Below are 111195 nucleotides of genomic sequence, written 5' to 3'. Positions count from 1 at the left end.
AACATCAGGCCCAGACCGAGGTACGACACCACGACGAAACTGCCGAGCTTGATGATGTCTTGCAGGTTGGAACCGGCCACCACTTTGGTCATCAACGCCAGTACGCCGTACGGGGTCAGCTTCATCACCAGACGCACCAGGCGCATCACCCAGGCTTGCAGGGTGTCGATGGCGTTGATCACTTTCTGACCTTTCTCGACGTCATCCTTGAGCAGTTGCAGCGCGGCAACCCCCATGAACGCGGCGAAGATCACCACGCTGATGATCGAGGTCGGCTTGGCTCGGGCCAGGTCGGCGAACGGGTTCTGCGGGATGAACGACAGCAGCAATTGCGGCACATTCAGGTCGGCGACCTTGCCGGCGTAGTCGGTCTGAATGGTTTGCAGGCGGGCCATTTCCTGCGTCCCGGCGACCAGGCCTTCGGCGGTCAGGCCAAACAGGTTGGTCAGGCCGATGCCGATCAGCGCGGCAATCGCGGTGGTGAACAGCAGCGTGCCGATGGTCAGGAAGCTGATCTTGCCCAGCGACGAAGCGTTGTGCAGACGGGCCACGGCGCTGAGGATCGAGGCAAACACCAGCGGGATCACGATCATTTGCAGCAGTTGCACGTAACCGTTGCCGACCAGGTCGAACCAGCCGATCGAGGCTTTCAGCACCGGGTTGCCGGCACCGTAGATCGTGTGCAGCGCGACGCCGAATGCCACGCCCAGCACCAGCGCGAGCAGGACTTTTTTCGCCAGGCTCCACGTGGTGTGACGGGTTTGCGCCAGACCGAAGAGCAGGGCAAGGAACACCAGCAAGTTGAGAATCAGGGGCAGATTCATGAGAACTCCAGAAAAGACTGTGCCAACAACCTTCCGGGGCTGTTGCGAACCGGCAAGCCTAACAGTTTGATTTCCAATGATTTAATACCGAAATCAAAGGTCGTCCGTCGGTTTTGGAATAAGCGGGTGTCGCTCACGGGGATGCAACTGGCGCGAAACGGACGCGGATGGTCGCTGACAGACGGGGACTGTCACATTTATTTGTTAGCGTCGATTTCTTTGACCCAGGGAGAAGCGCCAATGAAGTTTGCACCGAAATTTCTGGCTGTCGCACTGACTGTGGGAATGGGCCTGGTCACTCAGGCATTCGCCACCGACCTGAAACACTGGCCGGCGGATCAGGCCAAGGCACTGGACGCGATGATCGCCGCCAATGCCAACAAGGGTAACTACGCGGTGTTCGACATGGACAACACCAGTTACCGCTACGACCTCGAAGAGTCGTTGTTGCCGTTCATGGAAAACAAGGGCCTGATCACCCGCGACAAGCTCGACCCTTCCCTGAAACTGATGCCGTTCAAGGACACCGCCGACCACAAGGAAAGCCTGTTCAGCTACTACTACCGCCTCTGCGAAGTTGACGACATGGTTTGCTATCCATGGGTCGCGCAGGTGTTTTCCGGTTTCACCCTCAAGGAACTCAAGGGCTACGTCGATGAGTTGATGGCCTCAGGCAAACCGGTGCCGACGACCTATTACGAAGGTGATGTGGTCAAGAATCTGGACGTGAACCCGCCGAAGATCTTCACCGGCCAGAAAGAGCTGTACAACAAGTTGATGGAAAACGGCATCGAGGTCTACGTGATGACCGCCGCTTCCGAAGAACTGGTGCGCATGGTCGCGGCCGATCCGAAGTACGGATACAACGTCAAACCGCAGAACGTGATCGGCGTGACCACGTTGCTGAAGAACCGCGAGACCGGCGAACTGACCACCGCGCGCAAGCAGATCACCGCCGGCAAGTATGACGAGAAGGCCAACCTCGGCCTCGAACTGACCCCGTACTTGTGGACCCCGGCGACCTGGATGGCCGGCAAGCACGCGGCGATTCTGACCTACATCGACGAGTGGAAAAAACCGGTCCTGGTGGGTGGCGACACGCCGACCAGCGACGGCTACATGCTGTTCCACGATGTGGACGTGGCCAAGGGCGGTATTCACCTGTGGATCAACCGCAAGGACAAGTACATGACCCAGCTCAACGGCATGATGGCCAAGCACGCAGCGGCCCAGGCGAAAGAAGGTTTGCCGGTGACGGCGGACAAGAACTGGGTGATCGTGAAGCCGGAAGAAATCCAGTAAACCTTTCTACGATGATCGTTCCCACGTCGAGGCGTCGAACCGTCCGCATGGGAATGCCTACCGGGACGCTCCGCGTCCAGTGACGCGGAGCGTCACGGGCTGCATTCCCACGCAGAGCGTGGGAACGATCAAACTGAAGGCAAAAAAATGCCCCGCACTTGGCGGGGCATTTTTATGCACGACGGTTAAGCATCACAGTCCGTCGAGCATCGCCTTGTTGCGCACCGCGCCTTTGTCGGCGCTGGTCGCCAGCAGGGCGTAGGCCTTGAGGGCCGTGGTCACTTTGCGTGGACGCTTCTCGACCGGTTTCCAGCCTTTCTTGTCCTGCTCGACCCGGCGTGCCGCCAGTTCTTCGTCGCTGATCAACAGGTTGATCGAGCGGTTTGGAATGTCGATCAGCACCTTGTCACCGTCCTGCACCAGACCGATCGCGCCGCCGGCCGCAGCTTCTGGCGAAGCGTGGCCGATGGACAGGCCGGAAGTACCGCCGGAGAAACGGCCGTCGGTCAGCAGGGCGCAGGCTTTGCCCAGGCCTTTGGATTTCAGGTACGAGGTCGGGTAGAGCATTTCCTGCATGCCTGGGCCGCCTTTCGGGCCTTCGTAGCGAATGATGACGATGTCGCCTTCCTTCACTTCGTCGGCGAGGATGCCGCGCACGGCGCTGTCCTGGCTTTCAAAAATCTTCGCGTTGCCTTCGAAGACGTGGATCGACTCATCGACGCCGGCGGTTTTCACCACGCAGCCATCCAGGGCGATGTTGCCGTACAGCACGGCCAGGCCGCCTTCTTTCGAATAGGCGTGTTCGAAGCTGCGGATGCAGCCGTTTTCACGGTCGTCGTCCAGGGTTTCCCAACGGGTCGACTGGCTGAACGCGGTTTGCGTCGGAATGCCGGCCGGGCCTGCCTTGAAGAAGTGGTGCACGGCTTCATCGTCGGTCTGGGTGATGTCCCACTTGGCGATGGCTTCTTCCATGCTGCGGCTGTGCACGGTCGGCAAGTCGGTGTGCAGCAGGCCGCCACGGGCCAGCGAACCGAGGATGCTGAAAATGCCGCCAGCGCGATGCACGTCTTCCATGTGGTACTTCTGGATGTTCGGTGCGACCTTGCACAGTTGCGGCACCTTGCGCGACAGACGATCGATGTCACGCAGGTCGAAGTCGATCTCGGCTTCCTGGGCGGCGGCCAGCAAGTGCAGGATGGTGTTGGTCGAACCACCCATGGCGATGTCGAGCATCATCGCGTTCTCGAACGCCTTGAAGTTGGCAATGTTGCGCGGCAGAACCGATTCGTCGTTCTCGCCGTAGTAGCGTTTGCACAGTTCGACGATGGTGCGGCCGGCCTGCAGGAACAGCTGTTCGCGATCGCTGTGGGTGGCCAGGGTCGAACCGTTGCCCGGCAATGCAAGGCCCAGGGCTTCGGTCAGGCAGTTCATCGAGTTGGCGGTGAACATGCCGGAGCACGAACCGCAGGTCGGGCAGGCGCTGCGCTCGTACTCGGCAACCTTCTCGTCAGAAGCGCTGGAGTCGGCGGCGATCACCATGGCGTCGACAAGGTCGAGACCGTGGCTGGCCAGTTTGGTCTTGCCGGCTTCCATCGGACCGCCGGAGACGAAGATCACCGGTATGTTCAGGCGCAGCGCAGCCATCAGCATGCCCGGGGTGATCTTGTCGCAGTTCGAGATGCAGACGATGGCGTCGGCGCAGTGGGCGTTGACCATGTACTCGACGGAGTCGGCGATGATCTCGCGGCTCGGCAGCGAATAGAGCATGCCGTCGTGACCCATGGCGATGCCGTCGTCCACGGCGATGGTGTTGAATTCTTTCGCGACGCCGCCAGCGCGTTCGATCTCGCGAGCAACCAGCTGGCCCAGGTCCTTCAGGTGAACGTGGCCCGGTACGAACTGGGTGAAGGAGTTGGCAATGGCGATGATCGGCTTCTTGAAGTCGTCATCTTTCATCCCGGTGGCGCGCCACAGTGCGCGGGCGCCGGCCATGTTGCGGCCGTGGGTGGATGTTTTCGAGCGGTAATCTGGCATGGAGCACTCCGGGCGGCTAATCAGGTATCAAAAGGGAGTGAGCTTCTATTGACGTCTGGAACACTCAGAAATGGCCGTGTGTCCTGATGTTGCCGATGACGTTGCGGGATCGCCGCTGGTCTCAGCCTGAGCTCATAAACCCGCCGGGGATGAATGGCGATGAATCTCGCGATTCTACACCGCTGGCGTCAGGAGGGAATGGCGCAAAGCGTTGTTCCAGTGCTGACGAAGCGTGCGGGATGACGACCGGCAAGGTTAATCGCTGTCCGGTCGCCCCACGAGATCATTGCGCCGACTGATCCGGGCGTTCAATACCAGTGCTACCCCGCTGAGTATCACGAAGCTGTAGCCGAGCGTGGATTGCAGGTTGGCCGGGCTCAGGCTGATCAAGGCACTGATCATGCCGCCGCAGATGAAAATGATCGTGCTGCCGGCCGAGGCCGAGGTGCCGGCGTTTTCCGGAAACAGGCTCATGGCCCGGGAAGTGGCCGCCGGCCGTGCAATGGTAGTGCCGGCGGTACAGATCAGCATCGGGATCAGCACGGTCGCCGGAGCCAGTGCAAAGCTTGATGACAGGTAAAGCATGCTCAGGCCCGCGGACAGGATCAGGCTCAGGCCGACGACCATCTGCTGGTCGCTGTTGAGGCGTCTGCTCAACAGGCTGGCGAGGATACCCCCGGTGACGTAAGCCGCACCGTAGATCAGCAGGATCAACGAAAATTCGTAAGCGGAAAGTTGCAGCCGATCCATGAAGATCAGCGGCGAGATCACGATGAATGAAAAGTGGCAGGCGAATGCAAACGCTGAAATCAGCCAGTAGCCGACGAAGTCGAAATCTCCCAGAACCCGTCGATAGGCCATGAAGAAGTTCGTACGTGTGTCACTGGCGGTCGGTCGGGTGTTTTCCAGAAGCAGCCAGGCCTTGAGCAGCACTGCGGCGGATAAGCCGATGAACACCCAGAAGCTGCCGCGCCAACCCAGTGTCGCCTGAAGAAAGGTGCCTGCCAGCGGCGATACCGAGATGAATATCCCGCCGGCGGTGACCATCAGGATCCGCAGGCGATCGCGTTCTTCGCCTTCGAACAGATCCTGCACCAGCGCCTGGGACAGCACGAAGCAACCGCACCCCAGCGCCTGCACCACCCGGAACGTCAGAAACAGCGAATAGTCCGAGGTCATCACGCACCCGAGGGCGCCGAGCATAGAAACGCTCATGCCGGCGAGCAGCAGGCCTTTGCGTCCGATCACATCCGACAGCGGCCCGGTCAGCAACTGGGCGAAGGCGATACCGACGGCGAACAGGCTGATCGACAGGGCGATGTCCGCCGGGGTGCGGTGAAAGTGTTCGGCCAGTGCTGGGAACGAAGGCAGCAGGACATCCAGCGGAAAGACGCCGAGCAACACCATCGCCAGCAAAAGACTGACAGCTCCGCGCCGCTGACGTCCGGTCACCACAGATTGTCCGTCATCCATCGATCAGTCCCGCCCTGGCAAAAAGTGTCTGGTTTTGAGGTTCGGCGAAAAATCCGGCTTTCTTCAATGCGCTTATCGTGGCGAGGCTGCCGGAGCGTGCTCGCTGTCGAATGGCCTGCGCTGTAGTCATCGTGCCGAGAATGTCCATCACCGTGGTGTTGGCAATGCCCGCGCCACAGAGGCTTTCCTGCAGCCAGTGCTCATCCACTTCGAAGAAGATTTCCAGAATGTCGAGCAAGGTCGTCGCGGTGAACGTTCGCTGTCGCGGGTCCAGGTGCAACCAGAGGTAGTGGAACACTTCGGTGAAATAGCGGCTGTGGCGCGCTTCGTCGGTGAGGTGATCGCGCAACATATCGTTGACGCCGGACACCAGGCTGTCGCGGCAGACATCCAGCAGTTCACGGGCAATGATGGTTTCCGAGACGAAACCCAGAAGAAAGCGCGCCAGCGGCTGGTGCTCCTGCCCGGTGCGTGCGATCAGCAGGTTCATCCGGGTGATCCGTCCGGGCATGACCGGGCGCCCGGTGATGGCGTAGAGACTGGCGATCTGCTCCGCCACCTGACTGGAAAACAGAGCGTGATAGCCCTCGTCGGTGTAGAGCTGCAGTGCGGCGGTTTTCATCGGCGCCGGCACCGCGACCGGCAGTTCTCCGTGGACGATGGTTTCGACGGCGCGATTGACGATCCGGTGTTCGAGCAATGTGGTGTAGTCGAGAAAATGCACCAGATGTCGGGCCGTAAGCCGATGCAGCATCGAACGGCCCGCTGCCTCGATGGCCGGGTGGGCCAGGTAGGGCAGGAATGTCGGCGGAAACCAGTGCCGGGTCTCCAGTTGTTCCTGCACGTTGTCCGGCAAGCGGTAATCGTGAGGGCTGGTGCGGACCGAGGCGCGGGTGTTCCAGTCACTCAGGGTGAACTGGAAAACCGGTGCCGGGGCGAGGGCGTTCATGGTTGTGCCTCACGCAGCAGGTCGCGCATTTCCTGACACATCGCCTGACCGTCGCTTTCCCCGCAACCGACGAAAAACAAGGGTTGCTCCGCACTGTTCTCGAGTTGCAGCAACGTTTCGACCTGATCATCGGAAAACGCGCCCGTGAGCCAGGTGTTCATGCCCAGGGCCGTAGCCACCAGTTGAAACGTCTGCGAAAGGTGCCCGGCTTCGACGAATGCCATTCGATAGGCACGCGAATGCGGGTATTTCCACCAGAGCCGGTCAAAACGGGCGGTGATGAACAGCCCCAATGGCAGGTTGTTGATGAAGTGCTGGCCTCCCAGCAGATTGCCGGGCGCGGTATCGGGCAAAGGGTTGATGAAGCTCAGGGCATGTTCGGTGGGGCGGTAGGCATACATGCCGGGCGCCAGTCCGTCGACGTTCTGTACCAGCACGAACCCGGCGCAGGCATTGAGGCCGCCGCCGGAAGGGCTGCTGCGTCGCGCGCCAAGTCCATCGGCGATGCTGTCGTCGCGATCGGCGTCGCGTTCTCGCAGGTAACCAAGTGACAGATAAAGCAAGGTGCCGACATCGTCCAGCGACACGGCGGCGCCGGTGAAGGATCGGCAGGTCTTTCGCCGGGTCAGCGAATTCGACAGGCTGTCGTCATTCAATGCCAGCGGCTCGGGCAGGGCGATGAGTGCGTTCGGACCGATATCCACAGGCATGTCGTGTGGCGGTGGAGTGGCGAGCACCGTGTTGCAGTGTTCGAGGTATTGCCTGGACCATTCCTGAATATTTCGGGGAGTATGTTCGCAAGGAATATCCCGAGTCCCGATATGGTAGATCATGGACAGTTCATCCCAGCCCCAGGCAGGGGCGGAGATTTTTAAAGAAGTCAGTATTCCGGCATTTAATAGCTGTGTATCTATTATGTTGCTGCTGTCATATAAGTCGGGGTTGTGAATAAGTTGCGCCAGTCGGGAGGAATACTCAAGATCAAGTTCATGTTGAGTATGGTCTCTGTAATTCCAGACTATCTGGCCGGGAGTTCGCGGCAGTATGAATAAATAAGGGTTTATATGCATGTTGGGACACGCTGCTCTGGATAGTTGCTTTGTCAGAGGCGCTGGGTAGCCGGCTATACCCAGCGCCCACCTTATTTAACGGGCTTTAGGTGCGACCAGAAAAGCCAGGTTTGCGAGGGTGCGGGATTCCAGAGTGATTGCTTTCATGATTGAACTCCTTGTTCATTGTTACTTGGATTAGTTGGTGTCACCTCCGTGGTGACGACTTAATAATAGTTTGTAATGGATTAATCGCAAGCAAATATTAAGTAGGAATAATCCAGTAATTTTGTCGGAGTGATCTTTGGCTGGAACTGGTTATGTAAGTTAAATTTCAGTAAATAAAGTATTTGCGGAAATATCCTGCACGTTGGTAGGAAGATAAATGTAGGAAAGCAAAATCAAAGACAAAAAGAAGGGGAGCCCGTGGGCTCCCCTTTCGATAGCGTCAATGCCGTGGATCTGTCAGCTGTTCGGCAGCAGGCGGCAGGTGATGCTCTTGATGTAGCGGGTTTCCGGGATGGCCGGGTGTACCGGATGATCCGGGCCCTGACCGCCGCGCTCCAGCAGCTGGATGTTGCGGTCCAGGTGACGGGCGCTGGTCAGCAGGATGTTCTGCAGATCGTCTTCCGGCAGGTGCATCGAGCACGAAGCGCTGAACAGGATGCCGTCCTTGTTGAGCAGGCGCATGGCTTGCTCGTTCAGGCGACGGTAGGCGCCTTCACCGTTTTTCAGGTCTTTCTTGCGTTTGATGAACGCAGGCGGGTCGGCAACGATCACGTCAAAGCGCTCTTCGCCGGCCTTGAGTTCCTTCAGGGCTTCGAAGACGTCGCCTTCGATGCAGGTCATCTTGTCGGCGAAACCGTTCAGTGCGGCGTTGCGCTCAACGCCGTCGAGGGCGAAGCCCGATGCGTCGACGCAGAACACTTCGCTGGCGCCGAATGCGGCGGCCTGCACGCCCCAGCCACCGATGTAGCTGTACAGGTCCAGCACGCGCTTGCCCTTGGCGTAAGGGGCCAGGCGGGCGCGGTTCATGCGGTGATCGTAGAACCAGCCGGTTTTCTGACCTTGAACGACGGGTGCTTCGAATTTCACGCCGTTCTCTTCCAGTGCTACCCACTCCGGCACCACGCCGAAGACGGTTTCGGTGTAACGCTCGAGGCCTTCGGCATCGCGGGCAGCGGAGTCGTTCTTGAACAGGATGCCGCTTGGCTTGAGCACTTGGGTCAGCGCCGCGATCACGTCATCTTTATGGGCTTCCATGGTCGCCGAAGCGAGTTGCACCACGAGGATGTCGCCGAAACGGTCGACCACCAGACCCGGCAGCAGGTCGGAATCGCCGTAGACCAGACGATAGAACGGTTTGTCGAACAGGCGCTCGCGCAGCGACAGGGCCACGTTGAGGCGATGCACCAGCAGCGACTTGTCCAGCGGCAGCTTGATGTCGCGCGACAGCAGGCGGGCGCAGATCAGGTTGTTCGGGCTCATGGCAACGATGCCCAGCGGCTTGCCGCCGGCGGCTTCGAGGATCGCCTGGTCGCCGGCCTTGAAGCCGTGCAACGGGGTCGCGGCCACGTCGATTTCGTTGCTGTAGATCCACAAGTGACCGGCGCGCAGGCGACGGTCGGCGTTGGCTTTGAGGCGCAAGCTAGGCAGGGACATGACGTCGCTCCGGAAAAAAGAGCGGGAGTATACCGTGTTGCGCCTTATGCCGGGTTTGGCGTGCGATGAAACGCGGCGGGCCTCATCGCAAGCAGGCCCGCTCCCGTGTCCACTCGCCTGTGCTCTATGCCGACAGCGCGTCAATCAGCGCTTTGCTGAATGCCGGAATATCGTCCGGTTGGCGGCTGCTGATCAGGTTGCCGTCTTTTACGACTTCCTGATCGACCCAGTTCACCCCCGCGTTGACCAGATCGTCCTTGACGGTCTTGTAGCTGGTCATGGTCTTGCCATTGACCAGCCCGGCCGAAATCAACAGCCAGCTGCCGTGACAGATCACCGCGATCGGTTTGCCGGCGGAGGCACCGGTCTTGACCAGATGTTGCGCGTCCTGGTCGATGCGGATGGTGTCAGAGTTCTGCACGCCGCCCGGGAGCACCACGGCGTCGTACTGATCGATGCTTGCGCCCTGGAAAGTCTGGTCGACCTTGAAATCGTCCGCAGGTTTATCGTGGTTCCAGCCTTTGACGCTGCCGGTTTCGGCAGAGAGGATGTCAACCTGCGCTCCAGCCTGCTCGAGTGCGTTTTTGGGACCGGTCAGTTCAACTTGCTCGAAACCATCGGTTACCAGAAAAGCGACGCGCTTGCTGCCGAGAGAATTTGCCATCGTTAAGCTCCTGAGTCTGTTGGGATTACAGCCCGGGACAGATCGAGAACTGTTCCAGGCACTACAGATTCCGAAGGCCGGGCAAAAGTGAAAGTTCCTGCGAATTGCCCACTGGTGTGTCGTGCGGCGGTTTTTAGAGGTTAGAATCGCCGCCTGTCCCAGAGTGTGTACTTATGTCCCAAGAGCTGACCACCGAACAGATTCAACAGTCCCTGCAAGGCATCAGCGTGCCCGCGCAGCCGCAGATCATGGTGGATCTGCAAATGGAGCAATACATGCCCGACCCGGACCTGGAGACGATCGCCAAGCTGATCTCCCAGGATCCCGGCCTTTCCGGCTCGCTGCTGAAAATCGTCAACTCGCCGTATTACGGCCTGAGCAACAAGATCACCTCGATCAAGCGCGCGGTGAACCTGCTGGGCAGCCGTTCGATCATCAATCTGATCAATGCCATGTCGATCAAGGGCGAGATGAACGACGACACCATCGTCACCCTGAACCGTTTCTGGGACACCGCCCAGGACGTGGCCATGACCTGCCTGACCCTGGCCAAGCGCGTCGGCACCGAGGCGAGCGACGAGGCTTACGCCTTGGGTCTGTTCCACGACTGCGGCGTGCCGCTGATGCTTCAGCGTTTCCCGGATTACATGACGACGCTCGAAAAGGCCTACGCCAACGCGAGTGCCGAGCGCCGGGTCGTGGATACCGAGAACGATGTCTACAACACCAATCACTCGGTGGTCGGTTATTACACCGCCAAGTCCTGGCGCCTGCCGGAACATGTCAGCGCGGCCATCGCCAACCACCACAATGCCCTGGCGATCTTCAGCGACGAGACCTCGCGCAACAGTCAGATGAAGAACCTGCTGGCGATCCTGAAGATGGCCGAGCACATCTGTGCGTCGTACCGGGTGCTGGGCAACCAGACCGAAGACTTCGAATGGCAGGCTGTCGGGCCGCTGGTGCTTGAGTACATCGGCCTCTCGGATTACGACTTCGAAACGTTGAAGCAGACGATCCGCGAACTTGGCGCGCACTGATTAGAGAAGCTGATGATTCGAGGAATCCATGCCTGAACTGCCGGAAGTCGAAACCACCCGTCGCGGCATCGCCCCGCACCTGGAAGGCCAGCGCGTCAGCCGGGTGATCGTGCGGGACCGGCGGCTGCGCTGGCCGATTCCCGAAGACCTCGATGTGCGGCTGTCCGGGCAGCGCATCGTGCTGGTCGAGCGACGCGCCAAGTATCTGCTGATCAACGCCGAGGCCGGTACGCTGATCAGCCACTTGGGCATGTCCGGCAACTTGCGGCTGGTTGAGGTCGGGATGCCGGCGGCCAAGCATGAGCATGTCGATATCGAACTGGATTCCGGACTGGCCTTGCGCTACACCGATCCGCGACGTTTCGGCGCGATGCTGTGGAGCAATGACCCGCTCAATCACGAGTTGCTGATCCGTCTGGGCCCTGAGCCGTTGACCGATCTGTTCGATGGCGAGCGGTTGTATCAGCTGTCGCGCGGGCGCTCGATGGCGGTCAAACCGTTCATCATGGATAACGCGGTGGTGGTGGGGGTCGGCAATATCTACGCGACCGAAGCACTGTTCGCCGCCGGTATCGATCCGCGCCGTGAAGCCAAAGGCATTTCCCGGGCGCGGTATTTGAAGCTGGCGATCGAGATCAAGCGCATCCTCGCTGCTGCCATCGAGCGCGGCGGCACCACGTTGCGTGATTTCATCGGTGGCGACGGGCAGCCGGGGTATTTCCAGCAGGAGCTGTTTGTCTACGGTCGCGGTGGCGAGCACTGCAAGGTCTGCGGCACAGGCTTGCGGGAAATGAAGCTCGGCCAGCGCGCCAGCGTCTGGTGCCCGCGCTGCCAAAGCTGAGCTGGACGTCCGAAAAACGCCTACGGTCTATAGTGAGTTGTCTCACTGTTCAGCCCGAAGGATCGTGCCATGAAGTCCTTGCAAACCCTCATCGTCGCCCTGCTGCTGTGCTTCAGCCTGACCATTCAGGCCGCGGAAGGCGGCAGCGGCGATCCTCGTTACGCCATCCAGAATCCACCGGCCTACGCCATGCTCGGCGATCTGCTGATTGCCCGTCCGTTACTGGTGGTGGCGACGGTGATCGGTGCCGGGGCGTTCGTTGTGTCGTTGCCGTTCACCGCGCTGGGTGGCGGGATTGGCGATGCGGGAGAGGCGCTGGTGGTGGCGCCGGCGAAAGCGGCGTTCGTGCGTTGCCTGGGCTGCACTGGAGAGGGATTCGAACAGCGTGAATGACGTGATCGCAGCCTGCTGCTGCGATCACGGTCAGAAACTCAGGCCTTGCCGGTGATCTTGCGGTACTTCTCCATCAACTGTTCTTCAGTCTCCGGATGGGCTTCGTCCAGTGGAATGCAATCCACCGGGCAGACCTGCTGACACTGTGGCTCGTCGTAGTGGCCGACGCACTGGGTGCACAGGTTCGGGTCGATCACGTAGATCTCTTCGCCTTGAGAAATGGCGGCGTTCGGACACTCGGGTTCGCAGACGTCGCAGTTGATGCAATCGTCGGTGATGATCAGGGACATGCTAACTCCAGCCGGGGCGGGGAGCCCGGGCGCTATGAATCAATGCGCGCAATTGTGCCGCATTGGCGCCCGTAGTGCACGCGGGCGCCGTTTGAACGGTCGTTACTTCTTGAAGCGCAGGGTCAGGGCTTCGGCCACCGCCGGGTGGACGAACTTGCTGATATCGCCGCCCAGGGCCGCGATTTCCCGCACCAGGGTCGAGGAAATGAACGAATAACGCTCGGACGGGGTGAGAAACAGGCTCTCCACATCCGGGGCCAACTGGCGGTTCATGTTGGCCAGCTGGAATTCGTATTCGAAGTCCGACACCGCGCGCAGGCCACGCAGGAACACGTTGGCGTTCTGTTCCTTGGCGAAATGCGCCAGCAGCGTCGAGAAGCCGACCACTTCCACGTTCGGCAGGTGTTTGGTGACCTCGCGGGCCAGCTCGACCCGTTGTTCCAGCGGGAACAGCGGATTCTTCTTGGGGCTGGCGGCGACGGCGATGATCACGTGGTCGAACAGGCGCGAGGCGCGTTCGACCAGATCGCCATGGCCCTTGGTAATAGGGTCGAAGGTACCTGGGTACAACACTCGGTTCATCGCGTCGTCCTGGCGGGAATCCGTTGGGGAGTCGGATGGTATCGCAGCCGTCCCGGTCGGGAAAGTCGCCTGTTGGGTAAGAAAGCACTATAGACGATCGGAATTTTCGTCTTTTTCACGGGTTTCTCAGCCGTTCGCCGAGGGATGTCGCCAGTTGCGCCGTCAGACCGTAGACCGACAACTGCGGGTTGGCGCCGATGCTGGTGGGAAAGAGCGAGCCGTCATGAATCGACAGATTGCGCAGTTGATGATGGCGGCCGAGGCTGTCGGTGACGGCGGTTTTCGGGTCTTCGCCCATCGCGCAGCCGCCCATGACGTGGGCACTGCCCAGGCGGGTGCGATACAACTGCAGACTCAGGCTGTCGATCAACGAGCGGGCCTCGGCCGGGCTGTTCACGTAGCGCGCATCAGCGTGCATCGGCATCACTGCTTTGGCGCCGCCGGCGAACTGGATCTCGGCCATGCTGTGGAAGGAGCGACGCAAACCCTCCCAGGCGTAAGGCGAAACCTGATAGTCGAGTACCGGCGAGCCGTCACCGCGCAGCTCGACGCTGCCGCCCTGGCTGTCCGGGTGAAAACCGTCACGCAGCAGGGCCAGCATCGCGTGGGTGTGCGGCAGGTCCGCCATGTGTTGCGCACTTTCCTGACCGAACCCGCCGAGCAATGTGGCAGCCAGCGCCGGGTGCAGCGGCGGCACTTCAAGCTTGTAAGCCATCGGGCCGGTGGTGCCGTCCTTCCACTGGAAATGATCCGAATAGATCGACTGCGGCGCACCGTAGAACGGGTTTATCACTTCGTCGAAACGCCCGGCGGACATGTTCACCAGATGCAGGAAGGTGCGCTTGCCCAGGCGTTTGTGCGGATCCGGTGCATCCGAACGCATCAGCAGCGCCGGGCTGTTGATCCCGCCGCCGGCCAGCACGTAATGCCGCGCCTTGACGGTGATCGTGCGTCCGGTCGGCTCGACGCAGCGTTCGTCCATCGCCACACACTGCAGCCCGGTGACCTTGTCGCCGTTGATCAACAGTTTTTCGGCCCGGGCCAGATAGAGCAGTTCGCCGCCCTTTTCCAGCGTTGCCGGAATGGTCGTGACCATCATCGACTGCTTGGCGTTGGTCGGGCAGCCCATGCCGCAGTAACCGAGGTTCCAGCAGCCGCGCACGTTGCGCGGAATCACGTGCCAGCTGTAGCCGAGCTGTTCGCAGCCTTTGCGGATCACGTCGTTGTTGGCGTTGGGCGGCACCCTCCACGAGGCGACGCCGAGGCGCTGCTCCATTTTCTCGAACCACGGTGCCATGTCGGCGGGGCTGTGGCCTTTGACGTTGTGTTCTTTGGCCCAGTGTTCGAGGGTCGGCTCCGGCGTGCGAAAGCTCGATGTCCAGTTGATCAGGGTGGTGCCGCCAACCGCGCGGCCCTGAAGGATGGTAATCGCGCCGTCCTTGCTCATGCGGCCGGTGCCTTCCTGATAGAGGCTGCTGTAGGCCTGGTCTTCCAGCAGTTTGAAATCGCTGCTGGTCTTGAGCGGACCCTCTTCGATCAACAGCACTTTGTAGCCGGCGGCACTGAGGATTTCCGCGGTGGTGCCGCCGCCGGCGCCGCTGCCGATGATGGCGACATCGGTTGCCAGGGTCAGGTCATCGCTGAGTTGCGCGCCGTTGTAGGTTTTCCAGCCACGGGCAAGGCCTTCGCGAAACGGGTCGGGTACGGGCATCGATCAGGTTCTCTTATTATTGTTTTGCGTGGGGCGCCAGGCTCAAACGGCGGGCGGGCCGGGGTAACCGCAATGGGCCCAGGATTCGGCGCGGGTGTACCAGGCCATCATCACCATTTGCAGCAATGAGCTGTGGCCCATGCGCAGCAGGCTCAGCGAGCTGTTTTCCCAGCGATCGAGGAAATGGCGGATCGCCTCGGGGCTGGCGTTTTCCCAACTGCCCCAGATTCCGGTCAATGGCCCGCGCGTCACCGCCATGCCCAGCACATCAAACAGTTGCCGGGTGAGCTTGAGCATTTCCGGCGACAGGTGATCGAGGCTGTAATCCAGCGACTTCAGGGTTCCATCGACAGCGGCGGGCATCTTTTCCACCGCGACGGCGCCATCGAGCATTACCGGAATCAGCGCGCGCAGAAACAGCAGGTCACCGCTGCGCAGCGTGGTGAATCCGTGGGCCGATACGCTCGATGAACAGCCGCTGAGGCTGGCACCAAGCCCGGCGGTGGCGAGGAACGCCGTGGCGCCCAGGCTGAATTTCAGCAGGCCACGGCGCGAGAGGGCAGGTGTTTCGGTCAGGCTTGGGTGCATTGTTGTTATTACCCGGCGGTGACGTTAGCGAATGAACAGTTTCTGGATCAGTTTCTGAATGGATTTGCCGTAGGGCGGGTAGATCAGTTTCGCCGCGTTGAAACGTTGTTTGACCAGCACGCCCTTGGCCTTGCTGAACGTCAGGAAACCTTCGTGCCCGTGGTAATGCCCCATGCCCGACGGGCCGATGCCACCGAACGGCATGTCGTCCTGCGCCACATGCAGCAGCGTGTCGTTGAGGCAGACGCCGCCGGAATGGGTTTCGCTGAGCACGCGCTTCTGTTCGCGTTTGTCGTAGCCGAAGTAGTAAAGAGCCAGAGGACGTGGCCGCTGATTGATGTAAGCAAATGCCTGATCCAGATCCTGATACGGCACGATCGGCAACAGCGGGCCGAAGATTTCGTCCTGCATCACCGTCATCTCGTCGCTGACATTCAGCAGCAGGCTGTGCGGCATGCGCCGGCCCTGGCCCTGCTCGAACAGCGGAATCAGCAGCGCGCCCTTGCTGGTGGCGTCGCTGAGGTAGCTGTTCAGTCGCGCCAGTTGGCGCTCGTTGATGATGGCGGTGTAGTCCGGGTTGTCGGCGAGTGTCGGATAAAACCCGCGCACGGCCTGGCGATAGGCTTCGACGAAACCGCCGATGCGCGCTTCCGGCACCAGCACGTAATCCGGGGCCACGCAGGTCTGGCCGGCATTGAGGGTCTTGCCGAAGGCGATGCGTTCGGCGGCGTCCTTGAGCGGCACGTCGTGGGAGACGATGGCCGGGGATTTGCCGCCCAGCTCCAGCGTCACCGGGGTCAGGTTTTCTGCCGCCGCGCGCATCACGTGCCTGCCGACGCTGGTGGAGCCGGTGAACAGCAGGTGATCGAAGCGCATCTTCGAAAACGCCACGCCGACATCGGCCTCGCCGAGCACCACGCACACCAGATCCTCGGGGAAGATTCGCGCCAGCAGTTGCTTGAGCAGCAGGCCGGTGGCCGGGGTCGATTCGCTGAGTTTCAGCATCACCCGATTACCGGCCGCGAGGGCGCCGGTCAACGGGCCGATGGCCAGGAACAGCGGGTAGTTCCACGGCACGATGACGCCCACCACGCCAAGCGGCTGGTACACGACTTTCGCCGATGCCGGCTGGAAGGCGACGCCGACTTTGCGCCGCGAAGGTTTCATCCACTGGCTGATGTGCCGGCTGGCGTAGTGAATGCCGTGCAGGCTCGGCATCAGTTCGGCGAGCAGGGTTTCATCGGCGCTGCGGTGGCTGAAGTCGGAGCTGATGGCGTCGATCAGGGCCTGCCGCTCGCTGCTCAACAAATCGCGCAGGGCCTTGAGCCATTGCTGACGCTGGGCCGCCGGCGGCATCGGGTTGGCGGCGTAGGCGGCACGCTGCGCATCGAACAGCCGATTGAGCTCTTCCAGCGGCTGTTGCAGCGTTTGCAGGTAGGCAATATCGGCAGTCATTGTCAGCTCCGGAGATGTTGTTGTGACGAACTTTTTAGAGTCTATGCTCTAGAAAGTCAAATGGCTTCCTTGCGCATCCTGGTTTTATCCGGTTCCGGTTAGGTCGTAAGATGCCCCCCAACGCACTCTGAATTAAAGCTCAAGCCATGGCCCCACGGATCAAAACCAGCGAGCGCATCGTGCAGAACAGCCTCGAGCTGTTCAATCAGCAGGGCGAGCGCAGCATCAGCACCAATCACATCGCCGCCCACATGGAGATTTCTCCGGGCAATCTGTACTACCACTTCCCCAACAAGCAGGCGATCATCGCCGTGCTGTTCAGTGAGTACGAAAGCCTGGTGGACAGCTTCCTGCGTCCGCCCCAGGGCCGGGCCGCGACGGTCGAAGACAAGCGTTTCTATCTCAAGGAATTGCTGTCGGCGATGTGGCGCTACCGTTTCCTGCACCGCGATCTCGAGCATCTGCTCGACAGCGATCCGGATCTGGCCGGGCGTTACCGGCGCTTCTCCCAGCGCTGCGTGATCCAGGGCGCGGCGATCTACGAAGGCTTTGTTGCCGCCGGGATCCTGAAGATGGACCGGGTGCAGATCGAATCCCTGACCCTCAACGCGTGGATCATCCTCACCTCGTGGGTGCGCTTCCTGTGCACGACCCGAGAAAATTCCAATCACCTCAGCGAACAGGCCATCAAACGTGGCGTGTATCAGGTGCTGGTGCTGGAAGCAGGGTTCGTCACCGAGCAGGCCCGCGATGAGGTCAACGCCTTGTTCGAAGAGTTCTACGTGCCGCTGGCCCAGGCCCTCGAAGAGAGACCGTAATTCCATTTCCTCACTGGAGTCGTTCGCTATGCCGATTGCGCAACTGATCAGCCCGACCGCCCTGGATGCCCGCAAGGCGCAGCCGGGGCTGGTGATTCTCGATTGCCGTTTTGCCCTCGAAGACCCGGATTACGGCCAGCGCAGCTACGCCGAGGGGCACATTGCCGGGGCACATTTCGCCGATCTTGAGCGGGACCTCAGCGGCCCGGTGACCAAAGGCGTGACCGGTCGCCATCCGCTGCCGGAGCCGACGGCGCTGATTGATCGCCTGCAAGCCTTCGGCATCAACAACGACAGTGACGTGGTTCTGTATGACGACGGCCCGGGCGCCTATGCGGCGCGGGCCTGGTGGTTGCTGGCGTGGCTGGGCAAGCGCGACGGCGTGTTCATTCTCGATGGCGGGCTCAAGGCCTGGCATGCGGCGGGGCTGCCGCTGAGCCTCGATCCACCGTCAGCCGTCCGCGGCAACTTCAGCGGCCAGCCGGACATGAACCTGCTGCTCAGCGCCGAGCAATTGCAGCAGCGCCTCGGCCAACCGGCCCTGACCCTGCTCGATGCCCGCGCGTTGCCGCGCTTCAAGGGTGAAGTGGAACCGATCGACCCGATCGCCGGGCACATTCCCGGCGCGCAGTGCGCGGCGTTCACCGACAATCTGGGCAGCGACGGGCGTTTCCTGCCGGCCGATCAGCTCAAGCAGCGTTTCGCCGCGAAACTCGGCGAGCGTTCGCCGGCCGATCTGGTGGCTTACTGCGGCTCCGGGGTGACAGCGTGTCACAACCTGTTCGCCCTGTGTCTGGCGGGTTACCCGTTGGGTTCGCTGTATGCCGGATCGTGGAGCGAGTGGATCAACGAGCCGTCGCGCGGTATCGCGACGGGCGAATAAGCGCTCAGCGACCCAGCCGCGCGCTGCGATAGGCCGCCGGCCCCACACCATAAACCTGTTTGAACTGCCGGCTCAGATGGCTCTGGTCGGCAAATCCCAGCTGCGCGGCGACTTCCACCGGCACGCAGCCGCTCTGCAGCAAGCCCCGCGCACAGGCGATCCGCTGCTGCATCAGCCAGCTGTGCGGCGGCATGCCGGTGGCGCGGCGGAACACCCGGGCGAAGTGGAAGGGTGACAGGTTCACGGCCGCCGCCAGTTCTTCCAGCGAGGGCGGCGCCGCCAGTTGCGCGTGCAGCAACTCCTTGGCCATCGCCACCGCGCGATGCTCCTTGCCGGGGTTGCCGTTGATTTGCACCGCCGCGTGACGCTGCAACAGCCGCCTCATCATTTCGCGCCACACCGTTTGCTGTTGCAGCGCGGTGGCGGGGCTTTCCAGCAAGCGGTGCAACTGACTGAAGCCGGTGACCAGATCCGGGTCGCGATACAGCGTTGCGCCAAAGGCCGGCATCGGCGCGGTCGGCAGTTCCAGTTCTTCAAGCAGCGAGACAATCTTGCCGGTGTCCGGGTAGAACGCACGGTACAGCCAGCCGTCCTCGGTGCCCTTGTGGCCGGTGTGCAATTCATCCGGATTGATCAGCACCAGCGTGCCGCTGCCCGCCAGGTGTTCGGCGCCGCGATAACGGTAGCGCTGGGCACCGGCCATGATCATGCCGATCACATAACCGTCGTGGACGTGCGGGGCGAAACGATGCTCGATGTAGCGCGCGGTCAACAGCTCGACCCCGGCCAGAGGCGCGGCTTGCCAGAAACGGATCGACTCGCCCCGATCGCTCATGACCTCACCCGCGACCCGCGTCAGCCAGCCACTGCGGAATCCGTCGTTCCAGGTAATAGCCCGGCTGGCGGAGCGTGCCGTCGACGAAGCCGACATGCCCGCCCTTGTTCTGCAATTCGAACACGGTCGAGCTCGATAGCTCACTGGCTGAAGGCAAACTGTGGGGAAACACGAACGGATCGTCCGCCGCCTGAATGATCAGGGTCGGCGTGCGAATCTCTCCGAGAAAGTAACGGCTCGATGCCCGGCGATAGTAATCCTCGGCATCGACGAAACCGTGCAGCGGCGCGGTCACCCGGCCATCGAAATCCCAGAAAGTGCGCATGTTTTCCAGCGAGCCGAGAGCGGCCAGTGCGGCAAGACCGTCCTCGCGCCCGTCGTGCTGGAACTGGCGCTGCTTGTTCTTGATGTAGGCCACCATCTCGCGCATGAAGTGCGCCTGATAGACCTTGGAGAAACCCTGGCCGATACGGTCGGCGCATTGATCGAGGCGAAACGGCACCGACACCGCCACGGCACCCAGTACGCCGCTGGCGCTGCCGGTTTCCCCCAGATGCTTGAGCAGCACATTGCCGCCGAGGGAATAGCCGACCGCATACAACGGCGCCAGTGGCCGCTTGGCTTTCAGATGGCGGATGGTCTCGGCGAGGTCTTCGCTGGCGCCGGAATGGTAGCTGCGCGGCAACAGGTTCGGCTCGCCGGAGCAGCCGCGCCAGTTCAGCGCAACACTGGCCCAGCCCTGTGCGGCGAGCGCTGCCTGGATTCCGGCCACATAAGGCGAATTGGAGGAGCCGGTCAGCCCGTGCAACACCAGCACCAGTGGCGCTTCGGCGCTGTGCGGGCCGTACCAGTCGAGGTCGAGAAAGTCGCCATCCTCCAGCCATAGCCGTTCGCGCTGGCGGTCAAGGTGAACGGTCTTGCGCCAAAGCGGCCCCCACAAGGTTTGCAGGTGCGGATTGCCAAGGCCGAAGGCGGGCGTGAAACGAAAACCTGGTTCGGAAGGAGAAAGAAGTGCGCGCACGGTAAATCTCGACGGTGTCATGCATGAAGTGACAGTCATACAAGGGCTGTCACTTCAAGGGAGGTCTAACTTGCCACAAAGCCTGCATCGGCGCGACACGAATGCCCCGACGGCTCGACGGTCGGGACAATGGCCGGTTGCGGGAGCGGCACTTGGGGTACCGTCGGACCGACCGTCACTACCCGCCACTGATCGTCCGGCAGATGTTTGTCCATTGCCGTTCTGATCTGTTCAAGCGTCAGGCGCTGCACCTGTTGTGCGAAGAAGTCCAGGTCCAGTGGCAAGTGATGCCGGTTGATCTCGGCCAGGCGCCCGAGAATCTGCGCGTTGCTGGCGCTGCCAACGATGTTGGCGTTGGCCAGTCGGCGTTTGAAGTAAGCCAATTCCTCCTGTGTCGGGCCCTCACGCCGGAATTTGCTGAGCATCGATTTCACCAGGGCCACCGTTTCATTCGCGAATTGAGGGCTGGTCTGCAGGGTGATTGATGTCAGGCCGCTGCCCGCCCAGTCTTTGTTGCGAATGCTGGCGTCGTACACCAGGCCGCGTTTTTGCCGCAGTTCTGTCATCAGACGGGAGTTTGCTCCCCTGCCGAAAATCAGCGTCGCGGCATACAGCGCAACGAAGTCTTCGTGTTGGCGCGACAGGCTGGGTTGTCCCAGCAATACGTGAACCTGTTCCTGTGTGCGCTCGACATGGCGATGCATTTCAGTACCGAAAGCCTTGAGCGGTTCGACGGTGGGCAATGCAACGAGGGGCGCGGGTAGCGCGTTGGCGATTTGCAGGCTGATGGCCTGTGCCTGTTCGACGGAAAGGTCTCCCACCAATGTAATTTGTGTCTGGCTTGCCGAGTGGGTCTGGCTGTGAAACGTTTGAACGGCCTGACGGGTGAGCGAGGTCAGGCCGGCATCGGTTCCGTAGATCGAACGGGCGTATGGCGTGTCCGCAGCCAGCAGGTCCAGCAGGCGCAGCGAGGCAATTTCCGCAGGTTGTTGCTGTTCTGCCAGCTGCAAGCCACGAAGCTCGCGCTTGACCCTGAGCAGAGCTTCTTCGGTAAGAGCGGGCTGCCCCAGCATTTGCGTAAACAGCTGCAGAGCCCGGCTGCTTTTGTCTGGATCGCTCAGGCTGCGCAACGTGAAAGTGGCACGTTCCTGATCCAGGTCCATCCCGAGCTTCGCTCCCAGCCCGTCGAACACTTCGGCGATCGCTGCATGATCGCTCATGTCGGCGACGCCTTCGTTGAACAGACTGAATGTCACCGCTGCCAGACCGGGTGTGTCGCCATCGTGCGCACTGCCGCCGGCGAAGCTGACGTGAACGTCGAACATTGGCAGATCCGTGGTGCGGATGAATAACGTTTTGATGCCTGTCGTGGTTTTCCAGCCCTTGATGGTAAAGGGGCGTGGAGCCTGTTGTGTGGAGTCTGTTTCCAGCAACGATTGCAATCGAGTGTCGGGAAAGCCGGCTGGCGAGTTGGCGGCAGTAGCCTGGCTGGCTGACAGCCAGCTGATGAGTGCGAAACAGGCCAGGACAGACTCAAAGACGCGCGCCGATTTATCCATGTTTTTTCTCCATGAGCACATGGGCGGTGCTGAGGCGTTCGCGGATCAGATATTTTTCAGCGGTCTGACGGATGTCCTCGGGCGTCACGTTCTTTAACCCGGCAATCTCCTGATCGAGCAATTGCCACGACAGGCCAATGCTCTCGAGGGCGGCCAGCTGTTGGGCAGTGCTCTCGATAGAATCTCGTGCAAAAACCCTTTGGGCGATCAACTGGGTTCGCGCGCGTTCCAGTTCATCGATGGAGGGAGGCGTTGTGCGCAGCTCCTCGAACAGATCCCAGACGCGTGATTGCGCCTTGTCAGGCGTGGCCGATTGCGAATTGTCGAGCCGGGTGCGCACTATCAGGAGGGTGTCGCCACGGCTGTAAAGGTTGTAGCTGGCGTCGACTTGACTGAGCAAATGCTCCTGGTGCAACAGGCGTTTTTGCAGGCGTGCGCTCTGGGAGCCTGCCAGCAACATTCTGATCAGCTGCAGTGCGTGTGCGGTCCGATCGGTGTCTGCCGTAGCCAGGCTGGGAACGTTGATTGCCATGATCAGTTGTGGGGCAGGAACCGGTTGATTGAGTGTGATTCGGCGTTCGCCCGGCTCCGGCAGTTCATGAGGTTTCACGGCTTGTGGAAAGGCGCGACCGGGCAGGCTGCCGAAGTAACGCTGAGCCAAGGGCTGAACGTAATCGAGCGTGACGTCACCGACGATAACCAGCGTGGCATTGCCGGGGGAATAGCGTGACTCATACCAGCCCCGCAACTGAGTGGCGTTCAGACCGTGCAGGTCATTCATCCAGCCGATGACGGGCGTCCGGTAGCTGCTGGAGGGATAGGCCAGAGCTTCCAGGCGTTCCATTGCGGTGTCGAGAGGACTGTCTTCAACACTCCAGCGACGTTCTTCTTGAATGACGGCAATCTCGGGGTTGAAATCCTCAGGTCTGAGGTGAGCGGTCGACATCAGGTCGGCCATCAGCTCAAACGCGACGCCCAGATAAGGCTTGGGCAGCGTCTGGTAATAGGCCGTGACGTCCTTATTGGTAAAGGCATTTTCCGATGCGCCCAGGGATTCCAGAATGGCCGATGCCTCACCCGGACAAGTCTTGCTGCTGCCCTTGTAAAGCATGTGCTCCAGCGCGTGGGACAGTCCGGTCTGGCCCGGCGATTCGTCAGCCGAGCCGACTTTGAACCAGAGTTGCGAGGTGACCAGCGGGGCCCGGTGATCCTCGCGGACGACGACCTTCAGGCCATTGTCCAGCAGAAACTCATGGGTGGTCGGTGGTGGATCGGCCAGCGCCAGCAGCGGGGCGAGGGCCAGGCAAGGCAGCATCCTGCTGCACAAAGTGTCCATAAGTGATTCATCCTCAGTGGATTACGGAAATGGCGTAATCCACTGTGGAGATTTTGCAGGGGAGGCGTGCGGTAGTTATCTACCGCACGCCGGGCATTGCATGCATCGACGGTGTCAGAGAGCGGGCAGGCTGCGCTGCCACAACGCGTAGTACACCCGCCCGGATTTCTGCTCGCGGTGCAGGCGCCAGTTGCCCGGCAGGCCGAGGGTCGATGGTGCGGTTTCGCTTTCAGTGTAGATCCACGAATCTTCGGCCAGCCATTGGCGCTCTTCCAGCAATGTGCACACCGACGGCAGCAGGTTCTGGTTGAACGGCGGGTCGAGGAACACCAGGTCGAACGGAGTCGCGGTCTGGGTTTCCAGGTAGCGCAGCGCATCGGCGGTCTGTACGTGGCCGTTGGTGCAGCGCAGCGTGCCGAGGTGTTCTTTCAGGCTGGAGACCGCAACATGGCTGGCGTCCAGGGCCTGACCCATTGCTGCGCCACGGGACAGCGCTTCCAGAAACAGTGCGCCGCTGCCGGCGAACGGATCGAGAACCTTGGCCCCGGCAACGTACGGCGCGAGCCAGTTGAACAGGGTTTCGCGTACCCGATCCGGCGTCGGACGCAGGCCCGGCGCATCAGGAAAGCTCAGTTTGCGGCTGCGCCATTCGCCGCCGATGATGCGCAACTGGTTCACCCCGTTGTGCAGTTTTTGTACAGGTTTCTTTGGACTGGCCATTAATGCTCCGGAACCCCGAGCGGCTGCTCGGCAGGTTTATCAGATGGGGCCGGTAACGGCTTTTGCGGCACGGTCGGGCCAGCGCTGACGATGACCAGTTTATCCGTGCTCAAGTGTTTGTTCAGAACGTCGCGAACCTGCTCGACCGTCAGGCTTTGGGACTGACGCATGAAGTCGTCCAGATAGCTCAGCGGCAGGTTGTAGAACCCCATGGCGCCGAGCTGACCGACGATATCGGCATTGCTCGCGGTGGACAGCGGGAAGCTGCCGGCCAGTTCGCGCTTGGCGTCGTCCAGTTCTTTCTGGGTCGGGCCGGTCTTGAGGTAGTCGGCGAGCACGTCCTGCACCAGTTTCAGGGTGCCTTCGCTCATTTCCGCGCGGGTCTGCAGGTTGATCATGAACGGGCCACGAGCCTGCATCGGGCTGAAGGCCGAATACACGCCGTAGGTCAGGCCGCGCTTCTCACGCACCTCGCTCATCAGCCGGGTGCCGAAACCGCCACCGCCGAGGATCTGGTTGCCCATCGACAGCGCGGCGTAGTCCGGGTCGTCACGGTCGATGCCCAGTTGCGCGATCATCAGGTTGGTCTGCTTCGACGGAAACTCGATGTGGCCGATGCCGGCCTTCGGTTCGGTCGGTTGCTCGATTTTCGCCAGCGCCGGGCCTTTTGGCAGCGCAGCGGACACCTGATTGGCAATCGCCTCGGCTTCACTGCGGGACAGATCGCCCACCAGTGCGATCACCACGTTGCCCGCCGCATACGCCTTGGCGTGGAACTCACGCAGTTGCGCCAGCGTGATTTTCGGCACGCTTTGCGCGTTGCCATCGCTGGAGTGGGCGTATGGGTGATCGCCGTACAGACGCTTCATCAGCTCCAGGCTGGCGAGTTTGCCGGGGTTCTGTTTCTGGTACTCGAAACCGGCGAGCATCTGGTTCTTGATACGCGCGAAGGAATCGGCCGGGAAAGTCGGTTTGCCCACCACTTCCGAGAACAGTTTCAGCGCCGGCTCGCGTTTGTCGGCGGCGCTCAGGCTGCGCAGCGAGGCGATGGCCATGTCTTTATAGGCGCCGTTGCCAAAGTCCGCGCCCAGGCCTTCGAAACCTTGGGCGATGGCACCGACGTCCTTGCCCGCCACGCCTTCGTTGAGCATGGCGTTGGTCAGCAGGGCCAGGCCCGGCGCGTTACCGTCCTGGCTGCTGCCGGCGGCGAAAATCAGGCGCATGTCGAACATCGGCAATTCGCGGGCCTCGACGAACAGCACCTTGGCGCCTTCGGCGGTGTTCCAGGTCTGCACGTCGAGCTTGCGGCTGGCCGGGGCCTTGCCGTCGAGTTCCGCCAGCGATTGCAGCTTCTGGCTGGACTTGGCGTTATCCAGCGCTTCGCTGGCCTTGGTGTTGTCGCTCGGCACCAGATAGAACGCAGCGGAGCCGATGACGGCCACGGCGATCAGGCCGAGCAGCAGGCGTGGGGTTTTGCGCTCACTCATGAGTCGTCTCCAATGGCAGGACGTGGGCGACGCTGAGACGTTCGCGGGTGAAATACAGCTTGGCGGCGTTCTGGATGTCTTGCGGGGTGACGCTTTCCAGATCGGCCAGTTCGGTGTCCATCAGTTTCCACGACAGACCGACGGTCTCCAGCTGGCCGATGGCGGTGGCCTGGCTGGTGATCGAATCGCGCTCGAAGACCAGGCCGGCGATAACCTGCGCACGCACGCGCTCCAGCTCTTCGGCGGACGGTGCGGTGGTTTTCAGCTGATCCAAAAGTTTCCACAGACCGGCTTCAGCCTGGGCCATGGTCTTTTTCTTCTGGGTGTTCGGCGTGGCCGACAGGGTGAACAGGCTGTCGCCGCGAGTGTAGGCGTCGTAACTCGACGAACCGCCGGACACCAGCTCTTCACCGCGCTCCAGCTGGGTCGGGATGCGGCCGCTGTAGCCGCCGTCCAGCAACGCCGAAATCAGGCGCAAGGCGTTGACCGAGCGTTTGTCTTCGGCGGTGGCGATGCTCGGAACGTTGAAACCGAGCATCAGGCTTGGCAGTTGGGTCTGCACATGCAGGGTGATCTGGCGTTCACCCGGTTCCGCCAGCTCCAGCGGCTTTTTCGCCGGTGGCACGTCGCGTTTCGGGATCGGCCCGAAGTAGCGCTGGGCGAGGCTTTTCACCTCGTCCGGGGTCACGTCGCCGACCACCACCAATGTGGCGTTGTTCGGCACGTACCAGGACTGATACCAGTGACGCAGCTCTTCGACCTTCATCCGCTCAAGGTCGGCCATCCAGCCGATGGTCGGCGTGTGATAACCGCTGGCCGGGTAGGCCATGGCCTTGTAGCGCTCGTAGGCCTTGGACATCGGCTTGTCGTCGGTGCGCAGGCGGCGCTCTTCCTTGATGACTTCGATTTCCTTGGCGAACTCGTCGGCCGGCAGCCGCAGGCTGGCCATGCGGTCGGCTTCCAGTTCGAAGGCCACGCCCAGACGGTCGCGGGCCAGCACCTGGTAATAAGCGGTGAAGTCGTCGCTGGTGAAGGCGTTCTCTTCGGCGCCGAGGTCGCGCAGAATCAGCGAAGCTTCGCCGGGGCCGACTTTTTCGCTGCCCTTGAACATCATGTGCTCGAGGGCGTGGGACAGACCGGTCTGGCCCGGGGTTTCGTAGCTGGAACCGACCTTGTACCAGACCTGCGACACCACCACCGGCGCGCGATGGTCTTCGCGCACGACGACCTTCAGGCCGTTGTCGAGGGTAAATTCGTGAGTCGGTTGCGGATCGGCCGCCAGGGCCGAAAGGGGCAGGCAGACTGTGCTGAGCAGCAGGCCTGCGGCGCGGCGGGCTAGAGCATTCATTCGTTTTTAAACCTGTTGGGCTGCCCGCTTGGTCTTAGCGTCGGCGGGCGAGAGGGTGCTAGGATACTGATCCGTTTTACCGGCGACCACGCCTATCCGGTTTTGAAACCTGATCAGGTTGTATGGGTTTGCGGCAGAAGGCTTTGGTTTATCAGCTAAACTTCGCTTTTTCGCCGATTTTGCCGGCCAGTCCTTCATTAAAACGATTCCTTTGAGGTGCCGTTGGTGCCTCGACAAAATGTTGCGCGTGAACAAGCTGGGTGAAACACAGTCTGTTCTGCATCGAATATTTATTTGCCGGGGCGCCCCTGTGGCGCGTCGCTACCGTGAGATAGCCGTCCTCCATGTTTGGTTCCAACGACGACAAGAAGACCCCAGCTGCGGCTGGCGAGAAGAAAAGCCTGTTCGGATGGCTGCGCAAGAAACCGCAGGAACCCGTCATCGAACAGCCGACTGCCATTCCTGAGCCAGCCCCCGCGCCTGCTCCCGTATTAGAAGAAGCGCCGGCACCGGTTGTGCTGCCGATCGCCGAGCCGGTGTTGCAACCGGTGGCCGAGGCCGAGCCTGAAGCGCCGGCTGCCGCCGAATTGCCGCTGACCCCGGCCAGTGAGCCGTGGCTGACCTTGCCGGTGGCGGAAGAGCCGGTGGCGCTGGTGGAAGAGGCCGCGCCGCACGTTACGCCGCCGATTCCTGCGCCGGTTGCGTTTACGCCGGAACCTGCTCAGGCGCCAGTGGTGGAAGCCGCTCCTGTCATTCCAGAACCTGTGGTTGCTGCCCCGGTTGCCCCGATTGTTGAAACGCCCGAGCCTGCACCTGCACCTGCACCTGCACCTGCACCTGCACCTGCACCTGCACCTGCACCTGCACCTGCACCTGCACCAGTCGCCGTAGCGCCAGTCGCTCTTGTGGAAACCCCGGTCGAGGCCCCGCGCACCGAGGAAACCAAGGCCGGCTTCTTCGCCCGCCTCAAGCAAGGCCTGTCCAAGACCAGCGCCAGTATTGGCGAAGGCATGGCCAGCCTGTTCCTCGGCAAGAAAGCCATTGATGACGATCTTCTCGACGATCTCGAAACCCGCCTGCTGACGGCCGACGTCGGCGTCGAGGCGACTTCGGTGATCATCCAGCGTCTGACCCAGAAGGTCGCACGTAAAGAGCTGGCCGATTCCGACGCCTTGTACAAATCCCTGCAGGCCGAGCTGGCCGCAATGCTCAAGCCGGTCGAACAGCCACTGAAAATCGCTTCCCAGAACAAGCCGTTCGTGATTCTGGTGGTCGGCGTCAACGGCGCCGGCAAAACCACCACCATCGGCAAGTTGGCGAAGAAGCTGCAGCTGGAAGGCAAGAAAGTCATGCTGGCCGCCGGTGACACTTTCCGTGCCGCAGCTGTCGAGCAATTGCAGGTCTGGGGCGAGCGCAACAAGATTCCGGTGATCGCCCAGCACACGGGCGCGGACTCGGCTTCGGTGATCTTCGACGCCGTGCAGGCCGCCAAGGCCCGTGGCATCGATGTGCTGATCGCCGACACCGCTGGTCGTCTGCACACCAAAGACAACCTGATGGAAGAACTGAAGAAGGTTCGCCGGGTGATCGGCAAGCTCGACGCCGATGCGCCGCACGAAGTGCTGCTGGTGCTCGACGCCGGCACCGGTCAGAACGCCATCAACCAGGCCAAGCAATTCAACCAGACCGTCGAACTGACCGGCCTGGCGCTGACCAAGCTCGACGGCACCGCCAAGGGCGGGGTGATTTTCGCCCTGGCCAAGCAATTCGGCCTGCCGATCCGCTACATCGGCGTCGGTGAAGGCATCGACGATCTGCGTACCTTTGAAGCCGAACCCTTTGTCCAGGCATTGTTCGCCGAGCGGGAGCGTTCATGATTCGTTTCGAACAGGTCGGTAAGCGCTACCCGAACGGTCACGTCGGCTTGCATGAGCTGAGCTTTCGAGTCCGTCGCGGCGAGTTCCTGTTTGTCACCGGCCACTCCGGTGCCGGTAAATCCACATTGTTGCGCCTGTTGTTGGCGATGGAGCGTCCGACCAGCGGCAAACTGCTGCTGGCCGGACAGGACCTGAGCACCATCAGCAATGCGCAGATTCCGTTCCTGCGCCGACAGATCGGTGTGGTGTTCCAGAACCATCAACTGTTGTTTGATCGCACGGTGTTCAACAACGTCGCGCTGCCGTTGCAGATTCTCGGGCTGTCCAAGGTTGAAATCGCCAAGCGCGTCGATTCGGCGCTGGAGCGTGTGGCGCTGTCGGACAAGGCCGAACTGTATCCGGGCGACCTCTCCACCGGTCAGCAACAGCGCGTCGGCATTGCCCGCGCCATCGTTCACCGTCCGGCTTTGCTGCTGGCGGACGAACCGACCGGTAACCTCGACCCGCGTCTGGCGGCCGAGATCATGGGCGTGTTCGAAGACATCAACCGTCTGGGCACCAGCGTGCTGATCGCCAGTCACGACCTGGCGCTGATCGCGCGCATGCGCCATCGCATGCTGACTCTGCAACGCGGCCGATTGATCGGCGACGGGGAGGCCGGCGTATGAGTGCAACACGTAGTCCGAAGGTTTCCGAGCGCGTGGCCCCGAAGGCAGCCGATCCGCAACCGCCAAAGAAGAAAAAGCACGACGATGACGACGGCCCGGATTTCGCCACATTGTTCCGTGCCTGGATCGAAAGCCATCGCGCCAGCTGGATCGACAGCCTGCGCCGTCTCGGCAAGCAGCCGATCGGCAGCTTCTTCACCTGCATGGTGATGGCGGTTGCCCTGAGCCTGCCGATGGGGCTTTCGCTGTTGCTGAGCAACGTCGAGCGCCTGGGCGGCTCGTGGCAGCGCGCGGCGCAGATTTCGCTGTACCTGGAGCTCGAGGCCAGTCCGTCTCAGGGCGAAGCGTTGCGCGACCAGATCAAAGGCATGCCCGGCGTAGCTGATGCTGAATATGTCGGCCGCGACCAGGCGCTGGAAGAATTCCAGCAGCAGTCGGGACTGGGCGAAGCCCTGCGCGAGCTGCCGGAAAACCCGCTGCCGGGCGTGGTGCTGGTGACGCCGAACGAGGTCGACAAGTCGACCCTGGAAGCATTAAGACAAAAACTTTCCGAGCTGCCGAAGGTACAACAGGCGCAACTTGATCTAGTCTGGGTCGAGCGTCTGGCCGCCATCCTCAAGCTCGGCGACCGTTTTGTGTTCGGTCTGACGGTGTTGCTGGTTTCCGCATTGCTTTTGGTGATAGGCAATACCATTCGTCTTCATATTGAAAACCGCCGCACCGAGATAGAAGTGATTAAACTCGTCGGCGGCACCGACAGCTATGTGCGTCGTCCTTTCCTTTATATGGGCGCGTTGTATGGCTTCGGTGCGGGGCTGCTGTCCTGGGGTGTATTGGCGTTCGGCCTGGACTGGCTGAATGACGCGGTGGTCGGGCTGGCCGGCTTGTACGGCAGTGACTTCGCACTGGCCGGCGTGCCAGTTGCCGACGGTCTGTCGCTCTTGCTTGGCGCGGTGCTGTTGGGTTATATCGGTGCATGGATTGCAGTCGCACGTCATCTCAGGGAGTTGGCGCCGAAGTAGAATCTTTTTTGCGCGTGATTGACCTTTCAGTGGTTAAGGAAACTTTCATTTGAGTTTCCGGTCAATTTTTCGCAATGCTGAAAAGCATGAGTATGTAAGTCGGAGGTTTTTCCGTATGTCCAATTCTTTGCAACCTGCGTATGCATTGGTTCCAGGCGCAAACCTGGAAGCCTACGTGCACACCGTCAACAGCATTCCATTGCTGACGCCGGAGCAGGAGCGTGAACTGGCCGAGAGTCTCTACTATGAGCAGGATCTGGGGGCGGCTCGGCAGATGGTGCTCGCCCACCTGCGGTTTGTCGTACACATCGCCCGTAGCTATTCCGGCTACGGTCTGGCTCAGGCTGACCTGATCCAGGAAGGTAACGTCGGCCTGATGAAGGCCGTTAAGCGTTTCAACCCGGAAATGGGCGTGCGTCTGGTGTCCTTCGCGGTGCACTGGATCAAGGCCGAGATTCACGAGTTCATCCTGCGCAACTGGCGGATCGTGAAAGTCGCGACCACCAAGGCCCAGCGCAAGCTGTTCTTCAACCTGCGCAGCCAGAAGAAGCGTCTGGCCTGGCTGAACAACGAGGAAGTCCACCGTGTGGCGGAAAGCCTCGGCGTCGAGCCGCGTGAAGTGCGTGAGATGGAAAGTCGCCTGACCGGCCATGACATGGCCTTCGACCCGGCTGCCGAAGCCGACGACGACAGTGCTTTCCAGTCGCCGGCCAACTACCTGGAAGACCACCGGTACGACCCGGCGCGTCAACTGGAAGATGCCGACTGGAGCGACAACTCCAATCACAATCTGCACGAAGCGCTGGAAGTGCTGGACGAACGCAGCCGCGACATTCTCTACCAGCGCTGGCTGGCAGAAGAGAAAGCCACGCTGCACGATCTGGCGCAGAAGTACAACGTGTCGGCCGAGCGGATCCGTCAGCTCGAGAAGAGCGCGATGAACAAGCTCAAGTTGTCGATTGCCGCATAACCGGTAGTCTGGCAATAAAAAACGCCCCGATCAGTGATGATCGGGGCGTTTTCGTGTGCGCTTCAGAAACTCATTGGGCCCAGGGTGCCCGACGTGACTCATCGAGTGTCAGCAGATAGCTGTCGCCACCCAGCTGGCTCATCTGCTGGCGAATCCATCCGGCGCGGCGCGACACGTAAGCAGTCGGATGACTGGCGCTCCACACCCGGGGATTCGGCAGTACGGCCGCCAGATAACTCGCCTGCTGCCGGGACAATGACTTGGCACCTACGCCGAAGTGATGCCGTGCCGCCGCTTCGGCGCCGAACACGCCGTCATCCCACTCGACGCTGTTCAGGTACACCTCGAGAATCCGCTGCTTGGGCCAGAACACTTCGATCAACGCGGTGAACCAGGCTTCCAGGCCTTTGCGCAGATAACTGCGGCCCGACCACAGGAACAGGTTCTTCGACACTTGCTGGCTCAGGGTACTGGCGCCGCGAATCGAGCCACCGAGTTCGTTGTGGGCCAGTGCAGCTTTGATTGCACTCAGGTCAAAACCCCAGTGCTCGGGGAATTTCTGGTCTTCGCCGGCAATTACCGCGACCTTCAGATCATCGGAGATCTCGTCCCACGGCTTCCAGGTGCGTTGCAGATCGATCGGCTCGCCGTCGACCCAGGATTCGATCTTTCGCTCGACCATCAACGCCGTGCCCGGCGGCGGCACGAAGCGAAACACCAACACCAGCAATACACTGCCGCCCGCGAACCAGAGCAGGGCCTTCGTGAAACGACGGAGAAATAAACGCAGCATAGAGATGGCTTGGCCGAACCGGTTGAGCGGGCCATTATACAGACCCTGCCGATCGAGTCTGAGTGGAGTTCTACATGCTGCGTAGCTTTCTGATGCTGGCTGCCTTCTTTGGTTTCACGGGTGTCGGCCTTGGTGCATTCGCCGCCCATGGCCTGAAAAACCGCCTGACCCCGGATTACCTGGCGATCTTCCACACTGGCGTCACGTATCAGTTGGTACACGCATTGGCGCTGTTCGGCGTGGCGCTGCTGGCCACGCAGCTTCAGGGGCGTCTGGTCGCCTGGGCCGGTATCTCGTTCACCGTCGGTATCCTGCTGTTCTCCGGCAGCCTGTACCTGTTGACCACCCTCGGCATCGGCAAGCTTGGCATCATCACCCCATTCGGTGGCCTGGCATTCCTGATCGGCTGGCTGTGCCTCGGACTCGCCGCCTGGCGCCTGCAGCCAACCGCTTGACGCTTGGTGCTGACCTTTAGGTCATGATCGGGCTAGAATGCCACCCCCTAAAAAGTGATGGCGGCGTTGCGCATGCGCATTCAGTTGAACGGTGAATCCTTTGAACTGCCCGACGGTGAAACCGTTGCGGCCCTGCTGACCCGTCTGGATCTGACCGGACGCCGCGTCGCGGTCGAACTCAATCTGGATATCGTCCCGCGCAGCCAGCACGCCGACACCACGCTGAACGACGGCGACAATGTCGAAGTCGTGCACGCGATAGGCGGCGGCTAGTCGCCAGGCCTGCATGGGCCGACAATTCTGCAAGACCCTCACCCCAACAGAGGATTCCCCATGAGCATCGTTCGTAGCGACAAGCCTTTCGTTCTGGCCGGTCGTACTTACCAGTCGCGTTTGCTGGTCGGTACCGGCAAGTACCGTGACATGGAAGAAACCCGCCTGGCCATCGAAGCCTCGGGTGCCGAGATCGTCACCTTCGCCGTGCGCCGCACCAACCTGGGCCAGATCGAAGGCGAGCCGAACCTGCTCGAAGTGCTGTCGCCGGATCGCTACACCTTTCTGCCGAACACCGCCGGCTGCTACGACGCGGTCGAAGCCGTGCGCACCTGCCGCCTGGCCCGTGAGCTGCTCGATGGCCACAACCTGGTGAAGCTGGAAGTGCTGGCCGACCAGAAAACCCTGTTCCCCAACGTGATTGAAACCCTCAAGGCCGCCGAAGTGCTGGTCAAGGAAGGTTTCGACGTGATGGTCTACACCAGTGATGACCCGATCATCGCCCGGCAACTGGCGGAAATCGGCTGCATCGCGGTGATGCCGCTGGCCGGTCTGATCGGTTCGGGCCTGGGGATCTGCAATCCGTACAACCTGCAGATCATCCTCGAAGAAGCCAAGATCCCGGTGCTGGTGGATGCCGGTGTCGGCACCGCTTCCGACGCCACCATCTCGATGGAGCTGGGCTGTGACGCCGTGCTGATGAACTCGGCCATCGCCCACGCCCAGCAGCCGATCATGATGGCTGAAGCCATGAAACACGCGATCGTCGCGGGCCGCCTGGCCTACCTCGCCGGCCGCATGCCGAAAAAACTCTATGCCAGTGCCTCTTCGCCGCTGGATGGTCTGATCAAGTAAGAGCTATTGATGACTGAATCGAACGACACGCCAATCCAGACGGAACAAGGCGACGAGCGCCAACACCGCCGCATCAAGAGTTTTGTGATGCGCGCCGGGCGCATGACCGAAGGCCAGCAGCGCGGCCTGGATCAGGGCGCGCCGAAGTTCGTCCTGCCGCTGGCCGATGCGCCGGTGGATTACGACCAGGTGTTCGGCCGTTCCGCGCCGCGTTCGCTGGAGATCGGTTTCGGCATGGGCCACTCGCTGCTGGAAATGGCCGCCGCTGCGCCGGAACAGGATTTCATCGGTGTCGAAGTTCACCGTCCGGGTGTCGGCGCGCTGCTCAATGGCGTGCTGACTCAGGGCCTGACCAACCTGCGGGTCTACGATTGCGACGCGATCGAAGTGCTCAACCGCTGCATCGCCGACAACAGCCTCGATCGCCTGATGCTGTTCTTCCCGGATCCGTGGCACAAGAGCCGTCACCACAAGCGCCGCATTGTTCAGGCGTCCTTCGCTGAACTGGTGCGCAGCAAGCTGAAGGTTGGCGGCATTCTGCACATGGCCACCGACTGGGAGCCATACGCCGAATACATGCTGGAAGTGATGAACGTCGCCCCGGGCTACCGCAACCTCGCCGAAGACGGCAAGTGCGTGCCACGCCCGGTCGAACGCCCGATCACCAAGTTCGAACGCCGCGGCGAACGTCTTGGGCATGGCGTGTGGGATCTGAAGTTCGAAAAGCAGTCCTAAGCATCACGCAATAAAAACTGTGGGAGCGAGCTTGCTCGCGATGAGGCCGTCACATTCAACATTTATGTCGTCTGTTACACCGCCATCGCGAGCAAGCTCGCTCCCACAGTCGTTTTGGGTAGTAGCTGAAAATCAGCGGCGATCCGCGACCACGCCGATCAACACCAGCACCACCAGCAACACCGGCGCCAGGCTGTAGTTGTTGAACTGGCTCAGCCCCTTCACCACCCAAGGTGTGGCGTAAATCAGCGCCGCGCCGCTGCCGATCATGCACAGCAGGGCCATCAGCGGGACGCGCAGGGCGCCGGCGATGCTGCCCAGCCGTTGCTCGACCCAGCCCTTGAAGTCGGCGCCAAACAGCACCAGCAGACAGCCCACCAGCGCCAGAGCGATTTCCGAGAGGTTGCTGCGGCTCCAGCGGGACACGGTGGTGAGCAGGTCGAGTATCAAATCCATGCGGTTTCCTTAAGAGCGGTCAGCTCAGAAATTTCTGCAGCAAGTCATTGAGGAACAGCTGTCCGCGCTCGGTGGCCGCCAGACGTGACGGTTCGACCTGCAACAGACCGCTTTGTTCGGCCTCGCGCCGGTGTTCGTCGAGACTCTCCAGCGGCAGTCCGGTGCGCTCCGGGTACAGACGCGATTCGACGCCGGCGGTCAGGCGCAGGGCGTTCATCAGGAACTCGAACGGCATTTCGTCGTTGGTGAGGGCTTTCTCGCCTGCCTGGAAGCTTTTGGCCGGGTTGAGGTAGTCCTTCGGCAGGCGCGTCTTCCAGGTGCGGACGATGCGCCCGTCCGGGTGACTGAGCTTGCCGTGGGCGCCGGCGCCGATACCGATGAAGTCGCCGAAGCTCCAGTAATTCAGGTTGTGCCGCGCCGGGCGACCCGGTTGCGCATAGGCCGAAACTTCATATTGCGCGTAACCGTGCTCGGCCAGCAGCGCCTGTCCGGCCTCTTGAATGTCCCACAGCGTGTCGTCTTCCGGCAGCACCGGCGGCTGGTTCCAGAACACGGTGTTCGGCTCCAGCGTCAGCTGATACCAGGAAATATGCGTCGGCTTCAGTTCGATCGCCTGGAGCAGATCGCTCAGGGCATCGTCCAGCGACTGGTCCGGCAAGCCGTGCATCAGGTCGAGGTTGAAGTTATCGAACCCGGCCTGACGCGCCATGCCGGCGGCGCGTACCGCTTCGTCGCCGTTGTGGATACGGCCGAGGGCCTTGAGTTTTTCCTGCTGGAAGCTCTGGATGCCGATCGACAGGCGATTGATTCCCAGTTTGCGGTAGGCGACGAACTTCTCTTGTTCGAAGGTTCCGGGGTTGGCTTCCAGGGTGATCTCGATGTCATCGGCAAACGGAATGCGCTGTTTCACGCCTTCCAGCAAGCGACCGAGTGCTTCAGCGCTGAACAGGCTCGGTGTGCCGCCGCCGAAGAAGATCGAACTCAACTCACGGCCATACACTGCGTGCAGATCCTGATCGAGGTCAGCCAGCAACGCATCGACGTATTCCTGCTCCGGCAGCACCGGGCTGGCGGTGTGGGAGTTGAAGTCGCAATAGGGGCATTTGCGCACACACCACGGGATGTGGATGTACAGCGCCAGGGGCGGCAGCGTCGGCAACGGCGTCCGAGGCGAGGAGGCGGCGCCACCGACGATCAGTGGCGACGCGGAAGAGTCACCGGTCATTTCAAGCCCAGACGCTGGCGCAGCAGATTCATTGCGCGGGCGCGGTGGCTGATCTGGTTCTTGTCGCTCGGGCTCAGCTCGGCGCTGGACAGGTTACGCTCCGGCACCCAGAACAGCGGGTCGTAGCCGAAACCGTGCTCACCGCTGGCAGCGGTCAGGATGCGCCCGTGCCAAAGGCCTTCGCAGAGGATTGGCAGCGGGTCGTCGGCGTGACGCACCAGCGCCAGCACGCAGACGAACTGTGCGCCGCGTTCGGCTTCAGGCACATCCTTCAAGGCGTCGAGCAGCTTGGCATTGTTCGCCGCGTCGCCCTTGCCGTCGGCATAACGCGCCGAATAGATGCCCGGCACACCGCCGAGGAAATCCACTGCCAGGCCCGAATCGTCGGCCAGCGCCGGCAGCCCGGAGATGCGCGCGGCATTGCGGGCCTTGAGGATCGCGTTCTCGACGAAAGACAGGCCGGTTTCTTCCGGCTCCACGCTGCTGAATTCGCCGATCGAGCGCAATTGCACCGAATCGCCGAGCATGGCCTGGAGTTCCTTGAGTTTGCCGGCGTTGTGGCTGGCCAGTACGAGTTGCTTGAGATTGATCATTGGCCAGGGAAAAGCTCTTGGTTGAAATTGATGGTGTTGATCTTGTCGCCGGTCTGCACCTTGATTTCAAAGGTGCGGGTTTCCTGCTGTTCCACCGGGTACTGGGCGATGTAATAGATCGCGCCCTGTTCGGTGACCTGGCGGAAGGTCAGCGGCACGCTCTGGCTGGTCAGATCTTTCACCGTACCGGTGACGTTGGCGATCAACGGCTTGCCGTCCTTGATCACCGAGACATTGATCACGCCCTGGTTCTTGCTGCGGACCAGCTCGGCAGCCTTGGCGATGTCCGGCGTCAGGTAGGTGGAATTGAAGGTGTTGTAATGCACGGTGACATCACCGAACACTTCCTTGCGCTCGCCCTTGATGGCATCGGCGGCAACGGCCGACAGGCTCAGGCAGGCGGCCAATAGCGCGGTAATCAAGCGTCCCATGTTCGTTCTCCTCGCAATGTCGTGGTTCAGACCGCGATTTTGTGATCCGCAAGCCCCGGGCTGCTGACGCGGTAGATACCGATCTCACCTAACAGATTAGGCCATAGCTTACTGGCCCACCCGTGGCGGTGCTGTTGATCCACGGCAAGCCGATCAATGACCTTCGCCTCACGTTCGCGACAAAGTTCTTCAAAGTCTTCGAAGGTGCAGAAGTGGATGTTCGGCGTGTTGTACCAGGTGTACGGCAGGAACTCGGACACTGGCATCCGGCCCTTGCTCGCCAGATACCAGCGGCAGCGCCAGTGGCCGAAGTTGGGGAACGTGATGATGCACTGGCGGCCGACCCGCAGCATTTCGTCGAGGATCTTGTCCGGGTAATGCACGGCTTGCAGGGCCTGGGTCATCACCACCACGTCGAAGCTGTTGCTGGCGAAGTTGCCCAGGCCTTTGTCCAGGTCCTGCTCGATGACGTTGATGCCTTTGGCCACGCACTCGGCGATGTTGTCCGGGTCGTTTTCCAGGCCGTAGCCGGTGACCTGCTTGTGGTCGCGCAGCCAGGTCAGCAACTCGCCATCACCGCAACCAAGGTCGAGCACGCGGCTGCCGGCGGGGATCCATTCCTGGATGATTTCCAGATCAGCTCTCATGGCTTTCTCACAACGTAATGCGGTTCATGTAATTGCCGAACGCCTGCAAATAACGCGGGATCGGAATCAGGAAGGCGTCGTGGCCCTGTGGCGCGTCGATTTCCAGGTAGCTGACGTCCTTGCGCGCCGCCATCAGCGCGTCCACCAGTTCCCGCGAGCGGGCCGGGGAGAAACGCCAGTCGGTGGTGAACGACATCACGCAGAACTTGGCTTTCGCACCTTCGAAGGTTTTCGCCAGGTTATCGTTGAAATTCGCCGCAGGATCGAAGTAGTCCAGCGCCTTGGTCATCAACAGATAGGTGTTGGCATCGAAGCGCCCGGAGAACTCTTCGCCCTGATAGCGCAGGTAGCTTTCGACCTGGAACTCGACGCTGTGGAAGTCGTAGTTGAGCTTTTCACTCTTCAGGCCGCGACCGAATTTCTCGCCCATGGAGTCGTCGGACAGGTAGGTGATGTGCCCGACCATCCGCGCCAGCATCAAGCCGCGCTTGGGGATCACGCCCTGTTCCTGGAACGAACCGCCGTGGAATTCCGGGTCGGTGAGGATCGCCTGGCGCGCCACTTCGTTGAAGGCGATGTTCTGCGCCGACAACTTGGGGGCCGAGGCGATGGCCAGGCAATGGCGCACGCGATCCGGGTAAGTGATGGTCCATTGCAGCGCCTGCATGCCGCCGAGGCTGCCACCGATCACCGCGGCCCACTGGCCGATGCCGAGCAGGTCGGCCAGGCGTGCCTGGCTGTGCACCCAGTCTTCTACAGTCAGCACCGGGAAGTCGGCGCCGAACGGCTTGCCGGTTTCCGGGTTGAGGCTGCTCGGGCCGGTGGAACCATTGCAACCGCCGAGGTTGTTCAGGCTGACCACGAAGAACTTGTTGGTGTCGATCGGTTTGCCGGGGCCGATGCAGCTGTCCCACCAACCGGGCTTGCGGTCTTCGACGCTGTGGTAGCCGGCGGCGTGGTGGTGGCCGGACAGGGCGTGACAGATCAGCACGGCGTTGCTCGCTTGCGCGTTCAGCGTGCCGTAGGTTTCGTAGATCAGGTCATAATCGGCCAGCGAACGGCCGCAGGCCAGGGCCAGCGGTTCGCTGAAGTGCGCCGTTTGCGGCGTCACCAGACCAACAGAATCGGGGGGAAAGGCAGCTGGCATCGACCCTGCTCTCGTTGAAATGAGGCGTAAGTCTAAAGACCGGTGGGGTTAGCGGCAAGCAACTACCTGCGCTCGTTCCCACGCTCTGCGGGGGAATGCCTCATTGGACGCTCCGCGTCCGCTTCGGCGTGGACGCGGAGCGTCCCGGGATGCGTTCCCACGCAGAGCGTGGGAACGATCAGGGAAAAACCAAACCCGGCAAATCCGGCAACTTCTTCGGCGAGCAAATCTTCACCCGCTTCTGCCGGTTCAACTCGCCGCTGAGCAAACTGACCTGACTCTTGGAAACCCCAAAAGCCTTGGCCAGAAAGCCCATCAGATACGCATTGGCCTTGCCCTCGACCGGCGGCGCGGTCAGGCGGATCTTCAGGCGATCACCGTGCAGCCCGCAAAAGTCATCGCTGCGGGCGGCCGGCTGCAGGTGACATTCCAGAATCAGATCGTCACCGTCCCAACGAAACCAGCTCACATCAGCAGGCGCAGGATTTCCGGCATCATCGTCATCGCCGCAAGGTTGTTGATCACCAGCATGTCGATCAGCTTCAGCACGAGGAAAGCGAAGATCGGCGACAGGTCCAGGCCACCAAGGTTCGGAACGATGCGACGGAACGGCGCCAGGGCCGGTTCACAGATCTGGTTCACCAGCTCGGCGCCCGGATTGTGGCTGCCCGGTGCGACCCAGGACAGGATGATGCTGATGATCATGGCCCAGAAGAATATCTTCAGGAACAGCGCCGTCACGCCGATCAGCGACCAGATCAACAGTTGCAGCGGGTTACCGGTGGTGCCGTAAGTCAGCAGCAGGGTCAGCGCCATCAGTACCAGTTGCACGAGGATCGCCAGTACCAGCGACGACATGTCCAGGCCGAACAGGCTCGGGATGATCCGGCGCAGCGGCTTGAGCAACGGCTGGGTAGCCTTGACCACGAACTGGCACAGCGGGTTGTAGAAGTTCGCCCGCACCAGTTGCAGGACGAAGCGCAGCAGCACGATCAGCAGGTACAGGCTGCCGAGGGTTTGCAGCACGTAAACCGCTGCGGTGTTCAATCCGATCATGTAAGGCTCCTTATTTGCCCAGTTGTTCGGCCATTTCGGCCGAGCGGTGCGCGGCGGCGCCGAGTGCTTTTTCCACCAGGGCTTCGAAGCCGCCGGCCTGGAACGATTTGATCGCGGCTTCCGTGGTGCCGGCCGGCGAGGTCACGCGGCGGCGCAGCTCGGCAGCGTCGACGTCGCTGGACACCGCCATGTGCGCGGCGCCCAGCGCGGTCTGCAAAGTCAGCTGCTCGGCGGTTTCCTTCGGCAGGCCGAGTTTGACGCCGGCGGCGGTCATGGCTTCGATCAGCAGGAAGAAGTACGCCGGGCCGGAGCCGGAGACGGCGGTGACGGCGTCCAGTTGCTGCTCTTCGTTCAGCCACAGCGCGATGCCCACGGCGGACAGCAGTTCTTCAGCCTGCTGGCGTTGTTCGGCGCTCACTGCGCTGGTGGCGTACAAACCGCTCACACCCTGACGCAGCAGCGCCGGGGTATTCGGCATGCAGCGCACGATCGGCTGCTCTCCCAGCCAGGCCGTCATGCTGGCGCAGGTGATGCCGGCGGCGATGGAGACCACCAGTTGATTCGGTTTCAGGCTCGGGCGGATGGCCTCGCACACGGCCTTCATGGCCTGCGGCTTGACTGCCAGCACGACGACGTCGGCGCCGTCGATGGCCTGGGCGTTGTCGGCGTAGGTTTCGATGCCGTGCTCGGCGCTGACCCGGTTGCGGGTTTCTTCACCCGGATCGCTGGCGCGAATCCGTGCAGCTTCCAGACCCTTGGCCCGCAGGCCGCCGATCAGGCTGGCGGCCATGTTGCCGGCACCGATAAAGGCAATACGTGTGTTGCTCATGTCAGGTCCTTATCTGGAAATGGTCAAGATTGGGAATAGTCGCGGGCGCCGAACAGGGCCGTACCGATACGGACCCAGGTCGCGCCCTGGGCAATGGCCGACTCGAGGTCGTGGCTCATGCCCATGGAAAGTGTGTCGAGCGGCAGATCGAGGCCGGCCTGCAATTTCTGGACGGCAGCGAATGCAGCATCCTGCTCGGCGCGATCTTCGGTCGGCTCGGGAATCGCCATCAATCCGCGCAGCTTCAGGCGCGGCAAGGTGCTGATGGCTTGGGCCAAGGCTGGCAGGTCTTGCGGGGTGCAGCCGGATTTACTGGCTTCACCGCTGACATTGACCTGAATGCAGATGTTCAGGGGCGGCAGATCCGCCGGGCGTTGTTCGGACAGGCGTTGGGCGATTTTCAGACGATCCACGGAGTGCACCCAGGCGAAATGCTCGGCAATCGAGCGGGTCTTGTTCGACTGAATGGGGCCGATGAAGTGCCAGATCAAGGGCAGGTCGGCCAGTTCGAGCTGTTTGCCCAAGGCCTCCTGCAGGTAGTTCTCGCCAAAGTCGCGCAGGCCGGCGGCGTACGCTTCGCGCAAGGCTTGGGCGGGTTTGGTCTTGCTCACGGCCAGCAGCCGGACGCTGTTTTCATCGCGGCCGGCGGCTTTGACGGCTGCCTTAATGCGCGAACTAACCTGGAGAATGTTGTCTGCTATCGTGGACATCAAGAGGCGCCAGCGGTCTGAAGGTTCGCGGCATTCTACTGGAATTGAGGGACGCTATGGATATCACTGAACTGCTGGCCTTCAGCGCCAAACAGGGCGCTTCCGACCTGCACCTGTCGGCCGGTCTGCCGCCGATGATCCGCGTGGATGGCGACGTGCGGCGGATCAATCTGCCGGCGCTGGATCACAAACAGGTGCACGAGCTGATCTACGACATCATGAACGACACCCAGCGGGTGGACTTCGAGAAACATCTGGAAACCGACTTTTCCTTCGAGGTGCCTGGCGTGGCGCGCTTCCGGGTCAATGCCTTCAACCAGAACCGCGGCGCTGGCGCGGTATTCCGGACCATCCCATCGAAAGTGCTGAGCATGGAAGACCTCGCCATGGGCGACGTCTTTCGCAAGATCACTGATGCGCCGCGCGGGCTGGTGCTGGTGACCGGACCGACCGGCTCCGGCAAGTCCACAACCCTGGCGGCAATGATCGATTACCTCAACACCCATCGCCATCACCACATCCTGACCATCGAAGATCCGATCGAATTCGTCCATGAATCGCGCAAATGCCTGATCAATCAGCGCGAAGTCCATCGCGATACCCGCAGTTTCGCCACTGCATTGCGTTCAGCGCTGCGTGAAGACCCGGATGTGATCCTGGTGGGCGAGATGCGGGACCTGGAAACCATTCGCCTGGCCCTGACCGCCGCCGAGACCGGGCACCTGGTGTTTGGCACGTTACACACCACGTCAGCGGCCAAAACCATCGACCGGGTGGTGGACGTGTTCCCCGGGGATGAAAAGTCCATGGTGCGCTCGATGCTCTCGGAGTCGTTGCTGGCGGTGGTGTCGCAGACGCTGATCAAGAAGATCGGCGGCGGCCGGGTGGCGGCGCACGAGATCATGCTGGGGACGTCGGCGATCCGTAACCTGATCCGCGAGGACAAGGTGGCGCAGATGTATTCGGCGATACAGACCGGCGGCTCACTGGGGATGCAGACACTCGACATGTGCCTGAAGGATCTGGTGACCAAGGGCTTGATCAGTCGCGAACATGCGCGGGAGAAGGCGCGTACGCCGGATAACTTCTAGGCAAAAAAAATCGCAGCCCGTGGGCTGCGATTTTTTTGTTCTGATCGTTCCCACGCTCTGCTTGGGAATGCAGCCCGGGACGCTCTGCGTCCCTGCCGAAGCGGACGCGGAGCGTCCATTGAGGCATTGCCACGCGGACGGTTCGACGCCTCGACGTGGGAACGATCGGTATGGTGTTAGCGCTGAACGACGCGCATCTGTCCCTGTTCCTTCGGCAATACGCGTTTGGCCACCACGTAGTGCTTTTCCCAGTACGGCTTGTTCAGAGTGTCGATGCTCACCGACTTGCCGCGCCGTGGTGCGTGGATGAAACGATCGTTGCCCAGGTAGATGGCAACGTGATTGACCCGACGGCTCTTGATGTTGAAGAAAATCAGGTCGCCCGGCTTCAGGTCCTTGCGTTCGACTTTCTCGCCGTGACCGCTGGCCATGGCATTCGAGGTGCGTGGCAGGTCGAACGTGGCGTCGTTGAACGCGTATTTCACCAGACCGCTGCAGTCGAAGCCTTTACTCGGGCTGCTGCCGCCCCAACGGTATGGCGTACCGAGGACGTTTACCGCACGACTCAGGACATTGCTGCTTTCCTTGGTCGCCATTGGTGGCACCAGCTTGCTGCGGCCGTTGCTGCTCAGCGTGGTGTGTTTGACCTGTTTGCCTTTGTTCGAAGGAGCAGAGGCGTGGGATTTGGGGGTGAAACCGTTAACGTTTGGAAGACGTTGCTCACGATTGGTGGCGTGGGCGGCCAGTGGCATTAATAGGCAAATGGTTAGCCATGTCTTGAAAAATGGACGCATTAGGCAGGGCTCTTGGTGTGTTAGCGCGCAACTTTATAACAGCTTTTTTGTCACTTCCGAGGCCGTTGGTCGATTCAATCGGGTGCCAACGGAACCAAATAAGCGGCAAAAATACGCAATTGTCGGACAGAAGTCCGGTGCTATAAGGGTTTGACGGGAGACACGGTAGCATTTGCCATACGTCGGCAACCTGTAAAAAAGTCACAAAGAATTAAAGAATATTTATCTATCGCGTGTATCGAGGTCTTAATGAACAGCTATCAGCTGCCCCGTGTGAAGGAAAAAGACACCCATAGCAAGGTGATCGGTTACCTGTTGTGGATTTTCGGTTTCACAGGCTCTCACCGCTTCTATTACGGCAAGCCGGTGACAGGCACGATCTGGTTCTTCACCTTCGGGTTGCTGGGAATCGGCTGGCTGATCGACGTGTTCCTGATCCCGGCGATGGATCGCGAAGCCGACCTGCGTTTCGCCGCGGGCCCTATCGAGTACAACGTGGCGTGGATTCTCCTGACCTTCCTCGGCGCGCTCGGCGTGCACCGGATGTATCAGGGCAAGTGGATCAGCGGGGTGATTTATCTGCTGACCGGCGGGTTGTTCTTTCTGGGAGTGCTGTATGACTTCTGGACGCTGAACGATCAGGTGTCGGTGCGTAATGCCGAAGGGCGGGGTGCCTTTCAGTAAGTCATTGCTGGCAAGTCGAATCGTCGCACCGCCGCTCCCACAGGTTCTGTGTGTAACCTGGGATTTGTCACTGCACAAATCCTGTGGGAGCGAGCTTGCTCGCGATTAGGCTCGACTCGGTATCAAGCCTGATGGCTGATCCGGCCATCCACCAAGGTGTAACGCACCACACCCGGCAGGCTATGGCCGAGGAACGGGCAGTTCTCGCCCTTCGACAGCCAGGTTTCGCCAGCCACGGTCGAAGCCTTCGGATCGAACAGCACGATATCCGCCGCGCCACCCACCGCCAGCTTGCCCACCGGCAGGCGCAGGGCCTCGGCCGGGCCGGCGCTCAGGCGTGCCAGCAGGGTTGGCAGATCCAGAAGACCATCTTCCACCAGCGTCATCGCCAGCGGCAGCAGCAGCTCGACGCTGCTGATGCCCGGCTCGGTCGCGCCGAACGGTGCCAGTTTGGCATCGCGCTCATGGGGCTGGTGATGGCTGGAGATCGCCGAGACCACCCCGGACTTCACCGCCTCACGCAGGCCGTCGCGATCCGCGCGGGTGCGCAGCGGTGGTTGTACGTGATACAGGCTGCTGAAATCGATCAGCGCTTCGTCCGTCAGGATCAACTGATACAGGGCAACATCCGCCGTGACTTTCAAACCACGAGCCTGAGCCTGAGCGATCAGGGCTACGCCACGAGCACTGGTCAACTGGCTGAAGTGCGCACGCACGCCGGTCTGTTCGACCAGCAGCAGGTCACGGGCCAGGGCCACGGTTTCAGCGGTTTCCGGAATGCCCGGCAGGCCGAGGAAACTGGCGGTAGCGCCTTCGTGGGCCAGGCCGCCGTCGGCCAGGTCGTGATCCTGGGAGTTGAAAATCACCGTCAGGTCAAAGGTCGCCGCGTACTCCAGCGCCCGGCACAGGGTACGGGTGTTGCGGAAGCTCTCCAGGCCGTTGCCGAACGCCACGCAACCGGCGTCGCGCAGTGCAACGAGTTCTGCAAGCTGTTCGCCATCCAGACCTTTGCTCAGCGCGCCGATCGGGAACACTTTGGTGTTGCCGGCCTCGCGGGCGCGGTCGAGGATCAGCTCGGCCACGGCGGAGGTGTCGAGTACCGGTCTGGTCTTCGGCGGGCAGCACAGGCTGGTCACGCCGCCGGCCGCAGCCGCGCGGGTTTCGCTGGCGATGGTGCCTTTGCGGCTGTAGCCCGGCTCGCGCAGGGCAACGTTCAGGTCTACAAGGCCGGGAGCGGCGACGAGGCCTTGGGCGTCGATGGTTTCGACGGCGCTGAAACCGGCCGGTGCAGCGCCCAGGGCGACGATCTTGCAGGCTTCAACGTGAATATCGGTGATTTGATCCAGGCCGCTGCTTGGATCGATGACGCGGGCGCCGAGAATGCTGAGCTTCACTGGGCGTTCTCCTGCTCGAATTGACGCTGCGCTGTTTGTCCGCTCATGGCCATCGACAGCACGGCCATACGGATCGCGATGCCGTAGGTGACTTGATTGAGGATCACCGAGTGCGGGCCGTCGGCCACCGCCGACTCGATCTCCACGCCACGGTTGATCGGCCCCGGGTGCATGACGATGCAATCGGGCTTGGCGCCGGCCAGGCGCGCGGTGGTCAGGCCGAACAGGCGATAGAACTCGCCTTCGCTCGGCAGCAGGCCGCCGGTCATGCGCTCACGCTGCAGGCGCAGCATGATCACCACGTCGACGTCTTTCAGGCCTTCGGTCATGTCGGTGTAGACCTTCACGCCGTATTGCTCGATGCCGATCGGCAGCAGGGTCTTCGGCGCGATCACGCGGATGTCCGGGCAGCCGAGGGTCTTCAGGGCGAGCATGTTCGAGCGCGCCACCCGCGAGTGCAGGATGTCGCCGACGATGGCCACCGAAAGGTTCTCGAAGCCGCCCTTGTGGCGGCGGATGGTCAGCATGTCGAGCATGCCCTGGGTCGGGTGCGCGTGCCGGCCGTCGCCGCCGTTGATGATCGCCACCTGCGGGCAGACATGTTCGGCGATGAAGTGCGCAGCGCCGGAGTCACCGTGGCGCACGACGAACATGTCGGCGGCCATGGCTTCCAGGTTGCGCAGGGTATCGAGCAGGGTTTCGCCCTTGCTGGCCGACGAGGTCGACACGTTCAGGGTGATCACGTCCGCCGACAGTCGCTGGGCCGCCAGTTCGAAGGTGGTGCGGGTGCGTGTGGAGTTTTCGAAGAACACGTTGCACACGGTCTTGCCGCGCAGCAACGGGACCTTCTTCACGGCCCGGGCACCGACTTCGAGGAACGAGTCGGCAGTGTCGAGGATTTCCGTCAGCAACTCGCGGCGCAGGCCGTCGAGCGAGAGGAAGTGGCGCAGCTGGCCCTGATCATTGAGCTGCAGCGGGCGCTTGGTATCTAGAGGCGTCATCGCGAAGGGGACTCTCAATAGGGCGGATTAAAGGGCAAGGTCTTGCAGTTCGAGGGCCAGCTCCGGGCCGGACAGCTTGACCCGCTCGTGGGCGGCCAGCGACAGGGTCGCGCCGACCACGTTCGGGCGGATCGGCAGTTCGCCGGCGTCCAGGTCCAGCAGGCAGACCAGCGTCACGCTGGCCGGGCGGCCGTAGTCGAACAGTTCGTTCATGGCGGCGCGGATGGTCCGGCCGCTCATCAGTACGTCGTCGATCAGCACCAGATGCTGGCCTTCGATTTCGAAGGGCAGGGCGGACGGGCGCACTTGCGGGTGCAGGCCGTTCTGGCTGAAGTCGTCGCGGTAGAAGGAAACATCCAGCGTGCCCAATGGCGCGTCGCTGCCCAGCTCTGCGAGCAGGGCCTGGGCGACCCAGACGCCGCCGGTGCGGATGCCGATGAAACGTGGTTCGCTGATATTACGCTGGGCAAGGTGCGCCTTGAGGCGGGTCGCCATCTGGCTGATCAGATCGGCGGGATTGGGCAGGCTCATGGTTGCTCCTTCTTGGGGTCGAGCCGGTTCTCGCGAACCTTGGCTCGGGTTGTAACCAAAAGAAAAGCGCCGTAGCGCTTGTCAGGATTCAAATAGTGCGGTGTTTTCGTCGAGCCAGCCTTGCAGCAGCAGGGCGGCGGCGATGGCGTCCACCGGGTTGTCGCGGTAGCTGCCTTTCTGCCCGCCGCGCACCAGTCGTTCGCCCTTGGCTTCGAAGGTCGTCAGGCGTTCGTCGTGGGTATAGAAAGGCAGGTTGAAGCGGCCGTTGAGGCGTCGGGCGAATTTCTCGGCGCGGGCGCACATTTCACTGGGCGTTCCGTCCATGTTCAGCGGCAGGCCGACCACCACGGCGTCGGGCTTCCATTCCTTTATCAGGGCTTCAACCTGATTCCAGTCCGGCACACCGTTTTGCGCCTTCAAGGTGCACAGTTCGCGGGCCTGGCCGGTAATCACCTGGCCGACCGCGACGCCGATCTGTTTGGTGCCGTAGTCGAAGCCGAGGAGCAGGCGCAGGGCCATCAGGCGTGTCCTGCCTGGCTGGTCAGCAGGCTGAGGTTGATCCCCAGGTGCCTGGCCGCCGCCTCCAGGCGCAGTTCACTGCTGGTGTTGAACAGGATGTCGGCGTCGTACGGGCAGGTCAGCCAGGCGTTGTCGGCCAGTTCGGCCTCCAGTTGTCCAGCTTCCCAGCCGGCATAGCCGAGGGTGATGACGCTTTTGGCCGGGCCCACGCCGTCGGCAATGGCGAACAGCACGTCCTGCGAGGTCGACAGGGCCAGGTCGCCGTCCAGCTCGACGGTGGCCTGGAAGGTCTGGCCCGCCGGATGCAGCACGAAACCGCGATCGGTCTGTACCGGGCCGCCGATGAAGATCGGTACATGCTGGCACAGCGCTGGCGGATCGATGTCCGGGCGCAGTTGTTCGAGGATGTCGGCCAGATTCAGCTCTTGCGGTCGGTTGACCACCAGCCCCATGGCCCCATTGGCCGTGTGCTCGACGATGTAGGTCAAGGTGTGGGCAAAGTTCGGGTCGGCCATGTGTGGCATGGCGATCAGGAAGTGATGCTTGAGGTAGCTGGGGCTGACGTTTTTCATGTGCGCTAGTGTGGCGTTCGGGGGGCGAACTGACAAGCTGGAGATGCTTGCAACACTGTTCCAATGTGGGAGCGAGCTTGCTCGCGAAAGCGGTGGATCAGTCACATCAATGTTGTATGACAAACCGCATTCGCGAGCAAGCTCGCTCCCACAGGGGTTCTTCGGTGTGTCAGTTGCTCGAGAGTTTGTCACCGCGGGCGAATTTCCAGGTGCGGATGATTTCCAGCCGGTCGATGTCCGACAGGTCGCCGGTAAACGGTGCAAACGGAGCTGCCAGTCGCACGATGCGCTGCGCCGCCTGATCCAGCAGCGGCTGGCCGGAGGACTCCAGCACCAGCACTTCATACAGCGAGCCGTCGCGGTTGATCGACACCATCAGGCGCAGATTGCCGTAGATCTGCTTGCGCCGGGCTTCCTCGGGGTAATTGAGGTTGCCGATGCGCTCGACCTTCTTGCGCCATTCGTCCTTGTACCAGCCACCCTTGTCGCGCATGGTCGATGCGGCACTCAGGCGGTGGATGCGCGGGCGCTTGGCGTACAGCTGTTGTTCTTTGGCCAGTTCCGCTTCGAGGCTGGCGATATCGCTGGAGAGTTGCGAACTGTCGAAAGTCGGCGCATCGACCGTTGGTTTGATCTCGGTCCTGGCTTCTTCTTTCTTGGTCGGCGCCTTTTTCGGTTTCGGCGCGACGGTGGTCACGGCCGCCTTGGGCGCGGCTTCCTGCACTTGCGGCTTGGCGGCCGGCGGCGGGGTGACTTTCTTGACCTCGTTTGCCTGGAACGGCGCGACTTCGGTGGTCTTGGGGACCGCTTTCTTGTCGAGAGTGCCGCTGCCTTCCTGGTTTTCCTGGGCGAGGAAATCGGCCTTCGCCGGCTTCTTTTCGCTTTTGAAGGTGGCGAGGGTGATTTCCAGGGTTTTGCTGATCTGCTTGGGCTCGACCATGGTGAAGCCCACGCCGAGCAGCAGTGCTAAATGGATCAGCGCCGCGAGAAACAGGGTAAATCCGAGGCGATCGACCGGGCGCACGCCGCGGTGGGCGAGTTCAGCAGGCAGATCGGACGGAAGTGTCATGACAAGAAAACCAACATCGCGTTTTTCACAGGCCGCGCATGATAACGCAATGTTGGTTTCACGCCTTGGGCTTCAAGCATCAAGCGACAGGCTGCATGTGACACACATCAACCTTGCAGCTTTTTCTCGATGGCATCCATCAGCATCCCGCCGATGTCGGTGCCGAAAGCATTGTCGATTTCGCGGATGCAGGTCGGGCTGGTGACGTTGATTTCGGTCAGATGCTCGCCGATCACGTCCAGGCCGACGAACAGCAGGCCCTTCTCGCGCAAGGTCGGGCCGACCTGGGCGGCGATCCAGCGATCCTTGTCGGTCAGCGGACGGGCTTCGCCACGGCCGCCGGCGGCGAGGTTGCCACGGGTTTCGCCATGGGCCGGAATCCGCGCCAGGCAGTAATCCACCGGTTCGCCGTCGATCATCAGGATGCGCTTGTCGCCATCGACGATGGCCGGCAGATAACCCTGGATCATGATCTGTTGCTTGCCGTGCAGGGTCAGGGTTTCCAGAATCACCGACAGATTTGGATGGCCGGCGGTGTGACGGAAAATCGACGAGCCGCCCATGCCATCCAGCGGCTTGAGGATCACGTCACCGTGGTGGTCGGCGAATTCGCGCAACACGTCCGGACGGCGGCTGACAATGGTTGGCGGCGTGCACTGCGGAAACAGCGTGGCGAACAGCTTTTCGTTGCAGTCGCGCAGGCTCTGCGGCTTGTTGACCACCAGCACGCCGGCGGTTTCGGCCTGTTCGAGCAAGTAGGTGGAGTAGACGAACTCCATGTCGAACGGCGGATCCTTGCGCATCAGGATCACGTTCAGGTCGCTGAGCAGTGAATCCTGCTCGGTGCCCAGTTCGAACCATTTTTCCGGGTTGGCGAAGACTTTCAGCGGCTTCATCCGCGCCCGTGCCTGGCCTTCACCCTGATAAAGGTCTTTCTGTTCCATATAGAACAGTTCCCAGCCGCGCTTCTGCGCCGCCAGCAGCATGGCCAGCGAGCTATCCTTTTTGTAGGAAATGCTGGCGATAGGGTCCATGACAATCCCGACGCGAACGCTCATTGGGTTTTCCTCGAAAATTGGCTACCGGATCGGTATGAAAAAAGTGCCGCCAGAGTGGCGCCGGGCGGGTTTTCGGTCAAGGAAAAACCCGTCGATAGATTGCGTCTGGAGACTGTGCTAAAAAGGCTGCCAGCCGTGCTGGCCCTTGAGCATCAAGGGTTTCCAGCCATCAGTCATCGCAAAACGGACAAATTGATTCGCAAAGGCGACGGTAGAGCCCCCTTATGGAACAGCAGTCCAGCGCCTTGAAGGTCATGGTGATCGACGACTCGAAAACGATTCGTCGCACCGCCGAGACCCTGTTGAAAAATGCAGGGTGCGAAGTCATCACCGCGATCGACGGTTTTGACGCCTTGGCGAAGATCGCCGACCACCATCCCGGGATCATCTTTGTCGACATCATGATGCCGCGTCTGGATGGTTATCAGACCTGCGCTTTAATCAAGAACAACAACGCGTTCAAGGGCACGCCGGTGATCATGCTGTCGTCCCGGGACGGGTTGTTCGACAAGGCCAAGGGGCGGATTGTCGGTTCCGATCAATTTTTGACCAAGCCTTTCAGCAAGGAAGAACTGCTCGACGCGATTTCGGCCCATGTTCCGGGCTTCGCTGCCGCTTTGCCGCAGTAAGACACGCACAGAGACGCTCGGCCAGCGGGCCCGGTGTCGACAAGAAAAATGGGGAAGACCATGGCACGTATCCTGATCGTCGATGATTCGCCGACCGAAATGTACAAACTCACCGGCATGCTGGAAAAGCACGGGCACGAAGTGCTGAAAGCCGAAAACGGCGCCGACGGCGTGGCCCTGGCCCGCCAGGAAAAGCCCGACGCGGTGCTGATGGACATCGTCATGCCCGGCCTCAACGGCTTTCAGGCCACCCGTCAGCTGACCAAGGATGCGGAAACCAGCCACATCCCGGTGATCATCATCACCACCAAGGATCAGGAGACCGACAAGGTCTGGGGCACCCGCCAGGGCGCCAGGGACTACCTGACCAAACCGGTCGACGAAGACACGCTGATCAAGACCCTGAACAACGTGCTGGCCGGTTGATCGCGCCGTCATGAGCGAATCGCTGACCGCGTTCGAACTGTTGTGGCAGATCGACCAGCGCTGTCGCCTGCTGGCGGCCGACCTGCCGTCGCAAGCTGCGCGCCAGGATCGCTGGAGTGGCATCGGCTTTCGTCTGGGCGAACACTGGTACGTCACGCCGATGGGCGAAGTCAGCGAAGTGCTGCCCGAACTGCGCGTCACCCAGCTGCCGGGCGTCAAGCCGTGGGTCAAGGGCGTGGCCAATCTGCGCGGTCGGCTGCTGCCGGTCATGGACCTGTGCGGATTCTTCGGCCATGAGCTGTCACCGATGCGCAAACAGCGGCGGGTATTGGTGGTAGAACATCAGGACGTGTTTGCCGGGTTGCTGGTCGATGAAGTCTTCGGCCTGCAGCACTTCGAGCAGGACAGTTTCGAGTCGGTCTCGATCAGTAAACGGCAAGGCTCCAAGGGCGAGTTCATCAAGGGCTATTTCCGGCGCGAGCAGAACTGGCGGGTGTTCAGCCTGTTTGCGCTGGCGCAGTCACCGAGTTTCATGCACGTCGCGGTTTAACAGGCGAGGACCGATGATCAAAGCAAAAACAGGCAAGCCCGCAGAAGGCTCGCGCAGCCGCTCGCAGATCATCGTGCTGTTCATCGCACTGATCGTGTTCATCATGCTGCTGTTCGCCAACTTCGCTTACCTCAACACCCAGGCCAACTACGACAAGCAGTACATCGGCCACGCCGGCGAGCTGCGGGTGCTGTCGCAGCGGATCGCCAAGAACGCCACCGAAGCCGCCGCCGGCAAGGCCGCCGCGTTCAAGTTGTTGAGCGATGCGCGCAACGACTTCGCCCAGCGCTGGGGCTATTTGAAGAAAGGCGACCCGGCCACCGGCCTGCCACCCGCGCCGTCCACCGTGCGCCCGGAAATGCGCGCCGTTCAGCTGGATTGGGAACGCCTGCTGAAAAACACCGACGCAATTCTCTCCAGCGAACAGACCGTGCTGTCCCTGCATCAAGTGGCCGCGACCCTGGCCGAAACCGTGCCGCAGTTGCAGATCGAATACGAAAAAGTCGTCGAAATCCTCCTGCAACGCGGTGCCCCGGCGGGACAGGTGGCGATGGCCCAGCGTCAGTCGCTGCTGGCCGAGCGGATTCTCGGCGCGGTGAACACCGTGCTCTCCGGCGATGAAAACTCCCAGCAGGCCGCCGACGCCTTCGGTCGCGATGCCGCACGCTTCGGTCAGGTGCTTAACGGCATGCTGCAAGGCAACTCGACGCTGAAGATCAGCCAGGTCGAAGACCGCGACGCCCGAGCTCGCTTGAGCGATATTTCCGAGCTGTTCCAGTTCGTCTCCGGTTCGGTGGATGAAATCCTCGAAACCTCGCCTGAGCTGTTCAAGGTCCGTGAGTCGGCCACCAATATCTTCAGCCTGTCGCAGACCCTGCTCGACGAAGCCTCGCACCTGGCCACCGGTTTCGAAAACCTCGCCGGCGGACGCAGCACCGACACCATCGGCGGTTATGTGCTGGGCCTGCTGGCGCTGGCTTCGATCATCCTGATCGGCATGGTCATGGTCCGGGAAACCAACCGCCAGTTGCGCGAGACCGCCGAGAAGAACGAACGCAACCAGAACGCGATCATGCGCCTGCTCGACGAGATCGAAGACCTCGCCGACGGCGACCTGACCGTGACTGCCTCGGTGACCGAAGACTTCACCGGGACCATCGCCGACTCGATCAACTATTCCGTCGATCAGTTGCGCGATCTGGTGGCCACCATCAACCTCACCGCCGGCCAGGTCGCCGCGGCGGTGCAGGAGACCCAGGCCACTGCGATGCATCTGGCCCAGGCCTCGGAGCATCAGGCCCAGCAGATTTCCGAAGCCTCGACCGCGATCAGCGACATGGCCCAATCCATCGATCAGGTGTCGGCCAACGCCGCCGAATCGTCGGCGGTGGCCGAGCGATCGGTGGAGATCGCCAACAAGGGCAACGAGGTGGTGCACAACACCATCCACGGCATGGACAACATCCGCGAACAGATCCAGGACACCGCCAAACGCATCAAGCGTCTGGGCGAGTCGTCTCAGGAGATCGGCGATATCGTCAGCCTGATCGACGACATTGCCGACCAGACCAACATCCTCGCCCTCAATGCGGCGATTCAGGCCTCGATGGCCGGTGACGCCGGCCGTGGCTTTGCCGTGGTTGCCGACGAAGTGCAACGGCTGGCCGAACGTTCGTCTGCCGCGACCCGGCAGATTGAAACGCTGGTGCGGGCGATCCAGACCGACACCAACGAAGCCGTGATTTCCATGGAGCAGACCACCACCGAAGTGGTGCGCGGCGCGCGGCTGGCGCAGGATGCCGGTGTGGCCCTGGAAGAAATCGAAGGCGTGTCCAAGACCCTCGCGGCGCTGATCCAGAGCATTTCCAACGCGGCGCAGCAGCAAACATCTTCGGCCGGGCAGATTTCCCTAACGATGAACGTGATTCAGCAGATCACCTCGCAGACCTCGTCCGGTTCCACGGCCACCGCCGAGAGCATCGGCAACCTGGCGAAAATGGCCAGCCAGTTGCGTCGCTCGGTGTCCGGGTTCACCTTGCCGGCGGCGCCTTCGCCCGTCGCGGACAAGGCGTGAGGCCTGCGGGCGAGGCCATGTCGAGCGGAGTGGTTATGGGTGACCGGCACGACTACGTGGCCCTCGAATGGGTCAAGGGTGAAATAGCCGAGACGCTGAGACAGGCGCATCAGGCCATTGAAGCCGTTCTCGACGATCCGCAGTCGGTGCCGGGGCTGGACGAGTGTCTGGCCTGCATCCATCAGGTGCATGGCAGCCTGCAGATGGTCGAGTTCTATGGCGCGGCATTGCTCGCCGAAGAAATGGAACACCTGGTCGAAGCGTTGCAGAACGACCGCGTCAGCCACCGCGACGAAGCGCTGCACTTGCTGTTGCAGGCGCTGGGCCAGTTGCCGACTTACCTCGACCGCGTGCAGGGCGCCCGCCGTGACCTGCCGCTGGTGGTACTGCCGCTGATCAACGACTTGCGCAGCGCCCGAGGCGAAAGCCTGTTGTCGGAAACCAGCCTGTTCAGCCCGCAGTTGCCCGAACTGGCGCCTTTGAGCGAAGAAACACTGGCGCTGCTGGAACCGCCAGAGCTGGCGAATGTGCTGCGCAAGTTGCGCCAGATGCTGCAAATGGCGCTGGTCGGATTACTCCGCGAGCAGGACGACCAGACGCATCTCGGTTATCTGGCCAAGGTTTTTACCCGACTTGAAGCACTCAGCGGTCACTCGCCGCTGAGCCCGTTGTGGCAGGTCGCCTCGGCTCTGGTCGAGGGCATGCGCGAAGGGCGAATCGCCAACAGCCCGGCCCTGCGCAGTCTGTTCAAGGACGCCGACAAGGAACTCAAGCGCCTGCTCGAACAGGGCATGCCCGGCCTCAACCAGCCGCCACCGCCTGAACTGCTGAAAAGCCTGCTGTTTTATATCGCCAAAGCCGAACATCCCACCGGGCAGATGCTGACCATGAAAGATCGCTACTCCCTGGACGACGCGCTGCCCGACAGCGCGATGGTCGACGAAGAACGCGCGCGCCTGGCCGGTCCCGACCGCGACGCCATGCGCTCGGTGCTCGCGGCGCTGTGCGAAGAGCTGGTACGGGTCAAGGAACGCCTCGATCTGTTCGTGCGCAGCGACCGCCAGCACGCCTCGGACCTGGACAGCCTGCTGGCGCCGCTGCGGCAGATCGCCGATACGCTGGCGGTGCTTGGTTTCGGTCAGCCGCGCAAGGTCATCATCGATCAACTGGCAGTGGTGCTCAGCCTTGCGCAGGGCCAGCGCGAACCGAACGATGCCACGCTGATGGACGTCGCCGGCGCCTTGCTCTACGTCGAGGCGACGCTGGCCGGGATGGTGGGTACGGTGGAGCCGGAGAGCCCGGAAGACTCGCGCCTGCCGACCACCGACCTGACGCAGATCCATCAGATCGTGATCAAGGAAGCGCGCATCTGCCTGCAACAGGCCAAGGACATGATTGTCGACTACATCGACGCCGACTGGGATCGCCAGCAACTGCAAAGCCTGCCGGCGCTGCTGACCCAGGTGCGCGGTGCACTGGCGATGATTCCGCTGGCGCGCGCGGCAAGCCTGCTCGAAGCCTGCAACGGGTTCATCCGCGAGCATCTGTTGCTCGACCCTCATGAGCCGGGTTGGCAGCAACTCGACAGCCTCGCCGACGCCATCAGCAGCCTCGAGTACTACCTTGAGCGCATGACCGATGACCCGCAGGCTCCCAGCGAGCACTTGCTGGATATCGCGCAGAAAAGCCTCGCCAGTCTCGGTTTCTTTCCCGACGAACAGCCCGGCGAGCCGCATGTGCCGGTGCTCGACGATGTGCTCAGCCCCAGCGAAGCCCTGGTGATGCAGGATTTGCAGGAGCTGGATGATCCGCAGATCGTGCAGTCGTTGGCCGAAGTGCTGGCCAGCCCGGTGTCGGCGGTCAACCCGCCGGCGCTGACCACGCCGGGCAGCCTGCTGCCGCCACCGGCTGATGAAGAACCGGTGGACGACGAGCTGCGCGAAGTGTTCCTCGAAGAGACCGGGGAAGTGCTCGAAGTACTGAGCGAATACCTGCCGCGCTGGTCTGCCGAGCCCGATGACCGCGCCGCCCTCAGTGAGCTGCGCCGAGCGTTCCACACCCTCAAGGGCAGCGGCCGGATGGTGCGTGCGCTGGTTATCGGCGAACTGGCCTGGGCGGTGGAAAACCTGCTCAACCGCGTGCTTGAGCACAGCGTCGAACCCGGCCCGGCGGTGCACCAGTTGCTTGCCGACACGCTGCTGCTGTTGCCCGATCTGATCGGCGAATTCGCCACCAACGGCCAGCGTCAGCGCCACGATGTCGATCAACTGGCGGCCCGTGCTCATGCGCTGGCCAAGGGCGACACACCGCTGCCGGCTGAAGACGTGGAAGACGTCGCGGCCCTCGATCCGCTGCTGCTGGAGATTTTTCGCAACGAAGCCGAAACCCATCTCGCCAGCCTCAACCGTTTTCTCGATCAGGCCGCCGAGCATGTGCCGTTGCAGGCCAGTGACGAATTGCAGCGTGCACTGCACACGCTCAAGGGCAGCGCCTCGATGGCGGGGGTTTCACCGATTGCTGAATTGGCGGCGCCGCTCGACAAGCTCGCCCGGGAATTCAAGGCCCATCAACTGGCGTTGGACCTGGACGAAGTGGAACTGCTGCTCGAAGCCGAGGGCCTGTTCCGCGTCGGTCTGCGTCAGCTCAAACACGATCCGCTGGCGCCGATTGTCGGCGCGCAGTCGTTGATCAAACGCACCGAAACCCTGCTCGGCGAGCGCCTGGAATCAATCCTCAGCGCGCCGAGCAGTGCGTTGCGGGTCAAGCGTGATCCGCAACTGATCAACAACTTCCTGGCCCAGGGCATGGACATCCTGCTCGACGCCGAAAACCTCCTGCAGCGCTGGCAACAACACCCCGGAGAACGTCAGGAACTCAGCGCGCTGCTGGATGAACTGACGACCCTGGGCGAGGGCGCGCACCTGGCGGATCTGCTACCGGTGGACGTGCTGTGCGAAGCGTTGCTCGATCTGTACGGCGCCGTCGAAGAAAGCAGCCTGGCGGTCAGCGAGCGGTTTTTCCATGAGGCGCAGCAGGCCCATGAAGCCCTGATCAACATGCTCGACGAACTGGCCGCCGGCCAGGAAATCACCCCGCAACCGCAGCGCATCCGCGCCTTGCACGAACTGCTCGACGAAAGCCTCGACCCGTCGGCCATGGGCCTGATCCGCAGTGATGGCAGCCGTACCCCGAGCATTCGCGAACTGGGCAGCGCTACCGCCGAACTGCAACAACACAGCGCCGACAGCGGGCCGGACGACGAGATCGTCGAGATCTTCCTCGAAGAGGCGGTCGACATTCTCGACAGCGCCGGGCAAGCCTTGCAGCGCTGGCTGAAAGACCCGGAGAACGGCGCACCGCTGTCGTCGCTGCAACGGGATCTGCACACGCTCAAGGGCGGCGCACGGATGGCCGAGGTGGCGGCGGTCGGCGATCTGGCCCATGAGCTGGAAGGCCTTTACGAAGGGTTGGTGGATCGTCGTTACAGCCACAGCGAAGCCCTCGACCGATTGCTGCGCCAGAGCCACGAACGTCTGGCGCAGTTCCTCGAACAGTTGCACCTGCACCAGCCGCTGGATCCGGCGCAGGACCTGATCGAGGCGATCCGCCGTTTCCGTCAGGGCTCGACCGCCAATCCTGAAACACCGCCAACCAGCGTCACGCAGGACGGCCCCGGACACGATCCGGAGCTGCTGGAAATCTTCCTCGAAGAAGGTTTCGACATCATCGAAAACTCCGGTGCCGCGTTGCTGCGCTGGCAGGCCGAGCCCGGCAATCGCCAGGAAGTGGAAACCCTGTTGCGCGATCTGCACACCCTCAAGGGCGGCGCGCGGATGGTGGAAATCGGCCCGATCGGCGACCTCGCCCATGAGCTGGAATACCTTTACGAAAGCCTGTCCGCCGGTACCCTGCAGGGCAGTGCCGAACTGTTTGCCCTGTTGCAGCGTGGTCATGACCGGTTGGCCCAGATGCTCGATGCGGTGCGCGCCGGCCAGCCATGCCCACCGGCGGATCGGCTGATCAGCGCGATCCAGAATTTCAGCCATCCGGTGGTGCAAACTCCGGCGCCGGTGCCGCCGGTGGCGGTGAAGGTTGAGCCTGCTGCTCCGGCGCCCGAAGCCGGGGCGGACATGGTCAAGGTCTCCGCCGAGTTGCTGGATGAACTGGTCAACCTCGCCGGCGAAACCTCGATTTTCCGTGGGCGCATCGAACAGCAAGTCAGCGATGCGCAGACCGCTCTGCACGAGATGGAAACCACCATCGAGCGCATGCGCGACCAGTTGCGCCGGCTCGACACCGAAACCCAGGGGCGGATCCTCAGTCGTCAGCAAGTGGATGCCGAACGCCTCGGCTACGAAGATTTCGACCCGCTGGAAATGGACCGCCATTCGCAGTTGCAGCAGTTGTCCCGGGCGCTGTTCGAGTCCGCTTCCGACTTGCTGGATCTGAAGGAAACCCTCGACCGGCGCGCCCACGACGCCGAGAACCTGTTGCAGCAGCAGGGGCGGATCAACACCGAGTTGCAGGAAGGCCTGATGCGCACGCGCATGGTGCCTTTCGAGCGCATGTTGCCGCGTTTGAAACGCATCGTCCGACAGGTCGCCGAAGAGCTGGGCAAGGACGTCGCGTTTACCGTTGGCAACGCCGAAGGCGAGATGGACCGCAACGTACTCGAACGCATGGCCGCACCGCTGGAGCACATGCTGCGCAATGCCGTCGACCATGGTCTGGAGTCCGCCGAAGTCCGGCTGGCGGCGGGCAAACCGGCGCAGGGGCAGATCAGCCTCGACCTGTCCCGCGAGGGCGGCGACATCGTGTTCGACATCCGCGACGATGGCGCCGGCGTGCCGCTGGACGCTGTGCGGCGCAAGGCGATCAAGCGAGGATTGCTGGCACCTGACGCGCAGATCAGTGATCGCGATGTGCTGCAGTTCATTCTTCAGCCAGGTTTTTCCACGGCCGAGAAAATCACCCAGATTTCCGGGCGTGGCGTGGGCATGGACGTGGTGCACGAAGAAGTCCGGCAACTGGGCGGCACCATGAGCATCGACTCGGTGCCGGGGCAGGGCGTGCACTTCCGCATTCGCCTGCCGTTCACCGTGTCGGTCAACCGTGCGCTGATGGTGCAGTGTGGTGAGGATCAATACGCGATTCCGCTGAACACCATCGACGGCATCGTCCGTGTGCTGCCGAATGAACTGGACGGGCATTTCCGTCTCGACCCGCCGAGTTATCAATACGGCGGTCAGCGTTATGAACTGTGCTATTTGGGCGAGCTGCTGAAAACCGCGCCACGGCCGAAGCTGTCCGGCCAGAGCCTGCCGGTGCCGGTCTTGCTGGTGCAGTGCAACGACCGGCACATTGCGGTGCAGGTCGACACGATGGCCGGCACCCGCGAGATCGTGGTCAAGAGCCTCGGCCCGCAGTTCGCGTCGGTGCAGGGCGTGTCCGGGGCGACGATTCTCGGCGATGGCCGGGTGGTGCTGATTCTCGACCTGCTGGCGCCGATCCGCGCGATGCAGGCGCGGTTGCCGCAGCGGCCGGCCAGTCACGAAATCGAGAGCGAACCGCAAAAGCCGTTGCTGGTGATGGTGGTCGACGATTCGGTCACGGTGCGCAAGGTCACCAGTCGTTTGCTGGAACGCTACGGCATGAACGTGCTGACCGCCAAGGACGGGGTCGATGCGATGCTGCTGCTGGAAGAACACATGCCGGACCTGATGCTGCTCGACATCGAAATGCCGCGCATGGACGGCTTCGAAGTGGCGACCCAGGTGCGCCACGACGAGCGCCTGAAACACCTGCCGATCATCATGATCACCTCGCGCACCGGCCAGAAACACCGCGACCGCGCGATGGCCATCGGCGTCAACGACTACCTCGGCAAGCCGTACCAGGAATCGGTGCTGCTCGAAAGCATCGCGCTGTGGAGCAAAAAACATGCATGAACGCCGGGACAACCAACGCACCAGCCAACTCACCGGGCTGCTGCTGCCGCTGGCGGATCGCAACCTGATCCTGCCCAACGTCGCCGTTGCCGAGCTGATCGACTACCAGTCCAGCGCCTTCGATCTCGACACGCCGCCGTGGTATCTGGGCCGGGTGACCTGGCGCGAGCGGCAGATTCCGCTGCTGAGTTTCGAGTCGGCCTGCGGCAACAAGATCGTCATCGGCGAGCGGGCACGGATCGTCATCCTCAACGCCCTCGGCGGGCGGCCTGAGTTGAAGTTCATCGCGCTGCTGGTGCAGGGGATTCCGCGCTCGTACAAGCTCGACAGCCAGTTGAGTTATGTCGACGTGCCGCTGTGTGCGCTGGAGCAGGCAGCGGTGCAGGTCGGGGAGCAGGTGGCGAAGGTGCCGGATTTGTTGGCATTGGAGAAATTGTTGGTGGATGCCGGACTGGTTCACTGAACCAGGGCTTGCCAGCGATGAGGCCAGTATTCATTACGCTGACCGTAACGGTTTGCCACCGCGCTTGATTGATGCCCCCACCTGACACTCCTAAGGTAGCTCCACGACAGCGAACCCGTGGAGTGAGCATGACAACAACAATATCCCCCGACTCGCGCTGGACGCGGCGGCGTGACGAGAAGCAGCGGCGCCTCGACAGGGTGCGCGGGCTGGCCGACGGTGCGGTGTTGCCCACCGACAGGATCGTCGCGGCGCTTGAGGCGCTGATCCTGCCCGGCGACCGTGTGGTGCTGGAGGGCAACAACCAGAAGCAGGCAGATTTCCTCTCGCGCTCTCTGGCCAGGGCCGATCCTGAAAAGCTCCACGACCTGCACATGATCATGCCCAGCGTCGGTCGCTCAGAGCATCTGGACCTGTTCGAACGCGGCATCGCCCGCAAACTCGATTTCTCCTTTGCCGGCACCCAGAGCCTGCGCATCAGCCAGTTGCTCGAAGACGGTCTGCTGGAAGTCGGCGCGATCCACACCTACATCGAACTCTACGCCCGGCTGGTGGTGGACCTGATTCCCAACGTCGTGCTCTCGGCCGGGTTCATGGCCGACCGTGCCGGCAACATCTACACCGGCCCGAGCACCGAAGACACCCCGGCGCTGATTGAACCGGCAGCCTTCAGCGACGGCATCGTCATCGTCCAGGTCAACCAACTGGTGGACGACGTCAGCGAACTGCCTCGCGTGGACATCCCCGCATCGTGGGTCGATTTCGTGGTGGTGGCGGACAAGCCGTTCTACATCGAACCGCTGTTCACTCGCGACCCTCGCCACATCAAGCCTGTACACGTGCTGATGGCGATGATGGCGATCCGCGGCATCTACGAAAAACACAACGTGCAGTCGCTGAACCACGGCATCGGTTTCAACACCGCGGCCATCGAATTGATCCTGCCGACCTACGGCGAATCCCTTGGCCTCAAGGGCAAGATCTGCCGTAACTGGACGCTCAATCCGCACCCCACCTTGATCCCGGCGATTGAAAGTGGTTGGGTCGAAAGCGTGCATTGCTTCGGCACCGAGCTGGGCATGGAAAACTACATCGCCGCTCGCCCGGACGTGTTCTTCACCGGGCGCGACGGCTCGCTGCGTTCCAACCGGATGTTCTGCCAACTGGCTGGGCAATACGCGGTAGACCTGTTCATCGGCGCGACCCTGCAAGTCGATGGCGACGGCCATTCCTCCACCGTGACCCGTGGCCGTCTCGCCGGTTTCGGCGGCGCGCCGAACATGGGTCACGACCCGCGCGGTCGCCGTCACGGCACTCCGGCATGGCTCGATATGCGGCATGACGATTCGCAGCAGCCGATGCTCGAGCGTGGCAAGAAACTCGTGGTGCAGATGGTCGAGACGTTCCAGGAGGGCGGCAAACCGACCTTCGTCGAAACCCTCGACGCGGTTGAGGTGGCGAAGAAAAGCGGCATGCCGCTGGCGCCGATCATGATCTACGGCGACGACGTCACTCACCTGCTGACCGAAGAGGGCATCGCCTACCTGTACAAGGCGCGCTCGCTGGAAGAGCGTCAGGCGATGATCGCTGCGGTCGCCGGCGTCACGGCCATCGGCCTGCGTCACAACCCGAAAGACACTGAACGCATGCGCCGCGAAGGCCTGATCGCCTTGCCCGAAGACCTTGGCATCCGTCGCACCGACGCCACCCGCGAATTGCTGGCGGCGAAAAGCGTGGCCGATCTGGTCGAGTGGTCCGGCGGCCTCTATAACCCGCCCGCCAAGTTCAGGAGCTGGTAATGCACGCACTCAACCTGCAACCGAAAACCATCACCCTCGCGGAACGGCTGGCGGACCTGGCAGTGGACGCGCTGATCGACGAAGCCGACCTGTCGCCGAAACCGGCGCTGGTGGACCGACGTGGCAACGGTGCGCACACCGATCTGCACTTGGGATTGATGCACGCCTCGGCGTTGGCGTTGTGGCCGGCGTTCAAGGAAATGGCCGAGGCCGCGCTCGAGTTCGGCGAGATCGGCTTGCCGCTGCGCGAAGCCATTGGCCGCATCGGCCGGGAAGGCGAGCAAGCGATGCTCGCCACCACCCACGGCGTGAACACCCATCGCGGGGCGATCTGGGCGCTGGGCCTGCTGGTCACGGCTGCTGCGCTGGACACCAGGTCCACCAGCGCTGGCGCCGTTACCCTGCGCGCTGCGCGCCTGGCATTGCTCGATGACCGTCATGCGCCGCGCCCGCTGAGCCATGGCGCGCAAGTCGCCCAACGCTACGGCGCTCGCGGTGCCCGGGAAGAAGCGCAGCTCGGTTTCCCGTCGGTGGTGCAGCGCGGTTTGCCGCAGCTCCAACGCAGCCGCGCCGCCGGCCATGGCGAACAGAACGCCCGGCTCGATGGCTTGCTGGCGATCATGACTGAGCTCGCCGACACCTGCGTCCTGTACCGCGCCGGCGAACAGGGCCTGCACGCCATGCAGCACGGCGCCCAGGCCGTGCTCGACGCCGGTGGCAGCGCCAGCCTCACCGGTCGCCGCCGCCTGCATGAACTGGATCAACAACTCATCGCATTGAATGCCTCGCCCGGTGGCGCCGCCGACTTGCTCGCCGCCAGCCTGCTGCTTGATCGAATCGAGCGCGACGGCATCCTTCAGGGAGCGTTTTGATGGAAACCTTATCCTTTGAATTCCCCGCCGGGCAGCCGCCGCGCGGTCGCGCGCTGGTCGGTTGTGTCGGCTCGGGCGATCTGGAAGTGCTGATCGAACCGGGCCTGGCCGGCAAGCTGACGATCAACGTGCAGACCTCGGTCAACGGCGCGCAGCAGCGCTGGCAGCACCTGTTCGCGCGGATGTTCGACGGCACCACGCCACCGGCGATGGCCATCGATATCCACGACTTCGGCGCGACCCCGGGCGTGGTGCGCCTGCGTCTGGAGCAAGGCTTCGAGGAGATCGGCCATGACTGACACCTCAACACTTTTGCACAAACACAGCTTCGTCGAACTCGGCGCACGGCAGCGGGCGAAAGCCTTGCTCGACGCCGGCACCTTCCGCGAACTGCTCGACCCGTTTCAACGCGTCATGTCGCCGTGGCTCGAGCGTCAGGGCGTGGTGCCGCAGGCGGATGACGGTGTGGTGATCGCCAAGGGCCGCCTCGACGGTTTGCCGGTGGTGATCGCGGCGATTGAAGGCGCGTTTCAGGGCGGCAGTCTCGGTGAGGTCGGCGGCGCGAAAATCGCCGGCGCGCTGGAGCTGGCCGCCGAAGACAACCGCAAAGGCATCCCGACCCGCGCCATCCTGCTGCTGGAAACCGGCGGTGTGCGTCTGCAGGAAGCCAACCTTGGCTTGGCGGCGATTGCCGATATACACGCGGCGATTGTCGATCTGCAGCGTTACCAACCGGTGGTCGGCGTGGTGGCCGGCAGCGTCGGTTGCTTTGGCGGGATGTCGATTGCCGCCGCACTGTGCAGCTATTTGCTGGTGACCCAGGAAGCACGCCTCGGCCTGAACGGTCCGCAGGTGATCGAGCAGGAAGCCGGGATCGAGGAATACGACTCCCGCGACCGGCCCTTCATCTGGAGCCTGACCGGTGGCGAGCAACGTTTCGCCAGTGGCCTGGTAGACCGTTATGCCGCTGATGACGTGGCGCAGATTCGCCATCAGGTCGGCGAGCTGCTGCACCAAGGCCTGCCGAAACAACCGCGCAGTCAACGGGCCGAGTGGTTCCTGCAACGCCTGACGAGCCTGGACACTGACAAGCAAATCGAGCCTTCGGTGGTTCGCGATCTGTATCAAGGAGAGCGCTCATGAGTGGTTATTCCGTGCGCGGTTTGAACTGGTTCAACGCCTTGAGTGCGGGCGCGAAGGCCGTTGAGGGTTTGCCGCCCTCGTTGAAGGTCGCCGATGGTGAGCTCGGGCGGTTTATCGCAGTGGTCGCCGATCCGCAAAACCGTTTCCCTCGCGCTCGCAACGGCGAAGTCGGGTTGCTCGAAGGCTGGGGTCTGGCCAAGGCTGTGGATGATGCGATCACCGCCGACCGTGATAAACCGCAAAAGCGTCCCTTGATCGCCATCGTCGATGTGCCGAGCCAGGCCTACGGTCGCCGCGAAGAAGCCCTCGGCATTCACCAGGCTCTGGCCGGTGCGGCGGACGCTTATGCTCGCGCGCGTCTGGCCGGGCACCCAGTGATAGCGCTGCTGGTGGGCAAGGCCATGTCAGGGGCGTTTCTCGCTCACGGTTATCAGGCTAATCGCTTGATCGCCCTGCGTGATCCGGGGGTGATGGTGCATGCGATGGGCAAGGCTTCGGCGGCGCGGGTGACCTTGCGCAGCGTCGAAGAACTGGAAACCCTGGCGTCCAGCGTGCCGCCGATGGCCTATGACATCGACAGCTATGCCAGTCTCGGGTTGCTCTGGGAAACCCTGTCGGTGCAGCAGATCGAGCAGCCGACGGCGGAGGATCTGGCGCGGGTCGGCGAATGCCTGAAGCAGGCGATCGGCGATATTGGCGCGACGGATTTGAGCAATCGTCTCGGTGCGAAAAATCGCGAAGCCTCCAGCCGCGTGCGTGAACTGTTGAGGGCGCAGTGGTGAACACGCCTCTGGCCCACGACCTGCTGTGGGGCATGACGCCGGCGCAACTGCCGGCGGATGCGCCGCAGTGGGCGATTGACTCGCTGGCTGCCGGGCAACCGGTGGTGGTGCGGCGGGCGTTGAGTGAGGAGGGATTCGTGGCGGTGGGCGTGCGCGGTCGCTTGCGTGAGCAGCGGTTGGCGGCGTTCATGGCGCTCGATTCGATTGCTTGCCGGGTCAGCCCGGAAGCGCTTTGTCAGGTCGACAGCCAGCGTGATCTGCCGGTCATGCAGGCACTTCGGCAACTGCGCTCGATGCTCGATGATTGCGGCTGGGTCTGGGGTGTCAGTGGCAGTGTCGGGTTTGAACTGGCGAGCGGTTTTGCGGCCATGCACGAAGCCAGTGATCTCGATCTGATCCTGCGTACACCGCAACTCATCACCCGTCACCAGGCACGTGAACTGGTGGCGGTTTTCGATCAGGCGATCTGCCGGGTCGACATGCAGTTGCAGACGCCATTCGGTGCTGTCGCCCTGCGCGAGTGGGCCGGAAACACTTCGCGGGTGCTGCTGAAAAACGCCCATGAAGCCTGTCTGGTGAGCGATCCGTGGAACCCGCAGGAGCTGGCAGCGTGACCAGCCTGTTGGTGTTTCCCGGTCAGGGCGCGCAGCAGCCCGGCATGCTCCAGCGTTTGCCTCGGGAAACGCTGATCGAGGCCAGCGACAGCCTCGGTGAAGACGTCTTGCGGCTGGATTCCGGCGAAGCGTTACGCAGCACCCGAGCGGTTCAGCTCTGCCTGCTGATCGCCGGCGTCGCCGCTTCGCGGCAATTGTTGCAGGCCGGACTTACCGCCGATTACGTCGCCGGCCTGTCCATCGGTGCGTACCCGGCAGCGGTGGTCGCGGGAGCGTTGAGCTTCAGCGATGCGTTGCATCTGGTCAGCCTGCGCGGCGAGTTGATGCAGCAGGCTTATCCTCAGGGCTTCGGGATGACCGCGATCATCGGTCTGCAACTCTCCACAGTCGAAGATTTGCTGGCTCAGGTGCACAGCGCAGATACACCGGTCTACCTGGCCAACATCAACGCCGATAACCAGGTGGTGATTGCCGGCAGCGACAAGGCAATGCGGGCAGTGGCCGAGCTGGCGCGCAGTCGTGGCGCCGGGCTGGCAAAACGTCTGGCGGTCAGCGTGCCGTCCCACTGCCCGTTGCTGGATGAGCCGGCACAAACCCTCGCCGAGGCGTTCACCCAGGTAGAGCTGAAAACACCAAAAATCGCTTACCTGAGCGGCAGTCGCGCAAGGCCTGTGACCAAGGTAGAAGCGCTGCGCGACGACCTCGCCTTCAACATGTGCCGCGTGGTGGACTGGCGCGGCACCGTGCAAAGCGCCTACGAGCGCGGCGTGCGACTACAGATCGAACTGCCGCCCGGTGCGGTGCTGACCGGGCTGGCGCGCCGGGTGTTCGAACAGGGGACCGTCACTGCCTTCGACAGTGCCCGGCTCGACACCTTGCAGGCGCTGTTGCGAGAGGAGGAGGGCCGACGACCCTAAATCACCGACTCAGGCTTCGAACAACAAAAACAACATTCGACGATGCACTTTGAGGACTACAACAATGATTATTTACGGTGTGGCGTTTCTCGCCTTTTGTACGCTGGTGGGTATCTGGGTCGGTGAACTGCTCGGCAAGTTGATCGGCGTGCCGGCCAATGTCGGCGGTGTCGGTATTGCGATGCTGCTGTTGATCGGGTTGGGCAGTTACTTGAACAAAAGTGGCTGGCTCAAGGGCAAGACCGAACAGGGCGTCGAGTTCTGGAGTGCGATCTACATTCCGATCGTGGTCGCCATGGCCGCGCAACAGAATGTTTACGGCGCGCTGAAGGGCGGGCCGATGGCGATCCTTGCGGGAACGCTCGCCGTGGTCATTGCCTTTGCCTTGGTGCCGGTGCTGGTGCGCCTGGGTAACAAGGAACCGGCGCCGATCACACCTGCCAAGACTGCGGGGTGAGCGCCATGTACGAATCAATGATGAAAGTCATCACCGGCTACGGGCTGATCAGCGGTTTCCTGATTGTCGGCCTGACCATGTGGGTGTCCTACTGGATGTCCAACACCTTCACCAAGGGCCGTCTGCACGGCTCGGCCATCGCCATTTTGCTCGGCTTGGTGCTGTCGTATATCGGCGGAGCCCTGACTGGCGGTCAGAAAGGGGTCGTGGACATTCCGTTGTTGTCGGGTATCGGTTTACTTGGCGGCGCCATGCTGCGGGACTTCGCGATTGTTGCCACGGCGTTTGGCGTCAGTGTCGATGAGCTGAAGCGGGCCGGGTTTGTTGGTGTGCTGGCGTTGTTTGTCGGCGTGGGCACGTCATTTGTTGCCGGGGTCGGGGTGGCGATGGCATTCGGTTATACCGATGCGGTGAGTCTGACGACCATTGGCGCAGGGGCGGTGACCTACATCGTCGGACCGGTAACCGGCGCGGCCATTGGCGCGAGTTCCGAGGTCATGGCGCTGTCTATCGCCGCAGGGTTGATCAAGGCGATTCTGGTGATGGTAATGACGCCGTTCGTGGCGCCGATGATCGGTCTGAACAACCCACGCAGTGCGGTGATTTTTGGCGGTTTGATGGGGACGTCCAGTGGTGTGGCCGGAGGGTTGGCGGCCACCGATCCGAAACTGGTGCCTTACGGTTGCCTGACGGCGGCGTTCTATACCGCACTTGGATGCTTGCTCGGGCCTTCGCTGTTGTTTCTGCTGATGCGTGGTTTGATGGGCTAGGACGATGATGGGTGATCGTTCCCACTCTGCGTGGGAACGATCATTGGGAGACCTGGCGATTGGCATACATCCGACACTCCGCCAGCAACGCCAGCAAATTCGGATCCCGCTCCTTGGCCTTCAAAAACACCACGCCGATGTGCTGCTGCAACCGGTACTTCTCCTGCAACGGAATCAGCTTCACCCGGTTCTCGTACACCGCCGCAATCCTCCCCGGCAGCAACGCATAACCGACCCCGGAGCTGACCATGCTCAGCAGGGTGAAGATGTCGTTGACCTGCATCGCCACCTTCGGTTCGAACCCCGCTTGCCTGAACACCCGGACGCCGTCCTGATGGGTGGCGAAGCCTTGGGTGAGGGTGATGAAGGTCTCATCGCGCACCTGCGCCAGGTCCACTTCGCTGCGCTGAGCAAAACGGGAATCGGCCGGGGTGGCGAGGAAGATATCGTCGGAAAACAGCGGAATCTGTTCGCAGTCCGGGTCGTTGACGGTGTCGTCCAGCGACACCAGGATCGCGTCGACTTCCATGTTTTTCAGTTTGTAGAGCAGGTCGATGTTCGAGCCCAGGATCAGGTCGATGTTGAGTTCGCTGCGGCGGATCTTCAAACCCATGATCAGCTGCGGCACGGTCTTCACCGTCAGCGAATACAGTGAGCCGAGCTTGAAACGCTCGGCCGAGAACCCGGCGGCTTCGCGGGTCAGGCGCACGCTTTCGACCACGTCCTGAATCAGCTTCTGCGCCCGCTCTTCGAGTACGAAGGCGCTTTCCAGCGGCGTCAGGTTGCGCCCTTCGTGCTTGAACAACGGGCAGCGCAGGGCGCTTTCCAGCGAATGGATTGCGCGGTGCACGCTGACGTTGCTGGTCTGCAACTCGGCGGCGGCGCGGGCGAGGTTGCCGGTGCGCATGAAGGCGAGGAACACCTCGAGTTTCTTCAGGGTCAATTCTTCGTCGATCAGCATGGCGCGGACTCTTCTTGGTATCGGTCGATTGTGCCCAAATATCAGGACAGGCGCAGGCCCGCGTTGAACGGAAACATTGCGCTTTTACGCTCAAGGCCCGAGCCTTGCGCGCTGCGGTAATGAAATCGAGGTGTGCGACACATGTATCACGGAGAAAAACTGAACGCCTGGACGCATCTGGTCGGGGCGGTAGCGGCGTTTGTCGGGGGCGTCTGGATGCTGGTGATCGCCAGCCTCGACGGCAGCCCGTGGAAGATCGTCAGCGTGGCGATTTACGCCTTCACCTTGCTGGTGCTCTACAGCGCATCCACCGTGTACCACAGCGTGCGCGGGCGCAAGAAAGCGATCATGAAGAAGGTCGATCACTTTTCGATCTACCTGCTGATCGCCGGGAGTTACACGCCATTCTGCCTGGTGACCCTGCGCGGGCCGTGGGGCTGGACGTTGTTCGGGATTGTCTGGGGCCTGGCGCTGATCGGCATCCTGCAAGAGATCAAACCGCGCTCCGAGGCGCGGATCCTGTCGATCGTGATTTACGCGGTGATGGGCTGGATCGTGCTGGTGGCGGTCAAGCCGCTGATTGCGGCGCTGGGGACTGCGGGGTTTGCCTGGCTGGCGTCGGGGGGCGTGCTGTATACCGTGGGGATCATCTTTTTCGCCCTCGACCATCGGTTACGGCATGCCCACGGGATCTGGCATCTGTTCGTGATCGCCGGGAGTCTGCTGCACTTTGTGGCGATTCTGTTTTACGTCCTGTAGATCACCCAAAACCTTGCGTGAGCGGGGTTGCCCGCGGTGACGGACTGTCAGTCACTCAGGTGTTGAAGGGGCCAGCGCAATCGCTGGCAAGCCCGCTCCCGCAGGGCCCAGGTTTTGCAGTTCTATCTGCGCGCGGCTGCTGAATATCTGCAACAGGTCGCCGAGGGTATGCGGCGGCGGTTCAGTGGCGCGAGTTACCGCGTACAGCGTGATCGGCAGCGGCGGGGCGAGAGGGCGGATCACAGTGCTGGTCGGCGAAGCACCGAGCGCCGTGAACGGATCGATCACCGCCACCCCGGCGCCGGACTCCACCATCGCTCGCGCCAGTGAGTACGTCTGCACGGCGATCCGTACCCGAGGCGGGGGCTCGACGGCTTCCAGATAACTGTCGAGCCGGGCGGCCAGCGGGTCGGCGCTGGACAGCCCGATCAGCGGCGCACCAGCCAGGGCCATCAGCGACAACGGCTGACCCGCGTCTTCCTCTGGCCAATAACCTTTCGGTGCCAGCGCCACCAACACGCCCACTGCCAATGCCTGCGCCTTCAGCCCTGGATGATCCGGCAACTGCAACGTCAGGGCCACGTCCACTTCGCGCATCAGCAGGTTCTGCATCAGCTCGCGGCTGTGGGCGCTGGACAGTTCGCAGGCGATGTCCGGGAACTGCGCCGTCCATTGCCGGATCGCCGGCGGCAGCAACGACAGCGCCAGGGCAGGCGTCGCGCCGATCCGCAGGCTATGGCCGGGCTCGCGGCGCAGGCTCTGGGCCAGACGCCGCACGCTTTGCAGGCTTTCGGTGACCTTGTCGACTTCGCGCTCCAGCTCCAGCGCTTCCGGGGTCGCCTGCAACTTGCCGCGCACCCGCAGGAACAATGGAAAGCCCAACTGCTGCTCGGCGTGCTGCAGCACCTTGGTCACCGCCGGTTGCGAGACGTGCAGCAATTGCGCAGCGGCGCTGACCGAGCCGGTCTGGCGGATGGCCTGGAAAATCTCGATGTGGCGAAGGCGCATGGCAAGTCCATAACCTTGGTTTATAGGTCTGGCATCTTTATTCATTGTTCGGCGCCTGTCACCTCGCCCTAACCTCGGTCTCGTCTTCAAGAGCGATTAAGGACGGACATGGCTCAGCGTGTGTGCATCATCGGCGGCGGCGTGATCGGGTTGGCAACGGCCTATGCGCTGGTGCGCGACGGCTTCGAAGTGACAGTGGTCGAGGCGCGGCAGTCGCTGGGCAGCGAAACCAGCTTCGCCAACGGCGGCCAGTTGTCCTATCGCTATGTTGCGCCGCTGGCCGATGCCGGTGTGCCGCTGCAGGCGATCGGCTGGATCCTGCGTGGCGATTCACCGCTGAAGCTGCGCCCGCGCCTGGACCCGACGCAGTGGCGCTGGATGGCGTCGTTTCTCGCCGCCTGCCGCACCTCGGTCAATCGTGAAAACGCCGCGCATCTGTTACGTCTGGCGCTGTTCAGCCAGAGCACGCTGAAACGCTGGCGCGAGGACGACGGGCTGGCCGGTTTCAACTGGCGGCGCAACGGCAAACTGGTGACCTTCCGCAACGCCGCCAGCTTCGACCATGCGCGCAAGGGCCTGGCCGATCCGCGGCAACAGCAGGTGTTGTCCGCCACCGAATGTACGCAACTGGAACCGGCATTGGCCAAGGCGCCGTTTGTGGGCGCGATCTACACGCCGGATGAAGAGATCGGCGACTGCCACGGTTTCTGCCAACAGTTGGCGGCGCGATTGAACGCGTCGGGCCGCTGCGAGTTTCGCCTCGGTCAGGCAGTCACCGGCATCCGTCATAGCCACGGCGCCGTCACGGCCATCGAACTTGGCGAAGAAACCCTCCCGGTCGAACAACTGGTAATCGCCGCCGGCCATCGCAGCCCGTTGCTGGCGCTGCCCGGCCTGCGCCTGCCGCTGTATCCGCTGAAGGGCTACAGCCTGACCGTACCGATTGGCAGTGAACACCGGGCACCGGACGTCAGTATCACCGACTACGACCGCAAGATCGTCTACGCCCGCATCGGCGAACAGTTACGCGTGGCGGCGATGGTCGACATCGTCGGTTTCGACCCGGCGGTGGACCCCGAGCGACTGGCGCTGATCAAACGCCAGGCCCGCGACACCTTTCCCGACGCCGGCCACTATGACGCCGCCATTGAGTGGGCCGGCATGCGTCCGGCAACGCCCACCGGCGTTCCGCTGCTGGGCGCCACGGCGTATCGCAATCTGTGGCTCAACCTCGGCCACGGTGCGCTCGGTTTCACCCTGGCCTGCGGCAGCGGGCAGTTGCTCAGCGAACTGATCGGCCAGCAACGCACATCCATTGATCTGCACGGGTTCAATCCCCGTGCGGCGTGACGTTTTCTGCTAAAACACCCCACCCACAACGGAGAATAACAATGCAAAAAATCACGTTGCTCGGCTGCACACTGGCGCTGTTCATCGGCGCCCAGGCACAGGCCAATGAAGTGCCGCTGACCGGTACGCTCGGCAAGATTGCCAGCGCCAACAGCATCACCCTGGGTTATCGCGATGCGTCGGTGCCGTTCTCGTATGTGGGCGATCACACCGGGCAGCCAATGGGGTATTCGGTGGAACTGGCGGACAGGATCGTCGAGCGCATCAAACAGCAGTTGGCGCTGCCGGAGCTGAAGGTGAAGTACAACCTGGTGACCTCGCAGACGCGGATTCCGTTGGTGCAGAACGGCACGGTCGACCTTGAATGCGGCTCCACCGGAGTGACGGCCGAACGGCAGAAGCAGGTCGCGTTCTCCTACGGTTTCATCTACGTCAAAGGCCAGTTGTTGACCGCAAAGGACAGCGCAATCCACAGCTTCGATGACCTGCGCGGCAAGAACGTGGTGACCACCGCCGGCACCACCAACGAACGCTATCTGAAGAGCTACAACCTCGATCACAAATTGAACATGTTCGTGATCAGTGCCAAGGATCACGGCGAGGCGTTCCAGATGCTGCAATCGGGGCGCGCGGCGGCGTTCTACATGGACGATGCGTTGCTCTACGGCGAACGGGCCAAGGCGCGCGACCCGCACAACTGGGTCGTGGTGGGGGAGGAGCAGTCGCGGGAAATCTACAGCTGCATGGTGCGCAAGGATGATCCGCAGTTCCTTGCACTGGTCAACGGTGTGTTGGCCGACCTGTACAGCTCGGGGGAGATCAACGGGATCTACCGCAAGTGGTTCGAACAGCCGATCCCGCCCAAAGGCTTGAACCTTGAGTTCCCGATGACCAGCGAACTCAAGGCAATCATTGCCAGACCGATCAGTGATCCGGTGCAGTGACGGGTTAGAAATCACCCCACAGTTGCTGCGCCACCGCCAGCGCCACAACTGGCGCGGTCTCGGTGCGCAGCACGCGCGGACCGAGGCGGGCGGCGTGGAAACCGTTGGCCTTGGCCTGCTCGACTTCGGCGTCGGACAAGCCGCCTTCGGGGCCGATCAGGAACGCCAGGGTCGATGGTTTGGCGTGGCTCACCAGCGGCTCGGCGACCGGGTGCAGTACCAGTTTCAGCTCGGCTTCGGTCTGCTTCAGCCAGTCGGTGAGCAGCACCGGTGGGTGAATTACCGGCACTCGTGAACGACCGCATTGCTCGCAAGCGCTGATTGCCACCTGACGCCAGTGCAGCAGGCGTTTGTCGGCGCGTTCGTCCTTGAGGCGGACTTCGCAGCGCTCGCTGAAGATCGGGGTGATTTCGGTCACGCCCAGTTCGGTGGCTTTCTGGATCGCCCAGTCCATCCGCTCGCCCCGTGACAGGCCCTGGCCGAGGTGGATTTGCAACGGCGATTCGACCTGACCTGCGAACTGCTCGTCGATCTGCACCACCACGCGTTTCTTGCCGACTTCCACCAGCGATCCGCGAAACTCGTGGCCGGAACCGTCGAACAACTGCACCGCATCGCCCTCGGCCATGCGCAGCACGCGGCTGATGTAATGCGCCTGGGCTTCCGGCAGTTCGTGTTCGCCGGTGCTCAGCGGGGCGTCGATAAAGAAGCGGGACAGTCTCATGGTGGTTCTCTGAAAAGATGTGAATCAGTTGGATCGGAGTCGACTTCATTCGCGAGCAAGCTCGCTCCCACATTTAGAATGCATTTCGCTGTGGGAGCGAGCTTGCTCGCGAAAGAGGCAGTCCAGGCACTGCAAATCTCAAGTAAGCCGAATCAACCCGGATCACGGAACCCGGGATGGAAATCCTTCGGTACCGCCACGCTGACATTCTCGCGGGTGGCGATGTCGATGCCTTCGCTGGCGACTTCGGCAAGGAAGTCGATCTGCTCCGGGGTGATTACGTACGGCGGCAGGAAATACACCACGCTGCCCAGCGGACGCAGCAATGCGCCACGCTCCAGCGCATGCTGGAACACCTTCAGGCCGCGGCGTTCCTGCCACGGATAAGCCTCTTTCGTGGCTTTGTCCTTGACCATCTCGATGGACAGGACCATGCCGGTCTGACGGACTTCCGAGACATTCGGATGATCCACCAGATGCGCCGTCGCCGAGGCCATGCGTTGAGCCAACGCCCGGTTGCGCTCGATCACGTTGTCCTGCTCGAAAATGTCCAGGGTCGCCAGCGCCGCCGCGCAGGCGAGCGGGTTGCCGGTATAGCTGTGCGAATGCAGGAAGGCGCGCAGGGTCGGGTAGTCGTCGTAGAACGCGCCGTAAACCTCGTCGGTGGTCAGGCACGCCGCCAACGGCAGATAACCACCGGTGAGGGCTTTCGACAGGCAGAGGAAGTCCGGTCGGATGCCGGCCTGTTCGCAGGCGAACATCGTCCCGGTGCGACCGAAACCGACGGCGATTTCGTCGTGGATCAGGTGCACGCCGTAACGGTCGCAAGCCTCGCGCAGCAGCTTGAGATAGACCGGGTGATACATGCGCATGCCGCCGGCGCCCTGGATCAGCGGCTCGACGATCACGGCCGCGACGCTGTCATGATTTTCCGCCAGCGTCTGCTCCATGGCCGCGAACATGTTGCGCGAGTGTTCTTCCCAGCTCATGCCCTGCGGACGCAGGTAGCAATCGGGGCTCGGCACCTTGAGGGTGTCCATCAGCAACGCTTTGTAGGTCTCGGTGAACAGCGGCACGTCGCCGACCGACATCGCCGCCATGGTTTCGCCGTGGTAGCTGTTGGTCAGGGTGACGAAGCGCTTCTTGTTCGGCTGGCCGCGGTTGAGCCAGTAGTGAAAGCTCATTTTCAGCGCGACTTCGATGCAGGACGAACCGTTATCGGCGTAGAACACCCGGTTCAGGCCTTCCGGCGTCATCTTCACCAGACGCTCGGACAGTTCGATCACCGGCTGATGGCTGAAACCGGCCAGAATCACGTGCTCCAGCTGATCGACCTGATCCTTGATGCGCTGATTGATGCGCGGGTTGGCGTGGCCGAACACGTTGACCCACCAGGAGCTGACCGCATCCAGATAACGCTTGCCTTCGAAGTCTTCCAGCCAGACACCTTCACCGCGCTTGATCGGGATCAGCGGCAGCTGTTCGTGGTCTTTCATCTGGGTGCAGGGATGCCACAGCACCGCGAGATCGCGTTGCATCCACTGGTTGTTCAGGCCCATATTCAGTCTCCTCGAGGCGGCTCGCGTCAGGCGCGGGCAAACAATCGCGCAAGCCTATGCAATGCATCGCGCCGGAACAACCCATTGTGTCGATTGAGCTACTTTGTACGGGCCGATAGACGTCGCTGGCGGCGTTTTGATGGCTGACGTATTCTTCGCGATTCTTTGGGTCGTATGACCCGCAAAACTGCATTTTCCTACGTGTTTTTCCGGAGTTCGCTGAATGTCTGTCGGTTGGCTGCGCGCCTGTGCGCTAGTGGTGTTGGGGCTGTTTAGCGTTACGGCGCTGGCCAAGGATAAAACCGCAATCGTGATCGGCGGCGGCCTGTCGGGCCTGACGGCGGCTTACGAACTGCAGAACAAGGGCTGGCAAGTCACGCTGCTCGAAGCCAAACCGAGCCTGGGCGGTCGCTCGGGCATGGCCACCAGCGAGTGGATCGGCAACGACAAGACTCAACCGGTGCTGAACAAGTACGTGTCGACCTTCAAGTTGAACACCACGCCAGCCCCTGAATTCGTGCGGACTCCGGGTTACCTGATCGACGGCGAGTATTTCTCCGCCGCCGACCTCACCACCAAACAACCGGCCACGGCCGAAGCGCTCAAGCGCTACGAGAAAACCCGTGACGATCTGGCGCGCTCGATCGACGACCCGCAGAATCCGGCGGCGACCAACACTCTGCACGCCCTGGACCAGATCAACGTCTCGAGCTGGCTCGACAAGCAGAATCTGCCGGCCACTGCGCGTCAGCTGATCAACCAGGATATCCGCACCCACTACGACGAGCCTTCGCGTCTGTCGCTGCTGTATTTCGCGCAGCAGAGCCGGGTGTATCGCGGCGTGTCCGACCGTGACCTGCGCGCTTCGCGTCTGGTCGGCGGCAGCCCGGTGCTGGCCCAGGCCTTCGTCAAACAGCTGAAAACCATCAAGACCAACTCGCCGGTGTCCGCCATCACCCAGGACAAGGATGGCGTCACCGTCAAGGTCGGCAGCGTTGGCTACCAGGCGGATTACGTCGTGCTGGCGGTGCCGTTGCGCGCCCTCAACAAGATCCAGCTGACCCCGGCGCTGGATGCCCAGCACCTGGCCGCGATCAAGGGCACCAACTACGGCTGGCGCGACCAGATCATGTTGAAGTTCAAGACGCCGGTGTGGGAAAGCAAGGCGCGGATGTCCGGCGAGATCTACAGCAACACCGGCCTGGGCATGTTGTGGATCGAGCCAGCCCTGAAGGGCGGCGCCAACGTGGTGATCAACCTGTCCGGCGACAACGCCCGCGTCATGCAGGCCTTTGGCGACAAGCAGATGGTCGATCAGGTACTGATCCGTCTTCACGCCTTTTATCCACAGGCCCGTGGCTCGTTCACCGGCTATGAAATCCGTCGTTACAGCACTGACCCGTCGACTGGCGGCTCTTACCTGGCCTTCGGTCCTGGCCAGATCAGCAAATTCTGGCGCCTGTGGGAACGTCCACTGCAACGCGTAGCGTTTGCCGGCGAACACACCGACACCTTGTACCCGGGCACCCTGGAAGGCGCGCTGCGCACCGGCCAGCGCGCGGCCAGTCAGGTTGAAGACCTGGCGGCAGGCAAATCCTTCGAACCGATCAAGGTCGGCCCGGCAGCGGCCACCGCAGCCGCGGCGGCAGGTGCAGCGGGTGCGGCCACGGCAGCGAAGAAAGGCAACTTCTTCACCAACCTGTTCGGTGGTTCGGACGACGACAAGAAGCCAGAGCCAGTAAAAGCGCCAGAGCCGGCACCTGCTCCAGCCGCTCCAGCGCCGGCACCGACCCCGGCGCCTGCGCCAGCCCCGGTAGAAGCACCGAAGCCAGCGGCTCCGGTGAAGGCCGAGCCGGCGAAGAAAGCGCCAGCCAAGCCTGCAGCGAAGAAACCGGCGGCCAAGACCGAAACGAAAAAACCTGCAGCCAAACCTGCAGCGAAAAAAGCTGAACCGGCGAAGAAGCCAGCGGCCAAACCGGCGGCAACCACTGATACGAAGGCTCAGTAACCTTCAGGCTCAAAAAAACGCGGCTCAATGGCCGCGTTTTTTTATATCCTGAATCTTTGGCAGGTTTTGAAGGGCACTACAGTCCTACATACATCGGCGATGTATCGGATACTTCCCACAGAAATACAGGAAAGAAGCGATTGAGCGCACTTCAGCTTGATTCTATGTTCTTCAATAAATTTGGAGGGCGATATGAAAGCAGCGGTTCTGATTGTTATGTGGGTCGGACTGTCCGGCTGTGTAGATGGTCGAATGATACTTAAAGGCCATGATTCAGAGTTGGCCCATAAGTGTCGGATAGATCCATATAAGCCCGACTGTCTCGATCCACCACCGTTGTTCAGAAGTTCTTGAAAAAGGGGCTTTTGGCTGTGGTGAGAGAAACCCTCAGGAAAGCTTCCATTCATAAATTTCTATCCCGTTCGGGAGCTTTCTCAACCATCTTGGTTTTGGCTTCGGGAGGCGGCCAGGGACGAAGCCGAAGCGCGCCCAACGTACGCTTCCTGTGCGCTGGTCGTATATCACCAGATTTCCATCGTTCTGCATGACCAGACAAGTGTTGTACCAAAGCGATTTGTCGATGCTGTGTGTACTTTCGGCAATCTATAATCGTTTTCTCGAAGCATCATAAAGAAAACCGTTATTGCTGATCACAAACTGCAGGGGCTCACGCATCTTTTTTTTATGCAAAGTCGAGCTGTAAGCTTGATGTGCATCTGCGATCCAGACTACAGCTTCGCCATCTTTGATTAACAAATTGCCATCGGCTTGCAATATCAATCGGAATCGCCCGTTCTCGGATGTCAGAAACTGCCCGGGCGACATTGTCTGATTGGGCGGTAATACGGATGAGCCACTTGCTTGAAACGGGGTGTAACGAATAGCCATGTTTTCCACCTTTGAGTCGAGTTGTCGAGCACCCATTCAATCAAGCTGGACCACACAAGTTGCTATACATATTGCTTGGCTGAAAGATTTTTTTTCTTGTCATCGACCCTCAAGAGAGGGTGCTTTTTCCTATGGCCCGGCCCCTACGAGCTCAGCAGATTTCGCTCAATCAGCGCCTGACATCGCGATACAAAATCGTCTTTAATCTTTCCTTAACTCCCCTGTTCAAGACTCTTGATCGTATTTCTCGATATTTCAAAGCAAAATTTTCCGCTTTAATTCGATAGATAACTCGCTAGTCTTGGTTCGCAGTTCTCACAGGATTTGGGCAATGCAGCTACGTAACTCTTCTTCGCGCTACGGTTGGGTCAGCATCTTCATGCACTGGGGTGTGGCGCTGGCGGTCTTCGGGCTGTTTGCGCTGGGCTTGTGGATGGTGGGGCTGGATTACTACAGCACCTGGCGTAAAGACGCGCCGGATCTGCACAAGAGCATCGGTCTGGTGCTGCTGGGAGTGATGGTGTTGCGGGTGATGTGGCGCTTTGTCAGCCCGCCGCCGCCGTCGCTGGAAAGCTACAGCCGCATGACGCGCCTCGGCGCGAAGTTCGGCCACGCATTTCTGTACTTCGGTCTGTTTGCCGTGATGATTGCCGGTTACCTGATTTCCACCGCAGACGGTGTCGGGATCCCGGTGTTTGGCCTGTTTGAAGTTCCTGCACTGGTTTCCGGACTACCGGATCAGGCAGATACCGCCGGTGTGATTCATCTCTGGCTGGCGTGGGCGCTGGTAATTTTTTCCGGCCTTCATGCGTTGGCAGCATTGAAGCACCACTTTATCGATCGTGATGCGACCCTGACACGAATGCTGGGACGCAAAGCCTGATGTTCAACCTCGACTCCAAAGGAAAACAAAGCATGTTGAAAAAGACTCTGGCCGCTCTGGCAATCGGTTCTGCCGTTCTGTCCGCCAACGTGATGGCCGCTGACTACGTGGTTGATAAAGAAGGCCAGCACGCCTTCGTCGACTTCAAGATCAGCCACCTGGGCTACAGCTACATCACGGGTACCTTCAAGGACATCAGCGGCAAGTTCAGCTTCGACGCTGCCAAGCCTGAAGACAGCAAGATCGAATTCGACGTGAAGACCGCCAGCGTGTTCACCAACCACGCCGAGCGTGACAAGCACATCGCCAGCAAAGACTTCCTGGATGTGGGCAAATTCGCCGACGCCAAGTTCGTTTCCACCAGCGTCAAATCCACCGGCAAGAACGCCGCTGGCAAAGACACGGCTGACGTCACCGGCGACCTGACCCTGCACGGCGTGACCAAGCCGATCGTGGTCAAGGCCACTTTCCTGGGTGAAGGCAAGGATCCATGGGGCGGCTACCGTGCCGGCTTCGAAGGCACTACCAGCATCAAGCGCTCTGATTTCGGCAAGATGATGGATCTGGGTCCACAGTCCGACAACGTCGACCTGTACATCTCGTTTGAAGGTGTCAAAGCGAAGTAATTTTCGCCTGGCAATAAAAAACGCCCGCGGTCTTGCGACCGGGGGCGTTTTTTATTGCCTTCGGCAACGCTCGTCTCGGCGACGCACAAAAAAATGCCCCGGTTTTCAGGCCGGGGCATTTTTCATAGCAGTCGAAAACTCAGCGATTGCGGGTCAGCAAGGCCGGTTTTTCACCGCGTGGGCGGCTTGGCAGTTGATCCAGCTGCTCAGGCGTCGGGAAGCGGTCGGCTTTCGATTCCTTGTGCATGATCTTCGGCCCGCTGCTGCGCGGGTTCTGCACGGCCGGTTCAGCGCGTTGCTGATCGTCACGGGCCGGGCGGCGGTTGCGCGAGTTTTCATCGCGACGACCCTGGCCGTCACGCGGGGCGCCATTGCGCGGGCCGTTGCGTTTGCCTGGCGGGGTGCCGGTGCTCGAACCGTTGCTGTTGCGCGGGCCGCTCTGGCGACCTTGCGACTGACCGCCGCGTGGCGCGCCCGAACCTGCGCCCTGGCCCTGACCGCCAGGACGGCGACCACGGCCACCGGCCGGAGCCTGCTTCGGCACGTAGTCAACGCGGTTGCCGAAATTATCGATATCGTCGTCGAGGAATTCATCCGGAGCGCGATCTGCCGGGATGCGTGGCGGCTGGCTCGGCTGGCGTTGTTCGCGAGCCTGGGTGCCTTCGCGCGGCTTTTGTTGACGGGCAGGACGTTCACCACGCTCGCCACGCTCACCGCGTTCGCCGGCCGGTTTTTCCTTGCCCTTGTCTTTGCCTTTGTCTTTACGACCGCCGCCGCCACCGCCGCCATTCGGGCCGTCGCCGCGTGGGCCACGGGCGTTGCGCGGGTTGCGCATGTCCGGACGTTCACGGGCTTCCGGCTTTTCGGCCTCGATGGTGCTGGCATCGAAGCCCATCAGGTCGCCGTCGGCGATTTTCTGCTTGGTCATGCGTTCGATGCTTTTCAGCAGCTTTTCTTCGTCCGGCGCGACCAGCGAGATTGCCTCGCCCGAACGGCCGGCACGGCCGGTACGGCCGATGCGGTGCACGTAGTCCTCATCGACGTTCGGCAGTTCGTAGTTGACCACGTGTGGCAACTGGTCGATGTCCAGACCGCGAGCCGCGATGTCGGTCGCTACCAGGATGCGCACCTGATTCGCCTTGAAGTCGGCCAGGGCTTTGGTGCGAGCGTTCTGGCTCTTGTTGCCGTGGATCGCCACAGCCGGCAGGCCGTGTTTGTCCAGATACTCGGCCAGACGGTTGGCGCCGTGCTTGGTGCGGGTGAACACCAGCACCTGTTCCCACGCGCCGGCGGTGATCAGGTGGGCCAGCAGTGCACGCTTGTGGCTGGCTGGCAGACGGAAGACGCGTTGTTCGATGCGCTCGACCGTGGTGTTCGGCGGCGTCACTTCGATGCGTTCCGGGTTGTGCAGCAGCTTGCCGGCAAGGTCAGTGATGTCTTTGGAGAAGGTCGCCGAGAACAGCAGGTTCTGGCGTTTGGCCGGCAGGCGCGCGAGGACTTTCTTCACGTCGTGGACGAAGCCCATGTCGAGCATGCGGTCGGCTTCGTCGAGCACGAGAATTTCAACGTGGGACAGATCGACGCTGCCCTGGCCGCACAGGTCAAGCAGACGACCCGGGCAGGCAACGAGGACGTCCACGCCGCGGGACATGGCCTGAACCTGCGGGTTCATGCCGACGCCGCCGAAGATGCACGCGCTGACGAATTTCAGGTCACGGGCGTAGATCTTGAAGCTGTCGTGAACCTGGGCCGCGAGTTCGCGGGTCGGGGTCAGGACCAGCACGCGCGGTTGGCGCGGGCCGTGACGCTGGGATTTGTCCGGGTGGCCGTTGGGGAACAGCCGCTCGAGGATCGGCAGGGCGAAACCGCCGGTTTTACCGGTACCTGTCTGTGCCGCAACCATCAGGTCGCGACCTTGCAACACGGCGGGGATGGCCCGCTGTTGCACCGGAGTAGGCTCGGTATAGCCCGCATCTTCGATAGCGCGGACCAAAGCCTCGGAGAGACCGAGGGAAGCAAAGGACATGAGTAATCCTGTTTCAGTTAGGGCTTGGCCCAATGGGAGTCTTGCCTGGCGCGAATGGCGTTTAAGAGGACGCAATCCCGTCCGGTCCTGCTGCGGTTCCGAAGGCACGTCCGGAGTGCTCGCGCGGGCTGAGAAGCTGCGCTGTAGCGGGTCGGGAGGCCTGTTACGGTTCCGGGCGTCCGGGCGTGAGCCTGGCGGGAACGCCGGAGTATAACAGAGCAATCACTGCGCGCCGCTTTCCTGCTGCTCAACGGTTTTGCCGCTGGCGGTGGCGTTGCCCAGCGGCGCCGCCAGGGCGGGGGCCGCGCCGTAGCGGGCGCTGAGCTCGGCGTAGGCCGGTTCGCGCTTGAAACGCTTGAGCTCGGCGCCGAAGCGCTGCACCAGCAGATCCATCCCGGCATTGCGCCGCACGGCCAGAAACTGGCTCTGGCGGCTGATGACGGTCGGATTTTCGGTAATTTTGTCGCGAATGCCCAACTCATCGAGCAAATGCTGGCCCACCCGGCGATCCGTGATCAGCAGGTCGATACGCCCGCGCACCAGTTTGCCGAAGTTGGCTTCGTGGGTCGGGGCCGGCTCGCGGGTGAACAGGGTCGATTCGCGAAAGTCGGAGCTGTAGAGATAGCCCGGCGAGGTGCCGACGGTCAGGCCCTTGAGGTCTTCAAGGCTGTGAAAAGGGTGCGGCCGGTCGTTGGCATAGAACATCACGAACTCGACGTCCGACAGTGGTTCGCTCGGGTAAAGCAGGGTGGCGTCGCGTTCGTCGCTGTGGAAGATGTCCAGCGCGCCGTCGGCCTGGCCGGTTTCGAGCATCGACAGGCAGCGTTTCCAGGGCAGGAACTGCCATTCGACTTCGATGCCCAGGCGCTTGAACACAATGGCGGTGGTTTCGTAGTCCAGTCCGAGGTTCTTGCCGCCCTGTTCATAGACGTACGGCGCCCACGGTTCGGTGACGATACGCAGCTTCTCGCCCCGAGCCGCAAAGCTCAGGCAAGCAAAAACCAGCACGGCGAATAACTGCGTGATCAAAGGCATGGCTTGAGATTACGACGAGAAACGGCAAAGAGCCAGAAACTGGCCGCAGAAGCTCTGTTTCGGGCGTTAAAAGCAAAAGATCGCAGCGGCGAAAACGCTGAAAGCGCTGTCGCAACTGCGATCTCCTGGTCCTGCGGTTACGTCTTTTTAGCGCGGCAACTTCAGGTTGTTCCAGATTGCCAGGCTCGGTTCGGCCTGGTTCATGGAATAGAAGTGCAGGCCAGGCGCGCCGCCTTGCAGCAGGCGTTCGCACATCTCGGTGACGACCTGTTCGCCAAAGCGCTGAATGCTTTGGCTGTCATCGCCGTAGGCTTCCAGCTGCTTGCGGATCCAGCGCGGGATTTCCGCACCGCAGGCATCGGAGAAGCGCGCGAGTTTGCTGTAGTTGGTGATTGGCATGATCCCCGGCACGACCGGGATGTCCACGCCCAGCGCCTGCAAACGGTCGACGAAGTAGAAGTAACTGTCGGCGTTGAAGAAATACTGGGTGATCGCGCTGTCGGCGCCGGCGCGGGCCTTGCGCACGAAGTTGGCGAGATCGTCTTCGTAGTTGCGCGCTTGCGGATGCATCTCCGGATAAGCGGCGACTTCGATGTGGAAATGATTGCCGGTTTCTTCACGAATGAATTCAACCAGTTCATTGGCGTGACGCAGCTCGCCGCTGGTCATGCCCATGCCGGACGGCAGGTCGCCACGCAGGGCGACGATGCGCTTGATGCCGGCAGCCTTGTACTCGTTCAGCAGGCCGCGCAGGTCGTCCTTGCTGTCGCCGACGCACGACAGGTGCGGGGCGGCGGGGATTTTGACTTCGCTTTCCAGCTGCAGCACGGTGTTCAGCGTGCGGTCACGGGTCGAACCGCCCGCGCCGTAGGTGCAGGAAAAGAAATCAGGGTTGTAGGTGGCCAGCTGACGGGCAGTGGCGAGCAGTTTTTCATGCCCAGCATCGGTCTTGGTCGGGAAGAACTCGAAGCTGTAGCGGCGTTCTTGGGACATGGAGGGAGCCTCCAGTTACGAGCGGCAAGTTACACGCTGCGAAAGAAGCGGAGGTGCGCTGATCTCTCGTGCGTGAAACCTGCTGCCTGAAACTGTTTTGAAATAGGGGCAGAGCTCTCAAGCTTCGCACGGCAAGTCCGGCTTTTGACCTTGCTTGCCGCTTGAAGCTTGTAGCTCGCAGCTGCTCTTGTCTTAGTAGCGGTAAGCGTGCGGCTTGAACGGGCCTTCGACGGTCACGCCGATGTAGTCAGCCTGTTGCTTGGTCAGTTGGGTGACCACGCCGCCGAATCCGCGAACCATTTCCAGGGCCACTTCTTCGTCGAGTTTCTTCGGCAGTACTTCAACGGTCAGACGCTCGGCTTTCTGGGCTGGCGACAGGTCGGCGTACTTCTGGCCGAACAGGAAAATCTGCGCCAGAACCTGGTTGGCGAACGAACCGTCCATGATGCGGCTTGGGTGACCGGTGGCGTTGCCCAGGTTCACCAGACGGCCTTCGGCCAGCAGGATCAGGTAGTCGTCGTTCTGAGCGTCGAAAGCGCCCGGGCCTGTACGGTGGATCTTGTGTACCTGTGGCTTCACTTCTTCCCATGCCCAGTTCTTGCGCATGAAAGCGGTGTCGATTTCGTTGTCGAAGTGACCGATGTTGCAGACTACGGCGCGCTTCTTCAGGGCTTTGAGCATGTTTGCGTCGCAAACGTTGACGTTACCGGTGGTGGTCACGATCAGGTCGATCTTGCCCAGCAGCGCTTTGTCGATGCTGGCTTCGCTGCCGTCGTTGATACCGTCGATGAACGGCGAAACCAGTTCGAAACCGTCCATGCAAGCTTGCATGGCGCAGATCGGGTCGACTTCGGAGACTTTAACGATCATGCCTTCCTGACGCAGGGACTGGGCCGAGCCTTTGCCCACGTCACCGTAACCGATGACCAGCGCTTGCTTGCCGGACAGCAGGTGGTCGGTGCCACGCTTGATGGCGTCGTTCAGGCTGTGACGGCAGCCGTACTTGTTGTCGTTCTTGGACTTGGTCACCGAGTCGTTGACGTTGATCGCCGGGATTTTCAGCTCGCCCTTGGCCAGCATGTCCAGCAGACGGTGTACGCCGGTGGTGGTTTCTTCGGTCACGCCGTGAACGCGGTCCAGAACCTGTGGGTATTTCTTGTGCAGCAGCTCGGTCAGGTCGCCGCCGTCGTCGAGGATCATGTTGGCGTCCCATGGCTGGCCATCCTTCAGGATGGTTTGCTCCAGGCACCACTCGTACTCTTCTTCAGTCTCGCCTTTCCAGGCGAAAACCGGGATGCCGGCAGCGGCGATGGAAGCAGCGGCCTGATCCTGAGTCGAGAAGATGTTGCAGGACGACCAGCGCACTTCGGCACCCAGGGCAACCAGGGTTTCGATCAGCACGGCGGTCTGAATGGTCATGTGGATGCAGCCGAGGATTTTTGCGCCTTTCAAAGGCTGCTCGGAAGCGTACTTGCGGCGCAGACCCATCAGGGCCGGCATTTCCGACTCGGCGATGATGGTTTCGCGACGGCCCCAGGCAGCCAGGGACATGTCGGCAACTTTGTAATCGTTAAAATCTTCAGGCGTGATAACAGCGCTCATGAAGAGCCTCCATTCGTAATGTATGCGAATGGGCGCCGTTGTGCGTTTAGTGTCCGGCGCAAGCCGGCCAACGCCCCATCCGAGCCTGACAGGTTGAACCTGCTGCAGCGCCCCTCGGACAGGTGGCGGGAAAACGGTATCAAGTGAAGGTTACCGTTTTGAAACGGGGGCGATTATAGCCGTCTAGACTGATCTTCCAAAGGGTTTCTGTCGGCCGGATGAAGATCGCCAATCGCGACCATAGTAGAAGCCTCATGGAGCATGACCACTCAGTCTGCCAAGATGGCGCCATCATTCGGCAAGACGCTCAGGAGTGAAGATGAATTTCCACACCCGCAAGTGGGTAAAACCCGAAGACCTCAACCCCAACGGCACCCTGTTCGGCGGCAGCCTGCTGCGCTGGATCGACGAAGAAGCGGCGATCTACGCGATCGTTCAACTGGGCAACCAGCGTGTGGTGACCAAGTACATTTCCGAAATCAACTTCGTCAGCGCTTCGCGCCAGGGCGACATCATCGAACTGGGCATCACCGCCACCGAGTTCGGCCGTACCTCGATCACCCTGACCTGCGAAGTGCGCAACAAGATCACCCGCAAAAGCATTCTGACCGTCGAGAAAATGGTTTTCGTCAACCTCGGCGAAGACGGTCTGCCGGCGCCGCACGGGCGGACCGAAATCAGATACGTCAAAGACCAGTTCAAGGATGACGTGCCCGTTACCGAGTAATCGCGTCTGACCGGCGAACGGAAGCCGAGCGGCGCGTGTCGTAGCCTTATGACTCCGCCACCGGTTTCCCGCCATGACCACACCAACAGACGGCAAGACCCCCGACCTCTCGGCCAAGGAACAACACGAAGTCGAGAAAAGCCAGCCGCCCCGCGCGGCGGTTCTGCATGAAATCATCCGCAAACAGGGCGACCAGGAACTGGAGCGCAGCATTGCCGCGCTGTGGTGGTCGGCGCTGGCCGCCGGGCTGACCATGGGCCTGTCGCTGATGGGCATGGGCCTGCTCAATTCGCGTCTGCCCGAGGGCGACGAATTCAAGGTGATCGCCAGCTTCGGCTACTGCGCAGGCTTTCTCGCAGTGATCCTCGCCCGCCAGCAACTGTTTACCGAAAACACCCTGACCGCCGTGCTGCCGGTGATGACCAAACCGACGTTCGGCAATTTCGGCCGATTGATCCGGCTCTGGACTGTCGTGCTGTTCGGCAACCTGTGCGGCACGATTCTGGTGGCGTACGTGATGCTCGAACTGCCGATCTTTGACAGCAAGACCGACGAGGCCTTTCTCGAAATCGGCCGCAAGGTCATGGAGAACCACGCGAGTCAGATGTTCGCCAAGGGCATCGTTTCTGGCTGGATGATCGCCACCATGGTCTGGATGATTCCGTCCATGGAGAGCGCGAAGATGTGGATCATCATCCTCATCACCTATCTCATGGCGCTGGGCGATTTCACGCACATCGTGGTGGGTTCGGCGGAGGTGTCCTATCTGGTGTTTGCCGGCGAGCTGCCGTGGAGTGATTTCTGGGCGGTGTTTGCCGGGCCGACCCTGGCGGGGAACATCATCGGCGGCAGTTTCATCTTCGCCCTGATCAGTCATGCGCAGATCCGCAGTGAAAGCGGTGCGCCGAAAGATACGGCTGCGCCAAAAGATACGGCTGCGCCGAAAGAGTAAGCGGATCAGGCCAAATAGCCCGATCCGCAGCAGATCAAAAAATGATCAGTGGTGCGCGAGCTCGGCAGCGGTTGCCGGCTCGTCGCGCGTTGCATGCTTGACCAGTTTGCCGATGGTCAGGCCCTGCAACAGGATCGACGACAGCACCACGATGTAGGTGATGCTCAGCAGCAGATCGCGCTCCGGGCCCAGCGGCAGGGCCAGGGCCAGTGCCACCGAAACACCGCCGCGCAAACCACCCCAGGTCAGGATCCGGATCGTGCCGCGCGGCACCGTGCGCCAGCGCCGTAGCAAGACGATGGCCGGGGCCACGGTGAGCAGGCGCGACAGCAGAATCGCCAGCGCCAGCAGAGTCGCCGCCGCCACGTGCAGCCAGTTGAACGGCAGCAGCAACAGCTCCATCCCGATCAGCGCGAAAAGCAGGGCGTTGAGCATGTCGTCGAGCAATTCCCAGAACCCGTCGAGGTATTTGCGCGTCATGTCGTTCATCGCCAGGTTGCGGCCGAGGTTACCGATGATCAAACCGGCAACCACCATCGCAATCGGCGCCGAGACGTGCAGCTCGGTGGCCATCGCCGAACCGCCGATCACCAGCGCCAGGGTCAGCATGACTTCGATCTGGTGCTGCTCGATGCTCTTGATCATCAGGTACACCAGATAACCGATCAGCCCGCCGAACAGCACGCCACCGATGGCCTCATGGGCAAACAGCATGGCCGTGGCGCCGACGGTCGGGGTTTCGCCCAGTTGCGCGATGCCCAGCAACACGGTGAACACCACCACGGCGGTGCCGTCGTTGAACAGCGATTCGCCGACGATGGTGGTTTTCAACGGCTTCGAGGCGTTGGCCGTACGCAGCACGCCGAGTACCGCGATCGGGTCGGTCGGGGAAATCAGTGCGCCGAACAACAGGCAGTAGAGGAAGCTCACGTGCCAGCCGAACAGGGCAAAAATGTAATAGGCGAGGCTGCCGATCACGGCAGTGGCGATCAGTACGCCGAAGGTCGCCAGCAGACCAATGGGCCAGCGGTAGCTGCGCAAGTCGCTCAGGTTGACGTGCAAGGCGCCGGCGAACAGCAGGAACGAGAGCATCCAGTTCATCAGCAGATCGCCGAAGTCGATCTGGCCGATCAGCTGCTGTACGCGCTCTTCGAGACCGGGGTAACCGAGCAGGCTCAGGCCTTGCAGCAACAGGGAAAACATCAGTGCAGTCACCATCACGCCGATGGTTGGGGGCAGGCCGATGAAACGGAAATTGACGAAGGTGAGGAGGGTGGTCAGGCAGATGAAAGCGGCAACGAGTTCAAGCATCCGGAGTCCTTTGGATGGGGGGTGAAAGACAGCGCGCCCGCTCATGGACGCAAGGGTTGGATGGGCTGACGCCGGGTGGGGACACAATGGTGTCCCCGGGGAAATCAGCCGGACACATTGACCGCAGCGACACCCCGACGTTGCAGGTAGATGAAAAACAGCGCCGTCAGCACGGTCAGCACACCCACCAGCGCGCCGGTCCACGGCAAGTCGGCCAGGTCCGCACCGCTGGCGACCACCAGCCCGCCGATCCACGCGCCGGCGGCATTGCCGAGGTTGAACGCGCTCTGGTTCAGGGTCGAACCGAGGTTCGGTGCTTCATGCGCCTGATCGATGATCAGCAGTTGCAGGATCGGGCACAGGGCGAAGGCAAAAATCCCCCACAGCACCAGCGTGACCGCCGCCGGAACCACCGCTCGACTGGTCTGGCTGAACGCCGCCAGAATCACCACCACCGCCAGCGCCACACCCACCAGCGACGGCAGCAGGCGACTGTCGGCCAGGCGACCGCCGAGCATGCTGCCGCCGGTCAGGCCGACGCCGAACAACAACAGCATCACAGTCACGCCGTGGGGGCTGACGCCGGTGATGTCCTGCAGAATCGGCGCGATGTAGGTGAACACGCTGAACAGGCTGGTGGAGGCCAGCACGCTCATGCCCAGCGCCAGCAACACGTTGACCTTGCCCAGCACTTTGAATTCGCTGGCGAGGTTGGCCTTGTCCATCGGGATGTGTTTCGGCAACCACAGCCACTGGGCGAGGGCGGCGATCACACCGATCACCGAGACCGCCCAGAAGGTCGAGCGCCAGCCTGCGTACTGGCCGAGCGCAGTGCCCAGCGGTACACCGAGGACGTTGGCCAGGGTCAGGCCGGTGAACATCATTGCAATTGCCTGCGCCCGTTTGTTCGGCGCGACCAGCCCGGCGGCCACCACCGAACCGATGCCGAAGAACGCCCCGTGGCACAACGCAGTCACCACCCGCGCCGCCATCAGTGTCGCGTAGTTCGGCGCCAGTGCGCACAGCACGTTGCCGAGGATGAACATCAGCGTCATGCCCAGCAGTGTGGCCTTGCGCGGCATGTTGGCGGTGCCGATCGCCAGGATCGGCGCACCGAATACCACGCCCAGGGCGTAGCCGGTGATCAACAGGCCGGCGTGGGGAATGCTCACCGCGAGGTCGCGGGCGACATCGGGCAGCAGGCCCATGATGACGAATTCAGTGGTGCCGATGCCGAAAGCGGCAACAGCGAGTGCAAGCAAGGCGAGTGGCATGCGCAAGGTCTCTGTCGTTAGTCTTGACGCTTTGATCAGGCATACGCAGGCCGGCGACCGCTCTCGGACGAGAACGGGACAGGCAGGAATTATTGGAATTTGTCTGTGCGCAACTGAGTGCGGCGTGGTCGCTTGCAGTATAAACAGCTGCTGACACATCGCGAATCAATAATCTGACTAATTGGCTCAGGCTCAATAACAAGAAGCAAGGAGTGGCACGTGCTGGCGACAGCTCTGGTGTTGGTGGCGGCGCTGTTGCACGCAGCGTGGAATACGTTGATCAAATTCAGTGCCGAGCGGCTGCTGGTGGTGGCCTGCATGGACACCGTGGCACTGTTGTTCGTCGCGCTGGCATTCCCTTTCATCAGCCTGCCGCCGCCGGAGATCTGGCCGTGGATTCTGGCGTCGGCGGCGTTCGAGCTGCTTTATCGCTACCTGTTGATCCAGGCCTATCGGGTCGGCGACCTGGGGCTGGTCTATCCATTGATGCGCGGATTGTCGCCGCTGGTCGTACTGGCGCTGACCCTGATCTTCGCCGGCGAAGTGCTGACCACCCAGCAGATCTTCGGGATCCTGTTGATCCCGCTGGGCATGGCCTGCCTGCTTTGGCAGGGCGGCGGCGGGAAACACCTGCCGTGGTCGATGCTGCCGGTAGTGGCGCTGATCGGCTTGTGCATCGGCTGCTACACCTACATCGATGGCCAGGCGTTGCGGCGCTGGTCGCATCCGCTGGATTACCTGGTCTGGGTCACACTGCTCAGTGCCTGGCCGTTTCCGTTGCTGGCGTGGGTGGCCAAACGTCCGGCGTTCAGGCTGTTCTGGCGCGAGCAATGGAGGCTGGGTCTGGCGGTCGGGTTCTGCGTGTTGTTCAGCTACGCTCTGGTGCTGTGGGCGATGCAGTTGGGTTCGATTGCCGAAGCGGCGGCATTGCGTGAAATCAGCGTGATCCTGGTGGTGCTGTTCGGCATGCGATACCTGAAAGAACCTTTCGGCCGGCCACGGCTCTTAGCCTGTGGGCTGGTGCTGGTCGGCATGCTGGTGATGAAGCTCTGACCGCCCGGCAACTCTAAAACTCGAAAGAAGGACGGCGTTATGACGGTGGCTCTGTGGTGTGTGTTGATCGCGATCTTTCTGCCCTATCTGTGCACCGTCGTGGCCAAGGCCTCGGGTGGTTTCAGACTGCGGGACAATCATGATCCCCGGGACTTTCTGGACAGCGTGGATGGCGTGGCGCGCCGTGCCCATGCGGCGCAACTGAACAGTTTTGAAGTGACCCCGGCGTTTGCGACGGCGGTGATCGTCGCGCACCTGGTGGGCACTGCGGAGCTGGTAACGGTCAATGTGCTGGCGGTGCTGTTCATCACCAGTCGCCTGCTCTACATCATTTGCTATCTGGCGGACTGGGCGATGCTGCGGTCGCTGGTGTGGTTCGTCGGGATGGGGCTGATTGCCAGTTTCTTCTTCGTGTCGGTCTGAACCCTGAAAGATCGCAGGCTGACGAGGCCTGCGATCTTTTGCATTGTGCCTACGGCTTGTCGGCCACCTGCGGCACTTGCGGCAGCGCCGCGCCTTTTGGCCAGAGCATCCAGATCTGCCCTTGCTGCTTCATGTCGCCGGCCAGTTGTCCGGCGGCATCGCCGGTGCCCCAGAACAGATCCGCGCGAACTTCGCCGGCAATCGCGCCGCCGGTGTCCTGCGCGGCCACCGGGCGCACCAGCGGCGTGCCGTCCGGGCGAGTGGTCGACAGCCACAACAGGCTGCCCAGCGGAATCACCTTGCGATCCACTGCCGCGCTGTAACCGGCGGTCAGCGGCACATTCAGCGAGCCGCGCGGGCCTTCGTTGCTGTCCGGGTTGCGGGTAAAGAACACGTAGCTCGGGTTGCTCGCCAGCAGTTCCGGAATGCGCGACGGGTTGGCCTTGGCCCAGTCGCTGATTGCGCCCATGGTCACTTCTTCTTTTTTCAGCTCGCCCTGTTCCACCAGCCAGCGGCCGATCGGCCGGTACGGGTGACCGTTCTGGTCAGCGTAGGCGATACGCAGTTGGCGGCCATCATCGGTCTGAATCCGCCCCGAACCCTGAATCTGCAGGAATTGCAGATTCATCGGGTCGGTCAGCCAAGCCACGACCGGCGCCTTGACGCCCTGGCTTTCGATGGTCGCCGCGTCGTCGTAAGGCTTGAGCACGCGACCTTCGAGGCGGCCGCGCAGGCGCTTGCCTTTCAGTTCCGGGTAAATGCTGTCCAGCGACACAATGATCATGTCCTCGGGCACGCCATACACCGGCACGTTGGCGGTGGCGGTCTGCGTCAGGCTGCCGGGATAGACCGGTTCGTAGTAGCCGGTGATCAGGCCGTTGGGGTTGTCGTTCTCGGCGCGCAGGCCGAAGACGTCGAGGTTCTGCTTGAGGAAGGCGCGGATGTCGCCGGCGCTTTGCGGCACATTGGCGGCTGCCGCGCAGGTCGCGCCCCAGACCGGATCAGCCTTGAGCCGGGTGCAGGCGCTGCGCCAGGAACCGAAACCGGCCACCAGATCGCTGTCGGACACTGCCGGCAATGCTTCCCAGGTGGCACTGGAGTAGGTGGCCAAGGCGTGGGTTTTCGGCTTGGCGCTGTCGCCACCGGTGCAGCCGGCGAGGACCGCCAAGAGCGGGAGGGTAGCGATAAGCGGATGACGCCAGGCCTTGAAACGGCTGTTCATGGAGAATTTCCTGTGCCGGTTGCAGAAGTGCTCCATGCGCTCAAGCAACCCTTATTGTTAATAGGGCTATTGGTGTTTGGCGGTGACCCGAGGATACTGGCCGCCGATTTCCGTGACCTGAAGCCACCATGACTCTTAAAAGAATTTCTGTTGTATTGCTGGCCTGCCTGACCTTGTCCGCCTGTGGCGGTGTCGACCCGAATTCCCCGCTGGGTCAGCGCAAGGCGATCTTCAAACAGATGCTCAAGACCAGCGAAGACCTGGGTGGCATGCTGCGCGGGCGCATTGCTTTCGACGGGCCGAAATTTGCGGAAGGTGCGGTCAAGCTCGATGCGTTGTCCCATGAACCGTGGAAACATTTCCCGCAGGTGCGCGAGGAAGATCACACCAGCGCCAAGGACGATGTCTGGCAAAAACAGGCCCGCTTCCAGGAAATGGCCCGCACCCTTGAAGCGGCTACCGGTGAACTGGTGATCGCCAGCAAGGTTCAACCCTACAAGGCCAGTAACCTGGGGCCGGCCGTGCAGAAAGTCGAAGATGCCTGCAGTGCCTGCCATAAAGAATTTCGGGACCATTGATTTCTGTTGTTTGAGTGGACGCCTTCGCGAACAGGCCCGCTCCCACACTTGACCGTATTCACCTGAGCAACCCGGTCTGATGTGGGAGCGGGCTTGCTCGCGAAGAGGGCATCACATTCAACGCATTGGCGGTTACTTGTCGAGTTCGTCCAGCGCGTCCTGCAATTCCTTGCGCGATTCGGCGAGCTTGTTCTTGCGCTTGTCGATCTTCTCCGGATCGCCTTTCTTCATGGCCTTGTCCAGATCGGCCTGGCGCTTGCTCACTTCGTGCTTGGCATCGAGTACCTTGTTTTCGCGTTCTTTCTTCAGACCGGCGTCGGTGCAGTGTTCGGTGACTTCGCGCAGGGCGGTTTCGAGGCCGGCCTGCTGGTCGGTGTTGCCGCGCGACTTGGCCTGTTCGATCTGGTTGATGATGCCCTGCTTCTTGGCGGCACAACCGGTCAGGCCCGGCGCGTCTTCGTCGGCCATCACGGGAGCGGCGAGGACTGCGCAGAAAGACAGCAGGGCGAGCGGTGCGAGAAATTTCATAAAAGCTCCATGTGCAAAGGCAATCGGGTCGGTAAAGCACTGCGCTGTTGGAGCGCTCCGGCGGACATTGGGTTCCCGGCGGGCCGGGGATTGCATGTTCAGAAGCCGTCGACGCCGGCGGCTTGCAGGGTTTCACTCAGGGCCAGTACCTGCGGGTCGCGAAAAAAGGCGCTCAATTGCGCCGCGCGGCCCGGGCCGATCCCGGCTTCTGCCTGCCATTGTTCGGTGTTGCGTTGTGCCAGCGCCTGCCACGAATCGGCGAGTGTTGCCTGACCGGTCGGTGGCAATCCCAGGGCTTTGAGCCACTGTAGAAACGGCCGTTGGCGGGCGCTGTGAAAACTGTGCAGCAGGCGGGCACTGCTGCGCTCGCCGAGGCCGGCAATGTTAGCAAGCTCCGGCCCGTCGAGGGTCAACCAATCCAGCAGGCTGTTCAGGCGGCCTGTTTCGAGAAGTTTCTCCCAGGTACCGCGACCGACATGGGGCAGGGCCAGCCCCTGTTTCCCGCTGAGCCAGGTCAGGCGCGCGAGGAACTGGCTTTCGCAGCCCGGCGTCGGTTGCCAGCAGCTCAGGGCATGAAAGTCGCTGGCCAGCGGAACGTTCAGATCGGCGCGTTCTTTGCTGCGCAGCACTACGCTGTCGAGTCGCGGAATCGTCAGCCCGGCCAGGCTGATTGCCACCTGATCGCCGGGGCGAATGTCCAGATCCTGCCAGCGCCTGAGCGAACTGACGCTGACCCGTTTGATCTGCCGGTCATCGAGCGTTACCGGCGACAGTTCAAGCACCGGCGTGATGCGCCCGGTGCGGCCGATCTTGAAATTCACCTTGCGTACCTCGGCCAGCGCCTGGGCAAAAGGGTATTTCCAGGCGACAGCCCAGTAGGGCGGACGAGCCTGCCAGCGTTCGGCGGGCGGTCGCTGGCTCTGGCGCAGAACCACGCCGTCCGTGGCGAATGGCAATGGCGAGCGATACCAGTGATCGCGCCAGCGTTGCGCGTCGTTCAGGCTGGCGACGGCCTGGGTGTACGGTTCGGTGGGGGGAAAGCCGAATTGCGCCAGGGCCGCGATTCGCTCTGGCAAGTCCTCAGGCCCTTGCGGCCAGTCCCAGACAAACAGCCCGATGCCGGCGGCATGTTCCGCGTCGAGATCCTTGCGCCCCAGCAGGCCGGCCACGGTGGCGCGGGCATTGGCGCCGCCGGCGCGTGCCTGCATGTGTCCGTTCAAGCGCCAGTAGAGTTCGCCTTGCACCAGCAGATCCTGTGGTTGCGTCAGCTGTTGCGGAATGGCTCCGATCTTTTTGGCCGAAGCCGTCCAGTCCTGCCCGCGAATGCCATCCCCGCGACTGATTGCCTGATGCAACCGGCCGTCGCGATAGATCAGGGTGACCGCCACGCCATCGACCTTGGGTTGTATCCAGACGTTTTGGCGGTTGCGCAGCCAGATCGCGATGTCCGCAGCGTCATGAAGTTTGTCCAGGCCGGTGTGGGCGACAGGGTGCGCCACCGGGCCTGATGCAGTGCGCAACGGCTCGGGTGGTGAAGGAAGTTTGAAGCATCGGCGCCATTGGTTCAGGCGCAGGCGTGACTGATCGTACAGCTCATCGGCGATCACTGATCGGCCTTCGCGATGGTAGGCGTCGTCCCAACGGTCGATCTGTTGTTGCAGGGCGGCGACTTCGCTCGATGCCCGGTCGGCGGGCCAGTCCGGGCAGGTGGCAGCGAAGGTATTGAGGTGGAAAACCGGCAGGAAAAACAAAAACAGGCGCAGTGTGGCAAGCATCGTGAGCGTCCTTGCTCAGGTAGATGCTTGAAGGCTAGGCGAGGATTTGTTGTTGAGAGAGATGGGTGTTTTGCGAGCTGTTTCCAGTCCGAATGTGATATCGCTGATTCGGGCCTCTTCGCGAGCAAGCTCGCTCCCACGGAGTACGAATGAAAAAGCCCCGCACGGCGAACCGTGCGGGGCTTCCTGTACCGCCAGGAAAATTACAGGCCGGCAGCGGAACGCAGAGCGTCGGCGCGGTCGGTTTTTTCCCAGGTGAACGTGGAGAAGGTGTCTTCGCCAACAGTCTTGGTCTGCGGAGCACGACCGAAGTGGCCGTAGGCTGCGGTTTCCTGGTACATCGGGTGCAGCAGGTCGAGCATGGTGGTGATCGCGTATGGACGCAGGTCAAACACTTCGCGGACCAGTTTGATGATCTTGTCATCGCTGATCTTGCCGGTGCCGAAGGTGTTCAGCGAGATCGAGGTAGGCTGGGCCACGCCGATCGCGTAGGAAACCTGAATCTCGCAACGCTCGGCCAGGCCGGCAGCGACGATGTTCTTGGCAACATAACGGCCAGCGTAGGCAGCCGAACGGTCAACCTTGGATGGATCTTTACCGGAGAACGCGCCGCCGCCGTGACGAGCCATGCCGCCGTAGCTGTCGACGATGATCTTGCGACCGGTCAGGCCGCAGTCACCCACCGGGCCGCCAATGATGAACTGGCCGGTCGGGTTGATGTGGAACTGGGTGTCCTTGCTCAGCAGTTCGGCAGGCAGCACGTGCTTGACGATCAGCTCCATCACGCCTTCGCGCAGGTCGTTGTACGACACTTCAGGATTGTGCTGGGTCGACAGCACCACGGCGTCGATGCCGACAACCTTGCCGCCTTCGTAACGGCAGGTCACTTGCGACTTGGCGTCCGGGCGCAGCCAAGGCAGCAGACCCGACTTGCGGGCTTCGGCCTGACGCTGCACCAGTTGGTGCGAGAAGGTGATCGGTGCTGGCATCAGCACGTCGGTTTCGTTGCTGGCGTAGCCGAACATCAGGCCCTGGTCGCCGGCGCCCTGATCTTCAGGCTTGGCACGGTCAACACCCTGGTTGATGTCAGGGGACTGCTTGCCGATGATGTTCATCACGCCGCAGGTCGCGCCGTCGAAGCCAACGTCGGAGCTGGTGTAGCCGATGTCGCAAATCACGTCACGAACGATCTGCTCCAGGTCGACCCAGGCGCTGGTGGTCACTTCACCGGCAACGATGGCCACGCCAGTCTTGACCAGGGTTTCCACCGCAACGCGTGCGTGCTTGTCCTGGGCGATGATGGCGTCCAGCACTGCATCGGAAATCTGGTCGGCGATTTTGTCCGGATGTCCTTCAGACACGGACTCGGAGGTGAAGAGGGAGTATTCGCTCATCTCGATGTTTTCCTGAATTTACCGATGGTGAGTGTCGCCAGCCGGTCGCTGAAAATGGCGGACCTGGATCTGGAAACCATTACGTAAGCCTACATAGAGGCTTTCCCCGGGAACGAGTCCCGCAGCGGTGGCCCAACGGGCCAGATCGTCCTGTTCAAACCCCAACCACAGATCACCGCAGGCCTCCCTGGCCCAACTCTGGTTGTGGCTACATAACTCTGTCACGAGCAGGCTACCGCCCGGTTGCAGCAGGCTGGCCATGTGCTTGAGCGCTTCGGCCGGCGCGGCGAAATGGTGCAACACCATGTTCAACACCACGCAATCGGCCTGAAGGCTCACGCCATTCAATGCATCGGCCAATTGCAGGCTGACGTTAGCCAGCTGTTCACGTTCACATACCTGACGGGCCAGTTCGAGCATCGCCGCGCTGTTGTCCAGTGCGGTTACGGTGCCGAAGCGGCGCGCCAGTTCCGGCAGGAATGCACCATCGCCGGGGCCGACTTCAATGGCCGTGGCTGCGCCATTGAAATTCAGTTTGTCGAGCAGGGCCAGCACGCTTTCACGGTACTGCGGCAGGCCGGCAATCAAATCCTGCTGGGCGCGGAATTTCTCCGCGACCCGGGCAAAAAAGTCCTGGCTGTTGGCAGCGCGTTGCCCGTGAACCTGTGCGATCCGGGTTTCCACGTCGGCCGGCAGCGCCAGATTGTCGACTTCTTCTAACAATGCAGCGTGCAACTTGCCGCCCAGCAACTCGGTGTGGGGCAGGGCGCGGCGATAGAAAACCGCATTGCCTTCGCGGCGAGTCGCCACCAGATCCGCCTGCGCCAGCACTTTAAGGTGATGGCTCATGCCGGACTGGCCGATATCGAAAATCTGCGCCAGTTCCAGAACGCCGAACGAGTCGTTGGCCAGGGCGCGCAATACATTCAGCCGCAGTGGATCGCCGCCGGCCTTGCACAGGGCCGCCAGCTCGTCGCAATCGTCATGGCGAATGGAAGGCACACGTAAGTTCATAGGGCTGGCAGTCTAGTGACGGCCGGAAGGCATCGCAAGGTCTATATCAAAAAGTTTTGATATTGCTCGATGGATGGCGCATTCGATTGCACTTCTCACCGTCCGGTCAACTCTACAAACGAACAGCGGAAAGGTTTCACCTGCCGAAACCGATGTTATCCATTGGAAAAACGCCTCCGGATGACTATCTGTCATTGCCCCGAGGCGCTCGGGTGAGGGAAAATGCCCTCCTTTTTTCCGTTTCAATCTATTCACACCCAGGAGATCAGCGATGCCTAGCCGTCGTGAGCGTGCCAACGCCATTCGTGCCCTCAGCATGGATGCCGTGCAAAAAGCCAACAGCGGCCATCCCGGTGCCCCCATGGGTATGGCAGATATCGCCGAAGTGCTTTGGCGCGACTACCTCAAGCACAACCCGAGCAATCCATCGTTCGCCGACCGTGACCGCTTCGTGCTGTCCAACGGCCACGGCTCGATGTTGATCTACTCGCTGCTGCACCTGACCGGTTACGACCTGTCGATCGACGACCTGAAACAGTTCCGTCAATTGCACAGCCGCACCCCCGGCCATCCGGAATTCGGTTACACCCCGGGCGTTGAAACCACCACCGGCCCGTTGGGTCAGGGTCTGGCCAACGCCGTGGGCTTCGCCCTGGCAGAAAAGGTACTGGGCGCCCAGTTCAACCGTCCCGGCCACAACATCGTCGACCACCACACCTACGTGTTCCTGGGTGATGGCTGCATGATGGAAGGCATTTCCCACGAAGTCGCTTCCCTGGCCGGCACTCTGGGCCTGGGCAAGCTGATCGCCTTCTACGATGACAACGGCATCTCCATCGACGGCGAAGTCGAAGGCTGGTTCACCGACGACACGCCGAAGCGCTTCGAATCGTACAACTGGCAAGTGATCCGCAATGTCGACGGTCACGATCCGGAAGAGATCAAGACCGCCATCGAGACCGCTCGCAAAAGCCCGCTGCCGACCCTGATCTGCTGCAAGACCACCATCGGTTTCGGTTCGCCGAACAAGCAAGGCAAGGAAGATTGCCACGGCGCCCCGCTGGGTGACGCGGAAATCGCCCTGACCCGTCAGGCGCTGAACTGGAACCACGGCCCGTTCGAAATCCCGGCCGACATCTATGCCGAGTGGGACGCCAAGGAAAAAGGCCGCGCTGTCGAAGCCGAGTGGGATCAGCGTTTCGCTGCTTACTCCGCCGCATTCCCGACCGAAGCCAATGAACTGATCCGTCGCCTGAGCGGCGAGCTGCCGGCCGACTTCTCCGAGAAGGCTGACGCCTACATCGCCGACGTTGCGGCCAAAGGCGAAACCATCGCCAGCCGTAAAGCCAGCCAGAACACCTTGAACGCGTTCGGCCCGCTGCTGCCGGAAGTGCTGGGCGGTTCGGCCGACCTGGCCGGTTCCAACCTGACCCTGTGGAAAGGCTGCAAAGGCGTCAGCGCCGAAGACGCCAGCGGCAACTACATGTACTACGGCGTGCGCGAATTCGGCATGACCGCCATCATGAACGGCGTTGCCCTGCACGGCGGTCTGGTGCCTTACGGCGCGACCTTCCTGATGTTCATGGAGTACGCCCGCAACGCCGTGCGCATGTCCGCTCTGATGAAGCAGCGTGTCATCCACGTCTACACCCACGACTCCATCGGTCTGGGCGAAGACGGCCCGACGCACCAGCCGATCGAGCAACTGACCAGCCTGCGCAGCACGCCGAACCTCGACACCTGGCGTCCAGCCGATGCCGTTGAATCGGCCGTGGCCTGGAAAAACGCCCTGGAGCGCAAGGACGGCCCGTCGGCGCTGATCTTCTCGCGTCAGAACCTGCAGCACCAAACCCGTGATGCCGGCCAGATCGCCAACATCAGCCGTGGCGGTTATGTACTGAAGGACTGCGCAGGCGAGCCTGAGCTGATCCTGATCGCCACCGGTTCGGAAGTCGGTCTGGCCGTTCAGGCCTACGACAAACTGACCGAGCAAGGCCGCAAGGTGCGCGTGGTTTCCATGCCATGCACCAGCGCGTTCGATGCTCAGGACGCCAGCTACAAGCAATCGGTCCTGCCGTTGCAGGTTGGCGCGCGTATCGCGATCGAAGCGGCACACGCCGACTTCTGGTTCAAGTACGTGGGTCTGGAAGGTCGCGTGATCGGCATGACCACCTACGGCGAATCGGCTCCGGCTTCGGCACTGTTCGAAGAGTTCGGCTTCACCCTGGAAAACATCCTGGGTCAGGCTGAAGAGCTGCTGGAAGACTGATCCAGAATAGGTGTCGCCTGAACTGACGCCATCGCGAGCAAGCTCGCTCCCACAGGGGATTTGTTGTGTGACACAAATAGTGTTTGCAACATAGGCCCCATGTGGGAGCGAGCTTGCTCGCGATAGCGATGGTTCAGGCGCCATCGCATCAACGGATACACCACGGTAATCGAGAACCCCATGCCTCAACCGCGTCCCTACAAAGTTGCACTCAACGGCTACGGCCGGATTGGTCGTTGCGTCTTGCGTGCGTTGTTCGAGCGAGGCGAGAAGGCAGGGTTTGAAATTGTCGCGATCAACGACCTGGCCGACATGGCCAGCATCGAATACCTGACACGCTTCGACTCCACTCACGGCCGGTTTCCCGGCGAAGTGAGGGTCGACGGCGATTGTCTGCATATTAATGGCGGCTGCGTGAAGGTCCTGCGCAGTGCCACCCCCGAAGGCATCGATTGGGCGTCGGTGGGCGTCGATCTGGTGCTCGAATGCTCCGGCGCCTGGCACACCCGCGCAGACGGCCAGCGTTTCCTCGACGCTGGCGCGCCGCGTGTGCTGTTTTCGCAGCCGATGGCCAGCGAGGCGGATGTCGACGCCACCATCGTCTACGGCGTCAATCAGGATTGCCTGACCGGCGATGAATTGCTGGTGTCCAACGCCTCCTGCACCACCAACTGTGGCGTGCCGCTATTGCGTCTGCTGGATCAGGCAGTCGGCCTGGATTATGTGTCGATCACCACGATTCACTCGGCGATGAACGATCAGCCGGTGATCGATGCCTATCACCACGAAGACCTGCGCCGCACCCGTTCGGCGTTCCAGTCGGTGATCCCGGTTTCCACGGGGCTGGCGCGAGGTATCGAGCGCCTGCTGCCGGAACTTGCCGGGCGAATCCAGGCCAAAGCCGTACGCGTGCCGACGGTCAACGTGTCCTGCCTCGACATCACGATGCAGACCGCGAGCGATACCGACGCCGGCGAGGTCAACCGGATCCTGCGCGAGGCTGCCACCAGCGGCCCGCTCAAAGGTCTGTTGGCCTACACCGAGCTGCCCCACGCAAGTTGTGATTTCAACCATGACCCACATTCGGCCATCGTCGATGCCAGTCAGACCCGCGTTTCCGGCCCCCGGCTGGTGAACATCCTGGCCTGGTTCGACAACGAATGGGGTTTTGCCAACCGAATGCTGGATGTTGCAGAACACTATCTGCAGACAGCGACTTCAAAAAAACCGTAGGAAGTGCGACCCATGACCGTGTTGAAGATGTCCGACCTCGATCTGCAAGGTAAGCGCGTATTGATCCGCGAAGACCTCAACGTCCCAGTCAAGGACGGTGTTGTCACCAGCGATGCGCGTATCCTGGCTTCGCTGCCGACCATCAAGCTGGCCCTGGAAAAAGGCGCGGCCGTGATGGTTTGCTCGCACCTGGGTCGTCCGACCGAAGGCGAGTTCTCCGCCGAGAACAGCCTCAAGCCGGTCGCCGACTACCTGAGCAAGGCGCTGGGTCGTGAAGTGCCGCTGGTAGCTGATTACCTGGGCGGCGTTGACGTCAAGGCCGGCGACATCGTGCTGTTCGAAAACGTGCGCTTCAACAAGGGCGAGAAAAAGAACGCCGACGACCTGGCTCAGCAATACGCCGCCCTTTGCGACGTGTTCGTGATGGACGCTTTCGGCACCGCTCACCGCGCCGAAGGCTCGACCCACGGCGTTGCCAAGTTCGCCAAAGTCGCTGCTGCCGGCCCGCTGCTGGCCGCTGAGCTCGACGCACTGGGCAAAGCCCTCGGCTCCCCTGCCAAGCCGATGGCGGCCATCGTTGCCGGCTCCAAGGTCTCCACCAAACTCGACGTGCTGAACAGCCTGAGCCAGATCTGCGATCAACTGATCGTCGGCGGCGGCATCGCCAACACCTTCCTGGCTGCAGCCGGTCACCCGGTCGGCAAGTCGCTGTATGAGCCGGACCTGCTGGACACCGCCCGTGCCATCGCCGCCAAAGTCAGCGTCCCGCTGCCGGTGGACGTAGTGGTTGCCAAGGAATTCGCTGAAAGCGCCGAAGCGACCGTGAAGCTGATCGCTGACGTCGCTGCCGACGACATGATCCTCGACATCGGCCCGCAAACCGCGGCCAACTTTGCCCAACTGCTGAAGTCGTCGAAAACCATTCTGTGGAACGGCCCGGTCGGCGTGTTCGAATTCGACCAGTTCGGCAACGGCACCAAAGTGCTGGCCGAAGCCATCGCCGAAAGCGCGGCGTTCTCGATTGCCGGCGGTGGCGACACCCTGGCCGCCATCGATAAATATGGCGTGGCAGAAAAGATCTCCTACATTTCCACCGGTGGTGGCGCGTTTCTCGAATTCGTCGAAGGCAAGGTGCTGCCGGCCGTTGAAGTCCTGGAAAGCCGGGCCAAGGCCTGAGGCCGCCCGTTTGGCCAGGCAAAGGAGTGTTCAGATGGTCAAGTCGTTAGCGCTGTTGTTGCTGACCGGTACATTGGCAGCCTGCGGGAGTAACCCGAAGGCTGCGCCGGAGCCGGCACCCGGCGAGGCACAGAAGGGCTGCTACCAGGCCGACTGGCAGGCCGAAACCAACCCGGTGCTGAACAAGCGCTCGGGGCCGGACGGTCTGGACAAATACGAGACGCAAACCCCGGCCAAGGAACATGGTTGTCCTTGACCGGTCTGACTCTTTACTCAAGTCCGGCGGCGTGCGCTGCCGGTCGAGGAACACGGATGAAAGGTTTGATCGCCGTTGCGGCACTGGGCTTGTTGGGTGGTTGTGCGCAGTGGAACCCGTTCCAGTCGTCCGCTCCTGTGGATAACTGGACCACCTGGACCTGCGACAGCCAGGCCAAGGTGCTGTGGCGTTACACCGACGCCGGCCAGAAGGCAGTCGATGTGCGACTGGGCGGTGGCGATCAGGTCTATCGCCTGAAAGAAGAGCCGGGCGCCTCGGGCACGTTGTACAGCGACGACATGCTGGCGTTTCACATCAAAGGTAATGAAGGCCTGGTCTACTGGGTCGCTACCAATGATCTGATCGGCCGGGGCTGCAAAGCCCAATAACACAGAATTTGCTTTATCGAATCACCAGGCCGGGCCTCAACCCCCGATCTGCAATCACTTGAATAGCCGCCGCCGCTCCGGCAGGCTGGCACGATTAACGACCCAAACCGGGAGAGAGACACACAATGGCACTTATCAGCATGCGCCAGATGCTGGACCACGCAGCCGAGTTCGGCTACGGCGTTCCAGCCTTCAACGTCAACAACCTTGAGCAGATGCGCGCCATCATGGAAGCCGCTGACAAGACTGACTCCCCGGTGATCGTCCAGGCTTCGGCCGGCGCTCGCAAATACGCCGGCGCCCCGTTCCTGCGTCACCTGATCCTGGCCGCGATCGAAGAATTCCCGCACATCCCGGTGTGCATGCACCAGGACCACGGCACCAGCCCTGACGTCTGCCAGCGCTCGATCCAGCTGGGCTTCAGCTCGGTGATGATGGACGGCTCCCTCGGCGAAGACGGCAAGACTCCGACCGACTACGAATACAACGTCCGCGTGACCCAACAAACTGTCGCCATGGCTCACGCCTGCGGCGTTTCGGTTGAGGGCGAGCTGGGCTGCCTGGGTTCGCTGGAAACCGGCATGGCCGGTGAAGAAGACGGCATCGGCGCCGAAGGCGTTCTGGATCACAGCCAGATGCTGACCGACCCGGAAGAAGCCGCTGACTTCGTCAAGAAGACCCAAGTTGATGCCCTGGCCATCGCTATCGGCACCAGCCACGGCGCCTACAAGTTCACCAAGCCGCCTACCGGTGACGTGCTGGCGATCGACCGCATCAAGGAAATCCACAAGCGCATTCCGAACACCCACCTGGTGATGCACGGTTCCTCGTCGGTTCCGCAAGAGTGGCTGGCGATCATCAACCAGTACGGCGGCGACATCAAAGAAACCTACGGCGTACCGGTTGAAGAAATCGTCGAAGGCATCAAGCACGGCGTGCGCAAGGTCAACATCGACACCGACCTGCGTCTGGCATCCACCGGCGCCATGCGTCGCCTGATGGCCACCAACCCGAGCGAATTCGACCCGCGTAAATTCTTCGGCGAAACCGTGAAGGCGATGCGCGACGTATGTATCGCTCGTTACGAAGCTTTCGGTACTGCCGGCAATGCTTCGAAGATCAAGCCGATCTCGCTGGAAAGCATGTATCAGCGTTATCTGAAGGGTGAGTTGAACGCCAAGGTCAATTGAGACTGGGTGTTGAGCTGATTGAATAAAAAATCCGCCGAGAGGCGGATTTTTTATGGGCGACGATATTCTTGGGCCATGAGGTTATCCAAAAGTAAGAGCAAACGGCGCTGCTGTTTGCTCAATGGCATGATAAATAAATCTGTCCCCATAAGTTCTTGTTTCGCTGTCCCCATAAGCTCTTCATAGTTCTCTAGAGCTCTTGGAGTCGTCGGTTGGCTTATGCAGGGCGGTATGTATATCTTTTTACCTTGACGGTTTCAGTTGACTCCTCAATTGTTTCTTGCGCTTCGAAGGTAAATTTCAATGCATAAGTAGTTGAGTCGCTTCTAACATAGCCTTGTTGTAATTGTTGTCCGTTTGAACCCTCCACGTACCCGGGATTATTGTAGCGATCCCAAATCCACGGAGTGCTATCAGGTTCAGGAGGGATATAGGGTTTAACAGTAATTGGTTTTGGGTCGGCGGGTGGGAAACTAGGTATGCTTACGGTTTCTGCGATTCCCGGATAGATATTTGGGGAGTCAGGCTGCGGGTTGAAAGCTGCTGGCTTTGAGCCAACATAATCAAGTATATGATAATCAAAATTGTCTAGCTGCAGTGCAGTGATATCAGTCTTTCTAATAGTTTCTAATATGCCTGCTGTATTCTTTACTTTTACGCTTGCGCCGTCTATCGATTCGATGGTGCCGTCGACCAATTTGTTTTTTTTTGTGATCGCGGTGAATTTGTCGCCAGTGCGCAGGTGCACCTGGCGTTGTACGTTTTGTGTTGTACTCATGTCAGTTACTCCAGGTTTCTTGGTGTGATGGTGTTAAAGTGACCGATAACAGATTTATTTATTCTGCAGATGAACTCATTGGTTTGGTGTGTATGGCAAATTTATAAATTACGCCCCCTCAATTTTTCACTTTGGTATTCAATGATCCGGTTTTCTAAGGTTTCTGGATCGTGAAGAAAAGAGACTGCATGACATAAACAGTGTTGTTCACTGCGTCTGTCACAGAGCCATAGCACTCGATCAGGCCGTTATCCAGTTTGTCCATGGCTGGAATGCCCATGAAAATCCTTACATCGGTATTGTTGAAGTTGCTGGGTAGTGTCAGCTGGTTGATGAATGAGTTTGCAGTTATGCCTGTGGTTGTGTTGTCTGCATAAAAGTCTACGACCATGCCGGGTATGAAAGGAATGGATGTTGGAAGCAAAAAATTACAGCCGCCCAGAAATTGATACTTGCCGTAAGGTTTGTTGTACAAGGTATAGGCGACGTTATTGGTGTCTCTTGGTTTTACACCCATGATGGGTTCCGCTCTTTCAGTTGTTGTGTCTGAATAGAAATGGGCAAATGGTTCTTTAACTACAACGTATTGGGTGGCCATGGAGAGCTTCCTTTTTTAGTTAAGGTGGTCACGCTGTCTTTCAATGCTTGAGGAAAGATGAGGGGCTTTTTATGGGGGCGGATTCATATGTTAAATAAATCTGTCCCCTTAAAGTCACTTAAAGTCATTTTGCCGAAACAAGCTATACGGTTTGTTGTAGAGCGTGTAGGCAACATTGTTCATATCCTTGGGGTCGAAACCTATTTTTCGTTCTGCTGGAATATTGCTATCGGAGTAAAAAACTAGAGGTGCAGGAGAAACGATGTACTTAGCCATGTGAAGTGCCTCCGTTGGCTGGTGAGTATTTTGCGGTGTATAAAAATCGAATGGTCTACATGGAAGGAAAAAGGGGAAGATTTATTTGTTGATAAATAAATCCGTCCCCTTTTTCTCCCCTTTTTTCTATTTTTTTAAGCTCACCTTTCTGATCTTTCAAGGTTTCACTGGGTCACCGTACCTATAATCTCCCCATGGCGTTGCAGGATGACCAAGAGAAGCAGTGGCAGCAGCGTAAATCGCCTGACACCTCCAGCAAACGCAAAGGTTCGAGTGCCAACTTGTTTGTTGCCCAGGATAATCAGGGACATTCCAAGCGTGCTCTGGGCGTGGAACTAAGGGTGGCTCACCGTCATCCCAATTAGTGCTCCCGGCACCGGGCGTTCCCCAAAATGCAATCAAGCCGCCTGAGACTGCACCATTACCATTCCTTGGATAAGCAGTGAGCGTTTGCGTACCAACTGAAAGTTGGTTTTTAGGCGGTTCTTTGAAACTTATTTTTGTAAGGAGTGTTGTATTCCTGAATAGGTAGGGTTTCAGTTTGCTTGGAGCACTATTAGGTGCGGCAATTAAAGAGGTTGCGGTCTGGTCGATTCCAATTATTCGCATGTCGAAAAGTGCTGACCCGTCGTGGGTGAAGTTGATAGTGTCGCCAATTTTGTATTGCAAACCTTCGCCCTGGGAGTGAAAGATAGTCATTCTGTTCTCCATCATCTTTTGATGTTTTAAAAAGTTAACTCGCTATTTTTTTGTGGCTGCTTGCCACTCAACGTAGCTCTCTCGGTATAGTTCAATGTCAGAGATTTCCTCGGTAATACTTGTTCCGTCGAGACGTGTGGCGTAAATTTTTCTGTTAATCATATCTATGTTGTCTAATACGACTGTTTCGCTTGTGCCGTCAGGTCTTCTAATCCAGCATTTCGCGCCCCTACCTATAGAGTCGAATGGGAAAAGCACAAATGGAACTGACCGCTGGGTTGATATTGTTGGTGTGGAAGTGCTCATGGTTTGATTCTCCGTTTGGTTGTTGGGGGGATATAGCTTGATAGGGAAGATTTGTGATTTTGTATATGGCGGTTTTTATATGCTCTGCGATCGTGTGTGTCTTATCCTACTAGTTAAAAATTTCTGTCTGGCCCAACTTGGTACGTTTCGTTGTTCTTGGGTTATGGCTGTTGTATGGTAATGATCGCTGGAGAGGATTATGTAAATCCTGTTGTTCGCTGTATCAGTCACCGAGCCGTAGCATTCAATATCTCCAGTGTCCAGTATTCTCATGGCCGGCATTCCAGCAAAAACTTTAAGCGGTTGAGGTCCTAATATTTGACGGTTATGTGAGAACAAATTGGCAGGGTTGTTGGTCATGATGTTGTCACCATATGCATCGGGTGTTTGGCCAACTTGTAAAGGGATTGAAGGGTCAATAGCCAAGTTGAATTCACCTAGCCTCTGGAATTGCCCATAGGGTTTTCCATATAGTGTATAAGCGGCGTTTTGGGAAAACTTAGTGTCAATGCCGATAGTTTTTTCGGCAGGAATTGTAGAGTCCGAATAAAAAAACGTTGTAGCTGAAGTCACTATGTATGTCGGTTGTGCCATGATTTATGGCTCCTAAACTATTAAGCTTCATGCGGGCGTACCTATTGAGTCGCGCCGCTGTCGAGTGGAAAATGGTGCGTAGGGTTTTTATGATTGTCTGGATATATTTTTCCATTGTTACGTTGTCGATATAGAGAGACAAGTCCCCAGCCATTGGTGTGTTGGCGGGGAGTTTTATGCTGATACCGGATAGGCGCTGGTAAGACGCATAAGGTAGTCCGTGAATCTGGTAGACAACATTTTGAGGGTCTTTCATATTAACCCCGAATGGTGACTTTAGTGGGTGCTGTACAGCGTCGCTGTAATAAAGAGTTACTCCTGGAAGTACGACGTACTTGGCCATGATGCTCTCTCTTGGTTACTCGAGGTTTGTTGGCTTTGGTGTCAATAGTGTGAGTTGTTTTTCTGGTTTTTCTAACTGTCAAATATGACAGTTTTTTATATCAATTACTTATTTGTTCAAAATCGAATAGTTATATGTCGATACTGGTTTTTTGCGACGTATTAAGAAGGTGACGGATTTATTGTTGGCAGTTTTTCGGTACTGCGCGAAGAAAACCCGCCTATGGCGGGTTCTGTGGTAGATGAGTTACCTCAGCCAGTTGCTGATTAAGTTTTTGGCTCCACGTGGTCCAGCGCCTGATTCACCGCCAGTTCTCCAAGCATCACCAGTTGCGCAATGCCTATCGCAGTCTTGCGGTCGGCGGGAGGGAGGGTGGCGGCGAAGTTGTTGAGCATTTCGCTGGCGGAGCCGAGGGTTTCGCTGGCGTTGGCCAGGAGGGATTCGGTGTTGTAGGCGGGGTTGGCGAAGTACATGGGGTCGGGTTCGTTGACCGTGGCCATGATACGGGCGCCGGGGCAGAGGTAGTGGTCGAGGGCGCGTTCGGCGGCTTCGTTGAGTTTTTTGGGGTCGAGGGAATCGTAGGGGGAGGCCGGATCGGTTTCTGGCGGGTTAGGCGTAGGTTTGAACATAAGCTGAAAACTCCTGTAAGGAGCTGCCGGTCCTTCCCTACTAAAAGAAGGGTGGCAGCTGTGCGCAGGTTAGTAGACCGGGGAGTATTCAGCATTAACCGGCGCGCCGAAGCGCCCTGCGCACAGCCACCATCACAGTCAGACTGGAATGTCTGATGGACAGCGCGTTGCACGTAGCTGAAAACACCACAGGCTACTAAACCCGATCACTGCGAATCAGTGACCCGAATCAAGTTACCGACGGCCCTCCAGGCGCACAAGCCGGCGGATTCTGGCGTACCGGTAGGCAGCGACGCAAGCCGTTGTAGGCTTCAGGACGTAACGCGAACCGTCTTTAAACAACAGCCTTAAACGTGTGCGCCACCGCTATTTATTGTGATCGATATCCAGCTTGCTGAACGTCACCTGCCCGCCCTCGCTGGTGTACCCGGTGTTGTCCTGCACATACACGCCCGCCTTGAAATACAGCGGCTTGTTGCGCCACGTCGCGCTGATCTGCGAGTCCCACTGATACCCGGCCGCACTCACACCCAGTGCGCCGCCGGGGCTCAGGTGAATGAGGTAGTTGAACTCGCGATTGAGTTTGATCCCGGTGGCGAGGGTGATGACGCGGCTTTCGTCCTGATCCGGATGGGTGCGCAGTTTGATCACCAGGTTGCCGGTTTCGGTTTTGTCCTTGTACTGGTACTCAAGCTTGAGCATCGGCTTCTGGCTTTCATAGGCATGGATCTGCCCGATGACGATCTTGCCGGAGCTGGGCACCTTGTTGACCGAGAGGGTCGCGCGCAGCAGGTTGTCGGCGTTCGGGTAATACCAGTTGCGCAGGGTGCCGTTGCTGTAGGTTTCACGAAGTTCGGTACGCGGGTAGATGGCGTTTTCGGTTTTCGAGCCGGTCACCGGGGACCAGAAGAACAGGGTGCCGGTGTCGGAATGGAAGTACTGATCCTTGAAGCCGTTCACCAGTCTGGAGGTTTCGACGGTGTAGGGCGGGCTGCCAACGGGAACGCTGAGGTTCCAGGTTGCGAGGTCGATCATGTCGGTTCTTCCACTCTGTTGCAGTTGTACGCGCGTGCCAGATGCTCTAGCCCGCGGTTCTTGGGGGCGGCCTTTATAAGCGTAGTGGGATTTTTTGTTAACGGCCGTCTGGCGGATGATTGGCGTCAACAACCTGTCGAAATGCCATGTTTCCCGGTTTTCGAGGGCTTCAGCGGTGACCGTTAGTCGGCTGCCTATCGGTTTGGTTAAATGATGGCTGGATGACAGCTATTGCTTTTACAGATCCCGGACTAGAGTGAACGCTCAGTGACTGTACGGTTTTCACGAGAAAACGCCGGAACACTGATCCGAGATGCCCCGACACAAGATGTCCCGACAAGAGAAGCAGCATGGAATGCGCGCAACCCCAGCCAGGTGAAGGCAGCTCAGTCCTTTTGATCGTTGATGATTACCCTGAAAATCTGATCAGCATGCGCGCATTGTTGCAGCGCCAGGACTGGCAGGTTATGACCGCAGCTTCCGGTTTCGAAGCCCTCAGTTTGCTGCTCGAACACGACGTCGATCTGGTGCTGCTGGATGTGCAGATGCCGGGCATGGACGGTTTTGAAGTCGCGCGTCTGATGCGCGGCAGCCAGCGCACGCGCCTGACCCCGATCATTTTCCTCACCGCCAACGAGCAGTCCCAGGACGCCGTGATCAAGGGCTATGCCAGCGGTGCGGTGGATTACCTGTTCAAACCGTTCGATCCGCAGATTCTCAAACCCAAAGTCCAGGCGTTGCTGGAACATCAACGCAATCGCCGGGCGTTGCAGCGCCTGAGTCAGGATCTGGAGTCGGCGCGGGCCTTCAATGCGTCGGTGCTGGATAACGCTGCCGAAGGGATTCTGGTACTGGGCGAGGAGGGTCTGATCCGCTTCGCCAACCCGGCGATTTCCCGGCTGCTCAATGCACCGGTAAAGGAATTGGAAGGGCAGGAGTTTCTCGATTTCCTGCAGAAACCGCACATTCCGCTGTGGGTCGATTCCGAGTTTTATGCCAGTTACAAACGCGGCGAGACGTTGCGCTTACACGACGCGTTGCTGCGTACCGCACCAGGCCAGCAGGTGCCGGTGGCCTTGTCTTGCGCAGCGTTGCCGAGTGAACAGCACGCGATGGTGGTGACGGTCCTGGACATGTCGGTGGTGCGCCATCTGCATCAACAGCTGGAATTTCAAGCGGTCACTGATCCGCTGACCGGGCTGCTCAATCGTCGGGGTTTCTACCAGACTGTGGAAAACCTGTTGCTGCGCGGCGAGCGCACGGACAGCAGCTGGGTGCTGATGTACCTCGATCTCGACGGCTTCAAAAGGGTCAACGATTCCCTCGGGCATGATGCCGGGGACCGGGTGTTGCGCTGGGTCTCCGAACAACTGAAAGCCTGCCTGCGGCCGTTCGACATTCTGGCGCGGATGGGCGGCGATGAATTCACCGCGCTGCTGGATCTGGAATTCCCCGAACAAGCGGCGAAGATCGCCGAGAAACTCATCGAGCGGGTGTCGATCTGTCAGCAGATCGAAGGCCTCGATATTGCTTTGGGCGCGAGCATCGGCATCGCCACCTACCCGGATTGCGGCAACAACCTCGACGGTTTGATGCGCGCCTCGGACATCGCCATGTACGAGGCCAAGCGTGCCGGGCGTCAGCAATATCGCTTTTACGATCATGAAATGAACGGCCGCGCGCGCTCGCGGCTGATGCTGGAAGAGAGCGTGCGCAATGCCATCGAAAACCGCGATTTCAATCTGGTGTACCAGCCGCAGGTGGCGATTGGCGATGGCCGGATTCGCGGTTTCGAGGCGTTGCTGCGCTGGCAGCACCCGAGCGTCGGCGACGTGCCGCCGGGGTTGTTCCTGCCGTTGCTGGAAGAGGCGACGCTGATCAGCCGGCTCGGCAGCTGGATCTATCATCGCAGCGCCGGGCAGCGTAAGGCGTGGGAGGCCGAGTTCTCAGGAGATCTGGTGATCGGCGTGAGCCTGAGCAACACCCAGTTCGGCCTGCCTAATCTGGTCACCGAATTGCGTCAGGTGCTGGAGCGCCATGGTTT

General features: G+C 61.0%; 111 protein-coding genes and 1 riboswitch (2 of these 112 only partly in view). Of the genes, 49 read left to right on the top strand and 62 right to left on the bottom strand.

Annotated elements, in window-relative coordinates; all coding sequences use genetic code 11:
* Positions 1-824: the 5' portion of an L-cystine transporter gene (locus CAF73_RS13455; RefSeq protein ID WP_085702926.1), read on the bottom strand. The gene continues 568 nt to the left of window position 1, outside the view; the window shows 824 of its 1392 coding nt (coding positions 1-824); the start codon lies at positions 822-824; its stop codon lies beyond the left edge, outside the window.
* 240 nt (positions 825-1064) lie between these two features.
* Between CAF73_RS13455 and CAF73_RS13450 the strand changes: the two genes are divergently transcribed.
* Positions 1065-2126 (top strand): phosphorylcholine phosphatase, encoded by a 1062-nt coding sequence (locus CAF73_RS13450; RefSeq protein WP_085702925.1) that lies wholly within the window; start codon positions 1065-1067, stop codon positions 2124-2126.
* Between the two features lie 192 nt (positions 2127-2318).
* Here CAF73_RS13450 and ilvD read toward each other — a convergent pair whose 3' ends face one another.
* From ilvD to CAF73_RS13420, 6 genes are all read right to left on the bottom strand, one after another.
* A complete protein-coding gene (gene ilvD / locus CAF73_RS13445; protein ID WP_064380052.1) occupies positions 2319-4160 on the bottom strand; it encodes a dihydroxy-acid dehydratase in 1842 nt (613 codons plus the stop codon).
* Positions 4161-4415: 255 nt separating this feature from the next.
* On the bottom strand, positions 4416-5633 hold the full coding sequence (locus CAF73_RS13440) for an MFS transporter (protein ID WP_085702924.1): 1218 nt from the start codon (positions 5631-5633) through the stop codon (positions 4416-4418).
* Positions 5626-6582 (bottom strand): diiron oxygenase, encoded by a 957-nt coding sequence (locus CAF73_RS13435; RefSeq protein WP_085702923.1) that lies wholly within the window; start codon positions 6580-6582, stop codon positions 5626-5628. Before CAF73_RS13435 ends, CAF73_RS13440 begins: the two co-directional genes overlap by 8 nt.
* Positions 6579-7652 (bottom strand): SagB family peptide dehydrogenase, encoded by a 1074-nt coding sequence (locus CAF73_RS13430; RefSeq protein ID WP_085702922.1) that lies wholly within the window; start codon positions 7650-7652, stop codon positions 6579-6581. Before CAF73_RS13430 ends, CAF73_RS13435 begins: the two co-directional genes overlap by 4 nt.
* Before the next feature lie 444 nt (positions 7653-8096).
* On the bottom strand, positions 8097-9293 hold the full coding sequence (locus CAF73_RS13425; protein WP_085702921.1) for a class I SAM-dependent rRNA methyltransferase: 1197 nt from the start codon (positions 9291-9293) through the stop codon (positions 8097-8099).
* Between the two features lie 124 nt (positions 9294-9417).
* The gene (locus CAF73_RS13420; RefSeq protein WP_085689565.1) at positions 9418-9957 is read right to left on the bottom strand and encodes a type 1 glutamine amidotransferase domain-containing protein; all 540 of its coding nucleotides are present in this window, start codon (positions 9955-9957) and stop codon (positions 9418-9420) included.
* A gap of 227 nt (positions 9958-10184) precedes the next feature.
* Here CAF73_RS13420 and CAF73_RS13415 point away from each other — a divergent pair, with 227 nt between their 5' ends.
* The 3 genes from CAF73_RS13415 to CAF73_RS13405 all read left to right on the top strand — a co-directional run bounded on the left by CAF73_RS13415 (position 10185) and on the right by CAF73_RS13405 (position 12231).
* Positions 10185-10997, top strand: coding sequence for an HDOD domain-containing protein (locus tag CAF73_RS13415; protein ID WP_176247728.1), 813 nt, complete (start codon positions 10185-10187; stop codon positions 10995-10997).
* Positions 10998-11025: 28 nt separating this feature from the next.
* Positions 11026-11838, top strand: coding sequence for a bifunctional DNA-formamidopyrimidine glycosylase/DNA-(apurinic or apyrimidinic site) lyase (gene mutM, locus CAF73_RS13410; RefSeq protein WP_085702920.1), 813 nt, complete (start codon positions 11026-11028; stop codon positions 11836-11838).
* 69 nt (positions 11839-11907) lie between these two features.
* Complete coding sequence (locus CAF73_RS13405; protein WP_085697873.1) at positions 11908-12231, top strand: multidrug transporter; 324 nt, start codon at positions 11908-11910, stop codon at positions 12229-12231.
* Between the two features lie 38 nt (positions 12232-12269).
* On the opposite strand, the gene CAF73_RS13400 is transcribed toward CAF73_RS13405, so the two are convergent.
* The 5 genes from CAF73_RS13400 to CAF73_RS13380 all read right to left on the bottom strand — a co-directional run bounded on the left by CAF73_RS13400 (position 12270) and on the right by CAF73_RS13380 (position 16857).
* Positions 12270-12521, bottom strand: a complete 252-nt coding sequence (locus CAF73_RS13400) for a YfhL family 4Fe-4S dicluster ferredoxin (protein ID WP_003195146.1) — start codon at positions 12519-12521, stop codon at positions 12270-12272.
* Between the two features lie 102 nt (positions 12522-12623).
* A complete protein-coding gene (gene coaD, locus CAF73_RS13395; RefSeq protein ID WP_007953414.1) occupies positions 12624-13103 on the bottom strand; it encodes a pantetheine-phosphate adenylyltransferase in 480 nt (159 codons plus the stop codon).
* A 115-nt stretch (positions 13104-13218) separates the two neighbouring features.
* Positions 13219-14814 (bottom strand): GMC family oxidoreductase, encoded by a 1596-nt coding sequence (locus CAF73_RS13390; RefSeq protein WP_085702919.1) that lies wholly within the window; start codon positions 14812-14814, stop codon positions 13219-13221.
* Positions 14815-14856: 42 nt separating this feature from the next.
* Positions 14857-15402: a twin-arginine translocation pathway signal protein gene (locus CAF73_RS13385; RefSeq protein WP_085697871.1), complete on the bottom strand. Its 546-nt coding sequence runs from the start codon at positions 15400-15402 to the stop codon at positions 14857-14859.
* A 24-nt stretch (positions 15403-15426) separates the two neighbouring features.
* Positions 15427-16857 carry a coniferyl aldehyde dehydrogenase gene (locus CAF73_RS13380; protein ID WP_085702918.1) on the bottom strand — a complete coding sequence of 477 codons (1431 nt, stop codon included), beginning with the start codon at positions 16855-16857 and terminating at the stop codon, positions 15427-15429.
* A gap of 146 nt (positions 16858-17003) precedes the next feature.
* Here CAF73_RS13380 and CAF73_RS13375 point away from each other — a divergent pair, with 146 nt between their 5' ends.
* On the top strand, positions 17004-17675 hold the full coding sequence (locus CAF73_RS13375) for a TetR/AcrR family transcriptional regulator (protein WP_007953407.1): 672 nt from the start codon (positions 17004-17006) through the stop codon (positions 17673-17675).
* A 28-nt stretch (positions 17676-17703) separates the two neighbouring features.
* Entirely contained in the window at positions 17704-18558 is an 855-nt protein-coding gene (locus CAF73_RS13370) for a sulfurtransferase (protein ID WP_085697868.1), read from the top strand.
* A gap of 4 nt (positions 18559-18562) precedes the next feature.
* On the opposite strand, the gene CAF73_RS13365 is transcribed toward CAF73_RS13370, so the two are convergent.
* The 8 genes from CAF73_RS13365 to CAF73_RS30175 all read right to left on the bottom strand — a co-directional run bounded on the left by CAF73_RS13365 (position 18563) and on the right by CAF73_RS30175 (position 27210).
* Complete coding sequence (locus CAF73_RS13365) at positions 18563-19393, bottom strand: AraC family transcriptional regulator (RefSeq protein ID WP_085702917.1); 831 nt, start codon at positions 19391-19393, stop codon at positions 18563-18565.
* A 4-nt stretch (positions 19394-19397) separates the two neighbouring features.
* On the bottom strand, positions 19398-20414 hold the full coding sequence (locus CAF73_RS13360; RefSeq protein WP_234206097.1) for a hydrolase: 1017 nt from the start codon (positions 20412-20414) through the stop codon (positions 19398-19400).
* Positions 20415-20479: 65 nt separating this feature from the next.
* Positions 20480-21973 (bottom strand): pitrilysin family protein, encoded by a 1494-nt coding sequence (locus CAF73_RS13355; protein WP_176247726.1) that lies wholly within the window; start codon positions 21971-21973, stop codon positions 20480-20482.
* Positions 21966-23309: a pitrilysin family protein gene (locus CAF73_RS13350; RefSeq protein WP_085702914.1), complete on the bottom strand. Its 1344-nt coding sequence runs from the start codon at positions 23307-23309 to the stop codon at positions 21966-21968. The genes CAF73_RS13355 and CAF73_RS13350 overlap by 8 nt, the downstream gene beginning before the upstream one ends.
* Before the next feature lie 114 nt (positions 23310-23423).
* Positions 23424-24029, bottom strand: coding sequence for a 16S rRNA (guanine(966)-N(2))-methyltransferase RsmD (gene rsmD, locus CAF73_RS13345; RefSeq protein ID WP_085697863.1), 606 nt, complete (start codon positions 24027-24029; stop codon positions 23424-23426).
* The gene (locus CAF73_RS13340) at positions 24029-25516 is read right to left on the bottom strand and encodes a pitrilysin family protein (protein ID WP_085702913.1); all 1488 of its coding nucleotides are present in this window, start codon (positions 25514-25516) and stop codon (positions 24029-24031) included. Before CAF73_RS13340 ends, rsmD begins: the two co-directional genes overlap by 1 nt.
* Positions 25509-26864, bottom strand: coding sequence for a pitrilysin family protein (locus CAF73_RS13335; RefSeq protein WP_085702912.1), 1356 nt, complete (start codon positions 26862-26864; stop codon positions 25509-25511). The genes CAF73_RS13340 and CAF73_RS13335 overlap by 8 nt, the downstream gene beginning before the upstream one ends.
* A 151-nt stretch (positions 26865-27015) precedes the next feature.
* Positions 27016-27210, bottom strand: a complete 195-nt coding sequence (locus CAF73_RS30175; RefSeq protein WP_080511029.1) for a hypothetical protein — start codon at positions 27208-27210, stop codon at positions 27016-27018.
* Between CAF73_RS30175 and ftsY the strand changes: the two genes are divergently transcribed.
* From ftsY to rpoH, 4 genes are all read left to right on the top strand, one after another.
* Positions 27209-28741, top strand: a complete 1533-nt coding sequence (ftsY, locus tag CAF73_RS13325) for a signal recognition particle-docking protein FtsY (protein ID WP_085702911.1) — start codon at positions 27209-27211, stop codon at positions 28739-28741. The two genes, CAF73_RS30175 and ftsY, sit on opposite strands and share 2 nt — an antisense overlap.
* Entirely contained in the window at positions 28738-29409 is a 672-nt protein-coding gene (gene ftsE, locus CAF73_RS13320; RefSeq protein WP_007953396.1) for a cell division ATP-binding protein FtsE, read from the top strand. Before ftsY ends, ftsE begins: the two co-directional genes overlap by 4 nt.
* Positions 29406-30431, top strand: a complete 1026-nt coding sequence (gene ftsX, locus CAF73_RS13315; RefSeq protein ID WP_085697859.1) for a permease-like cell division protein FtsX — start codon at positions 29406-29408, stop codon at positions 30429-30431. The genes ftsE and ftsX overlap by 4 nt, the downstream gene beginning before the upstream one ends.
* A gap of 115 nt (positions 30432-30546) precedes the next feature.
* A complete protein-coding gene (gene rpoH / locus CAF73_RS13310; protein ID WP_007953393.1) occupies positions 30547-31401 on the top strand; it encodes an RNA polymerase sigma factor RpoH in 855 nt (284 codons plus the stop codon).
* A 70-nt stretch (positions 31402-31471) separates the two neighbouring features.
* Here the strand turns inward: rpoH and mtgA are convergent, their stop codons facing one another.
* Positions 31472-32194, bottom strand: a complete 723-nt coding sequence (gene mtgA / locus CAF73_RS13305) for a monofunctional biosynthetic peptidoglycan transglycosylase (protein ID WP_085697858.1) — start codon at positions 32192-32194, stop codon at positions 31472-31474.
* A gap of 74 nt (positions 32195-32268) precedes the next feature.
* Between mtgA and CAF73_RS13300 the strand changes: the two genes are divergently transcribed.
* From CAF73_RS13300 to trmB, 4 genes are all read left to right on the top strand, one after another.
* Complete coding sequence (locus CAF73_RS13300) at positions 32269-32649, top strand: DUF423 domain-containing protein (RefSeq protein ID WP_085697857.1); 381 nt, start codon at positions 32269-32271, stop codon at positions 32647-32649.
* 72 nt (positions 32650-32721) lie between these two features.
* Complete coding sequence (gene thiS / locus CAF73_RS13295; protein WP_007953386.1) at positions 32722-32922, top strand: sulfur carrier protein ThiS; 201 nt, start codon at positions 32722-32724, stop codon at positions 32920-32922.
* 60 nt (positions 32923-32982) lie between these two features.
* Positions 32983-33777 carry a thiazole synthase gene (locus tag CAF73_RS13290; protein ID WP_007953385.1) on the top strand — a complete coding sequence of 265 codons (795 nt, stop codon included), beginning with the start codon at positions 32983-32985 and terminating at the stop codon, positions 33775-33777.
* Positions 33778-33786: 9 nt separating this feature from the next.
* Positions 33787-34512: a tRNA (guanosine(46)-N7)-methyltransferase TrmB gene (gene trmB / locus CAF73_RS13285; RefSeq protein WP_085702910.1), complete on the top strand. Its 726-nt coding sequence runs from the start codon at positions 33787-33789 to the stop codon at positions 34510-34512.
* Between the two features lie 132 nt (positions 34513-34644).
* On the opposite strand, the gene CAF73_RS13280 is transcribed toward trmB, so the two are convergent.
* The 10 genes from CAF73_RS13280 to CAF73_RS13235 all read right to left on the bottom strand — a co-directional run bounded on the left by CAF73_RS13280 (position 34645) and on the right by CAF73_RS13235 (position 41606).
* Positions 34645-34968 carry a DUF3392 domain-containing protein gene (locus CAF73_RS13280; protein WP_085702909.1) on the bottom strand — a complete coding sequence of 108 codons (324 nt, stop codon included), beginning with the start codon at positions 34966-34968 and terminating at the stop codon, positions 34645-34647.
* A gap of 19 nt (positions 34969-34987) precedes the next feature.
* Positions 34988-36193 carry a radical SAM family heme chaperone HemW gene (hemW, locus tag CAF73_RS13275; protein ID WP_085702908.1) on the bottom strand — a complete coding sequence of 402 codons (1206 nt, stop codon included), beginning with the start codon at positions 36191-36193 and terminating at the stop codon, positions 34988-34990.
* Entirely contained in the window at positions 36190-36786 is a 597-nt protein-coding gene (gene rdgB, locus CAF73_RS13270; RefSeq protein WP_085702907.1) for an RdgB/HAM1 family non-canonical purine NTP pyrophosphatase, read from the bottom strand. Before rdgB ends, hemW begins: the two co-directional genes overlap by 4 nt.
* Positions 36783-37217: a DUF4426 domain-containing protein gene (locus tag CAF73_RS13265; protein WP_085702906.1), complete on the bottom strand. Its 435-nt coding sequence runs from the start codon at positions 37215-37217 to the stop codon at positions 36783-36785. The genes rdgB and CAF73_RS13265 overlap by 4 nt, the downstream gene beginning before the upstream one ends.
* Positions 37218-37243: 26 nt before the next feature.
* Positions 37244-37864, bottom strand: a complete 621-nt coding sequence (gene metW / locus CAF73_RS13260) for a methionine biosynthesis protein MetW (RefSeq protein WP_085697853.1) — start codon at positions 37862-37864, stop codon at positions 37244-37246.
* A 7-nt stretch (positions 37865-37871) separates the two neighbouring features.
* Positions 37872-39011 (bottom strand): homoserine O-acetyltransferase, encoded by a 1140-nt coding sequence (locus CAF73_RS13255; protein ID WP_085697852.1) that lies wholly within the window; start codon positions 39009-39011, stop codon positions 37872-37874.
* Positions 39012-39189: 178 nt separating this feature from the next.
* Entirely contained in the window at positions 39190-39480 is a 291-nt protein-coding gene (locus CAF73_RS13250; RefSeq protein WP_085702905.1) for a DUF167 domain-containing protein, read from the bottom strand.
* Complete coding sequence (locus tag CAF73_RS13245; protein WP_085689611.1) at positions 39477-40067, bottom strand: YggT family protein; 591 nt, start codon at positions 40065-40067, stop codon at positions 39477-39479. Before CAF73_RS13245 ends, CAF73_RS13250 begins: the two co-directional genes overlap by 4 nt.
* 10 nt (positions 40068-40077) lie before the next feature.
* On the bottom strand, positions 40078-40896 hold the full coding sequence (gene proC / locus CAF73_RS13240) for a pyrroline-5-carboxylate reductase (protein ID WP_085702904.1): 819 nt from the start codon (positions 40894-40896) through the stop codon (positions 40078-40080).
* 23 nt (positions 40897-40919) lie between these two features.
* Positions 40920-41606 carry a YggS family pyridoxal phosphate-dependent enzyme gene (locus CAF73_RS13235; protein WP_085702903.1) on the bottom strand — a complete coding sequence of 229 codons (687 nt, stop codon included), beginning with the start codon at positions 41604-41606 and terminating at the stop codon, positions 40920-40922.
* A gap of 56 nt (positions 41607-41662) precedes the next feature.
* Between CAF73_RS13235 and CAF73_RS13230 the strand changes: the two genes are divergently transcribed.
* Positions 41663-42697, top strand: a complete 1035-nt coding sequence (locus CAF73_RS13230; protein ID WP_007953348.1) for a type IV pilus twitching motility protein PilT — start codon at positions 41663-41665, stop codon at positions 42695-42697.
* Positions 42698-42873: 176 nt separating this feature from the next.
* On the opposite strand, the gene CAF73_RS13225 is transcribed toward CAF73_RS13230, so the two are convergent.
* A complete protein-coding gene (locus CAF73_RS13225) occupies positions 42874-43491 on the bottom strand; it encodes a C40 family peptidase (RefSeq protein WP_007953345.1) in 618 nt (205 codons plus the stop codon).
* A 249-nt stretch (positions 43492-43740) separates the two neighbouring features.
* Between CAF73_RS13225 and CAF73_RS13220 the strand changes: the two genes are divergently transcribed.
* A complete protein-coding gene (locus tag CAF73_RS13220; protein ID WP_085697850.1) occupies positions 43741-44175 on the top strand; it encodes a TM2 domain-containing protein in 435 nt (144 codons plus the stop codon).
* A gap of 122 nt (positions 44176-44297) precedes the next feature.
* Here the strand turns inward: CAF73_RS13220 and CAF73_RS13215 are convergent, their stop codons facing one another.
* The 7 genes from CAF73_RS13215 to gshB all read right to left on the bottom strand — a co-directional run bounded on the left by CAF73_RS13215 (position 44298) and on the right by gshB (position 50319).
* Positions 44298-45569: a dihydroorotase gene (locus tag CAF73_RS13215; protein ID WP_085702902.1), complete on the bottom strand. Its 1272-nt coding sequence runs from the start codon at positions 45567-45569 to the stop codon at positions 44298-44300.
* On the bottom strand, positions 45566-46570 hold the full coding sequence (locus CAF73_RS13210; RefSeq protein WP_007913665.1) for an aspartate carbamoyltransferase catalytic subunit: 1005 nt from the start codon (positions 46568-46570) through the stop codon (positions 45566-45568). Before CAF73_RS13210 ends, CAF73_RS13215 begins: the two co-directional genes overlap by 4 nt.
* Positions 46571-46597: 27 nt before the next feature.
* Positions 46598-47101, bottom strand: coding sequence for a bifunctional pyr operon transcriptional regulator/uracil phosphoribosyltransferase PyrR (gene pyrR / locus CAF73_RS13205; RefSeq protein WP_085702901.1), 504 nt, complete (start codon positions 47099-47101; stop codon positions 46598-46600).
* Between the two features lie 81 nt (positions 47102-47182).
* Positions 47183-47620: a Holliday junction resolvase RuvX gene (ruvX, locus tag CAF73_RS13200; RefSeq protein WP_085697848.1), complete on the bottom strand. Its 438-nt coding sequence runs from the start codon at positions 47618-47620 to the stop codon at positions 47183-47185.
* Entirely contained in the window at positions 47620-48192 is a 573-nt protein-coding gene (locus CAF73_RS13195) for a YqgE/AlgH family protein (protein WP_085689619.1), read from the bottom strand. Before CAF73_RS13195 ends, ruvX begins: the two co-directional genes overlap by 1 nt.
* A 169-nt stretch (positions 48193-48361) precedes the next feature.
* Complete coding sequence (locus tag CAF73_RS13190) at positions 48362-49261, bottom strand: energy transducer TonB (protein ID WP_085702900.1); 900 nt, start codon at positions 49259-49261, stop codon at positions 48362-48364.
* A 107-nt stretch (positions 49262-49368) separates the two neighbouring features.
* Entirely contained in the window at positions 49369-50319 is a 951-nt protein-coding gene (gshB, locus tag CAF73_RS13185; RefSeq protein WP_085697846.1) for a glutathione synthase, read from the bottom strand.
* A 224-nt stretch (positions 50320-50543) separates the two neighbouring features.
* On the opposite strand from gshB, the gene pilG reads away from it, so the two are divergent.
* From pilG to madM, 15 genes are all read left to right on the top strand, one after another.
* Positions 50544-50948, top strand: a complete 405-nt coding sequence (gene pilG, locus CAF73_RS13180; protein WP_007953330.1) for a twitching motility response regulator PilG — start codon at positions 50544-50546, stop codon at positions 50946-50948.
* 60 nt (positions 50949-51008) lie between these two features.
* Positions 51009-51374 carry a twitching motility response regulator PilH gene (pilH, locus tag CAF73_RS13175; protein WP_011336365.1) on the top strand — a complete coding sequence of 122 codons (366 nt, stop codon included), beginning with the start codon at positions 51009-51011 and terminating at the stop codon, positions 51372-51374.
* A gap of 10 nt (positions 51375-51384) precedes the next feature.
* The gene (locus CAF73_RS13170; RefSeq protein WP_085689623.1) at positions 51385-51924 is read left to right on the top strand and encodes a chemotaxis protein CheW; all 540 of its coding nucleotides are present in this window, start codon (positions 51385-51387) and stop codon (positions 51922-51924) included.
* 13 nt (positions 51925-51937) lie between these two features.
* Positions 51938-53998 carry a methyl-accepting chemotaxis protein gene (locus CAF73_RS13165; RefSeq protein ID WP_085702899.1) on the top strand — a complete coding sequence of 687 codons (2061 nt, stop codon included), beginning with the start codon at positions 51938-51940 and terminating at the stop codon, positions 53996-53998.
* A gap of 35 nt (positions 53999-54033) precedes the next feature.
* On the top strand, positions 54034-59946 hold the full coding sequence (locus tag CAF73_RS13160) for an Hpt domain-containing protein (protein ID WP_085702898.1): 5913 nt from the start codon (positions 54034-54036) through the stop codon (positions 59944-59946).
* On the top strand, positions 59939-60409 hold the full coding sequence (locus tag CAF73_RS13155; protein ID WP_085697842.1) for a chemotaxis protein CheW: 471 nt from the start codon (positions 59939-59941) through the stop codon (positions 60407-60409). Before CAF73_RS13160 ends, CAF73_RS13155 begins: the two co-directional genes overlap by 8 nt.
* Positions 60410-60537: 128 nt before the next feature.
* A complete protein-coding gene (mdcA, locus tag CAF73_RS13150) occupies positions 60538-62208 on the top strand; it encodes a malonate decarboxylase subunit alpha (RefSeq protein ID WP_085697841.1) in 1671 nt (556 codons plus the stop codon).
* The gene (locus CAF73_RS13145) at positions 62208-63080 is read left to right on the top strand and encodes a triphosphoribosyl-dephospho-CoA synthase (protein WP_085697840.1); all 873 of its coding nucleotides are present in this window, start codon (positions 62208-62210) and stop codon (positions 63078-63080) included. Before mdcA ends, CAF73_RS13145 begins: the two co-directional genes overlap by 1 nt.
* Positions 63080-63379 carry a malonate decarboxylase subunit delta gene (locus tag CAF73_RS13140; protein WP_003229075.1) on the top strand — a complete coding sequence of 100 codons (300 nt, stop codon included), beginning with the start codon at positions 63080-63082 and terminating at the stop codon, positions 63377-63379. Before CAF73_RS13145 ends, CAF73_RS13140 begins: the two co-directional genes overlap by 1 nt.
* Positions 63372-64223 (top strand): biotin-independent malonate decarboxylase subunit beta, encoded by an 852-nt coding sequence (locus tag CAF73_RS13135; protein ID WP_085702897.1) that lies wholly within the window; start codon positions 63372-63374, stop codon positions 64221-64223. The genes CAF73_RS13140 and CAF73_RS13135 overlap by 8 nt, the downstream gene beginning before the upstream one ends.
* A complete protein-coding gene (gene mdcE / locus CAF73_RS13130; protein ID WP_085697838.1) occupies positions 64220-65005 on the top strand; it encodes a biotin-independent malonate decarboxylase subunit gamma in 786 nt (261 codons plus the stop codon). Before CAF73_RS13135 ends, mdcE begins: the two co-directional genes overlap by 4 nt.
* Positions 64999-65619, top strand: a complete 621-nt coding sequence (locus tag CAF73_RS13125; protein WP_085702896.1) for a malonate decarboxylase holo-ACP synthase — start codon at positions 64999-65001, stop codon at positions 65617-65619. The genes mdcE and CAF73_RS13125 overlap by 7 nt, the downstream gene beginning before the upstream one ends.
* Positions 65616-66536 (top strand): malonate decarboxylase subunit epsilon, encoded by a 921-nt coding sequence (gene mdcH, locus CAF73_RS13120; RefSeq protein ID WP_085702895.1) that lies wholly within the window; start codon positions 65616-65618, stop codon positions 66534-66536. The genes CAF73_RS13125 and mdcH overlap by 4 nt, the downstream gene beginning before the upstream one ends.
* Before the next feature lie 64 nt (positions 66537-66600).
* Entirely contained in the window at positions 66601-66993 is a 393-nt protein-coding gene (gene madL, locus CAF73_RS13115) for a malonate transporter subunit MadL (RefSeq protein WP_025109166.1), read from the top strand.
* Positions 66994-66998: 5 nt separating this feature from the next.
* Positions 66999-67763 (top strand): malonate transporter subunit MadM, encoded by a 765-nt coding sequence (gene madM / locus CAF73_RS13110; RefSeq protein WP_085697912.1) that lies wholly within the window; start codon positions 66999-67001, stop codon positions 67761-67763.
* Positions 67764-67803: 40 nt separating this feature from the next.
* Here madM and CAF73_RS13105 read toward each other — a convergent pair whose 3' ends face one another.
* A complete protein-coding gene (locus CAF73_RS13105; RefSeq protein WP_085697834.1) occupies positions 67804-68724 on the bottom strand; it encodes a LysR substrate-binding domain-containing protein in 921 nt (306 codons plus the stop codon).
* Positions 68725-68865: 141 nt separating this feature from the next.
* On the opposite strand from CAF73_RS13105, the gene CAF73_RS13100 reads away from it, so the two are divergent.
* The gene (locus tag CAF73_RS13100; protein WP_011336351.1) at positions 68866-69483 is read left to right on the top strand and encodes a hemolysin III family protein; all 618 of its coding nucleotides are present in this window, start codon (positions 68866-68868) and stop codon (positions 69481-69483) included.
* A 51-nt stretch (positions 69484-69534) separates the two neighbouring features.
* Here the strand turns inward: CAF73_RS13100 and CAF73_RS13095 are convergent, their stop codons facing one another.
* Positions 69535-70491 (bottom strand): LysR family transcriptional regulator, encoded by a 957-nt coding sequence (locus CAF73_RS13095; protein ID WP_085697832.1) that lies wholly within the window; start codon positions 70489-70491, stop codon positions 69535-69537.
* A gap of 108 nt (positions 70492-70599) precedes the next feature.
* On the opposite strand from CAF73_RS13095, the gene CAF73_RS13090 reads away from it, so the two are divergent.
* Together CAF73_RS13090 and CAF73_RS13085 are read left to right on the top strand one after the other, a co-directional pair.
* The gene (locus CAF73_RS13090) at positions 70600-71841 is read left to right on the top strand and encodes a D-amino acid dehydrogenase (RefSeq protein ID WP_085697831.1); all 1242 of its coding nucleotides are present in this window, start codon (positions 70600-70602) and stop codon (positions 71839-71841) included.
* 41 nt (positions 71842-71882) lie between these two features.
* Positions 71883-72785: a transporter substrate-binding domain-containing protein gene (locus tag CAF73_RS13085; protein WP_085702894.1), complete on the top strand. Its 903-nt coding sequence runs from the start codon at positions 71883-71885 to the stop codon at positions 72783-72785.
* Between the two features lie 4 nt (positions 72786-72789).
* Here CAF73_RS13085 and CAF73_RS13080 read toward each other — a convergent pair whose 3' ends face one another.
* Both CAF73_RS13080 and CAF73_RS13075 read right to left on the bottom strand, forming a co-directional pair.
* The gene (locus CAF73_RS13080) at positions 72790-73509 is read right to left on the bottom strand and encodes a 16S rRNA (uracil(1498)-N(3))-methyltransferase (RefSeq protein ID WP_085702893.1); all 720 of its coding nucleotides are present in this window, start codon (positions 73507-73509) and stop codon (positions 72790-72792) included.
* A gap of 152 nt (positions 73510-73661) precedes the next feature.
* The gene (locus CAF73_RS13075; RefSeq protein WP_085702892.1) at positions 73662-75068 is read right to left on the bottom strand and encodes an adenosylmethionine--8-amino-7-oxononanoate transaminase; all 1407 of its coding nucleotides are present in this window, start codon (positions 75066-75068) and stop codon (positions 73662-73664) included.
* Between the two features lie 223 nt (positions 75069-75291).
* Here CAF73_RS13075 and CAF73_RS13070 point away from each other — a divergent pair, with 223 nt between their 5' ends.
* Complete coding sequence (locus CAF73_RS13070; RefSeq protein WP_085702891.1) at positions 75292-77076, top strand: flavin monoamine oxidase family protein; 1785 nt, start codon at positions 75292-75294, stop codon at positions 77074-77076.
* A 603-nt stretch (positions 77077-77679) separates the two neighbouring features.
* Here the strand turns inward: CAF73_RS13070 and CAF73_RS30460 are convergent.
* Positions 77680-77964: a hypothetical protein gene (locus CAF73_RS30460; protein ID WP_256574684.1), complete on the bottom strand. Its 285-nt coding sequence runs from the start codon at positions 77962-77964 to the stop codon at positions 77680-77682.
* A 331-nt stretch (positions 77965-78295) separates the two neighbouring features.
* On the opposite strand from CAF73_RS30460, the gene CAF73_RS13060 reads away from it, so the two are divergent.
* Together CAF73_RS13060 and CAF73_RS13055 are read left to right on the top strand one after the other, a co-directional pair.
* Positions 78296-78847, top strand: coding sequence for a cytochrome b (locus CAF73_RS13060; protein ID WP_085697826.1), 552 nt, complete (start codon positions 78296-78298; stop codon positions 78845-78847).
* A gap of 32 nt (positions 78848-78879) precedes the next feature.
* Entirely contained in the window at positions 78880-79473 is a 594-nt protein-coding gene (locus CAF73_RS13055) for a YceI family protein (RefSeq protein ID WP_085697911.1), read from the top strand.
* A 139-nt stretch (positions 79474-79612) separates the two neighbouring features.
* Here the strand turns inward: CAF73_RS13055 and CAF73_RS13050 are convergent, their stop codons facing one another.
* From CAF73_RS13050 to ahcY, 4 genes are all read right to left on the bottom strand, one after another.
* Complete coding sequence (locus CAF73_RS13050; protein WP_085702890.1) at positions 79613-81499, bottom strand: DEAD/DEAH box helicase; 1887 nt, start codon at positions 81497-81499, stop codon at positions 79613-79615.
* A 222-nt stretch (positions 81500-81721) separates the two neighbouring features.
* Positions 81722-82534 (bottom strand): ABC transporter substrate-binding protein, encoded by an 813-nt coding sequence (locus tag CAF73_RS13045; protein ID WP_085697824.1) that lies wholly within the window; start codon positions 82532-82534, stop codon positions 81722-81724.
* 147 nt (positions 82535-82681) lie between these two features.
* Positions 82682-83527, bottom strand: coding sequence for a methylenetetrahydrofolate reductase [NAD(P)H] (gene metF / locus CAF73_RS13040; protein WP_085697823.1), 846 nt, complete (start codon positions 83525-83527; stop codon positions 82682-82684).
* A 192-nt stretch (positions 83528-83719) separates the two neighbouring features.
* Positions 83720-85129: an adenosylhomocysteinase gene (gene ahcY, locus CAF73_RS13035; protein ID WP_085702889.1), complete on the bottom strand. Its 1410-nt coding sequence runs from the start codon at positions 85127-85129 to the stop codon at positions 83720-83722.
* Positions 85130-85152: 23 nt separating this feature from the next.
* A riboswitch (S-adenosyl-L-homocysteine riboswitch) is annotated at positions 85153-85251 on the bottom strand.
* Between the two features lie 197 nt (positions 85252-85448).
* Between ahcY and CAF73_RS13030 the strand changes: the two genes are divergently transcribed.
* Positions 85449-85856 (top strand): acyl-CoA thioesterase, encoded by a 408-nt coding sequence (locus CAF73_RS13030; protein ID WP_011336338.1) that lies wholly within the window; start codon positions 85449-85451, stop codon positions 85854-85856.
* 73 nt (positions 85857-85929) lie between these two features.
* A complete protein-coding gene (locus CAF73_RS13025) occupies positions 85930-86808 on the top strand; it encodes a formate/nitrite transporter family protein (protein WP_085702888.1) in 879 nt (292 codons plus the stop codon).
* A gap of 45 nt (positions 86809-86853) precedes the next feature.
* On the opposite strand, the gene CAF73_RS13020 is transcribed toward CAF73_RS13025, so the two are convergent.
* The gene (locus tag CAF73_RS13020) at positions 86854-88119 is read right to left on the bottom strand and encodes a sodium:proton antiporter (RefSeq protein WP_085697820.1); all 1266 of its coding nucleotides are present in this window, start codon (positions 88117-88119) and stop codon (positions 86854-86856) included.
* A 104-nt stretch (positions 88120-88223) separates the two neighbouring features.
* Entirely contained in the window at positions 88224-89393 is a 1170-nt protein-coding gene (locus tag CAF73_RS13015) for an MFS transporter (protein ID WP_085702887.1), read from the bottom strand.
* 219 nt (positions 89394-89612) lie between these two features.
* On the opposite strand from CAF73_RS13015, the gene CAF73_RS13010 reads away from it, so the two are divergent.
* Together CAF73_RS13010 and CAF73_RS13005 are read left to right on the top strand one after the other, a co-directional pair.
* Positions 89613-90446, top strand: coding sequence for an EamA family transporter (locus CAF73_RS13010; RefSeq protein WP_085697818.1), 834 nt, complete (start codon positions 89613-89615; stop codon positions 90444-90446).
* A 39-nt stretch (positions 90447-90485) separates the two neighbouring features.
* On the top strand, positions 90486-90869 hold the full coding sequence (locus CAF73_RS13005; RefSeq protein ID WP_085697817.1) for an MAPEG family protein: 384 nt from the start codon (positions 90486-90488) through the stop codon (positions 90867-90869).
* Positions 90870-90918: 49 nt separating this feature from the next.
* On the opposite strand, the gene CAF73_RS13000 is transcribed toward CAF73_RS13005, so the two are convergent.
* Positions 90919-92091, bottom strand: a complete 1173-nt coding sequence (locus tag CAF73_RS13000) for a murein transglycosylase A (RefSeq protein WP_085702886.1) — start codon at positions 92089-92091, stop codon at positions 90919-90921.
* Positions 92092-92219: 128 nt separating this feature from the next.
* On the opposite strand from CAF73_RS13000, the gene CAF73_RS12995 reads away from it, so the two are divergent.
* Positions 92220-92669: a cytochrome c gene (locus CAF73_RS12995; RefSeq protein WP_085697815.1), complete on the top strand. Its 450-nt coding sequence runs from the start codon at positions 92220-92222 to the stop codon at positions 92667-92669.
* Between the two features lie 132 nt (positions 92670-92801).
* Here CAF73_RS12995 and CAF73_RS12990 read toward each other — a convergent pair whose 3' ends face one another.
* From CAF73_RS12990 to CAF73_RS12975, 4 genes are all read right to left on the bottom strand, one after another.
* The gene (locus CAF73_RS12990) at positions 92802-93197 is read right to left on the bottom strand and encodes a DUF1090 domain-containing protein (protein WP_085697814.1); all 396 of its coding nucleotides are present in this window, start codon (positions 93195-93197) and stop codon (positions 92802-92804) included.
* 98 nt (positions 93198-93295) lie between these two features.
* Complete coding sequence (gene ligB / locus CAF73_RS12985) at positions 93296-94972, bottom strand: NAD-dependent DNA ligase LigB (RefSeq protein WP_085702885.1); 1677 nt, start codon at positions 94970-94972, stop codon at positions 93296-93298.
* Between the two features lie 203 nt (positions 94973-95175).
* Positions 95176-96366, bottom strand: coding sequence for a methionine adenosyltransferase (metK, locus tag CAF73_RS12980; protein WP_011336330.1), 1191 nt, complete (start codon positions 96364-96366; stop codon positions 95176-95178).
* Positions 96367-96384: 18 nt separating this feature from the next.
* Positions 96385-97380, bottom strand: coding sequence for a metalloregulator ArsR/SmtB family transcription factor (locus CAF73_RS12975; protein WP_007959700.1), 996 nt, complete (start codon positions 97378-97380; stop codon positions 96385-96387).
* Positions 97381-97651: 271 nt separating this feature from the next.
* Between CAF73_RS12975 and tkt the strand changes: the two genes are divergently transcribed.
* From tkt to fba, 6 genes are all read left to right on the top strand, one after another.
* On the top strand, positions 97652-99649 hold the full coding sequence (gene tkt / locus CAF73_RS12970) for a transketolase (RefSeq protein ID WP_085702884.1): 1998 nt from the start codon (positions 97652-97654) through the stop codon (positions 99647-99649).
* 180 nt (positions 99650-99829) lie between these two features.
* Complete coding sequence (epd, locus tag CAF73_RS12965) at positions 99830-100882, top strand: erythrose-4-phosphate dehydrogenase (protein WP_085702883.1); 1053 nt, start codon at positions 99830-99832, stop codon at positions 100880-100882.
* A 12-nt stretch (positions 100883-100894) separates the two neighbouring features.
* Positions 100895-102058 carry a phosphoglycerate kinase gene (locus CAF73_RS12960; protein WP_085702882.1) on the top strand — a complete coding sequence of 388 codons (1164 nt, stop codon included), beginning with the start codon at positions 100895-100897 and terminating at the stop codon, positions 102056-102058.
* 34 nt (positions 102059-102092) lie between these two features.
* Positions 102093-102314, top strand: a complete 222-nt coding sequence (locus CAF73_RS12955) for a hypothetical protein (protein ID WP_085697808.1) — start codon at positions 102093-102095, stop codon at positions 102312-102314.
* A gap of 56 nt (positions 102315-102370) precedes the next feature.
* A complete protein-coding gene (locus tag CAF73_RS12950) occupies positions 102371-102703 on the top strand; it encodes an MliC family protein (RefSeq protein ID WP_085697807.1) in 333 nt (110 codons plus the stop codon).
* Positions 102704-102828: 125 nt separating this feature from the next.
* Complete coding sequence (gene fba / locus CAF73_RS12945) at positions 102829-103893, top strand: class II fructose-bisphosphate aldolase (RefSeq protein ID WP_007959708.1); 1065 nt, start codon at positions 102829-102831, stop codon at positions 103891-103893.
* A 217-nt stretch (positions 103894-104110) separates the two neighbouring features.
* On the opposite strand, the gene CAF73_RS29785 is transcribed toward fba, so the two are convergent.
* From CAF73_RS29785 to CAF73_RS12925, 7 genes are all read right to left on the bottom strand, one after another.
* On the bottom strand, positions 104111-104671 hold the full coding sequence (locus CAF73_RS29785) for a hypothetical protein (RefSeq protein WP_139832587.1): 561 nt from the start codon (positions 104669-104671) through the stop codon (positions 104111-104113).
* Between the two features lie 154 nt (positions 104672-104825).
* A complete protein-coding gene (locus CAF73_RS12940) occupies positions 104826-105269 on the bottom strand; it encodes a hypothetical protein (RefSeq protein ID WP_085697806.1) in 444 nt (147 codons plus the stop codon).
* 114 nt (positions 105270-105383) lie between these two features.
* On the bottom strand, positions 105384-105545 hold the full coding sequence (locus CAF73_RS30170; protein WP_170929723.1) for a hypothetical protein: 162 nt from the start codon (positions 105543-105545) through the stop codon (positions 105384-105386).
* 156 nt (positions 105546-105701) lie between these two features.
* Positions 105702-106244 (bottom strand): hypothetical protein, encoded by a 543-nt coding sequence (locus CAF73_RS29780; protein WP_139832586.1) that lies wholly within the window; start codon positions 106242-106244, stop codon positions 105702-105704.
* A gap of 811 nt (positions 106245-107055) precedes the next feature.
* Complete coding sequence (locus CAF73_RS12935; protein ID WP_085697805.1) at positions 107056-107487, bottom strand: hypothetical protein; 432 nt, start codon at positions 107485-107487, stop codon at positions 107056-107058.
* Between the two features lie 266 nt (positions 107488-107753).
* Positions 107754-108116, bottom strand: a complete 363-nt coding sequence (locus CAF73_RS12930) for a DUF6124 family protein (protein WP_085697804.1) — start codon at positions 108114-108116, stop codon at positions 107754-107756.
* Between the two features lie 366 nt (positions 108117-108482).
* Entirely contained in the window at positions 108483-109151 is a 669-nt protein-coding gene (locus CAF73_RS12925; RefSeq protein WP_085702881.1) for a polysaccharide lyase family 7 protein, read from the bottom strand.
* A gap of 350 nt (positions 109152-109501) precedes the next feature.
* Here CAF73_RS12925 and CAF73_RS12920 point away from each other — a divergent pair, with 350 nt between their 5' ends.
* On the top strand, positions 109502-111195 hold the 5' portion of the coding sequence (locus tag CAF73_RS12920; protein WP_085702880.1) for a bifunctional diguanylate cyclase/phosphodiesterase. Its footprint extends 430 nt past the window's final position; only the first 1694 of its 2124 coding nucleotides appear in the window; the start codon lies at positions 109502-109504; its stop codon lies off the right edge, out of view.

It is taken from the genome of Pseudomonas sp. B15(2017) (assembly GCF_002113215.1).
Classification (GTDB): Bacteria; Pseudomonadota; Gammaproteobacteria; order Pseudomonadales; family Pseudomonadaceae; genus Aquipseudomonas.
The sequence above is the reverse complement of the archived record's forward strand: the minus strand, read 5'-3'. Positions and strand labels throughout refer to the sequence as shown.

What these genes read in the sequence shown, in the direction of transcription:
- madM (WP_085697912.1), top strand. Translation starts at nt 66,999, where the DNA reads ATGTACGAATCAATGATGAAAGTCATCACCGGCTACGGGCTGATCAGC.
- CAF73_RS13140 (WP_003229075.1), top strand. Translation starts at nt 63,080, where the DNA reads ATGGAAACCTTATCCTTTGAATTCCCCGCCGGGCAGCCGCCGCGCGGT.
- CAF73_RS13375 (WP_007953407.1), top strand. Translation starts at nt 17,004, where the DNA reads ATGGCCCCACGGATCAAAACCAGCGAGCGCATCGTGCAGAACAGCCTC.
- mdcE (WP_085697838.1), top strand. Translation starts at nt 64,220, where the DNA reads ATGAGTGGTTATTCCGTGCGCGGTTTGAACTGGTTCAACGCCTTGAGT.
- CAF73_RS13095 (WP_085697832.1), bottom strand. Translation starts at nt 70,491, where the DNA reads ATGCGCCTTCGCCACATCGAGATTTTCCAGGCCATCCGCCAGACCGGC.
- CAF73_RS13380 (WP_085702918.1), bottom strand. Translation starts at nt 16,857, where the DNA reads ATGACTGCCGATATTGCCTACCTGCAAACGCTGCAACAGCCGCTGGAA.
- CAF73_RS30175 (WP_080511029.1), bottom strand. Translation starts at nt 27,210, where the DNA reads ATGGAGGACGGCTATCTCACGGTAGCGACGCGCCACAGGGGCGCCCCG.
- CAF73_RS13265 (WP_085702906.1), bottom strand. Translation starts at nt 37,217, where the DNA reads ATGGGACGCTTGATTACCGCGCTATTGGCCGCCTGCCTGAGCCTGTCG.
- CAF73_RS13020 (WP_085697820.1), bottom strand. Translation starts at nt 88,119, where the DNA reads ATGCTTGAACTCGTTGCCGCTTTCATCTGCCTGACCACCCTCCTCACC.
- CAF73_RS13075 (WP_085702892.1), bottom strand. Translation starts at nt 75,068, where the DNA reads ATGGGCCTGAACAACCAGTGGATGCAACGCGATCTCGCGGTGCTGTGG.
- CAF73_RS12930 (WP_085697804.1), bottom strand. Translation starts at nt 108,116, where the DNA reads ATGTTCAAACCTACGCCTAACCCGCCAGAAACCGATCCGGCCTCCCCC.
- CAF73_RS29780 (WP_139832586.1), bottom strand. Translation starts at nt 106,244, where the DNA reads ATGACTATCTTTCACTCCCAGGGCGAAGGTTTGCAATACAAAATTGGC.
- metF (WP_085697823.1), bottom strand. Translation starts at nt 83,527, where the DNA reads ATGTCCCAAGAACGCCGCTACAGCTTCGAGTTCTTCCCGACCAAGACC.
- CAF73_RS13080 (WP_085702893.1), bottom strand. Translation starts at nt 73,509, where the DNA reads ATGAGACTGTCCCGCTTCTTTATCGACGCCCCGCTGAGCACCGGCGAA.
- CAF73_RS30170 (WP_170929723.1), bottom strand. Translation starts at nt 105,545, where the DNA reads ATGGCTAAGTACATCGTTTCTCCTGCACCTCTAGTTTTTTACTCCGAT.
- CAF73_RS13220 (WP_085697850.1), top strand. Translation starts at nt 43,741, where the DNA reads ATGAACAGCTATCAGCTGCCCCGTGTGAAGGAAAAAGACACCCATAGC.
- pyrR (WP_085702901.1), bottom strand. Translation starts at nt 47,101, where the DNA reads ATGAGCCTGCCCAATCCCGCCGATCTGATCAGCCAGATGGCGACCCGC.
- coaD (WP_007953414.1), bottom strand. Translation starts at nt 13,103, where the DNA reads ATGAACCGAGTGTTGTACCCAGGTACCTTCGACCCTATTACCAAGGGC.
- CAF73_RS13420 (WP_085689565.1), bottom strand. Translation starts at nt 9,957, where the DNA reads ATGGCAAATTCTCTCGGCAGCAAGCGCGTCGCTTTTCTGGTAACCGAT.
- pilG (WP_007953330.1), top strand. Translation starts at nt 50,544, where the DNA reads ATGGAACAGCAGTCCAGCGCCTTGAAGGTCATGGTGATCGACGACTCG.
- CAF73_RS13280 (WP_085702909.1), bottom strand. Translation starts at nt 34,968, where the DNA reads ATGGATTTGATACTCGACCTGCTCACCACCGTGTCCCGCTGGAGCCGC.
- rsmD (WP_085697863.1), bottom strand. Translation starts at nt 24,029, where the DNA reads ATGGCCAGTCCAAAGAAACCTGTACAAAAACTGCACAACGGGGTGAAC.
- thiS (WP_007953386.1), top strand. Translation starts at nt 32,722, where the DNA reads ATGCGCATTCAGTTGAACGGTGAATCCTTTGAACTGCCCGACGGTGAA.
- CAF73_RS13005 (WP_085697817.1), top strand. Translation starts at nt 90,486, where the DNA reads ATGACGGTGGCTCTGTGGTGTGTGTTGATCGCGATCTTTCTGCCCTAT.
- CAF73_RS13025 (WP_085702888.1), top strand. Translation starts at nt 85,930, where the DNA reads ATGACCACACCAACAGACGGCAAGACCCCCGACCTCTCGGCCAAGGAA.
- CAF73_RS13440 (WP_085702924.1), bottom strand. Translation starts at nt 5,633, where the DNA reads ATGGATGACGGACAATCTGTGGTGACCGGACGTCAGCGGCGCGGAGCT.
- CAF73_RS13370 (WP_085697868.1), top strand. Translation starts at nt 17,704, where the DNA reads ATGCCGATTGCGCAACTGATCAGCCCGACCGCCCTGGATGCCCGCAAG.
- CAF73_RS13340 (WP_085702913.1), bottom strand. Translation starts at nt 25,516, where the DNA reads ATGAGTGAGCGCAAAACCCCACGCCTGCTGCTCGGCCTGATCGCCGTG.
- pilH (WP_011336365.1), top strand. Translation starts at nt 51,009, where the DNA reads ATGGCACGTATCCTGATCGTCGATGATTCGCCGACCGAAATGTACAAA.
- hemW (WP_085702908.1), bottom strand. Translation starts at nt 36,193, where the DNA reads ATGACCGGTGACTCTTCCGCGTCGCCACTGATCGTCGGTGGCGCCGCC.
- CAF73_RS13230 (WP_007953348.1), top strand. Translation starts at nt 41,663, where the DNA reads ATGGATATCACTGAACTGCTGGCCTTCAGCGCCAAACAGGGCGCTTCC.
- CAF73_RS13160 (WP_085702898.1), top strand. Translation starts at nt 54,034, where the DNA reads ATGGGTGACCGGCACGACTACGTGGCCCTCGAATGGGTCAAGGGTGAA.
- CAF73_RS13090 (WP_085697831.1), top strand. Translation starts at nt 70,600, where the DNA reads ATGGCTCAGCGTGTGTGCATCATCGGCGGCGGCGTGATCGGGTTGGCA.
- CAF73_RS13245 (WP_085689611.1), bottom strand. Translation starts at nt 40,067, where the DNA reads ATGATCGGATTGAACACCGCAGCGGTTTACGTGCTGCAAACCCTCGGC.
- CAF73_RS13030 (WP_011336338.1), top strand. Translation starts at nt 85,449, where the DNA reads ATGAATTTCCACACCCGCAAGTGGGTAAAACCCGAAGACCTCAACCCC.
- CAF73_RS12925 (WP_085702881.1), bottom strand. Translation starts at nt 109,151, where the DNA reads ATGATCGACCTCGCAACCTGGAACCTCAGCGTTCCCGTTGGCAGCCCG.
- mdcA (WP_085697841.1), top strand. Translation starts at nt 60,538, where the DNA reads ATGACAACAACAATATCCCCCGACTCGCGCTGGACGCGGCGGCGTGAC.
- CAF73_RS13105 (WP_085697834.1), bottom strand. Translation starts at nt 68,724, where the DNA reads ATGCTGATCGACGAAGAATTGACCCTGAAGAAACTCGAGGTGTTCCTC.
- CAF73_RS13365 (WP_085702917.1), bottom strand. Translation starts at nt 19,393, where the DNA reads ATGAGCGATCGGGGCGAGTCGATCCGTTTCTGGCAAGCCGCGCCTCTG.
- CAF73_RS29785 (WP_139832587.1), bottom strand. Translation starts at nt 104,671, where the DNA reads ATGAGTACAACACAAAACGTACAACGCCAGGTGCACCTGCGCACTGGC.
- CAF73_RS13145 (WP_085697840.1), top strand. Translation starts at nt 62,208, where the DNA reads ATGCACGCACTCAACCTGCAACCGAAAACCATCACCCTCGCGGAACGG.
- CAF73_RS13425 (WP_085702921.1), bottom strand. Translation starts at nt 9,293, where the DNA reads ATGTCCCTGCCTAGCTTGCGCCTCAAAGCCAACGCCGACCGTCGCCTG.
- ftsX (WP_085697859.1), top strand. Translation starts at nt 29,406, where the DNA reads ATGAGTGCAACACGTAGTCCGAAGGTTTCCGAGCGCGTGGCCCCGAAG.
- CAF73_RS13450 (WP_085702925.1), top strand. Translation starts at nt 1,065, where the DNA reads ATGAAGTTTGCACCGAAATTTCTGGCTGTCGCACTGACTGTGGGAATG.
- proC (WP_085702904.1), bottom strand. Translation starts at nt 40,896, where the DNA reads ATGAGCAACACACGTATTGCCTTTATCGGTGCCGGCAACATGGCCGCC.
- CAF73_RS13165 (WP_085702899.1), top strand. Translation starts at nt 51,938, where the DNA reads ATGATCAAAGCAAAAACAGGCAAGCCCGCAGAAGGCTCGCGCAGCCGC.
- CAF73_RS13225 (WP_007953345.1), bottom strand. Translation starts at nt 43,491, where the DNA reads ATGCGTCCATTTTTCAAGACATGGCTAACCATTTGCCTATTAATGCCA.
- CAF73_RS13435 (WP_085702923.1), bottom strand. Translation starts at nt 6,582, where the DNA reads ATGAACGCCCTCGCCCCGGCACCGGTTTTCCAGTTCACCCTGAGTGAC.
- ligB (WP_085702885.1), bottom strand. Translation starts at nt 94,972, where the DNA reads ATGCTTGCCACACTGCGCCTGTTTTTGTTTTTCCTGCCGGTTTTCCAC.
- ruvX (WP_085697848.1), bottom strand. Translation starts at nt 47,620, where the DNA reads ATGGCCCTGCGCCTGCTCCTCGGCTTCGACTACGGCACCAAACAGATC.
- CAF73_RS13350 (WP_085702914.1), bottom strand. Translation starts at nt 23,309, where the DNA reads ATGGACACTTTGTGCAGCAGGATGCTGCCTTGCCTGGCCCTCGCCCCG.
- CAF73_RS13385 (WP_085697871.1), bottom strand. Translation starts at nt 15,402, where the DNA reads ATGCACCCAAGCCTGACCGAAACACCTGCCCTCTCGCGCCGTGGCCTG.
- CAF73_RS13390 (WP_085702919.1), bottom strand. Translation starts at nt 14,814, where the DNA reads ATGCCCGTACCCGACCCGTTTCGCGAAGGCCTTGCCCGTGGCTGGAAA.
- CAF73_RS12975 (WP_007959700.1), bottom strand. Translation starts at nt 97,380, where the DNA reads ATGAACTTACGTGTGCCTTCCATTCGCCATGACGATTGCGACGAGCTG.
- gshB (WP_085697846.1), bottom strand. Translation starts at nt 50,319, where the DNA reads ATGAGCGTTCGCGTCGGGATTGTCATGGACCCTATCGCCAGCATTTCC.
- tkt (WP_085702884.1), top strand. Translation starts at nt 97,652, where the DNA reads ATGCCTAGCCGTCGTGAGCGTGCCAACGCCATTCGTGCCCTCAGCATG.
- CAF73_RS13430 (WP_085702922.1), bottom strand. Translation starts at nt 7,652, where the DNA reads ATGCATATAAACCCTTATTTATTCATACTGCCGCGAACTCCCGGCCAG.
- mtgA (WP_085697858.1), bottom strand. Translation starts at nt 32,194, where the DNA reads ATGCTGCGTTTATTTCTCCGTCGTTTCACGAAGGCCCTGCTCTGGTTC.
- CAF73_RS13405 (WP_085697873.1), top strand. Translation starts at nt 11,908, where the DNA reads ATGAAGTCCTTGCAAACCCTCATCGTCGCCCTGCTGCTGTGCTTCAGC.
- CAF73_RS13045 (WP_085697824.1), bottom strand. Translation starts at nt 82,534, where the DNA reads ATGCCTTTGATCACGCAGTTATTCGCCGTGCTGGTTTTTGCTTGCCTG.
- CAF73_RS12935 (WP_085697805.1), bottom strand. Translation starts at nt 107,487, where the DNA reads ATGGCCAAGTACGTCGTACTTCCAGGAGTAACTCTTTATTACAGCGAC.
- CAF73_RS12990 (WP_085697814.1), bottom strand. Translation starts at nt 93,197, where the DNA reads ATGAAATTTCTCGCACCGCTCGCCCTGCTGTCTTTCTGCGCAGTCCTC.
- fba (WP_007959708.1), top strand. Translation starts at nt 102,829, where the DNA reads ATGGCACTTATCAGCATGCGCCAGATGCTGGACCACGCAGCCGAGTTC.
- CAF73_RS13015 (WP_085702887.1), bottom strand. Translation starts at nt 89,393, where the DNA reads ATGCCACTCGCCTTGCTTGCACTCGCTGTTGCCGCTTTCGGCATCGGC.
- CAF73_RS13235 (WP_085702903.1), bottom strand. Translation starts at nt 41,606, where the DNA reads ATGTCCACGATAGCAGACAACATTCTCCAGGTTAGTTCGCGCATTAAG.
- mutM (WP_085702920.1), top strand. Translation starts at nt 11,026, where the DNA reads ATGCCTGAACTGCCGGAAGTCGAAACCACCCGTCGCGGCATCGCCCCG.
- CAF73_RS13155 (WP_085697842.1), top strand. Translation starts at nt 59,939, where the DNA reads ATGCATGAACGCCGGGACAACCAACGCACCAGCCAACTCACCGGGCTG.
- ftsY (WP_085702911.1), top strand. Translation starts at nt 27,209, where the DNA reads ATGTTTGGTTCCAACGACGACAAGAAGACCCCAGCTGCGGCTGGCGAG.
- madL (WP_025109166.1), top strand. Translation starts at nt 66,601, where the DNA reads ATGATTATTTACGGTGTGGCGTTTCTCGCCTTTTGTACGCTGGTGGGT.
- CAF73_RS13355 (WP_176247726.1), bottom strand. Translation starts at nt 21,973, where the DNA reads ATGGATAAATCGGCGCGCGTCTTTGAGTCTGTCCTGGCCTGTTTCGCA.
- CAF73_RS13190 (WP_085702900.1), bottom strand. Translation starts at nt 49,261, where the DNA reads ATGACACTTCCGTCCGATCTGCCTGCTGAACTCGCCCACCGCGGCGTG.
- CAF73_RS13290 (WP_007953385.1), top strand. Translation starts at nt 32,983, where the DNA reads ATGAGCATCGTTCGTAGCGACAAGCCTTTCGTTCTGGCCGGTCGTACT.
- metK (WP_011336330.1), bottom strand. Translation starts at nt 96,366, where the DNA reads ATGAGCGAATACTCCCTCTTCACCTCCGAGTCCGTGTCTGAAGGACAT.
- CAF73_RS13100 (WP_011336351.1), top strand. Translation starts at nt 68,866, where the DNA reads ATGTATCACGGAGAAAAACTGAACGCCTGGACGCATCTGGTCGGGGCG.
- CAF73_RS13335 (WP_085702912.1), bottom strand. Translation starts at nt 26,864, where the DNA reads ATGAATGCTCTAGCCCGCCGCGCCGCAGGCCTGCTGCTCAGCACAGTC.
- CAF73_RS12940 (WP_085697806.1), bottom strand. Translation starts at nt 105,269, where the DNA reads ATGGCCACCCAATACGTTGTAGTTAAAGAACCATTTGCCCATTTCTAT.
- CAF73_RS13085 (WP_085702894.1), top strand. Translation starts at nt 71,883, where the DNA reads ATGCAAAAAATCACGTTGCTCGGCTGCACACTGGCGCTGTTCATCGGC.
- CAF73_RS13195 (WP_085689619.1), bottom strand. Translation starts at nt 48,192, where the DNA reads ATGAAAAACGTCAGCCCCAGCTACCTCAAGCATCACTTCCTGATCGCC.
- CAF73_RS13000 (WP_085702886.1), bottom strand. Translation starts at nt 92,091, where the DNA reads ATGAACAGCCGTTTCAAGGCCTGGCGTCATCCGCTTATCGCTACCCTC.
- ahcY (WP_085702889.1), bottom strand. Translation starts at nt 85,129, where the DNA reads ATGAGCGCTGTTATCACGCCTGAAGATTTTAACGATTACAAAGTTGCC.
- CAF73_RS13210 (WP_007913665.1), bottom strand. Translation starts at nt 46,570, where the DNA reads ATGACGCCTCTAGATACCAAGCGCCCGCTGCAGCTCAATGATCAGGGC.
- ftsE (WP_007953396.1), top strand. Translation starts at nt 28,738, where the DNA reads ATGATTCGTTTCGAACAGGTCGGTAAGCGCTACCCGAACGGTCACGTC.
- CAF73_RS12950 (WP_085697807.1), top strand. Translation starts at nt 102,371, where the DNA reads ATGAAAGGTTTGATCGCCGTTGCGGCACTGGGCTTGTTGGGTGGTTGT.
- metW (WP_085697853.1), bottom strand. Translation starts at nt 37,864, where the DNA reads ATGAGAGCTGATCTGGAAATCATCCAGGAATGGATCCCCGCCGGCAGC.
- ilvD (WP_064380052.1), bottom strand. Translation starts at nt 4,160, where the DNA reads ATGCCAGATTACCGCTCGAAAACATCCACCCACGGCCGCAACATGGCC.
- CAF73_RS13300 (WP_085697857.1), top strand. Translation starts at nt 32,269, where the DNA reads ATGCTGCGTAGCTTTCTGATGCTGGCTGCCTTCTTTGGTTTCACGGGT.
- CAF73_RS13050 (WP_085702890.1), bottom strand. Translation starts at nt 81,499, where the DNA reads ATGTCCTTTGCTTCCCTCGGTCTCTCCGAGGCTTTGGTCCGCGCTATC.
- CAF73_RS13135 (WP_085702897.1), top strand. Translation starts at nt 63,372, where the DNA reads ATGACTGACACCTCAACACTTTTGCACAAACACAGCTTCGTCGAACTC.
- CAF73_RS13400 (WP_003195146.1), bottom strand. Translation starts at nt 12,521, where the DNA reads ATGTCCCTGATCATCACCGACGATTGCATCAACTGCGACGTCTGCGAA.
- CAF73_RS12995 (WP_085697815.1), top strand. Translation starts at nt 92,220, where the DNA reads ATGACTCTTAAAAGAATTTCTGTTGTATTGCTGGCCTGCCTGACCTTG.
- CAF73_RS12955 (WP_085697808.1), top strand. Translation starts at nt 102,093, where the DNA reads ATGGTCAAGTCGTTAGCGCTGTTGTTGCTGACCGGTACATTGGCAGCC.
- CAF73_RS13055 (WP_085697911.1), top strand. Translation starts at nt 78,880, where the DNA reads ATGTTGAAAAAGACTCTGGCCGCTCTGGCAATCGGTTCTGCCGTTCTG.
- CAF73_RS12960 (WP_085702882.1), top strand. Translation starts at nt 100,895, where the DNA reads ATGACCGTGTTGAAGATGTCCGACCTCGATCTGCAAGGTAAGCGCGTA.
- rdgB (WP_085702907.1), bottom strand. Translation starts at nt 36,786, where the DNA reads ATGATCAATCTCAAGCAACTCGTACTGGCCAGCCACAACGCCGGCAAA.
- trmB (WP_085702910.1), top strand. Translation starts at nt 33,787, where the DNA reads ATGACTGAATCGAACGACACGCCAATCCAGACGGAACAAGGCGACGAG.
- CAF73_RS13255 (WP_085697852.1), bottom strand. Translation starts at nt 39,011, where the DNA reads ATGCCAGCTGCCTTTCCCCCCGATTCTGTTGGTCTGGTGACGCCGCAA.
- CAF73_RS30460 (WP_256574684.1), bottom strand. Translation starts at nt 77,964, where the DNA reads ATGGCTATTCGTTACACCCCGTTTCAAGCAAGTGGCTCATCCGTATTA.
- CAF73_RS13060 (WP_085697826.1), top strand. Translation starts at nt 78,296, where the DNA reads ATGCAGCTACGTAACTCTTCTTCGCGCTACGGTTGGGTCAGCATCTTC.
- rpoH (WP_007953393.1), top strand. Translation starts at nt 30,547, where the DNA reads ATGTCCAATTCTTTGCAACCTGCGTATGCATTGGTTCCAGGCGCAAAC.
- epd (WP_085702883.1), top strand. Translation starts at nt 99,830, where the DNA reads ATGCCTCAACCGCGTCCCTACAAAGTTGCACTCAACGGCTACGGCCGG.
- CAF73_RS13070 (WP_085702891.1), top strand. Translation starts at nt 75,292, where the DNA reads ATGTCTGTCGGTTGGCTGCGCGCCTGTGCGCTAGTGGTGTTGGGGCTG.
- CAF73_RS13170 (WP_085689623.1), top strand. Translation starts at nt 51,385, where the DNA reads ATGAGCGAATCGCTGACCGCGTTCGAACTGTTGTGGCAGATCGACCAG.